This window comes from Curtobacterium sp. PhB78 (genome assembly GCF_003751685.1).
Lineage (GTDB): Bacteria > Actinomycetota > Actinomycetes > Actinomycetales > Microbacteriaceae > Curtobacterium.
On record NZ_RKIA01000006.1, the window covers coordinates 1 to 115,343 of the forward strand.

General features: G+C 71.7%; 103 protein-coding genes and 1 tRNA gene (1 of these 104 running past the window's edge). 62 read left to right on the forward strand and 42 right to left on the reverse strand.

Going from position 1 to position 115,343, the window contains the following annotated elements:
• Positions 1–133: 133 nt before the first annotated feature.
• The 4 genes from EDF53_RS14330 to EDF53_RS14345 form a co-directional block, all read right to left on the reverse strand.
• Positions 134–1,171: a hemolysin family protein gene (locus EDF53_RS14330; protein ID WP_123294216.1), complete on the reverse strand. Its 1,038-nt coding sequence runs from the start codon at positions 1,169–1,171 to the stop codon at positions 134–136.
• The gene (locus tag EDF53_RS14335; RefSeq protein ID WP_123294217.1) at positions 1,168–2,562 is read right to left on the reverse strand and encodes a hemolysin family protein; all 1,395 of its coding nucleotides are present in this window, start codon (positions 2,560–2,562) and stop codon (positions 1,168–1,170) included. The genes EDF53_RS14330 and EDF53_RS14335 overlap by 4 nt, the downstream gene beginning before the upstream one ends.
• Before the next feature lie 157 nt (positions 2,563–2,719).
• On the reverse strand, positions 2,720–3,802 hold the full coding sequence (locus EDF53_RS14340) for an NADH:flavin oxidoreductase/NADH oxidase (protein ID WP_123294218.1): 1,083 nt from the start codon (positions 3,800–3,802) through the stop codon (positions 2,720–2,722).
• A 10-nt stretch (positions 3,803–3,812) separates the two neighbouring features.
• Positions 3,813–4,445, reverse strand: a complete 633-nt coding sequence (locus EDF53_RS14345) for an HAD family phosphatase (protein ID WP_123294219.1) — start codon at positions 4,443–4,445, stop codon at positions 3,813–3,815.
• 24 nt (positions 4,446–4,469) lie between these two features.
• Here EDF53_RS14345 and EDF53_RS14350 point away from each other — a divergent pair, with 24 nt between their 5' ends.
• Positions 4,470–5,330, forward strand: a complete 861-nt coding sequence (locus EDF53_RS14350) for an ADP/ATP-dependent (S)-NAD(P)H-hydrate dehydratase (RefSeq protein ID WP_123294220.1) — start codon at positions 4,470–4,472, stop codon at positions 5,328–5,330.
• Positions 5,331–5,536: 206 nt separating this feature from the next.
• Here EDF53_RS14350 and EDF53_RS14355 read toward each other — a convergent pair whose 3' ends face one another.
• Complete coding sequence (locus EDF53_RS14355; protein ID WP_260215786.1) at positions 5,537–6,247, reverse strand: YceI family protein; 711 nt, start codon at positions 6,245–6,247, stop codon at positions 5,537–5,539.
• An 84-nt stretch (positions 6,248–6,331) separates the two neighbouring features.
• Between EDF53_RS14355 and EDF53_RS14360 the strand changes: the two genes are divergently transcribed.
• Positions 6,332–7,597 (forward strand): glycosyltransferase 87 family protein, encoded by a 1,266-nt coding sequence (locus tag EDF53_RS14360; RefSeq protein ID WP_123294221.1) that lies wholly within the window; start codon positions 6,332–6,334, stop codon positions 7,595–7,597.
• Complete coding sequence (locus tag EDF53_RS14365) at positions 7,594–7,902, forward strand: thiamine-binding protein (RefSeq protein ID WP_123294222.1); 309 nt, start codon at positions 7,594–7,596, stop codon at positions 7,900–7,902. The genes EDF53_RS14360 and EDF53_RS14365 overlap by 4 nt, the downstream gene beginning before the upstream one ends.
• Before the next feature lie 75 nt (positions 7,903–7,977).
• Here the strand turns inward: EDF53_RS14365 and EDF53_RS14370 are convergent, their stop codons facing one another.
• A complete protein-coding gene (locus EDF53_RS14370) occupies positions 7,978–8,172 on the reverse strand; it encodes a hypothetical protein (RefSeq protein WP_123294223.1) in 195 nt (64 codons plus the stop codon).
• 124 nt (positions 8,173–8,296) lie between these two features.
• Here EDF53_RS14370 and EDF53_RS14375 point away from each other — a divergent pair, with 124 nt between their 5' ends.
• Together EDF53_RS14375 and EDF53_RS14380 are read left to right on the forward strand one after the other, a co-directional pair.
• Complete coding sequence (locus EDF53_RS14375; RefSeq protein ID WP_131919968.1) at positions 8,297–8,482, forward strand: hypothetical protein; 186 nt, start codon at positions 8,297–8,299, stop codon at positions 8,480–8,482.
• A gap of 288 nt (positions 8,483–8,770) precedes the next feature.
• On the forward strand, positions 8,771–10,036 hold the full coding sequence (locus EDF53_RS14380) for an MFS transporter (RefSeq protein WP_123294225.1): 1,266 nt from the start codon (positions 8,771–8,773) through the stop codon (positions 10,034–10,036).
• Between the two features lie 330 nt (positions 10,037–10,366).
• Here the strand turns inward: EDF53_RS14380 and EDF53_RS14385 are convergent, their stop codons facing one another.
• The 6 genes from EDF53_RS14385 to EDF53_RS14415 form a co-directional block, all read right to left on the reverse strand.
• The gene (locus tag EDF53_RS14385) at positions 10,367–11,038 is read right to left on the reverse strand and encodes a response regulator transcription factor (RefSeq protein WP_111086410.1); all 672 of its coding nucleotides are present in this window, start codon (positions 11,036–11,038) and stop codon (positions 10,367–10,369) included.
• Positions 11,039–11,125: 87 nt separating this feature from the next.
• Positions 11,126–12,451, reverse strand: a complete 1,326-nt coding sequence (locus tag EDF53_RS14390) for a hypothetical protein (RefSeq protein ID WP_123294226.1) — start codon at positions 12,449–12,451, stop codon at positions 11,126–11,128.
• Positions 12,448–13,605, reverse strand: a complete 1,158-nt coding sequence (locus tag EDF53_RS14395) for a sensor histidine kinase (RefSeq protein ID WP_123294227.1) — start codon at positions 13,603–13,605, stop codon at positions 12,448–12,450. The genes EDF53_RS14390 and EDF53_RS14395 overlap by 4 nt, the downstream gene beginning before the upstream one ends.
• A 248-nt stretch (positions 13,606–13,853) precedes the next feature.
• Positions 13,854–15,056 (reverse strand): homoserine O-acetyltransferase, encoded by a 1,203-nt coding sequence (locus EDF53_RS14400; protein WP_111086407.1) that lies wholly within the window; start codon positions 15,054–15,056, stop codon positions 13,854–13,856.
• A gap of 266 nt (positions 15,057–15,322) precedes the next feature.
• On the reverse strand, positions 15,323–16,654 hold the full coding sequence (locus EDF53_RS14405; protein ID WP_111086406.1) for a bifunctional o-acetylhomoserine/o-acetylserine sulfhydrylase: 1,332 nt from the start codon (positions 16,652–16,654) through the stop codon (positions 15,323–15,325).
• 279 nt (positions 16,655–16,933) lie between these two features.
• Positions 16,934–18,022 carry an acyltransferase family protein gene (locus tag EDF53_RS14415; protein ID WP_123294229.1) on the reverse strand — a complete coding sequence of 363 codons (1,089 nt, stop codon included), beginning with the start codon at positions 18,020–18,022 and terminating at the stop codon, positions 16,934–16,936.
• A gap of 119 nt (positions 18,023–18,141) precedes the next feature.
• On the opposite strand from EDF53_RS14415, the gene EDF53_RS14420 reads away from it, so the two are divergent.
• The 5 genes from EDF53_RS14420 to EDF53_RS14440 all read left to right on the forward strand — a co-directional run bounded on the left by EDF53_RS14420 (position 18,142) and on the right by EDF53_RS14440 (position 21,535).
• Entirely contained in the window at positions 18,142–18,915 is a 774-nt protein-coding gene (locus EDF53_RS14420) for an SDR family oxidoreductase (protein ID WP_123294230.1), read from the forward strand.
• 69 nt (positions 18,916–18,984) lie between these two features.
• Positions 18,985–19,518: a phosphoribosyltransferase gene (locus tag EDF53_RS14425; protein ID WP_173168683.1), complete on the forward strand. Its 534-nt coding sequence runs from the start codon at positions 18,985–18,987 to the stop codon at positions 19,516–19,518.
• The gene (locus EDF53_RS14430; protein WP_123294231.1) at positions 19,515–20,234 is read left to right on the forward strand and encodes a Type 1 glutamine amidotransferase-like domain-containing protein; all 720 of its coding nucleotides are present in this window, start codon (positions 19,515–19,517) and stop codon (positions 20,232–20,234) included. Before EDF53_RS14425 ends, EDF53_RS14430 begins: the two co-directional genes overlap by 4 nt.
• A gap of 5 nt (positions 20,235–20,239) precedes the next feature.
• The gene (locus EDF53_RS14435; RefSeq protein ID WP_123294232.1) at positions 20,240–20,923 is read left to right on the forward strand and encodes a uracil-DNA glycosylase; all 684 of its coding nucleotides are present in this window, start codon (positions 20,240–20,242) and stop codon (positions 20,921–20,923) included.
• A gap of 9 nt (positions 20,924–20,932) precedes the next feature.
• Entirely contained in the window at positions 20,933–21,535 is a 603-nt protein-coding gene (locus EDF53_RS14440) for a GNAT family N-acetyltransferase (protein WP_123294233.1), read from the forward strand.
• 341 nt (positions 21,536–21,876) lie between these two features.
• Here the strand turns inward: EDF53_RS14440 and EDF53_RS14445 are convergent, their stop codons facing one another.
• Entirely contained in the window at positions 21,877–22,575 is a 699-nt protein-coding gene (locus EDF53_RS14445) for a FadR/GntR family transcriptional regulator (RefSeq protein ID WP_123294234.1), read from the reverse strand.
• 206 nt (positions 22,576–22,781) lie between these two features.
• Here EDF53_RS14445 and EDF53_RS14450 point away from each other — a divergent pair, with 206 nt between their 5' ends.
• Together EDF53_RS14450 and EDF53_RS14455 are read left to right on the forward strand one after the other, a co-directional pair.
• Positions 22,782–24,332 carry a GntP family permease gene (locus EDF53_RS14450; protein WP_207895419.1) on the forward strand — a complete coding sequence of 517 codons (1,551 nt, stop codon included), beginning with the start codon at positions 22,782–22,784 and terminating at the stop codon, positions 24,330–24,332.
• On the forward strand, positions 24,329–24,856 hold the full coding sequence (locus tag EDF53_RS14455; protein WP_123294235.1) for a gluconokinase: 528 nt from the start codon (positions 24,329–24,331) through the stop codon (positions 24,854–24,856). The genes EDF53_RS14450 and EDF53_RS14455 overlap by 4 nt, the downstream gene beginning before the upstream one ends.
• Here the strand turns inward: EDF53_RS14455 and EDF53_RS14460 are convergent.
• Both EDF53_RS14460 and EDF53_RS14465 read right to left on the reverse strand, forming a co-directional pair.
• Positions 24,853–25,767 carry a L,D-transpeptidase gene (locus EDF53_RS14460; protein WP_148058359.1) on the reverse strand — a complete coding sequence of 305 codons (915 nt, stop codon included), beginning with the start codon at positions 25,765–25,767 and terminating at the stop codon, positions 24,853–24,855. The genes EDF53_RS14455 and EDF53_RS14460 overlap by 4 nt on opposite strands.
• A gap of 27 nt (positions 25,768–25,794) precedes the next feature.
• A complete protein-coding gene (locus tag EDF53_RS14465; RefSeq protein WP_123294237.1) occupies positions 25,795–27,459 on the reverse strand; it encodes an ABC-F family ATP-binding cassette domain-containing protein in 1,665 nt (554 codons plus the stop codon).
• Between the two features lie 81 nt (positions 27,460–27,540).
• On the opposite strand from EDF53_RS14465, the gene EDF53_RS14470 reads away from it, so the two are divergent.
• On the forward strand, positions 27,541–27,957 hold the full coding sequence (locus EDF53_RS14470) for an HIT domain-containing protein (RefSeq protein ID WP_123294238.1): 417 nt from the start codon (positions 27,541–27,543) through the stop codon (positions 27,955–27,957).
• An 84-nt stretch (positions 27,958–28,041) separates the two neighbouring features.
• Positions 28,042–28,347 (forward strand): EthD family reductase, encoded by a 306-nt coding sequence (locus tag EDF53_RS14475; RefSeq protein WP_123294430.1) that lies wholly within the window; start codon positions 28,042–28,044, stop codon positions 28,345–28,347.
• Between the two features lie 89 nt (positions 28,348–28,436).
• On the opposite strand, the gene EDF53_RS14480 is transcribed toward EDF53_RS14475, so the two are convergent.
• Positions 28,437–28,766 (reverse strand): hypothetical protein, encoded by a 330-nt coding sequence (locus EDF53_RS14480; RefSeq protein ID WP_123294239.1) that lies wholly within the window; start codon positions 28,764–28,766, stop codon positions 28,437–28,439.
• A gap of 65 nt (positions 28,767–28,831) precedes the next feature.
• Between EDF53_RS14480 and EDF53_RS14485 the strand changes: the two genes are divergently transcribed.
• Entirely contained in the window at positions 28,832–29,731 is a 900-nt protein-coding gene (locus EDF53_RS14485; protein ID WP_123294240.1) for an NmrA family NAD(P)-binding protein, read from the forward strand.
• Between the two features lie 107 nt (positions 29,732–29,838).
• Here EDF53_RS14485 and EDF53_RS14490 read toward each other — a convergent pair whose 3' ends face one another.
• The 3 genes from EDF53_RS14490 to EDF53_RS14500 are packed head-to-tail and all read right to left on the reverse strand — an operon-like array spanning position 29,839 to position 32,180.
• Positions 29,839–30,726 carry an alpha/beta hydrolase fold domain-containing protein gene (locus EDF53_RS14490; protein WP_123294241.1) on the reverse strand — a complete coding sequence of 296 codons (888 nt, stop codon included), beginning with the start codon at positions 30,724–30,726 and terminating at the stop codon, positions 29,839–29,841.
• On the reverse strand, positions 30,723–31,406 hold the full coding sequence (locus EDF53_RS19700; RefSeq protein WP_123294242.1) for a TetR/AcrR family transcriptional regulator: 684 nt from the start codon (positions 31,404–31,406) through the stop codon (positions 30,723–30,725). Before EDF53_RS19700 ends, EDF53_RS14490 begins: the two co-directional genes overlap by 4 nt.
• A 9-nt stretch (positions 31,407–31,415) precedes the next feature.
• Positions 31,416–32,180 (reverse strand): acetoacetate decarboxylase, encoded by a 765-nt coding sequence (locus tag EDF53_RS14500; RefSeq protein ID WP_123294243.1) that lies wholly within the window; start codon positions 32,178–32,180, stop codon positions 31,416–31,418.
• Between the two features lie 80 nt (positions 32,181–32,260).
• On the opposite strand from EDF53_RS14500, the gene EDF53_RS14505 reads away from it, so the two are divergent.
• Both EDF53_RS14505 and EDF53_RS14510 read left to right on the forward strand, forming a co-directional pair.
• The gene (locus EDF53_RS14505) at positions 32,261–33,127 is read left to right on the forward strand and encodes a 3-hydroxyacyl-CoA dehydrogenase family protein (protein WP_123294244.1); all 867 of its coding nucleotides are present in this window, start codon (positions 32,261–32,263) and stop codon (positions 33,125–33,127) included.
• Between the two features lie 38 nt (positions 33,128–33,165).
• Positions 33,166–34,611, forward strand: coding sequence for an amidase (locus EDF53_RS14510; RefSeq protein ID WP_123294245.1), 1,446 nt, complete (start codon positions 33,166–33,168; stop codon positions 34,609–34,611).
• Positions 34,612–34,787: 176 nt separating this feature from the next.
• Here EDF53_RS14510 and EDF53_RS14515 read toward each other — a convergent pair whose 3' ends face one another.
• The 3 genes from EDF53_RS14515 to EDF53_RS14525 are packed head-to-tail and all read right to left on the reverse strand — an operon-like array spanning position 34,788 to position 38,364.
• Positions 34,788–36,443 (reverse strand): extracellular solute-binding protein, encoded by a 1,656-nt coding sequence (locus EDF53_RS14515; RefSeq protein WP_123294246.1) that lies wholly within the window; start codon positions 36,441–36,443, stop codon positions 34,788–34,790.
• A 47-nt stretch (positions 36,444–36,490) separates the two neighbouring features.
• Positions 36,491–37,384 carry a carbohydrate ABC transporter permease gene (locus EDF53_RS14520; protein WP_123294247.1) on the reverse strand — a complete coding sequence of 298 codons (894 nt, stop codon included), beginning with the start codon at positions 37,382–37,384 and terminating at the stop codon, positions 36,491–36,493.
• Positions 37,381–38,364, reverse strand: a complete 984-nt coding sequence (locus tag EDF53_RS14525; RefSeq protein WP_123294248.1) for a sugar ABC transporter permease — start codon at positions 38,362–38,364, stop codon at positions 37,381–37,383. Before EDF53_RS14525 ends, EDF53_RS14520 begins: the two co-directional genes overlap by 4 nt.
• Before the next feature lie 109 nt (positions 38,365–38,473).
• On the opposite strand from EDF53_RS14525, the gene EDF53_RS14530 reads away from it, so the two are divergent.
• The 4 genes from EDF53_RS14530 to EDF53_RS14545 all read left to right on the forward strand — a co-directional run bounded on the left by EDF53_RS14530 (position 38,474) and on the right by EDF53_RS14545 (position 43,475).
• Positions 38,474–39,577, forward strand: coding sequence for a substrate-binding domain-containing protein (locus EDF53_RS14530; RefSeq protein WP_123294249.1), 1,104 nt, complete (start codon positions 38,474–38,476; stop codon positions 39,575–39,577).
• A gap of 200 nt (positions 39,578–39,777) precedes the next feature.
• The gene (locus EDF53_RS14535) at positions 39,778–40,818 is read left to right on the forward strand and encodes a hydroxyacid dehydrogenase (RefSeq protein ID WP_185021062.1); all 1,041 of its coding nucleotides are present in this window, start codon (positions 39,778–39,780) and stop codon (positions 40,816–40,818) included.
• A gap of 102 nt (positions 40,819–40,920) precedes the next feature.
• Positions 40,921–42,819: a heparinase II/III family protein gene (locus tag EDF53_RS14540; protein ID WP_123294251.1), complete on the forward strand. Its 1,899-nt coding sequence runs from the start codon at positions 40,921–40,923 to the stop codon at positions 42,817–42,819.
• Positions 42,816–43,475, forward strand: a complete 660-nt coding sequence (locus EDF53_RS14545) for a ThuA domain-containing protein (RefSeq protein ID WP_185021063.1) — start codon at positions 42,816–42,818, stop codon at positions 43,473–43,475. The genes EDF53_RS14540 and EDF53_RS14545 overlap by 4 nt, the downstream gene beginning before the upstream one ends.
• A gap of 108 nt (positions 43,476–43,583) precedes the next feature.
• Here EDF53_RS14545 and EDF53_RS14550 read toward each other — a convergent pair whose 3' ends face one another.
• The 7 genes from EDF53_RS14550 to EDF53_RS14580 all read right to left on the reverse strand — a co-directional run bounded on the left by EDF53_RS14550 (position 43,584) and on the right by EDF53_RS14580 (position 51,494).
• The gene (locus EDF53_RS14550; protein ID WP_123294253.1) at positions 43,584–45,182 is read right to left on the reverse strand and encodes a DUF4832 domain-containing protein; all 1,599 of its coding nucleotides are present in this window, start codon (positions 45,180–45,182) and stop codon (positions 43,584–43,586) included.
• Between the two features lie 286 nt (positions 45,183–45,468).
• Positions 45,469–46,251, reverse strand: a complete 783-nt coding sequence (locus EDF53_RS14555) for an ABC transporter ATP-binding protein (protein ID WP_123294254.1) — start codon at positions 46,249–46,251, stop codon at positions 45,469–45,471.
• Positions 46,248–47,078, reverse strand: a complete 831-nt coding sequence (locus EDF53_RS14560) for an ABC transporter ATP-binding protein (RefSeq protein WP_123294255.1) — start codon at positions 47,076–47,078, stop codon at positions 46,248–46,250. Before EDF53_RS14560 ends, EDF53_RS14555 begins: the two co-directional genes overlap by 4 nt.
• Positions 47,075–47,962: an ABC transporter permease gene (locus tag EDF53_RS14565; protein ID WP_123294256.1), complete on the reverse strand. Its 888-nt coding sequence runs from the start codon at positions 47,960–47,962 to the stop codon at positions 47,075–47,077. Before EDF53_RS14565 ends, EDF53_RS14560 begins: the two co-directional genes overlap by 4 nt.
• Positions 47,959–48,912, reverse strand: a complete 954-nt coding sequence (locus tag EDF53_RS14570; protein WP_123294257.1) for an ABC transporter permease — start codon at positions 48,910–48,912, stop codon at positions 47,959–47,961. The genes EDF53_RS14565 and EDF53_RS14570 overlap by 4 nt, the downstream gene beginning before the upstream one ends.
• A gap of 28 nt (positions 48,913–48,940) precedes the next feature.
• Positions 48,941–50,494: an ABC transporter substrate-binding protein gene (locus tag EDF53_RS14575; RefSeq protein ID WP_123294258.1), complete on the reverse strand. Its 1,554-nt coding sequence runs from the start codon at positions 50,492–50,494 to the stop codon at positions 48,941–48,943.
• A gap of 58 nt (positions 50,495–50,552) precedes the next feature.
• Complete coding sequence (locus tag EDF53_RS14580) at positions 50,553–51,494, reverse strand: alpha/beta fold hydrolase (RefSeq protein WP_185021064.1); 942 nt, start codon at positions 51,492–51,494, stop codon at positions 50,553–50,555.
• Positions 51,495–51,559: 65 nt separating this feature from the next.
• Here EDF53_RS14580 and EDF53_RS14585 point away from each other — a divergent pair, with 65 nt between their 5' ends.
• Positions 51,560–52,456, forward strand: a complete 897-nt coding sequence (locus EDF53_RS14585; protein ID WP_260215807.1) for a siderophore-interacting protein — start codon at positions 51,560–51,562, stop codon at positions 52,454–52,456.
• A gap of 26 nt (positions 52,457–52,482) precedes the next feature.
• On the forward strand, positions 52,483–53,280 hold the full coding sequence (locus tag EDF53_RS14590; RefSeq protein WP_260215809.1) for an ABC transporter ATP-binding protein: 798 nt from the start codon (positions 52,483–52,485) through the stop codon (positions 53,278–53,280).
• Positions 53,281–53,804: 524 nt separating this feature from the next.
• Here EDF53_RS14590 and EDF53_RS14595 read toward each other — a convergent pair.
• From EDF53_RS14595 to EDF53_RS19780, 5 genes are all read right to left on the reverse strand, one after another.
• A complete protein-coding gene (locus EDF53_RS14595; RefSeq protein ID WP_123294261.1) occupies positions 53,805–54,173 on the reverse strand; it encodes a Fe-S oxidoreductase in 369 nt (122 codons plus the stop codon).
• Between the two features lie 2 nt (positions 54,174–54,175).
• On the reverse strand, positions 54,176–55,579 hold the full coding sequence (locus EDF53_RS14600) for an NAD(P)/FAD-dependent oxidoreductase (protein ID WP_123294262.1): 1,404 nt from the start codon (positions 55,577–55,579) through the stop codon (positions 54,176–54,178).
• A gap of 55 nt (positions 55,580–55,634) precedes the next feature.
• Entirely contained in the window at positions 55,635–56,456 is an 822-nt protein-coding gene (locus EDF53_RS14605) for an arginase family protein (protein ID WP_123294263.1), read from the reverse strand.
• 55 nt (positions 56,457–56,511) lie between these two features.
• On the reverse strand, positions 56,512–57,237 hold the full coding sequence (locus tag EDF53_RS14610) for a PspA/IM30 family protein (protein WP_123294264.1): 726 nt from the start codon (positions 57,235–57,237) through the stop codon (positions 56,512–56,514).
• A gap of 80 nt (positions 57,238–57,317) precedes the next feature.
• On the reverse strand, positions 57,318–59,219 hold the full coding sequence (locus EDF53_RS19780; RefSeq protein ID WP_311316840.1) for a TPM domain-containing protein: 1,902 nt from the start codon (positions 59,217–59,219) through the stop codon (positions 57,318–57,320).
• A gap of 302 nt (positions 59,220–59,521) precedes the next feature.
• On the opposite strand from EDF53_RS19780, the gene EDF53_RS14620 reads away from it, so the two are divergent.
• Positions 59,522–59,725: a hypothetical protein gene (locus EDF53_RS14620; RefSeq protein ID WP_071255966.1), complete on the forward strand. Its 204-nt coding sequence runs from the start codon at positions 59,522–59,524 to the stop codon at positions 59,723–59,725.
• Positions 59,726–59,771: 46 nt separating this feature from the next.
• Positions 59,772–60,356, forward strand: coding sequence for a 4'-phosphopantetheinyl transferase superfamily protein (locus tag EDF53_RS14625; protein ID WP_123294266.1), 585 nt, complete (start codon positions 59,772–59,774; stop codon positions 60,354–60,356).
• On the opposite strand, the gene map is transcribed toward EDF53_RS14625, so the two are convergent.
• On the reverse strand, positions 60,340–61,107 hold the full coding sequence (gene map / locus EDF53_RS14630; protein WP_123294432.1) for a type I methionyl aminopeptidase: 768 nt from the start codon (positions 61,105–61,107) through the stop codon (positions 60,340–60,342). The two genes, EDF53_RS14625 and map, sit on opposite strands and share 17 nt — an antisense overlap.
• A 32-nt stretch (positions 61,108–61,139) precedes the next feature.
• Here map and EDF53_RS14635 point away from each other — a divergent pair, with 32 nt between their 5' ends.
• A complete protein-coding gene (locus EDF53_RS14635; RefSeq protein WP_027465796.1) occupies positions 61,140–61,409 on the forward strand; it encodes a helix-turn-helix domain-containing protein in 270 nt (89 codons plus the stop codon).
• On the opposite strand, the gene EDF53_RS14640 is transcribed toward EDF53_RS14635, so the two are convergent.
• The 4 genes from EDF53_RS14640 to EDF53_RS14655 all read right to left on the reverse strand — a co-directional run bounded on the left by EDF53_RS14640 (position 61,406) and on the right by EDF53_RS14655 (position 67,821).
• Complete coding sequence (locus EDF53_RS14640; RefSeq protein WP_260215816.1) at positions 61,406–62,734, reverse strand: M1 family metallopeptidase; 1,329 nt, start codon at positions 62,732–62,734, stop codon at positions 61,406–61,408. The genes EDF53_RS14635 and EDF53_RS14640 overlap by 4 nt on opposite strands.
• A gap of 26 nt (positions 62,735–62,760) precedes the next feature.
• A complete protein-coding gene (locus EDF53_RS14645; protein ID WP_123294267.1) occupies positions 62,761–66,645 on the reverse strand; it encodes a Pls/PosA family non-ribosomal peptide synthetase in 3,885 nt (1,294 codons plus the stop codon).
• 296 nt (positions 66,646–66,941) lie between these two features.
• Positions 66,942–67,013: transfer RNA gene (locus tag EDF53_RS14650), tRNA-Arg, on the reverse strand.
• Positions 67,014–67,251: 238 nt separating this feature from the next.
• On the reverse strand, positions 67,252–67,821 hold the full coding sequence (locus EDF53_RS14655) for a hypothetical protein (RefSeq protein ID WP_123294268.1): 570 nt from the start codon (positions 67,819–67,821) through the stop codon (positions 67,252–67,254).
• A gap of 59 nt (positions 67,822–67,880) precedes the next feature.
• Between EDF53_RS14655 and argS the strand changes: the two genes are divergently transcribed.
• The 9 genes from argS to prmC all read left to right on the forward strand — a co-directional run bounded on the left by argS (position 67,881) and on the right by prmC (position 79,933).
• Positions 67,881–69,551 (forward strand): arginine--tRNA ligase, encoded by a 1,671-nt coding sequence (gene argS / locus EDF53_RS14660; protein WP_123294434.1) that lies wholly within the window; start codon positions 67,881–67,883, stop codon positions 69,549–69,551.
• A gap of 174 nt (positions 69,552–69,725) precedes the next feature.
• Positions 69,726–70,481, forward strand: a complete 756-nt coding sequence (locus EDF53_RS14665) for a DUF2993 domain-containing protein (protein ID WP_123294269.1) — start codon at positions 69,726–69,728, stop codon at positions 70,479–70,481.
• A gap of 58 nt (positions 70,482–70,539) precedes the next feature.
• On the forward strand, positions 70,540–71,967 hold the full coding sequence (lysA, locus tag EDF53_RS14670; RefSeq protein ID WP_123294270.1) for a diaminopimelate decarboxylase: 1,428 nt from the start codon (positions 70,540–70,542) through the stop codon (positions 71,965–71,967).
• Between the two features lie 25 nt (positions 71,968–71,992).
• Complete coding sequence (locus tag EDF53_RS14675) at positions 71,993–73,300, forward strand: homoserine dehydrogenase (protein ID WP_123294271.1); 1,308 nt, start codon at positions 71,993–71,995, stop codon at positions 73,298–73,300.
• 70 nt (positions 73,301–73,370) lie between these two features.
• Positions 73,371–74,450: a threonine synthase gene (thrC, locus tag EDF53_RS14680; protein WP_123294272.1), complete on the forward strand. Its 1,080-nt coding sequence runs from the start codon at positions 73,371–73,373 to the stop codon at positions 74,448–74,450.
• A 101-nt stretch (positions 74,451–74,551) separates the two neighbouring features.
• A complete protein-coding gene (thrB, locus tag EDF53_RS14685; protein ID WP_123294435.1) occupies positions 74,552–75,493 on the forward strand; it encodes a homoserine kinase in 942 nt (313 codons plus the stop codon).
• Positions 75,494–75,675: 182 nt separating this feature from the next.
• Entirely contained in the window at positions 75,676–77,946 is a 2,271-nt protein-coding gene (gene rho, locus EDF53_RS14690) for a transcription termination factor Rho (protein WP_123294273.1), read from the forward strand.
• Between the two features lie 3 nt (positions 77,947–77,949).
• Positions 77,950–79,032 (forward strand): peptide chain release factor 1, encoded by a 1,083-nt coding sequence (gene prfA, locus EDF53_RS14695; RefSeq protein WP_123294274.1) that lies wholly within the window; start codon positions 77,950–77,952, stop codon positions 79,030–79,032.
• A gap of 28 nt (positions 79,033–79,060) precedes the next feature.
• Positions 79,061–79,933 carry a peptide chain release factor N(5)-glutamine methyltransferase gene (prmC, locus tag EDF53_RS14700; RefSeq protein ID WP_123294275.1) on the forward strand — a complete coding sequence of 291 codons (873 nt, stop codon included), beginning with the start codon at positions 79,061–79,063 and terminating at the stop codon, positions 79,931–79,933.
• Between the two features lie 131 nt (positions 79,934–80,064).
• On the opposite strand, the gene EDF53_RS14705 is transcribed toward prmC, so the two are convergent.
• The gene (locus tag EDF53_RS14705) at positions 80,065–80,715 is read right to left on the reverse strand and encodes an HAD family phosphatase (RefSeq protein ID WP_185021066.1); all 651 of its coding nucleotides are present in this window, start codon (positions 80,713–80,715) and stop codon (positions 80,065–80,067) included.
• Between the two features lie 37 nt (positions 80,716–80,752).
• Here EDF53_RS14705 and EDF53_RS14710 point away from each other — a divergent pair, with 37 nt between their 5' ends.
• The 22 genes from EDF53_RS14710 (at position 80,753) to EDF53_RS14815 (ending at position 108,251) form a co-directional block, all read left to right on the forward strand.
• Complete coding sequence (locus EDF53_RS14710; RefSeq protein ID WP_123294277.1) at positions 80,753–81,427, forward strand: L-threonylcarbamoyladenylate synthase; 675 nt, start codon at positions 80,753–80,755, stop codon at positions 81,425–81,427.
• The gene (locus EDF53_RS14715) at positions 81,424–82,650 is read left to right on the forward strand and encodes an MraY family glycosyltransferase (RefSeq protein ID WP_123294278.1); all 1,227 of its coding nucleotides are present in this window, start codon (positions 81,424–81,426) and stop codon (positions 82,648–82,650) included. The genes EDF53_RS14710 and EDF53_RS14715 overlap by 4 nt, the downstream gene beginning before the upstream one ends.
• Positions 82,647–83,138, forward strand: coding sequence for a hypothetical protein (locus tag EDF53_RS14720; protein WP_123294279.1), 492 nt, complete (start codon positions 82,647–82,649; stop codon positions 83,136–83,138). Before EDF53_RS14715 ends, EDF53_RS14720 begins: the two co-directional genes overlap by 4 nt.
• Before the next feature lie 107 nt (positions 83,139–83,245).
• Positions 83,246–84,106, forward strand: coding sequence for a F0F1 ATP synthase subunit A (atpB, locus tag EDF53_RS14725; RefSeq protein ID WP_333925860.1), 861 nt, complete (start codon positions 83,246–83,248; stop codon positions 84,104–84,106).
• Between the two features lie 61 nt (positions 84,107–84,167).
• The gene (gene atpE / locus EDF53_RS14730) at positions 84,168–84,404 is read left to right on the forward strand and encodes an ATP synthase F0 subunit C (protein ID WP_027465781.1); all 237 of its coding nucleotides are present in this window, start codon (positions 84,168–84,170) and stop codon (positions 84,402–84,404) included.
• Between the two features lie 9 nt (positions 84,405–84,413).
• Entirely contained in the window at positions 84,414–84,968 is a 555-nt protein-coding gene (locus EDF53_RS14735; RefSeq protein WP_123294280.1) for a F0F1 ATP synthase subunit B, read from the forward strand.
• A gap of 2 nt (positions 84,969–84,970) precedes the next feature.
• Positions 84,971–85,765 carry a F0F1 ATP synthase subunit delta gene (locus tag EDF53_RS14740; RefSeq protein WP_123294281.1) on the forward strand — a complete coding sequence of 265 codons (795 nt, stop codon included), beginning with the start codon at positions 84,971–84,973 and terminating at the stop codon, positions 85,763–85,765.
• Between the two features lie 107 nt (positions 85,766–85,872).
• The gene (gene atpA / locus EDF53_RS14745; protein WP_123294282.1) at positions 85,873–87,501 is read left to right on the forward strand and encodes a F0F1 ATP synthase subunit alpha; all 1,629 of its coding nucleotides are present in this window, start codon (positions 85,873–85,875) and stop codon (positions 87,499–87,501) included.
• Entirely contained in the window at positions 87,502–88,404 is a 903-nt protein-coding gene (locus EDF53_RS14750) for a F0F1 ATP synthase subunit gamma (protein ID WP_123294283.1), read from the forward strand.
• Between the two features lie 47 nt (positions 88,405–88,451).
• Positions 88,452–89,906 (forward strand): F0F1 ATP synthase subunit beta, encoded by a 1,455-nt coding sequence (atpD, locus tag EDF53_RS14755; RefSeq protein ID WP_065959250.1) that lies wholly within the window; start codon positions 88,452–88,454, stop codon positions 89,904–89,906.
• A gap of 1 nt (position 89,907) precedes the next feature.
• Positions 89,908–90,171, forward strand: coding sequence for a F0F1 ATP synthase subunit epsilon (locus EDF53_RS14760; protein WP_017885743.1), 264 nt, complete (start codon positions 89,908–89,910; stop codon positions 90,169–90,171).
• A gap of 5 nt (positions 90,172–90,176) precedes the next feature.
• Positions 90,177–90,938 (forward strand): YaaA family protein, encoded by a 762-nt coding sequence (locus tag EDF53_RS14765; RefSeq protein ID WP_123294284.1) that lies wholly within the window; start codon positions 90,177–90,179, stop codon positions 90,936–90,938.
• A gap of 104 nt (positions 90,939–91,042) precedes the next feature.
• Positions 91,043–91,621: a hypothetical protein gene (locus tag EDF53_RS19710; protein WP_165900971.1), complete on the forward strand. Its 579-nt coding sequence runs from the start codon at positions 91,043–91,045 to the stop codon at positions 91,619–91,621.
• A gap of 52 nt (positions 91,622–91,673) precedes the next feature.
• Positions 91,674–92,411 carry an FHA domain-containing protein gene (locus EDF53_RS19715; RefSeq protein ID WP_260215821.1) on the forward strand — a complete coding sequence of 246 codons (738 nt, stop codon included), beginning with the start codon at positions 91,674–91,676 and terminating at the stop codon, positions 92,409–92,411.
• 3 nt (positions 92,412–92,414) lie between these two features.
• A complete protein-coding gene (locus EDF53_RS14780) occupies positions 92,415–93,236 on the forward strand; it encodes a PP2C family serine/threonine-protein phosphatase (RefSeq protein ID WP_123294286.1) in 822 nt (273 codons plus the stop codon).
• Positions 93,237–93,376: 140 nt separating this feature from the next.
• The gene (locus EDF53_RS14785; RefSeq protein ID WP_123294437.1) at positions 93,377–94,789 is read left to right on the forward strand and encodes a serine/threonine-protein kinase; all 1,413 of its coding nucleotides are present in this window, start codon (positions 93,377–93,379) and stop codon (positions 94,787–94,789) included.
• Positions 94,762–100,662 (forward strand): Ig-like domain-containing protein, encoded by a 5,901-nt coding sequence (locus EDF53_RS14790; protein ID WP_123294287.1) that lies wholly within the window; start codon positions 94,762–94,764, stop codon positions 100,660–100,662. The genes EDF53_RS14785 and EDF53_RS14790 overlap by 28 nt, the downstream gene beginning before the upstream one ends.
• Before the next feature lie 69 nt (positions 100,663–100,731).
• Complete coding sequence (locus EDF53_RS14795) at positions 100,732–101,703, forward strand: MoxR family ATPase (RefSeq protein WP_123294288.1); 972 nt, start codon at positions 100,732–100,734, stop codon at positions 101,701–101,703.
• A complete protein-coding gene (locus tag EDF53_RS14800; protein ID WP_111083878.1) occupies positions 101,700–103,112 on the forward strand; it encodes a DUF58 domain-containing protein in 1,413 nt (470 codons plus the stop codon). The genes EDF53_RS14795 and EDF53_RS14800 overlap by 4 nt, the downstream gene beginning before the upstream one ends.
• Positions 103,109–105,568, forward strand: coding sequence for a DUF3488 domain-containing protein (locus EDF53_RS14805; protein ID WP_148058360.1), 2,460 nt, complete (start codon positions 103,109–103,111; stop codon positions 105,566–105,568). The genes EDF53_RS14800 and EDF53_RS14805 overlap by 4 nt, the downstream gene beginning before the upstream one ends.
• A gap of 23 nt (positions 105,569–105,591) precedes the next feature.
• A complete protein-coding gene (locus EDF53_RS14810) occupies positions 105,592–107,478 on the forward strand; it encodes an FHA domain-containing protein (protein ID WP_123294290.1) in 1,887 nt (628 codons plus the stop codon).
• Between the two features lie 68 nt (positions 107,479–107,546).
• Positions 107,547–108,251, forward strand: a complete 705-nt coding sequence (locus tag EDF53_RS14815; RefSeq protein WP_123294291.1) for a hypothetical protein — start codon at positions 107,547–107,549, stop codon at positions 108,249–108,251.
• Between the two features lie 5 nt (positions 108,252–108,256).
• On the opposite strand, the gene EDF53_RS14820 is transcribed toward EDF53_RS14815, so the two are convergent.
• Complete coding sequence (locus tag EDF53_RS14820) at positions 108,257–109,249, reverse strand: asparaginase (protein ID WP_123294292.1); 993 nt, start codon at positions 109,247–109,249, stop codon at positions 108,257–108,259.
• A 58-nt stretch (positions 109,250–109,307) separates the two neighbouring features.
• On the opposite strand from EDF53_RS14820, the gene EDF53_RS14825 reads away from it, so the two are divergent.
• Together EDF53_RS14825 and EDF53_RS14830 are read left to right on the forward strand one after the other, a co-directional pair.
• A complete protein-coding gene (locus EDF53_RS14825) occupies positions 109,308–109,817 on the forward strand; it encodes an OsmC family protein (protein ID WP_123294293.1) in 510 nt (169 codons plus the stop codon).
• Positions 109,818–109,823: 6 nt separating this feature from the next.
• A complete protein-coding gene (locus tag EDF53_RS14830) occupies positions 109,824–110,795 on the forward strand; it encodes an FKBP-type peptidyl-prolyl cis-trans isomerase (RefSeq protein ID WP_123294294.1) in 972 nt (323 codons plus the stop codon).
• 75 nt (positions 110,796–110,870) lie between these two features.
• Here the strand turns inward: EDF53_RS14830 and EDF53_RS19015 are convergent, their stop codons facing one another.
• A complete protein-coding gene (locus EDF53_RS19015) occupies positions 110,871–111,350 on the reverse strand; it encodes a hypothetical protein (protein ID WP_148058361.1) in 480 nt (159 codons plus the stop codon).
• A gap of 98 nt (positions 111,351–111,448) precedes the next feature.
• Between EDF53_RS19015 and dxr the strand changes: the two genes are divergently transcribed.
• The 3 genes from dxr to EDF53_RS14845 form a co-directional block, all read left to right on the forward strand.
• On the forward strand, positions 111,449–112,540 hold the full coding sequence (gene dxr, locus EDF53_RS14835) for a 1-deoxy-D-xylulose-5-phosphate reductoisomerase (RefSeq protein ID WP_123294295.1): 1,092 nt from the start codon (positions 111,449–111,451) through the stop codon (positions 112,538–112,540).
• A gap of 174 nt (positions 112,541–112,714) precedes the next feature.
• Positions 112,715–114,049, forward strand: a complete 1,335-nt coding sequence (locus EDF53_RS14840) for an RIP metalloprotease (RefSeq protein ID WP_185021068.1) — start codon at positions 112,715–112,717, stop codon at positions 114,047–114,049.
• Between the two features lie 24 nt (positions 114,050–114,073).
• A protein-coding gene (locus EDF53_RS14845; protein ID WP_123294297.1) for a cytosine permease crosses the window boundary here: on the forward strand, positions 114,074–115,343 show its 5' portion. Its footprint extends 203 nt past the window's final position; the window shows 1,270 of its 1,473 coding nt (coding positions 1–1,270); it begins with the start codon at positions 114,074–114,076; the stop codon falls past the right edge of the window.

A 115,343-nucleotide genomic window follows, 5' to 3' on the forward strand; every position in this document is an offset into this window, starting at 1 on the left:
GCAGCCCAGAACCGTCGCTTGTCCTCACGCGTGTGCCAACGACCCACACCAACACCTCACCACTCAAGGTGTTGCAACCACCCCTTGAACCCAAGCGCGGGGATCTGTCGCTTCGGCGGAACTGGCGGTGTGGCTACCGGCGTCGGGTCGCGTCCTCGACCTCGCCGACGAGCTCCTCGAGGATGTCCTCGAGGAAGAGCACGCCGAGGGTCCGGCCATCGGCGTCGAACGCCCGGGCGACGTGGCGGCCAGCAGCCCGCATGGTGGCCAGGGCGTCCTCCAGGTCCATCTCCGTGTAGAGCGAGATGAGCTGGCGGATGCGCTTCGGCGGCACCGGGTCGTCGAACTCGTCCGGCCGCAGGTCGATGACGTCCTTCACGTGCACGTAGCCCGTGGGGGAGCCGTCCTCGCCGACGAGCACGTACCGCGAGAACCCGCGCTGCGCCACCGCACGCTCGACGTCCGCCGGGGTGGCGTCCTCGGGCAGGGTGACGAGCTCGGCCATCGGCACGGCGACGTCGCGGACCTTCTTCTCGGTGAACTCGAACGCCAGGGCGAGCTTGCCGTCGTCGGTCAGGGTGCCCTCGCGGCGGGACTGCTCCACGATGGTCTGCACCTCTTCCACCGTGAAGGCGCTGACGGCTTCGTCCTTGGGCTCGACGCGGAACAGACGCAGCACGGCGTTCGCGACCTCGTTCAGGCCGACGATGACCCAGTGCAGGCCGTGGCCGATGTACCAGAGCGTCGGCACGAGCAGCAGCGCTGCGCGGTCCGGCATCGAGAACGAGATGTTCTTCGGGACCATCTCGCCGAACACCACGTGCAGGAACGAGACGAGCAGCAGCGTGACCACGAACGCCACGGTGCCGATGACCTCGACGCTCCAGCCCGTCAGGTGCAGCGGCACCTCGAGCAGGTGGTGGATCGCCGGCTCGGAGACGTTCAGGATGAGCAACGAGCAGACCGTGATGCCGAGCTGCGTGGTCGCGAGCATGCGGGTGGCGTGCTCCATTGCCCACAGTGTCATCTGCGCGGCCTTGGAGCCCTCTTCTGCGCGTGGCTCGATCTGCGATCGGCGGGCGGAGATGACGGCGAACTCGGCGGCGACGAAGTACGCGTTGCCGAGCAGCAGCACGAAGAGCCAGAAGATCCCCCACCAGTCGGAGCTCATCGGGTGCTCTCCTTCGTCTCGGACCGCTTCGCGGTCTTGGTGCCGGTCTTCGTGGCCGGGATGATGATGGCGGTCGCCGCGGTGTCCGTCGGCGGAGGCGTCGGGGTCCAGCGGATGCGGTCGATCCGACGGCCGTCCAGACGTTCGACCCGGAAGACACCGCTGTCGAGCGGGACCTCGTCACCGACGACGGGCAGGCGGCCGAGCGTCGACATGAGGAAGCCGCCGACGGTCTCGTAGGGGCCATCCTCCGGCACCTTCACGCCGGCGCGGTCCTCGAGCTCGTCGGGACGCAGCAGACCGGGGAAGGTCAGCCAGTCGCGGGAGCGGACCACGTCGATGCGCGCGCGGTCGTGCTCGTCGGAGACCTCGCCGACGATCTCCTCGATGAGGTCCTCGAGCGTGACGACCCCGGCGGTGCCGCCGTACTCGTCGACCACGATGACCATCTGGTAGCCGCGCCCGCGGACCTCGGCGAGCAGGGTGTCGCCCGGCATCGTCTCGGGCACGCGTTCGGCGTCGGTCATGAGTGCCCCGACGGGGACCTCCGGACGCTTCTCGCGGGGGACGGCGACGGCCTGCTTGACGTGCACGATGCCGACGACGTCGTCCGCATCCTCCTCGATGACGGGGAAGCGGCTGAAGCCGGTCTTGCGGGCGAGGGCGATGACGTCCTGCGCGGACTCGGACACCCGGATGGTGGAGAGCCGCGGGCGCGGCGTCATCACGTCGCTGGCACTGAGCTCCGAGAACGAGATCGTCCGCTGGAGGAGCGTCGCGGTGTCCTGCTCGAGTGACCCCTCGGACGCCGAACGGCGGAGCAGCGAGGTGAGCTCCTCGGCGCTGCGAGCACCGGACAGTTCCTCTTGCGGCTCGATGCCGATCGACCGCAGCACGGCGTTCGCGGTGCCGTTGAGCACCGCGACCGCCGGCTTGAACACCGTCGTGAAGGCGATCTGCAACGGCACGACGAGCTTCGCGGTCTGCAGCGGCAGCGCGAGCGCGAAGTTCTTCGGCACGAGCTCGCCGAGGATCATCGACAGCAGGGTCGCGATGACGAGCGCGATGATCGATCCGACGGTCTCGACGATGCCCTCGGGCAGGTTCATCGCCAGGAACGGCGCCTCGAGCAACTTCGCGATGGACGGCTCGAGCAGGTAGCCGGTGAGCAGCGTGGTCAGCGTGATGCCGAGCTGCGCACTGGACAGGTGCGTCGAGGTGACCTTCAACGCCCCGATGACGGGTGCCAGGCCCGGCTCACCGCGGTCGCGACGCGCTTCGACGTCGGCGCGGTCGAGGTTCACCAGCGCGAACTCGGACGCGACGAAGACGCCGGTGCCGAGTGTCAGCAGGATGCCGCCGACGAGCATGACGATGTCGATCGGACTCATGATTCACCCCCGTCCGCGCACGGGGATGACGTGCAGCTCACCGAGTGAGCGGCGGATGAGTGAGGCGAAGAACTATTCGGGGGATCGTCCACAGTGCTGCCAATCGTACTGCCTGCCCGAGGGGCCGACCGAGAATCCGTTCAGGAAGGCCGCGCGTCTACGCCGTGACCCGCGCGCGGTGGTACTGCTGCGGCTCGTAGTCGACGGTCACGCCGAGCTCGACGGCCACACGCAGCGGGAAGCCCGGGTCGCGCAGGAACTCGCGGCCCACCATCACCACGTCGGCCTGTCCGGTCGCGACGATCTGCTCGGCCTGGAAGCCCTCGGAGATCATGCCGACCGCGATGGTGCCGATGCCGGCGTCGCGCTTGATCGCCGCGGCGTGCGGCACCTGGTAGCCGGGGCCGACCGGGATCGGAGCGCTCGCGACGTTGCCGCCGGTCGAGACGTCAGCCAGGTCCGCGCCGTGCTCCGCAGCCCACCGAGCGACCTCCGTGGTCTCGTCGAGCGTGAGCCCGCCGTCCACCCAGTCGGTCGCCGAGAACCGCACGACGATCGGGAAACCCTCGCCGACCTCGGCACGGACGGCGTCGAGGACCTCGAGCAGTGCCCGGGCGCGGTTCTCGAGCGACCCGCCGTACTGGTCCGTGCGGTGGTTGCTCAGCGGCGAGAGGAACTGGTGCAGCAGGTACCCGTGGGCGGCGTGGATCTCGACCAGGTCGAACCCGGCCTCGACGGCGCGGCGAGCGGACTGCGCGAACGCCAGTGCGACGACCCGGATGTCCTCGGCCTCCAGCTCGCGCGGGACCGCGTAGCCGTCGAAGGCCACGGCGGACGGGGCGACGGTGGACCAGCCGCCCTGGTCGGCGGGGACCGAACCGTGTGTGGACTCCCACGGGCGGAACGTCGACGCCTTGCGGCCGGCGTGCGCGAGCTGGACACCGGCGGCAGCGCCCTGCGCGTGCAGGAAGTCGACGATCGGCTTGAAGGCGTCGCGCTGCTGGTCGTTCCAGAGCCCGAGGTCCTGCGGGCTGATCCGGCCTTCCGGCACCACGCCGGTCGCCTCGACGACCACCGCACCGGCACCGCCCTTGGCGAAGCCGCCCAGGTGGACGAGGTGCCACGCGGTCGGCACGCCGTCCTGCTCCTCGGCCGAGTACTGGCACATCGGGGAGACCCAGATGCGGTTGCGGACCGTCAGGTCGCGGATGGTGATCGGCTCGAACAGGGCGTGCGTCACGCGGGACTCCTCAGGGGACGGGCGCCGGCTCGGCCGCGAGTTCCGTCAGGAACGACCGCAGTGACGCCGACGACGTGTAGTGGTGGCCGACCGCCCCGATCGCTTCCGCGCCGGTGGCGTTCTCGGCCCTGTTGTCCACGAACACCATCTGCTGCGGCTCGATTCCCAGACGTGCGCACGTGTCGCGGTAGATGGATGCGTCGGGCTTCAGGACGTGCTCCTCGGCGCTCACCACCACCGTCTCGAACAGCGAGCCCATCGGGGAGCGTCGGTACGGGTCACCGAAGTCGAAGCCGGCGTTCGACAGCAGCGCCACCCGGGTCCCCGCGTCGTGCAGCTCCTCGACGATCGCCAGGGTCTCCAGTTCGACCTCGAACCACCCGGTGAAGTCGACCGCCCAGAACCGGTGGATGTCCGTGATGCTCCAGGTCCGCCCGACGCGCTCGCCGATCGCCCGCCAGTACGCCACGACGGACAGGTCGCCGCGGTCGAGGTCGTGGCGGAGCTCCTGGTAGACGGGGAACAGTTCGTCGGCGGGCACCCCGGTCAACTCGACGAGGGCATCGCGCGACGCGTGCGGCGTCCGGCTGATCACCTCGCCGTAGTCGAAGACCACCACGCGACCAGGCAGGAACAGGCTCATGCGCTCCACCGTAACGTGGGGCCGGTGAACGACTTCGTGCCCGTCCAGCCGTCCGATGCCGCCGCGTGGGTCACCGCGCCGACGGGGGAGTCCACCAAGTACCGCCGCGGGGTCCTCGGCATCGCGACCGGCTCCGACCAGTACCCGGGTGCCGCGGTCCTCGGGGTCGACGCCGCGGTCCACACCGGTGTCGGCATGGTCCGGTACGTCGGGCCGTCGCGGGCGTCGGACCACGTCCTGGCGCGTCGCCCCGAGTCCGTCGCCGGCGTCGGTCGGGTGCAGGCCTGGCTCGTCGGCTCGGGCATCTCGGCGTCGTCGCTCGGTGACCTGGACGCCACGACCGCCTCGGGTTTCAGGCACGCCTCGGACGACGGTGTCCCGGTCGTGGTCGACGCGGGCGCGATCCCGCTCGTCGACCTCGGCCCGCTCGCCGTCCTGACCCCGCACGCGGGCGAACTCGCGTCGTTGCTCGGCGTCTCCCGCGAGTCGATCGAGCAGGATCCCGCCGCCGCAGCGCTCCGTGCCGCCGAGCAGACCGGCAGCGTCGTCCTGCTCAAGGGCGAGCGCACGCACGTGGTCACGCCCGACGGGTCGGTCCGGTTGGTGGCCTCGTCGGCGACGCCGTGGCTCGCCGCCGCCGGTGCCGGGGACGTGCTCGGCGGGGTGCTCGGCGCGCTCGTGGCGTCGCGGCAGGGCTCCGTCGAGGCTGCTGGTTCGTCCCTGACCCCGTCGGACCTCGCGCACCTGGCCGCGTCGGCCGCGGTGGTGCACGGGCTCGCGGCGCGGCGGGCGTCCGGCGGCGGGCCGTTCCCGATGACCGGGCTCATCGGCGAGCTGCCCGGGGTCGTGCGGGACCTGGTCGTGGACGGCGACGCGCGCGGGTAGCGGTCGGTGCGCGCGGGGTACGTGCGCATGTTCCGACGGGACACCACCGGTTCGACGGGTGGAAGGTCGCAACATGCGCACGCATGCGCGAGAAGGGCGCGGCCTGGGACGCGAGCAGGGGACGGACGGGAGGCCCGTGGCGGGGCCGCCACGGGCCTTCCGTCCGCCTGTCGCGCACGTCACGGGCGTGACGCGCGTCGCGGCCGTCAGCTCGCGGGGGTCGCGTGCACCAGGAACTCGACCGTGCCGGAGTCGTCGACCTTCACGAAGCCGAGGCTCGGCGCCTGCACGCCGTAGTCGGAGAAGGTGACCGGGATCGAGCCGGAGATGTCGACGCCATCGCCGTTCAGGCCGACCTGCAGGTCGGCGGTGACGTCCTTCGTGACGCCGTGCAGCGTGAGCTTGCCGGCAGCGGTGACCTTCGTCGTGTCCGAACCGCTCGGGACCGCGTCGGCGATCGGCTCGGTGAGTTCGAACGTGGCCTCGGGGAAGGCGGAGGTGTCCATCGCGGAGTCGCGGAAGTAGGAGTCGCGCTGGTCGGAGTCGGTGGCGATGTCGGCGACCTGCACCGTGATCGTCGCCTTCGTGATGCTCGTGCCGTCGACGGTGGCGCTGCCGGAGACGCTGTCGGTGCGGCCGGTGACGGTGACGTCGGAGCCGTTGAGGACCTCGTGCAGGCGGTAGCCGGCCTCGGAGTCGCCGCCGACCGTCCAGTCGCCGGACAGGTCGGAGTCGTCGAGGGTGGAGGCCTCGCGGCTGGCGGCCACGGACGGTGCCGCCGACGCCTTCGCGTTCTCGTTGCTCGTGTAGACGTTCGTCGCGACGATCGCCCCGATGACGCCGAGCACGACGACGGCGGCGATGACGGAGATCCAGATGACGGCCTTGCGGCGCCCGCGCGGGGTTTCGGTGGTCACGAGCAAGACGGTGACACGTCATGGTTGGGAGAGCCTGGGACTGTCCGCCGGTTCGGGTGCGCTCGCTGCCGGTACGCTCGTCCGGTGCGCAGGACCGGGAACCCGTGGATCGAACGCGTCGGGTTCGTCCTGGCGTTCGCCGCCGTGCACGCGGCGTTGTGGTGGCTGACCGCGGTCTCGGCGAACCTGCCCCTCGGCGACGTCACCATCACCTACAGCCGGTGGATCGAGACCGGGCGGAGCGCGGACTTCTGGGTCGGGATCGACGGCGAGTGGGTCTACCCGATCCTGGCGATCGTGCCGATGGCCGCCGCAGCACTCGGTGGGATCGCGTCGATCGGCTCCGGGTGGCTGCTGCTGATGGTGCTGCTCGACGCCGTCGCGTGTGCGTTCCTGTGGCGGTTCCGGGCGCGCGGCGCGTTCGGCTCGCGTGCGGGCGGCTCGTCGTCGCGTGGCGTACGGGTCGTGTGGTGGTGGCTCGCCTTCCTGCTCGCACTCGGGCCGATCGCGCTCGGTCGCATCGACACGGTGGCGACGGTGTTCGCGCTGGTCGGGGTGGCCTTCGTCGCCTCGCGGCCGGCGGTCGCCTCGGCGCTGTTCACCGCCGGTGCGTGGACGAAGGTCTGGCCGGCCGCCCTCGTCGCCGTGCTGCTGCTCCTGCGCAAGGGGCACCGCCGCGGTGTACTGGCTGGTGCCCTCGTGCTCAGTGCGCTCATCGTGCTGGTCGACGTGCTCTGGGGCGGAGCGCCGTACCTGCTGTCGTTCATCGGGGAGCAGACCGGCCGGGCGCTGCAGATCGAGTCGCCGCTCGCGACGCCGTTCATGTGGGCGGCAGCGTTCGGGGCTCCTGGGGCGGCCGTGTTCTACAACCAGCAGATCCTGACGTTCGAGGTCTCCGGGGCCGGCACGCACGCCGCGGCCGCGGTCTCGACGCCGCTGATGGCCATCGTCGTCGTCGCCGGTGTCGTGCTCGCGCTGTGGGCCGCACGCCGTGGTGCTCGTCGGGCCGAGCTCGCGCCCGTGCTCGCACTGCTGTTCGTCGCCGCGCTCATCGCCACCAACAAGGTCGGGTCGCCGCAGTACATCGGGTGGCTCGCCGTGCCGATCGTGTGGGGACTGGCCGCCGGGACGCCGAGTGTGCGCCGGTTCGTGCCGATCGCGATCGCTGCGCTCCCCACCGCCGTGCTGACGCAGCTGATCTACCCGGCGTACTACGACCAGGTGCTCACGCTGCAGCCGTGGATGCTCGTGGTGCTGACGCTGCGGAACGTGCTCGAGGTGGCGATCCTGGCGTGGACCGTGGTCGAGCTGGTGCGGATGGGCCGGGGCGCGGGCAGGATGGACGCATGATCGTCGCCTTCTCCGTTGCTCCGTCCGGTGGTCCCTCCGAACAGGCGGACGGCTCCGTGCACGACGCCGTCGCCGCAGCCGTGCGGGTGGTCCGCGAGAGCGGCCTGCCGAACCGCACGTCGTCGATGTTCACCGAGCTCGAGGGGGAGTGGGACGAGGTCATGGACGTCGTCAAGCGCGCCACCGAGGCCGTCGGCGTCTACGGCACGCGGGTGTCGCTCGTGCTCAAGGCCGACATCCGACCGGGGCACACCGGCGAGATCGACGGCAAGCTCGAGCGGCTCGAAGCGGCGCTCGGCGAGTAGCGCTCAGCGGCCGGCGCTGTTGCTCGGCGCTCGCCTTCGGCGCTGTCGTTCGGCGCTCGCGCTCGCGCTCAGCGCTCAGCGCTTGTCGCGCCGCCGTGCCCGGGTCCGACGGCGGGGGTCCGGTCCGAGCACCACGAACACCGTCAGCAGCGCGATGCCGGCGAGCACCGCGATGAGCACGATGACCATGCCCATCGGGTCGGTGGCGTCCTCGCAGTTCACGGGCGCGCCGGCGCGGCACGAGGCGAGCACGGTGGCGGCGAGGGTCACGTGCTCATTGAACAACGAGGGCCCGCGCGACACGCCGACGCCCTCCCTCGGATGTCGGTGGTCGGGTGTCTCATGGCCCGTGTCGAGCCACATCCGGTGGCCCCGAGACGACGAGGAGCGCGTGATGACCCACGACGGCTGGTGCCCTGACTGCGACCTGCGAACGGTCGTCATCGACACGGACGAACAGGGCGAGAACGCCTGGGCCACGTGCGCCGAGTGCGGCGCCGGCTGGACGCACCGCGACGAGCTGCCCGATCTCGCACCCGCGTCGACGCGTCCCGCCCACACGGAGCGTCAGGCGGCCTGACCCGGTTCTCATCGGGTACGGCCGGGCCAGCCCGGTGCGACCCGAGCTGGCCGCGCACGGCGACTTCCGTTCGGCCTTTGGAGCGGTCTACACTGCTCGGACCGGATGGTCGTCGCCACCGGACCGTCCCGTTCGCTGCTGAACCCGGACCGGCACCCCGCTCGGGCGTGGCCGCGCTGCCGATCGGCACGTGGACCGCGACGATCGCGGGTCGCCCCCGCCGACACCGTCCAGCCGACACCCCGATCCGACGCCGCCCGTGCAGGACGTCGTCCGAGAACAGGCCCCATGTCACAGCTCACGCCTGCGCGTCGCACCGCCGCGCTCATCTCGCTCGCCCTCGGCGGCTTCGCCATCGGGTCGACCGAGTTCGTCGCGATGGGCCTGCTGCCGAACATCGCGCAGGCGCTGCTGCCGCAGCAGTACGGCCTCGACCCGGATGCCGGCATCGCGCACGCGGGCTGGCTCGTCAGCGCCTACGCCCTCGGGGTCGTCGTCGGTGCTCCCACCATCGCGGCGATGTCGGCGAAGTTCCCGCGCAAGGGCCTGATCCTCGTGCTGCTCGTCGGGTTCGTGCTCGCGACGATCGCGAGTGCGCTGCTGCCGTCGTTCGGACTGGTGCTCGTCGCCCGGTTCGTGGCGGGTCTGCCGCACGGCGCCTACTTCGGCATCGCCTCGATCGTCGCGGGCGACATGATGGGCCCGGGCAAGCGCGGCAAGGGCATCGCGATGGTGCTGCTCGGACTGTCGGTCGCGAACGTCGTCGGTGTCCCCGCGATCACCTGGGTCGGCCAGCTCGCCGGCTGGCGGATCGCCTACGGCGTCGTCGCCGCACTGTTCGCGCTCACGTTCCTCGCCGTCGCGGCCTTCGTGCCGAAGAGCGCCCGTGACGAGCACGCGACGATCGGCCGGGAGCTCCGCGCCTTCCGCGTGCCGCAGGTCTGGATCGTGATGGGCCTCGGCGCCGTCGGGTTCGGTGGGTTCTTCGCCGTCTACTCGTACATCTCGCCGCTCGTGCAGCACGTCACGGGCATGCCGGAGTCGTTCGTGCCGATCGTCCTGGTGGTCGTGGGCATCGGCATGGTCGTCGGCGGTGTGCTCGGCGGACACCTCGCCGACCACAGCGTGAAGCGCACGATCTACTTCGGCATGTTCTCGCTCATCGGCGCGCTGCTGCTCACGGTGCTGACCGCGCAGTGGCTCTGGGGGATGCTGCTCGGTGCGTTCCTGCTCGGTGCGACCTCGTCGGCGATCCCGCCGGCGGTGCAGTCCCGCCTGATGGACGTCGCCGGCGACGCCCGGACGATCGCCGCGGCGCTCAACCACTCGGCGTTCAACATCGGCAACTCGCTCGGCGCAGCACTCGGCGGTGCGGTCATCGCTGCCGGCTTCGGGTTCGTCGCACCGGGCTGGCTCGGCATCGTCCTCGCGCTGCTCGGTGTCCTCGTCGCGATGTTCAGCTACTCGGTCGAGCGTCGCACCACGCGCCGTGCCGCGCTGCGCTCCCCGTCGCCGAGCACCGGCCCGATCACCGCGCCGGTCCCCATCCACTGATCGCGCGCAGGCGCTGCCACCGCGGTTCGCGAAAGCGACAGTCTGCCGCGAACTGTTCGCGGCAGAGTGTCGCTTTCGTGGAACGGTCCGCCGGCATCGGCGGCAGAGTGTCGCTGTGGCGGGACAGACCGCAGGCCCGTCCCCATCCACTGACCGCGCGCGGTGGGCGCGCCCACGCACCGGACGGGAGGCCCGTGGCGACGCCGCCACGGGCCTCCCGTCCGACGTGGTGTGCGGCAGACCGCCCATGGTGAGCAGAAATGGTCGGGTCCCGTGATGGGACCTGACCATTCCTGCTCACGAAGCGGGCAAGCGCCCATGTGCGCCGCGCTACAGGCCCAGCGGGCCGCCGTCCTGCACGATGATGCCGTCGGTGATCGCCCGCTTCCGGAGCGCCACCTTCGTGCCCACGTCGAAGCCTGCAACGCGGTACTTCTCGCGGATGCGCTTGAGGTAGCTCTTCGCCGTCTCCTCGGAGATGCCGAGCTGGTACGCGACGCTCTTCACGGGCTCGCCACCGCCGTACAGGGCCATCACGCGGCGCTCCTGGGCGCTGAGCTTCGGGACGCCACCGACGTCGCCGCTGTTGATGGCCAGGTCGAGCTCGGCGGAGACGTACTGCTCACCGCGCTGGGCGGAGCGGATCGCCTCGACGATCATGTCGGCGTCCTCGCTCTTCACCAGGTAACCGAGGGCACCGGCCGCCAGGGCCTCGCGCACGACGTTCGGCTCCGAGTAGGTGCTCATCACGACGGTCTTCACACCGGCGGTCTTGAGCGTCGAGATCTTCAGCGACACCGGGATGGAGTCCTTGAGGTCCAGGTCGAGCAGCACCACGTCCACCGGGAACGCCGGGCTCGTCAGGAGCTCGGGCCAGGTCGTGACCGCGGCCACCAGCGTGATGTCGTCGGCGGCGCTCCGGATCCACTCCGTGAGCGCGCCGAGGAGCATCCTGTGGTCGTCGACGAGTGCGAGTCGGATGGGTTCCTCTGGAGTCGCCATGCGGGCGTCCTTTCTCGGGGGCAGTTCGTGCCCGATCCTAGGAGGGAGGGGCACGTGGCACGGGCAGGCTGTCCGGGTGTCCGGCAGCTACATCGACGGATGTCGGTCCACGACGCAGTGGGCGACGATGTGGAGCGCGCCGTCGCGGACGGTCTCGGTGTACGGACCGATGCGTTGCAGGGCGCTCCAGGCGGTGGGGCCGAGGCGTCGGCGCTGGACGCCGCGGGACTCGATCACGACCGGCACGTCCATCCGCTCGTCGGTGACGGGGTGGCCGTCGGACCCGACCGGGCCGAGCGTGACCGAGACGACCGGCAGGCCGGGGGTGGCGGGGCGGCCGTCGCCGACCATCTGCCACAGGGCCTGCAGCAGTCCGTCGCGTTGGGCGGGGGTGAGGTGTCCGGCGAGGGCGCCCGGATCGGCGACGCTCACCGAACGCCCGAGGTGGTCGGACTCCGTGATCGCGTGGTAGAGCCAGGTCTCGCGTCGGCCCTCGATGAGGTGCAGGCGGAGCTCGGTCGCGAGTGAGGCCGCGACGGAGCTCGAGGCGTCCGACAGCGGCAGGGGATCGGTGCCGTTCGCGACGGCGTCGAGCAGCTTCTCGGCGGCCAGGTCGAGTCGGGCGAGCTCGTCCGAGGCGAGCATGCCGACGGCGAACTGCGGCGCCTGCACGTTGCTCTGCACGAGCACCCGGTCGAGTTCCCGCTGCACGAGCTGCCGGAACCGCTGCACCACGTACAGGGCGATCGACGGCGGCACGACGACCAGGGCCAGCAGGGACACGATGCCCGGCAGTGTGTCGTTGGTGATCGGGGTCGAGGCGACGCTCATGCCGACGAACGCCAGGCCGAGGACCGCGATGGCGGCGGCGACCTCGCGGGCCGGTCGGAGCGTGGCGATCGGCAGGAGCGCGAAGCCCGCGGCGATCGACGCCGATGCCGTGTGGGCGATGTCGTGCTCGGGCCAGATGCCGATGAAGTCGAGGGTCACGACGCACGCGAGCACGACGCAGATCAGCACGAAGGCCAGCCCGGTCAACCGCTCGCCGTAGGTCAGCACGCTCAGACCGACCCCGACCGCGGCGACGATGTAGAGCATCCAGGCGGCTGCGGGCAACCACGGGTCGGAGAAGTCGGACCAGCGGACCAGGAAGTACACGATGCCGGAGACGGCCTCGATGGCGGTGAGCACCGCTGCGCCGAGGCCGAGGTACCCGGCTCCGAGCGAGGCGCCGGGCTTGGCGGCCTGGCGGAGCGACCGTGCGCCGGTCGAGGTCGAGGGGAGCCCGCGGGCCTGCCGACGCTCGCTGGTGCGGTAGCGCTCGCGCGCCTCGCGACGGGTGCGGGGCGGCTGCTGGCCGGTCGACTCGCCGGGCAGGCCGCGGCTGATGGTGTCCTCGGGGACCCGGGTCATCGCGGTGCCTCCAGGACGACGGTGGTTCCGGAGCCCGGCGCGGAGAACAGCTTGGCGTCGCCGCCGACCTCGCGCAGCCGGCTCACGACGCTCTCCTTGAAGCCGAGTCGTTCGGCGCTGACGGTGGTCAGGTCGAACCCGACGCCGGAGTCCGTGACCATGGCGCGCACCATGTCGTTGTCGTGGACGATCGTGACGTGCGCCTCGCCCACGCCGGCGTGCCGGCGGACGTTCTCGAGGCACTCACCGAGCGCCAGCAGGAAGGCATCGAGCACGTGCGACGGCAGCAGCACCTGACCGGTGCCGTGCCAGCTGACCTCGAGGCCCATCCGGCCGAAGCGCTGCTTCACCGACTCGAGGGTCTGGCCGAGCGGCGACTCCTCCTCGCGGGTGAGCGAGTAGTCGCCGGACTGCGACGGCTGCGGGGTCGCGCCGAGTCGCAGGTGGCGGAGGAGTCTGGCGTCCTCGGCGGCCTGCTCACGCATGGCCTGCTCGGAGACCCCGACGCCGGAGTGCGCGAGGAGCGTGAGCGTCGCGAGGACCGTGTCGTGCAGCAGCCGCGCCCCCTGCCGCCGCTGTGCCTCGGTCTCGCTGGCCTGGCGTTCGGCGCGGTGCGCGGTGCCGATGCTGTAGATCCGTCGGGCGACGCGGGGGATGCTGCGCGAGATCCAGACGGCCACGACCGCGATGAGCACCCAACCGAGCAGGGCGCCGCTGACGGGCGTCGACAGGAGCCCGCCGGTGGCCCACACCATCACGACGACGACGATCGCGCCGGTGCCGATCGTGAGTCCGAGGCCGAACGGCTGGCCGCGCTGCGCCATCAGCGGGGCGGACAGCGAGCCGCCCGCGAGCGGCATGACGGCGCTGGCGACGAGCGGGCGGACCGACTCGTCCACGCCGGAGAACAGCAGCGCGAGCGAGGCGAGGCCCGTGACGAGGATCGCGGCGGTCCACCACACGGTGCCACTGCGCCCGAAGAACACGAACGCGGCGACCATCGCGGCGATGCACAGCAGGGCGCCCACGAGCGGCAGGGCGGAGACCGCGGCGGCGGAGACCACGCCGACGACGCTGATGAGCGCGCAGACGATGCCCACGACACGGGTCGTCGCCCGCAGCAAGCGGTCGCGTTCCTGTGCGATGAATTCCATCGATGTCCTGGTTGGTGACGAGCTGGTGTGACGGGTGGTACGGGTCGTGCGGGGAAACCGAGCCTCGTTCAGTCCGGGCTCGCAGCCATCCAACCACGGGCGACACCCGTTGGGGGGTGTTCGGCGCGCCGTGCCGCGCACGCCGTGCCGCGCACGCCGTGCGTGCCGCCGCCGTGCCGCGCGTGCCGCCGCCGGGCCGCGCGTGCCGCCGCCCCGACGCCCCGACGCCCCGCCGCGCCGTGTCGCGCTCAGTCGTCGAGCAACCGCCGCAGGTGCGCGCCGACCTGCTCGTGCTCGATGAGGAACCCGTCGTGCCCGAACTCGCTCTCGATCACCGCGGCCGTGTCCCCGTCGAGCGTGTCCGGGACCCCTGCGGCGATCCGGTGCTGGTCCTCGATCGGGAACAGCCGGTCGCTCGAGATCCCCACGACGAGCGTGCGGGCCGTCACGAGTTCGAGCGCGGCAGCGACACCGCCCCGCCCGGCCCCGACGTCGTGGGAGTCCATCGCGTGCGTGAGCGTGATGTACGACGACGCGTCGAAGCGCCGGGTGAACTTGTTGCCGTGGAAGTCGAGGTAGCTCTCCACCGAGAACCGGCCGTCGTCGCCGAGCGGGGACACGTCGCTCTGCCACGACCGGGCGAACCGGCCGTTCAGCTCGTCCGACGCCCGGTAGGTCATCAACGCCATCCGCCGCGCGAGCGCCAGCCCGCGGTGCGGGCCCTCACCGGCGTCGGCCTCGTAGTAGTCGCCGCCTGCGAACGCCGGGTCCATCTGGATCGCCGAGCGCTGCAGGGAGTTCGCCGCGATCTGGTCCGCCGTGGTCTGCGCCGTCGAGGCCAGCACCGCCAGCCGTTGGACGCGCTCGGGGTGGGACACCGCGAACTCGAGCGCGTGCATGCCGCCCATCGACCCGCCGACGACGGCCGCGAACACGTCGATGCCGAGTCGGTCGGCGAGCTGGCGCTGCACCTCGACCTGGTCGCGCACGGTGACGAACGGGAACCGCGAGCCCCACTCGACCCCGGTGGGTGCCACCGACGACGGCCCGGTCGTGCCCTGGCAGCCGCCGAGCATGTTGGGCGCGATCACGAACCAGCGGTCGGTGTCGATCGCCAGGCCGGGGCCGACGACGTCGCCCCACCAGCCGGCGGTGCGGTGCCCCGGACCGGGTGCGCCCGCGACGTGCGAGTCGCCGGTCAGTGCGTGGAACAGCAGGACGGCGTTGTCGCGCGCCGCGTTGAGCGTGCCCCACGACTCGTACGCCACGCGCACGGCCGGCAGCCGCCCGCCGCGCACCCACTGCTCGCCGAGCGATGCGAAGTGGCGCGCACCCGGGTGGTCGCCGGGGCGCCAGGCGCCGGTGACCGGCGGTTTGCCGAGGGTGCCGAGTTCGGCACCGGGCACCAGCGTGGACGGCACGGAGTCCTCGGGGGTCGTCTGCCAGTCCATGGTGCGTCCAGTCTGCCGGGAGGCGCGGGTCGCCGCCGCCGTGTTACGTCACGTCCGCCCCGTGGCCGGGTCGCGGCCCGCGCTCGCCTTGTGCGTGCGTGCGCATGTTCCGACATCGTGCGCGTTGTTCGACTCGTGGATCGTCGCACCATGCACACGCACCGTATGCGTGCGCAACGAGCGACGTCCCACGAGTCGATCGACTCGTGGGACGTCGCACCATGCACAGGCATCGAGCGCGCCGTGCCTCGGTGCCCGGGCGAACGCTAGGCGCGCTGCCCTTCCTGCGAGACCGCTCGAGCAGCGGCGAGCCCGGCCTCGAGGTCGGCCTTCAGGTCCTCGATGTTCTCGATGCCGACGGACAGGCGCACCAGGCCCGGCGTCACCCCGGTGGTGAGCTGCTGCTCGGGCGTGAGCTGCGAGTGCGTGGTCGACGCCGGGTGGATCACGAGCGAGCGCACGTCGCCGATGTTCGCCAGGTGCGAGAACAGCTGCAGGTTGTCGACGAACGCCTTGCCCGCGGGCACCCCGCCCTTGAGCTCGAACGACAGCACGGCGCCGACGCCCTTCGGCGCGTACCGGTTCGCCGCGGCGTACCAGGGCGACGTCGGCAGGCCGGCGTAGGCGACGGTCGCGACGTCCGGGTGCTGGTCGAGCCATTCGGCGATCTCCTGCGCGTTCGACACGTGGCGCTCGATGCGGAGCGACAGCGTCTCGATGCCCTGCAGGAGTGCGAACGCGGTGTCCGCCGAGTTCGACGCCCCGAGGTCGCGGAGCAGCTGCACGCGGGCCTTCACGATGTAGGCGAGCTCGTTGCCGACGGCCTCGGCGAAGACCGCGCCGTGGTACGACGGGTCGGGCGTGTTGAACTCCGGGAACTTGTCCGGGTGCTGTGACCAGGCGAACTTCCCGCCGTCGACGATGATGCCGCCGATGACGGTGCCGTGGCCGCCGAGGAACTTCGTCGCCGAGTGCACGACGATGTCGGCCCCGTGCTCGAACGGACGGATGAGGTACGGCGTCGCGATCGTGTTGTCGACGATCAGCGGGACGCCGGACTCGTGCGCGACGTCGCTGACGCCGGTGATGTCGAGGACGTTGATCCGCGGGTTGCCGATGGTCTCGGCGAAGAAGAGCTTCGTGTTCGGGCGGACGGCGCGTCGCCACTCCTCGAGGTCGTCCTGGTCCTCGACGAACGTGGTCTCGATGCCGAGCTTCGCCAGCGTGTACTTGAACAGGTTGTACGTGCCGCCGTAGATCGACGACGACGACACGATGTGGTCGCCCGCACCCGCGATGTTCAGCACGGCGTAGGTCTCCGCCGCCTGGCCGGACGCCACGAGGAGTGCGCCGCTGCCGCCCTCGAGTGCCGCGATGCGCTGCTCCACGACGTCGTTCGTCGGGTTCATGATGCGGGAGTAGATGTTGCCCGGCTTGGCGAGGGCGAACAGGTCGCGGGCCTCGTCCGAGTTCGCGAAGACGTACGAGGTCGTCTTGTAGATCGGGGTGGCGCGGGCGCCCGTGGTCGGGTCCGGCTGTGCGCCGGCGTGGACCTGCGTGGTCTCGAACCGCCACTGCGCGGCGTCGTGCTCGGTCATCTTGGTGCTCCTGTCCGGTGCGGCTGGTCGTCGGGTCGCCTTGCGCTCGGCCTGGAGGCGCGGCGCGTCTGTGCGTCGGGTGTCACGGTACGCAGGTGGTCGCGCTGGTACCAGCGCACCCGCCTCGGGACGTAACGCGCACGCCCGACGCACCACGGGCCTCCCGGTCGAGCCTGCGCGCTCGTCTGACGGCGGCGACCACGGGGATCGGTCGCGGCCTGCCGCGACGTCGCGCGCTGCCGACTGAGCGCAGCGAAGACGACTGCTTGCGCGGAAATGTCAATTGTCGCGACGGAACAGCCAGCCGACGTTCGGTTCGAGCAGCCAGCGCATCCCGCGCCGCACGAAGGGCTGCGCGAGGAAGAGGCTCACCGCGCAGGCGATCGCGACCATCAGGAGCACGAACGGCCACGCGGAGTGCGGACCGGCGAGCACCCCGGACTCGCGGATCGGGTAGAGCACGAAGGTGTGCAGCAGGTACACGTACATCGTCGCCGCACCGAACTGCGTGAGCCAGATGTTCCGGCGGGGGATGAGCACCAGGAACGAGGCGGTCAGCAGCGTCGCGAGCAGCATCAGGCCGAAGCGCACGGCACCCGCCCACCAGGCGTCCTCGCCGAGACCCGAGTACGAGTCGTCGTAGAAGAACCAGTGGTGCAGGTCGAACTCCTTGAACTGCGGGATCCACACCGCGCACGACACGGCCCACGCGGCGAACACCACGCCGGCGGCGACGCGCACCCGGACCACGGTACGGCGCGAGGCCTCGTACCAGCGGTCGAAGAGCCCCCACTGCTTGACCTGCCACCCGAGCAGGAAGAACGGCAGCAGGCTGATCGCACGGGACAACGAGAGCGTGGAGTCGACGTTGTCGAAGTAGCCGACGCCGATGCTGAACACGACGGCCCAGAACAACGGCCACCGCAGCTGCGCCAGGTACGGCAGGATCAGCTTGAAGATGCCGAGGGCCAGCAGGAACCACAGGGTCCAGGTCGGCTGCGTCGGGTTGAAGTCCTTGCCGCCCTCGACGATGCCCTGCACCACGGTCCAGATCGTCTGCATGATGATGTACGGCACGACGATGTCGGTGATCGTCCGGCGCATGCGCTTCGCCGTCGGGGTGTCGGCCGACGAGAAGTAGCCGCTGATCACACCGAACGCGGGCATGTGGAACGCGTAGATGAACGTGTAGAGCGCCAGGGCGTGCTCGCTCGCCGTCGTCTGGCGCTGGATCGCGTGGCCGATCACCACGAGGGTCACCGCGACGAACCGCGCGGTGTCCCACATCGGGATACGGCGCGGTGCCCGGCCGGGTTCGAGCTGCGTCGCCGGGGCCGAGGGTGCGGGAGGGGCGGCATCCGTCGTCATCGTCGGTCACGTTACCGGATCGTGACCTGGGAGGGTCGGTACGGTGGGGATCGGGGCGAGCAGTCGTCCCGACACCGGGGCGATCCGTTGCCCCGACACCGACGCAGGAGGCAGATCACATGGCAGCACGGCGCGCAGTCGTCACCGGAGCGAGCTCGGGCATCGGAGCGGCCACCGTCCGGCTGTTCCGCTCGCGGGGCTGGGACGTGCTCGCCGTCGCCCGCCGGGCGTCCAAGCTCGAGGCGCTCGCCGCGGAGACCGGGGCCGAGGTCCTGGTGGCGGACATCACGAGCGCTGCCGACGTCGAGGCGCTCGCCGCCCGCGTCGCCGAGCTCGGCGGCGCCGACGTCCTCGTCAACAACGCCGGTGGCGCGTTCGGCTCGGCCAGCGTCGAGGCGTCCGACGTCGACGACTGGCGGGCCATGTTCGAGGTGAACGTGATCGGCACGAAGCGCGTCGTCGCCGCGCTGCTGCCGCACCTGCGGGACCGTGCGCGCGACACCGGGGGAGCGGACATCGTCACGGTGACGAGCACGGCCGGCTTCGTGGCGTACGAGAACGGCGGCGGCTACAACGCCGCGAAGTTCGCCGAGCACGCCCTGGTCGGCGCGCTCCGGCTCGAGCTGAACGGCGAACCGATCCGCGTCGTCGAGATCGCCCCCGGCCTGGTGAAGACCGACGAGTTCGCGCTCACCCGGTTCCGCGGCGACGAGCAGAAGGCCGCTGCGGTCTACGACGACGTGCCGGACCCGCTCGTCGCCGACGACGTCGCCGAAGCGATCGTGCACGCGGTGGAACTGCCGCCGCACGTGAACCTCGACCTCGTCACGATCCGACCGGTCGCGCAGTCGGCGCAGCACAAGCTCGCGCGCGGGACGCTCACGCCGCGCTGACCGCCTGCGCAGCGCCCGGGCGGCGGCCACGGGTCGCGGGCGCGGGGTCCCTGCCGGTACCGTGGACGGATGCCGATCAGCAGCGAACCCGAGCCCACGGCCCCGGCTCAGTCGACCGTGACCGTGACGAGCGGGCCCGAGGTGCTCGGATGGCTGGAGTTCGGTGACGCCGCACGCCTGCTCGCGAAGGACGTGCTGTCCTCCGGCTTCGAGCCCGAGGTCGTCGTCGCCGTCGCCCGCGGCGGGCTGATCATCGCCGGTGCCGTGGCCTACGCGCTCGGCACCAAGGAGTGCGGCTCGATCAACGTCGAGTTCTACACCGACGTCGAGCAGCGCCTGGACGAGCCCGTCGTGCTCGCACCCGCGCTCGACGCCCCGAGCCTCGCCGGCAAGCGCGTGCTCGTCGTCGACGACGTGTCGGACTCCGGTCGGACCCTGCGCCTGGTGGTCGACATCATCCGGAACGCCGGTGCCGACGTCCGCAGCGCCTGCCTGTACTCGAAGCCCGGCACCGTCCTCGAGCCCGACCACGTGTGGCGCCGGGTCGACGGCTGGATCACGTTCCCGTGGAGCGCCCTCGCACCGGTGACGGCCGAGTCGTGAGCATCCACCTCGTCGGCGGCGGACTCTTCGCCGCCTCGGACGCCGCAGCGCCCTTCCTCGCCGAGGCCACCGCACGCTCGGCCGCCGTCGGCCGGACGGTCCCGCGCATCGCCCTGCTCTCCGTCGCCGGCCCGGACGGCGGCAGTCCGTCGTCGACCGCCGACATCGCCGAGGTGCTCGGCGGTGCCCGCGTGGCCGAGGTCGTCGTCACCGAGGTCGCGGCCGGCCAGGTGTTCGACACGACCGTCCTGAGCGACGTCGACGCGCTCGTCGTCGGTGGCGGCGTCACCCCCGACTACCTGGGCGCGATCGCCCCACTCGTCGACCAGCTTCGGCTGCTCGTCGCCGACGGCCTGCCCTACCTGGGCTACTCGGCCGGTGCGATGATCGCCGCCGACCGCGCGCTCGTGGGCGGCTGGCGCATCGGCGGCGTCGAGATCTGCCCCGAGGCAGCCTCTGAAGGCCTCGACGAGGTCGAACTCCGCGAAGGGCTCGGCCTGGTCGACCTGACCATCGACGTCCACGCGGTGCAGGCCGGCACCCTCGCCCGCCTGATCGCGAGCGCCGAGGCCGAGTTCGTCACCGCCGGCCTGGCGATCGACGAGGACACCGCCCTCGTCGTCGGCGAGGGCGCGCTTGAGGTCCGCGGAACCGGCAGCGTCTGGCGGGTCATGGCCGGCGAGGAGTCGGTGGCCGTCGCCACGATGGGCGCGTAGCCGTCGTGGAGCCACGACCGCTCGCCGACCTGGTCGACCCGGGCTGGGCGTCGGCGCTCGCTCCGGTGGAGGCCGACGTGCACCGCATGGGTGCCTGGCTGCGTGACGAGACAGCGGCCGGCCGCACCTACCTGCCGGCCGGCGCCGACGTGCTCCGGGCCTTCACCACGCCGTTCGACGCCGTGAAGGTGCTCGTGGTGGGGCAGGACCCCTACCCGACGCCGGGCAACCCGATCGGGCTGTCGTTCGCCGTCGACCCGGCAGTTCGTCCGGTGCCGCGCAGCCTGGCGAACATCTACAAGGAGCTCAGCGCCGACGTCGGCGTGACCCCACCGGCGCACGGTGACCTGCGTGCGTGGTCGGACCAGGGCGTGCTGCTGCTCAACCGTGTGCTCACGGTCCGTGCGGGCGACGCCGGCAGTCACCGCGGCAAGGGCTGGGAAGCCGTCACCGACCAGGCGGTCCGCGCACTCGTCGCCCGGGGGACCCCGCTCGTCGCCGTGCTGTGGGGCGCGCAGGCCGCGTCCGTCCGGCCGCTGCTCGGCGACACCCCGGTGGTGGCGTCGGCGCACCCGAGCCCGTTGAGTGCGTCGCGGGGCTTCTTCGGCAGCCGGCCGTTCTCGCAGGTCAACGCGCTGCTGCAGGAACAGGGCGCGACACCGGTCGACTGGTCGCTGCCCGCTCAGTAGGCTCGGCACGTGCTCGAGGAGGAATACCAGCGACGGCGGGTCCTGCCGCGACACCTGCGTGCCCGGCCGGCGAGCGAGACCGCGTTCGAGTACCGGATCCGTGCCGCCGAGGCGAGCGACCTGCCCGACGTCCGTGAGATCCACACGCACTACGTCCGCAACTCGTCGGTGACCTTCGACCCGTCGGCGTTCACCTTCGCCCGGTGGAAGCAGCGCTACGACGACATCCGGAAGCGTAAGCTGCCCTTCCTGGTGGCCGAGAACCCCGCCGGGCAGATCCTCGGCTACGCGCTCGTGGACGCCTGGAACCCGCGCGACCGGTCGAACCGGGTGGTCGAGGACTCGATCTACCTCGGAGCGGCCTCGGGTGGCAAGGGGCTGGGCCGTGCGCTCATGGAAGCCCTGCTCGACGAGTGCCGGTCCGCCGGGGTCCGCGAGGTCGTCGCCGTGATCGCCGACCGGCAGGCCGAGGCCTCGATCCGCCTGCACGAGCGGCTCGGCTTCGAGGAGGTCGGCCGGATGGGCAAGGTCGGCTACAAGTACGACCGGTGGCTCGGCACGGTGACGATGCGCCTGCGGTTGCGCGGTCCCCGCCTGTTCGCGCGCAAGTAGTCGGTCCGTCGTCCGTCGTCTGGTCGCGGTGGGCCTCGCCGAGGTTCCGAGATCTGCGCATCTCGGCGTGCGATCGCGCGCGTTGTGGAACCTCGACGACCAGCGCACGGCGTGTTGTGGAACCCGGGCGGCTGTCGGACGGGAGGCCCGTGGGCGCGTCGCCACGGGCCTCCCGTCCGTCGTTCGGTCGCGTCTCGGGCCGCGCCGAGGTTCCGAGATCTGCGCATCTCGGCGTGCGATCGCGCGCGTTGTGGAACCTCGACGACCAGCGCACGGCGTGTTGTGGAACCTCGGCGGTCAGCGCACGGCGTGCCGGCCCTCGCCCGCCCCCGCACACCCCGTCAGCCGCGCGGGGCCTCCGCGATGAACTCGTCGCGCGTGACGCCGACGAGCGCCGTCGTCGCGGCCGCCGCAGCGGCCCCGTCACCCGCGACGAGCGCGTGCCCGACGGCCTCGTGGCGGAGTGCTGCCTCGCGTGTCCAGCGCGTGATGGTGTCGCGCGACTCCGACGTGCGGGTGCGCAGCAGCGCCTCGACGGTGCCGGCGAAGTGCGCGAAGACGGCGTTGCCGGAGCCGGTGAGCAGGGCGCGGTGGAAGCGGACGTCGGCCTCGAGGTACGCGCGGCTGTCCTCGCGCGCGCAGGCGGCGAGCATGTCCTGCGCGGCGCCGAGGACTGCGGACGCCCCGGAGCCGCCGGCGGTGAGCGACGCTGCGACGGGTTCGACGCCGAGCCGCAGTTCGAGGAGTTCCCGCTGCTGCACGAAGTAGGCGGGCGAGGCGCCACGCCACCGGATGACCGTCGGGGCGAGCAGTTCCCACGACCCGATGCCGAGCACCTGCGTGCCGACGCGCTGCCGGGGCTCGACGAGTCCGAGCGACTGCAGGACGCGGAGCGCCTCGCGCACGACCGACCGGGACACGCCGAACTCGTCCGCCACGAGCTCGGGGCGGACCACCGTGCCGGGGTCGAGCGCACCGTCGACGATGCGCTGCCCGAGGGTGTCGAGCACGTGGGCGTGGAGTCCGCGGGCTGGGGGCATCGTTCCTCCGTGCAGTACGGGTCGCGCGATCGGCGTGACGTCGGTCCCATCGAAACGGCAGACTGCGTCCGAGGGCGGATGGCGCGCGGCGGATCGTCGTATAGTCTGATTAATCAGATTATTGGGGGTCGGCGCGCGCAGCGCCAGCCGCCCCTCGACACGAAGGCGACGGAGCCGCGCGGCAGCGGCTCCAGGAAGGGGCACCGATGCCTCACGCTCCAGTCCACCTGCTCGCCCACCCCGTGGGCACCGTCCTCGCGGCCGAAGGCGGCGGCACCGAGACCGTCGACCCGTCCGGGCCGATCCCGCAGCTGATCATCGCGGCCCTGGTCGGCATCGTCGTGATCATCGCGCTCATCACCTGGCTCAAGGTCCACCCGTTCATCGCGCTCGTGATCGGTGCCCTGGGCGTCGGCATCGGTGCGGGGCTCGCGCCGGACAAGGCCGTCGTGAGCTTCGGCAACGGCTTCGGAGCGACGATGACGAGCGTCGGCATCCTGGTCGGCCTCGGGTCGATGTTCGGCAAGATGCTCGTCGACTCCGGCGCCGCCGACCGCGTGGTCGACACCCTGGTGCGCAGGTCGTCGAAGGCCGCGCTGCCGTGGACGATGGCCCTGATCGGTGCGCTGATCGGCCTGCCGATGTTCTTCGAGGTCGGCCTCGTGCTCCTCATCCCGATCATCGTGCTCGTCGCGAAGCGCAGCTCCGTGCCGATCATGAAGATCGCCGTGCCCGCCCTGGTCGGCCTGTCGACGATGCACGCGTTCGTCCCGCCGCACCCCGGCCCGCTCGTCGCGATCTCGACCGTCGGCGCGAACCTCGGCACCACGCTCGCCTTCGGCATCGTGCTGGCGATCCCGGTCATCATCCTGGCCGGACCGGTGTTCGCCCAGTTCGCGGCCCGCTGGGTCGACATCCCCGCGCCCGACATGTTCGGGTCGCGTGGGTCGGACTCCGGGGCGGCGTCCGGTCCGCAGGACCCCGCCTCGGGCGGACGGGAGGCCCGGCGCGGCCCCGCCACGCAGGACACCGCGTCCCTTCCCAACGGCAAGAGCGACTTCACGCGCGTCATCAGCGAGCCCCGCAGCCCGTCGTTCACCGTCGCGCTCATCGGCATCCTGCTGCCCGTCGTCCTCATGCTCGCCCAGGCCGTCCGCGAGGCCACGATGCCCGACGCCGCTGGCTCGTGGGTGAGCCTGCTCGACTTCCTCGGGTCGCCGATGATCGCGATCGGCATCGCGGCGATCTACGCGATGGTCTTCTTCGCGATCGGCGGCGGCATGGACCGGTCCGCCGTGGCGAAGTCGCTCGAGAGCGCGCTGCCCCCGGTCGCCGGGGTGCTGCTCATCGTCGGTGCCGGCGGTGGGTTCAAGCAGGTGCTCATCGACACGGGCATCGGCGGCGTGATCGCCGACGCCGTGAAGGACTCCGGCGTCTCGGTGCTCCTCGTCGCCTGGGTCGTGTCGGCCCTGGTGCGCGTCGCCACCGGGTCGGCCACGGTCGCCACCGTGACCGCGGCGGGCATCATGGCCCCGATCGCCGCCGACCTGTCCACGCCGATGACCTCGCTGCTCGTGCTGGCGATCGGTGCGGGCTCGGTGTTCCTGTCGCACGTCAACGACGCCGGGTTCTGGCTCGTCAAGGGCTACCTCAACACCACCGTGGGACAGACCTTCAAGACGTGGACGGTGCTCGAGTGCCTCATCTCGGTGCTCGGTCTGCTTGGGGTGCTGCTGGCCGGGGTGTTCATCCGATGAGCAGCGACTCCGCTCTGGATGCGCGTGTCCTGGTCGTCATGGGGGTCTCCGGTTCCGGCAAGTCGACCGTCGCCGCGATGGTCGCCGAGCAGCTCGGGTGGGACTTCGCCGAGGGCGACGCCATGCACCCGCAGGCCAACGTCGACAAGATGCACGCCGGCACACCGCTCACCGACGCGGACCGCTGGCCGTGGCTCGACGTCGTCGCCGGCTGGATCCGCGGGCACCTCGACGCCGGCACGCACGGTGTCGTGACCTGCTCGGCGCTGAAGCGGTCGTACCGCGACGTGCTGCGGGCGCCCGGCGTGGTGTTCGTGCACGTGGCCGGTGACGGCGCGTTGATCGAACAGCGCATGTCGCAGCGGTCTGGCCACTTCATGCCGACGTCGCTGCTGCAGTCCCAGCTCGCGACGCTCGAGCCGCCGCAGGACGACGAGGCGCACCTGACGATCGCGGCCGATCGGACTCCGGAGGAGGAGAGCGCCGAGGTCGTCGAGCGGCTCGGGCTCGGCGGCGGCCGCTAGCTGAACCGGATCGGGGTGCCGACGGGCAGGGCGGCGAGGGTGCGGGTCATCTCCGCCGAGATCCGCACGCACCCGTGCGAACTGCCGGTCGGGTCGGGGTAGTAGTGCAGCGCCGTCAGTGCCGCGTTGCCGCCGTACGACGGGATCCGCGACGAGTGCGCCCCGGTCAGGATGATCGGGTTGCCCTGCGTGTAGGTCACGCGGGTGTCCACGTACGCCGCTTCGACGTAGGTGGCGGTGTCGGACGGTGTGGGGTCCTCGGGGGTGCCGAGCCGGGCCGCCTCGGTCGCGGTGACCTGGCCGCTCCGGGTGACGACGGAGACCGTGCTCCGGGCGACGTCGACGCGGATCATCCGGTCGGTGTCGGCGACCGTGAAGTCGGCGGCCCGTGCCCAGGCGAACGTGGCGCTCGGCGCCTCCGGGTCGCCGCCGACGCCCGGGGTGCGGTTCCGGGCCGGGGTCGAGACGAGGAGCATGCCGCCGTCGACGCCGGGCGACCGGCCCCAGACAGCGGTGGCGGCGGGCAGGTCGATCGTCGACACCAGGTGCGACAGCGTGGCCACCGGGCGGGCGCGGCTGGACGGGCTGGCGTACAGGGCCACGAGGTCGTGCCGCGGGGTGGCGATCTGCCAGGTGTCCGCGGGGCGGACGTCCCCGCCGTCGAGCAGTTCGGGGACGACGCCGTCGTGGAACGCCGACGGCAGGGCGGCGAGGGTGGCGGCCGACGGCGCTCGGGGGACGGCCGCGAGCGTCGGGGTGGGGATCGGCGTCGGCGTCGCGGTCGGTGTGGCCCGTGCGGCGCGGGTCGGGTCGGCGTCCGGCCGGTCGGCGGTCACCCCGACGACGACGGCGGCCGCGACGGCGAGCGCCGCTGCACCCCCGACCACGGCGATCCAGCCCCTGCGTCGCATCGGCATCCCCCTGTGCTCCTGGTGTCGTCAGCGTTCGGTGACCCGGCCGGCGTCGACGTGCCACTGCCGGTCGAGGCGGACGGTCTCCAGCATGCGCCGGTCGTGCGTGACGAGCAGCAAGGTGCCGTCGTACGACTCCAGTGCCTGCTCGAGCTGCTCGATGGCCACCAGGTCGAGGTGGTTCGTCGGTTCGTCGAGCACGAGCACGTTCACCCCGCGGGCCTGCAGCAGCGCCAGTCCGGCGCGGGTCCGTTCGCCGGGGGAGAGCGCCGACGCGGGCCGTCCGACGTGGTCGGCCTTCAGCCCGAACTTCGCGAGCAGCGTCCGGACGTCGGCAGTGGTGTACTCGGGCACGATCGCCTCGAACGCCGCGGCGAGCGACTGGTCGCCGGTGAAGGCCGCTCGGGCCTGGTCGACCTCGCCGACGGCGACGCTCGACCCGAGCGAGGCGGTGCCGGTCGTCGGCGCCTGCTTGCCGAGCAGTGCCCGGAGCAACGTGGACTTGCCGGCGCCGTTCGGTCCGGTGATGCCGATGCGGTCGCCGCCGTCGACCTGCAACGACACCGGGCCGAGCGTGAAGTCGCCCTGCGTGAAGGTGGCGTCGGACAGCGTGGCCACGACGGCCGAGGACCGCGGAGCGCTGCCGATCGTGAACTCGAGCTGCCACTCCTTGCGGGGCTCCTCGACCTCGTCGAGCCGCGCGATGCGGGACTCCATCTGGCGGACCTTCTGCGCCTGCTTCTCGCTCGACTCCGAGGCGGCCTTGCGCCGGATCTTGTCGTTGTCCGGGGCCTTCTTCATGGTGTTGCGCACGCCCTGGCTCGACCACTCGCGCTGTGTACGGGCGCGGGAGACCAGGTCGGCCTTGGTGGAGGCGTAGTCCTCGTACGCGTCGCGCTTGTGCTGCCGGGCGATCTCGCGCTCCTCGAGGAACGAGTCGTAGCCGCCGCCGAACAGCCGGTTGGACGACTGCGCCAGGTCGAGCTCGAGCACGCTCGTCACCGACCGTGCCAGGAACTCCCGGTCGTGGCTGACGAGCACGACCCCGCCGCGGAGGCCCCGGACGAACCCCTCGAGCCGGTCCAGCCCGTCGAGGTCGAGGTCGTTGGTGGGCTCGTCGAGCAGGACGATGTCGAACCGCGACAGCAGCAGCGCCGCCAGCCCGACCCGAGCGGCCTGCCCACCGGACAGTGCGGTCATGAGTGAGTCCGGTCCGACGCCGTCGTCATCGGTTCCGGTCTCGAGGCCGAGGTCGGCCAGGACGGCGGGGATCCTGTCCTCCAGATCAGCGGCGCCCGCGGCGAGCCAGCGGTCGAGCGCCGTCGAGTAGCGGTCCGCGGCAGCGTCGCCGGCGTCCGGGTCGCCGAGCGCGGCAGCCGCGGCGTCCATGGCCTCGGTCGCCTCGGCCGAGCCGGTCCGTCGGGCGATGTACGCGGCGACGGTCTCGCCCGCGATCCGCTCGTGCTCCTGGGGGAGCCAGCCGACGAACGCGTCGGTCGGTGCGAGCGACACCGTGCCCGCCAGGGGCTCGTCGACACCCGCCAGCAGTCGGAGCAGGGTGGACTTGCCGGCACCGTTCACGCCGACGACGCCGATCACGTCGCCCGGTGCCACCGTGAGGTCGAGGGAGTCGAACAGCGTGCGAGCGGCGTACCCGCCGGACAGGCCCTTGGCGACGAGCGTGGCGGTCATGCGCCAATCGTCCCACGCGGCGGCGCGCGCACGGCACCGCCCTCGGAGCGCCCGGTGCTCCGGGTGCAGCACACTGGACGGATGGCATCCTGCGTCTTCTGCGCGATCATCGCCGGCGACGAACCGGCCGTGTGGGTCGAGCGCGAGGACCACGCCGTCGCGTTCGCGCCGCTGCCCGGGTCCGCGCTCGCACCCGGGCACACGCTCGTCGTACCGGTCGAGCACGCCGACGACCTGCTCGGTGCCGCCCCGGTGGCACTGGCCGCCACCGTCGCGCTCGCGCAGCGTGTCGCACGGGCGATGCGGGGCGCACTCGGCGCCACCGGCACCGTCGTGCTGCAGGCCTCCGGCGCCGATGCCGGGCAGAGCGTGCGGCACCTGCACTTCCACGTCGTGCCGTGCTGGCCGGACGACGGTACGACGCACTGGCCGGAGCCGCCCTCGGCACACGTCGTCGACGGTGACCCGCACGCACTCCTCGCCGAGATGTTCGAGTAGCCGATCCCGGGCAGCGGTGCGCGGAACGGAGTGGAGTGGGCGCTGCACCGTCACCCGTCCCACCGACACCTCCAGGAGCACACCATGACCACGAAGATCACCCTGATCATCGACAACCCGGCCGACCCGTCGGCGTTCGAGCAGTCCTACGTGGAGCTCGAGGCACTCGCCGCGAAGCTGCCCGGCCTGCAGCGGCTCGAGGCGGCGAAGGTCTGGCCGAAGGAGGACGGCACGCCGACACCGGCGCACCGCACCCTCGACCTGTACTTCGCCTCGTACGGGGATGCCTCCGACGCAGTGGCGACCGCCGAGGCCGGGGCGTTCTTCCAGCAGCTCGGCGGCACGGGTGCCACGTTCACCGGCCTGTTCTCCGACATCGAGCACGAGTAGGGCCGGGCCGGGCCGGGCCTGGCCGGGCGCCGGGCCCGGGTCTCGGGCTGAGCGACACTCCTCGGGCCCCACGCCGCGAAGAGTGTCGCTCAGCGCGAACCTCGGCCCGGCAGGCCCGGCACCGGCACGGGCGCCAACCGCCCCGCGCCGACGGGCAGCACACCCGCGCGGTACTCGAGCACCTCGGCATCGCCGACGGTCACCGTCGCCGCGCCGAAGCGCCATGCCCGGTTGAACAGGTACACCCCGATCACGGTCCGGCCGTCGTCGGCCACGGCCCACGTGCCGGTGCCCCACTGCGCCGGGTGCCCGACCCCGTCGATCGTGACGGTCGGGCGGGCGAACCAGGTGAGCAGGGGGCGAGCGAGCCGGAGCTCGATCCGGCGCTTCGTCGTGCCGGAGGGGAGAGTCGTGTCCACCTCCGCAGGATACGTGGACTCCGCACCTGTACCCGCCGCACCCGCGCACCCGTAGCGTGGCGGCCATGACCACCACCGTCCTCGTCGCCGGCGCCACCGGAGACCTCGGCGGACGCATCGTCCGCGAGCTCCTGCAGCACGACACCCGCGTCCGCGTCCTCACCCGCCCGTCCAGCACCGGCGCCCAGCGGCAGTTCGCCGACGACGACCGCGTCGACGTCGTCACCGCGGACTACACGGACGCGCCGGCGCTGGTCACGGCGCTCGCCGGGGTCGACGTCGTCGTCTCCACGGTCAGCGGTACCCGCGCGGTGATCGTGGACGCCCAGCGCGCCCTGCTCGACGCCGCGGTCCAGGCCGGCGTCCCGCGGTTCATCCCCTCGGACTACGCCGCCGACTACCGTTCGATCACGCCCGGCTCGAACCGGAACTTCGAGCTCCGCCGCGAGTTCGCCGCCGCCCTCGACGCCGCACCGATCCGTGCGACCTCGGTGCTGAACGGGGCGTTCACGGACATGCTCACCGGTCAGGCGCCGCTGATCCTGTTCGACCGCCAGCGGGTGCTCTACTGGTCGTCGGCCGACCAGGTCCTCGACTTCACCACGAAGGACGACGTCGCGCGCGTGACGGCGCTCGTCGCAGTCGACGCGGACGCACCCCGTGTGGTCGAGGTCGCCGGTGACCGCGTGACGGCACGGTCGATCGCCGACACGATGTCCCGACTGACCGGCACCCCGTTCCGGCTGCAGTGGGCGGGGACGACCGGCACGCTGTCGGCGATGGCACGGATCGGCCGTCGGCTGTCGAAGGACGACGCCGAACCGTTCCCGGCCTGGCAGGGCATGCAGTACTTCGTGAGCATGTTCAGCGGCGAGGCGGAGCTCCACCACGTCGACGACGACCGCTCCGGTCCGCACGGGTGGACGAGCGTCCGCGACGTGCTCGCCGCCCACCTGGGCGTCTGATGGTCTGACGGTCCGACCGGGAGGCCCGCCCCGCGTCGCGCAGGACGGCCGGCGGTCCGCCGCCGTGGCCGTCACGGGCACGCGCCGGCCGGGTCCTGCGCTGACGGTCAGGCGCCGCGGACGGCCCTGACGATCTCCTGCCGTGCTGCTCGTCCGCTGCGCGTCGGCAGCAGGGGGAACACGTGCAGGGCGCCGGGGCGCTCGCGCAGCGTGACGTCCACGCCCGCGGCCCGGGCGGCCGCGACGAGCAGGTGCGCGTCGGGGTTCAGCACGTCGTGGGTCCCGGTGTGGACGAGCATCGGGCCGAGGCCGTGGAACGAACCGGCCAGGGGACTGACGACCGGGTCGTCGATCGACAGGCCGTCGGCCCACAGGTGACCGAGGACACGGCCCCCGTCGCGACCGAGCCACGGGTCGCTCGGTTGGACCTGGGGGATGCGCGGGTTCGAGAAGCCGAGGTCGAGCGCCGGTGACACCAGGACGGTCCGGAGCGACGGGACGCCCTGGTCGCGCAGGGTCTGGGCGACCGACAGCGCGATCTGCCCGCCGGCGGAGTCGCCGGCGAGCTGCACCCGTCCGCGCCGGTCGATGACGCGGCGTGCGACGTCGTCGACCAGGTCGTGCGCCTGCCGAGCGTTGCCGTCCGGCAGGAGTCGGTAGATCGGGACGGTCACGGTGGCGCGCGCCTCGGCGGCGAGCTGGGCGATGAGCGCCCAGTGCTGCGGGGCGATCTCGTGGACCCACCCGCCGCCGTGCACGTACACGACGTCGCGGAGCGGTGGCTGGCGGCTCGGCGTCACGGTGTACACCGGGGTGCCACCCTGCCGGTGGACGTCGACGCGCACGTCGGGCCGGAGGCGCTTCGGTGGTCCGAACGGCTCGGGGCGGAGGGCCTGTCGGCGGACGGCTCGGTGCGCTCCCGCTTCGGTGACGAACGGCGCGTTCGCGTGCGTGGCCCGCAGGAACAGCGGGACCGCGGCTTCGGGGACGATCACGCTGTACCTCCTGTGTCGTCGGTGTCGTCGGCACCGTCGGGCTCGCGCGCCGGCTCGCTGAGTCCGAGGAGTGCGCCCCGCACCGCGGCGACGCGGATGGTCGCGGCGTCGTCGTACAGCACCGTCTGGCTGACCGCGCCGACGTGCGCGGCGGCGACCGCCCGGGTGAAGACGTCCGGGGCGACGGTCAGTCGCCGGCCCTGTGCCGTGACCGACTCGACGAGCAGCGGTTCGAGTGCCGCGTGGAAGGCGTCGGTGTGCGCTCGGAGCAGTGCCCGGAGCTCGGGTTCGTGTCGCGCCCGGGACAGCAGGACCGAGCGGATCGCGTACCACTTGCCCTCGGGGGGCAGGCCGCCGAGGACCCCGGAGACGATCGCGTCGACGGACTGCGGGTCGGTCGTGCCGAGCGCGGCCCGGAAGCCGTCCTCGAGCCGCTCGACGACCACGGCCTCCTGCGCTTCGTACACCGCGAAGAAGAGCTCGTCGGTCGTCGCGAAGTTCGAGTAGAAGGCGCCGCGCGTGAACCCCGCACGCGCGACGATCGCCTCGACGCTGGCCGAGGCCGAGCCGGTCTCGTCGAACAGCGCCTCGGCCGCGCGGACGAGCTCCGCGCGGGTGCTGCTGCGCCGCCGGGTGGGGCGGGCGGGTGCGGCGGTGTCGTCGCTCACTCGTGGGGACATCGGCTCATCCTAGGAGGCGTCGTCCGACCGGCGCGGGTCGGCCAGGTAGTCGTGCACGGACCGCACCGGCGCGAGCGTCAGGTCGGTCAGGACGTGCGAGGCGCTGATGACCTCGAGCACCGGCAGGTCGGCCATCGGCGCGAGGGCGTGCTCGAACAGCTGCAGGCGGGCGGGCCCGGTCCAGGCCCCCTTCACGACGATGTCGGTGATCTCGGTCCGCACGAGATCGGCGGCGCGCAGCCCCAGGGTCGTCACGTCGGGGACGAGCTTCACCATCCAGGTCGGCACCGTGATCTGCGCCGCGGCCTCGACCGGGTCCATCGGTTCCCACTGGTACGCCATGGTCGCCGTCGCCACGCGCTCGGCACCGCGGTCGAGCGTGCCGACGAGGGCGCCCTGGTCGACGCGCAACCCCGGGGTCCCGAGCACCTTCGGGTAGGCGCTCAGTTCGCGACCGGCGAGCGTCGCCGCGGAGTTGTCGAGGTACATGGCGTGCAGGTACTCGCCGACCTCGCCGTCGTGGGTGACCTGGATCGCCTGACCGGACTCGACGTAGGGGCCGTAGCCGTCGACGTCACCCATCTTCATGACCTCGAACCGGACCAGCGGCGCGTCGACCTGCAGCGGCTCCGGCACGACGGCGCGGAGGGCGTCGGGGTCGGTCCGGTACACGACGTTGAAGTACTCGCGATCGGTGAAGCGCGTCGGGCGCAGCGGATAGACCGGCCCGGTGAGGGGGGTGGTGGCGTGGCGGAGGACGTCCGAGGCCTGCATGGGAACTCCTTGTCGAGTTGCGATACGTTCCGTACTGAGTACGTTGTGTATCGAACGTACACCCGAGAACGAAGGACACCATGGGCTTCTCCCTGCCGACCGACATCCGCAACCGACCCGTCACCGTGATCGGCGGTGGGACCCTCGGTCGTCGCATCGCCCTGGTGTTCGCCAGCGCCGGCGGCGAGTCCCGCGTGTTCGACCTCGCCGAGCCGGTCCGCACGGCCGCCGTCGAGTACGTCGAGCGCGAGCTCCCGGCGCTCGCAGCGGCGCGGGACGGGGGCGCGGTCGGCACCGTCCGCGCGTTCGACGACCTGGACGAGGCCGTCGCCGGTTCGTGGCTCGTCGTCGAGGCGATCCCGGAGCGCCTCGACCTCAAGACGACGGTGTTCGGGCAGCTCGACCGTGCCGTCGGGGCGGACACGATCCTGGCGAGCAACTCGTCGTCGTACGCGAGCCGACTCGTGATCGACGAGGTCGAGCACCCGGAGCGCGTGCTGAACATGCACTTCTACATGCCGCCGGCGCAGAACGCCGTCGACCTGATGAGCGACGGGGAGACCGATCCCGCGGTCATCGACCTGCTGCTCGAGGTCCTGCCGACCTACGGCGTCCGGCCGTTCGTCGCCCGCAGGGAGTCGACCGGGTTCATCTTCAACCGCATCTGGGCGGCCATCAAGCGCGAGTCCCTGGCCGTCGTCGCCGACGGGGTCTCCACGCCGGAGGACGTCGACGCGATGTTCGCGGTGAACACCGGTTCGCCCGCGGGGCCGTTCCGGATGATGGACCAGGTGGGGCTCGACGTCGTCCTGGACATCGAGGAGCACTACGCGGCGGAGGACCCGCACCTGCCCGAGGGCCCACGGCAGCTGCTCCGGCAGTACGTCGACGCGGGGCACCTGGGCGTGAAGACCGGCCGCGGCTTCTACGCGTACGACCAGCACTGACGGTCGACCAGCACCGTCGCCGCCTAGGCTCGGGAACCGTGTTCGAACTCCACCACCTCGCCGCGCAGGAACTCTGGGACTGGATTCGCCGGGGGGAGGCGACCGCGCTCGAGGTGACGGAGCACTACCTCGCCCGCATCGAGCGACTCGACCCGGCCCTCGGTGCGTTCGTGACGGTCACGGGGGACGCCGCGCGCACGAGAGCCGACCGTCTCGGGCACCTGGTGCCGACGTCCAGACCGTTGTGGGGCCTCCCGTCCGCCGACAAGGACCTGTACGACCGCGCCGGGGTCCCCACGCGCTCCGGCACCGCGAGTCTGCCGGAGCGCCCTGCCGGGGCCGACCACCCGCTCGTCGCGGCGCTCGACGCCGCCGGCACGGTGAGCCTCGGCAAGACGGCGTCGCCGGAGTTCGGGATGTCCTCGTCGTCGGAGACGCGGTTCGGCGTGACGCGGAACCCCTACGACACGACCCGCGCGCCCGGGGGGTCGTCGAGCGGGGCGGCGGTCGCCGTGGCGGCCGGGCTGCTGCCCGCGGCCGTCGGGTCCGACGGCGGGGGATCGGTCCGGATCCCGGCCGCCGCGACCGGACTCGTCGGCCTGAAGCCGAGCCGCGGGCGGGTGCCGTCGATGCCCGGTCGCTCCGGTGTCGGCGGGCTCTCCGTCGCCGGGCCGCTGACCCGGTCCGTCGCGGACGCGGGGATGCTGCTCGACGCCCTCGTCGCGCCGACCGGGCTGCCGGAACCGTCGCCGTACGCCCTGGTCACGCCGTCCCGCGGTGACGGCCCGTTCACCGCGGCGGCCGTCCGCGGTGAGGGACGCTTCGTCGTCGGGCTGCTCGACGGTTCACCGTGGGACGACACCGTCGACGTCGTGGTCGACCCCGCGGCGCGCGCTGCCGTCGAGACCGCTGTGCGGGTGCTCGGCGAACTGGGGCACGGCGTCGAGGACGTGCAGATGCCGCGGGCGCCGTACGCCGACGCGTTCCGGGTGGCGTGGGAGAGCTCCGCGGCGCGGCTGCCGATGGTCCCCGGCATCGACCTGACGGCGCTCACGCCGCTGGTGGCGTGGCTCGTGGAGCGGGGACAGCGGCTCACCGGCACGCAGGTGCTCGACGCGATGACCGTGCTCGACACGTTCTCGGCGACGCTGATCGGTGCGTTCGACCGGTTCGACGCCGTCCTGTCACCGACCCTCGCACTGACCCCGCGGCCGCTCGGCTGGTACGGCGACGACCCGGACGAGGACTTCCGCCGCCAGTGCGCGTACTCGCCGTGGACCTCGATGGCGAACGTGGCCGGGCTGCCCGCGATCACCCTGCCCGTCGGGGTCACCGCCGACGACCACCCGGACGGCGGCGGCCTGCCGATGGGCGTCCAGTTGATCGGGCGTCCAGGGGGCGAGCGGGTGCTGCTCGCGATCGGGGCGCAGCTCGAGCGGCGGCTGCGCTGGCAGCGGCGGCACCCGGCTGCCTGGACCGCCTGACGGCCTGACCGCCTGCGCGGGGGTCGATGCGTGTGCATGTTCCGACGATCCACGCGTCGATCGACTCGTGGGACGTCGCACCATGCACGTGCATCGGATGCGTGTGCATGGTGCGACGAAGTACTCGGTGATCGACTCGTGGAACGTCACAGAACGCGTGCGAGCCGCCGCCCGGGCTAGCTCTGCTTCTCGATCGCCTCGGAGTACTCGCGGCGCATCTTGTCCCCGGCGGCCGACACCCACGTCGCCCGCGCGGCCTTCACCTTCGCCAGGTTCGTCCGCCCGAGCACGTAGTCGTTGCACACGCTGTTGAACGCGGTGCTCGCCGACGCCGTCGCCGCGGCCGAGGGGGAGTAGAAGCCGTCCACCGGGTTCTTCACGAGCATGTCCTGCGTCTTGGTCTGGTACTGGTGCGACTGCCGCAGCTGCTCGTCGATGCGGACCGCGGTGTTCAGCACCTGCGGGCCGGCGCCGAGTCGGTAGAGCGCGCTGGCGTTGATGGTCTGCTCGCCGACCTTCGTCAGCGTCGCGTCCGGGCCGCTGCCGGTGTGGTGGACGCCCTTCTCGCCGTGGGTCAGCGTGAACGCCTCCTTCGACCCGAACGGCGCGGAGAGGTAGTCGATGAGCCGGAGCTGGGCCCTGATGCGTTCGGGCGTCGTCTTCTTCAGGGCGGCGAACGAGAAGCTCGACGTGCCCTGGTAGTTCGCACCGGGGCCACCCGTCGCTCCGAAGGGCACGATGCCACCCGTGACGATCCCCTTCGGCATCGACACGTCGAGCAGTGCGGAGATGCCGTCGAGGTGCATGAGCACGGTGCCGTTGTTGATGTACGTCTTCGCCTTCGCGCTCTCGAGGCTCGGGGTGTCCGGGTGGAAGACGCCGAGGTTCCAGAGCTTCTTGACGTAGCTGAGCGTCTCGAGCCACGCGTCGGTCTCGTTCTTGTGGGTGAGTTCGCCGCCCTTCGACATCGCCCACTGGTTCGGCACGCCGAAGGTGGCGCCGATGAAGTCGTACGCCCAGTCGACACCGCTCGCCCCGCCCTGGCCGGCGATCGCGTACCGGCCGGCCTTGGCGTCGGTGACGGCCGTGCACAGCTCGGTGAACTCGTCCTTGTCCTTCGGGGCCGGTGCTGCGCCCGTCAGCTGCTCGATGAGGTCGGGGCGGCAGATCATCACTGACCCGAACGGCGGCCGGTGCTCGGGGACGCCGTAGATCTTCCCGTTGATGCGGGCGCTCCGCCACGACGCGGTGGGGATGTTCGCCAAGTTCGGGTAGTCCTTGACGGCGTCGCCGGAGAGGTGCTCCGACAGGTCCGCGAACTTCGCGTCGAGCAGCTGCGGGAACCGGGGCGGCATCGCGAACGTCAGGAACTCGACGATGCCCGGGATGTCGTTGCCGGCGGTCATCGTCGCGAACTTCGCGGCGAACGAGTCGCCGGGCACGAACGTCAGGTCGTACTCGGTGTCCGTCAGGCCCCCGACGTAGTCGAGGAACGAGTTCTGCGCCGGCGGCGGCGCCGCGTAGGTCACGACGAACCCGGTGGTCTTCTCACCGTCGCCGACCTTGCCGGTGACCGAGGTGAAGAGCTCGCTGTCCTGCGGGTACGAGTAGTACACGGGCTGCACGACGCCGTTGCCGGGCAGGTCGGGCTTCGGCCCATTGGTGATGGGGACGTAGGTCGGCAGCGCCGCCACCTGGTCCGAGATGGTCGCGGCGTTGCCGCCGGTGGAGCACCCGGTCAGGCTGCCGGCGGCGCCGAGGGCGACGAGGCCGAAGGCGGCGCCGGAGATGAGGGTCCGGCGGCTGAGGCCTCCGGTGGTGGTGTCGGTCATGGCTTCTCCCTTGAAGCGTCGGGTGGCAGTGGGGTGGTGGGGCCGTGTCAGCCCTTGACGGCGCCCGTCAGGACGCCCTTGGTGAGGTGGCGCTGCACCAGGGGGTAGGCGGCGAGGATGGGGATGATCGCGATCATCACGACGGCCATCTGGATCGACTCCGCCGGCGGCTGCATCGAGGCGTCGGACCCGGCGCCGGAGACCAGGCTGGAGCCCTGCAGGACGTAGGTGCGCAGCACCAGCTGCAGCGTCCACTTCGTCGAGTCCGACAGGTAGAGCAGCGCGTTGAAGAACGCGTTCCAGTAGCCGACGGCGTAGAACAGGCCGACGACGGCGATGACCGCGCGGGACAGCGGCAGGACGAGCTGCCACAGGATGCGGAACTCGCCGGCGCCGTCGATCTTCGCGCTGTCGATGAGCTCCTGCGGGATGCTCATCATGAAGCCGCGGACGACGACCATGTTGAACACGCTGAACGCGCTCGGCAGGATCAGCGCCCAGTAGTTGTCGAGGAGTCCGAGCTGCTTCACCATCAGGTACAGCGGGATCATCCCCGGCGCGAACAGGAACGTGATGAGCACGAAGGTCAGCAGCGGCCGCTGGAACAGCGATCCCTGTCGGCTGAGCGCCCACGCGGCGAGCACCGTCGACGCCAGGCTGATGACGGTGCCCACGACCGTGACGAGCAACGTGACCACCACGGCGCGGGTGACGACCCCGCCGGACAGGATCTGCACGTACGCGGACAGGTCGAACGACCGCGGCCACACGACGTAGCCGCCGGCAGCGGTGACGTCCGCCTGGCTCGACACGCTCGTCGAGAAGACGATGAGGAAGGGGAACAGCACGACGGCGAGGATCAGGACGATCGCGACGGCCTTGAGTGCGAGGACGACTGGTGTGGGTTTTCCGGCCCAGACCGGACGGGCGATGGTGCTCATGACCGTGAATACACTCCCTGCTCACCGAGCATGTGGGCGGCCTTGTTCGCCGCCATGATGAGGACGAACCCGACCAGGCCCTTGACCAGACCGACCGCGATGCCCGTGGACCAGTTCCCGTCGACGACGCCGTGGTAGTAGACGTAGGTGTCGAGGACCTCGGCGGCATCGGCCCCCACGGCGTTCCGTTGCAGGATGATCTGCTCGAACCCGACGGACAGGGCCTCGCCGAGCCGCAGGATCAGCAGGAGCACGATGATGGGCCGGATGCCCGGCAGCGTGACGTGCCAGAACCGGCTCCACGCCCCAGACCCGTCGATCGCGGCCGCCTCGTACAGGTTGTCGTCGATCGCCGCGAGCGCCGCCAGGAAGATGATCGTGCCCCAGCCGGCGTCCTTCCAGATCACCTGCGACGTCAGCAGCAGCTTGAACGTCTCCGGGTCGCTCATGATCCCGATGGTCCCCATGTCGAGCTGCCGCAGCGTGTGGTTGACCACACCGCCGGACCCGAGCGACTGCTGGAAGAAGCCCACGACGATCACCCACGACAGGAAGTGCGGCAGGTAGAGCACCGACTGCACGGTTGCCCGGAGCCACGGCCACACCAGCGAGTGGATGAGGATGGCCAGCGCGATCGGCACCGGGAAGAACAGGATGAGCTGCAGGAACGTGATCTCCAGCGTGTTCACCGTCGCCCGCCAGAACTCCGGGTCGGCGAACATCAGCTGGAAGTTCGTGAACCCGACCCACGGGCTCTGGGCGATCGGGATGTACGGCTGGTAGTCCATGAACGCGATGACGTTGCCGATCATCGGCACGTACACGAACAGCAGCAGGAGGACCACCGCCGGCGCCACCATGAGCAGCAGCGGGTAGTCGCGCCGCAGCCGAGCGAGGAACGGGACCTTCCGCGGGGCCGGGGCACCACCGGACCGGGTGGTCCGGGGCTCGGTGGTCGGATCGACCAGCGTCGCGCTCATGTGGCTCCTTTGCTCACGTGGCTGGGGGTTTCGTCATCCTGTGGCGTCCGTATGATGACGGTCAAGCCGCGGTATTCACCCGCACACGAATCGAACACTGGGAGCGACGATGCACCCGACCAGACGGCACGAACGGATCCTCGCCGAGCTCCGCGTGCACGGGACCCTGTCCGCCTCGGACTTCGCCGAGCGCGAGGGGATCTCGGCCATGACGGTCCGCCGCGACCTGTCCGAACTCGCCGACCGCGGCGTGCTCCGGCGCGTGCACGGCGGCGCCGTCTCCGTCGAGACCCTGCCCACCGCGGGCGCACCGCACCGACCCGCGCCCCGCCCCGACCGGGACACCGCCGACGGCAGCGGCGCGCTCTTCACCCTCGGGCTCGTCGTCCCCGACCCCGGCTACTACTTCCCGAAGATCGTCGCCGGCGTCGCCGAACGCACCGAGGCCCTGGGCGGCCGCGTCGTGCTCGGCGTCTCCCGCTACGAACCCGCCCGCGAACGCCAGCAGGTCGAACGCCTCATCGCCGCCGGCGTCGACGGGCTGCTCGTCACCACCACCGTCGCCGACGCCTTCAGCACCCTCGAGCTCCTCGACCACGCACCGATGCCTGTCGTCGTGGTCGAACGCTCCGTGGTCGAGGCCCCGGTCGGCTCCGCGCTCGAGTCCGTCCGCAGCGACCACGAGTCCGGCGCCGGCATCGCGGTCCGCCACCTCGCCGAACTCGGGCACCGCCGCATCGGCATGGCCGTGTTCGACACCCCGACCACCCCGCAGCTCCGCACCGGGTACGACCGCGCCGTCCGGCAACTCGGCCTCGACCCCGACGCCCCGGTCCAGGTCATCCCGGACGACCAGGGTGTGGGTGCCGCGACCAGGGCCTTCATCGAGCGCTGCCTCGCCACCGGGACCACCGCCGTCTTCGTGCACTCCGACCAGTACGCCGTCGAGTTCGTCGAGACCGTCACCGAGATGGGCCTGTCGATCCCGGACGACCTGTCCGTGGTCGCCTACGACGACGAGGTCGCGGCGCTCGCCGGGGTGCCGCTCACTGCGGTCGCGCCCCCGAAGAACGACGTCGGCCGGTTCGCGGCGACGATGTGCTTCGAGCGCATCTCGGCGACGGCGCAGGTCGGCTTCGCCCGTCGGCACATGACCCTGGCGCCGACGTTGAGCGTGCGGGCGTCGACCGCGGCGGTCGTCCCCGGTCGGTGAGCGGCCGGCGCGCGATCCGCGCGCCGGTCGTGTTCGCTTCGTGAGCGTTTGCGCCCCGCGGCTTGACTCCGCACACCGCCGAACGCTGGCATGGGGACGCCGTACCCCCGGAGAGGAACCGTCCGACGATGACGTCACGCCCCGTCACGCCCCGAGCGCAGCCCGCGCCCCGAGCGCAGCCCGCGCCCCCGGCGGTGCCCGTGCCCCCCGCCCCACGTGGCCACGCGCACCGCTCGCCCGTCCCCGTCGCCTTCGTGATGCCCGAGGCGACCTTCACCCGGGTGTTCGACCCCGGCGACCTCGCCGCCCTGCACGCCTCCGAGGCCGTCCGGCTGGTCGCCGACCGTCCGCTCGACCCGGACGACCCGTGCGACCTCCCGCTGCTCGCCGACGCTGAGGTGCTCGTCACCGGGTGGGGCAGCCCCGTGCTGTCCGCGGACCGTCTGGACCGGATGCCGCGGCTCCGCGCCGTCGTGCACTCCGCCGGGTCGGTCAAGCCCGTCGTCGACACCGACGTGTGGGAGCGACGGATCGCCGTGGCGTCGAGCGCGGCCGCGAACGCCGTCCCGGTCGCCGAGTTCACGGTCGCGGTGATCGTGCTCGCCGCCAAGCGGGCCTTCGCCAGCGCCGCCGCGCTGCGTTCGGAGGAAGCCCCGGTCGACGTCGAGGGCTCGTGGCCGGTCGTCGGTATGCACGGCGTGACCGTCGGTGTCGTCGGCGCCTCGCGCGTCGGGCGGGCCGTCATCGAACGGCTCCGCGACTACGACGTCCGCGTGCTCGTGAGCGACCCGTACCTGGACGACGACGAGGCCGCGCTGCTCGGCGTCACCGCCGTCGACCTCGGCACCCTCGCCGCCTCGAGCGACGTCGTCACCCTGCACGCGCCGCTGCTGCCGTCGACGCGGGGGCTCGTCGACCGTGCCGTGATCGGTCGGATGCGGCCGGGTACCACGCTCGTGAACACCGCGCGCGGGGCGATCGTCGACCAGGACGCCCTCGCCGACCGCCTGGACCGCGGCGACCTGGCCGCCGTCCTCGACGTCACCGAGCCAGAACGCCTGCCGCCGGACGCCCGACTGCGGTCGACGCCGAACACCTTCATCACGCCGCACATCGCCGGGTCCCTGGGCAACGAGCTGCGTCGGCTCGCCGACAACGCGGTGCGCGAGACCATCGCGTTCGCGGCCACCGGCGCGTTCACCGACCCCATCGTCCCCGACGGCTTCGCCGTCCAGGCCTGAGGCCTGCCACCAACCGCCGCCACCCACCAGCCGCCACCCACCAGCCGCCAGCACCCGTCCACCACCGTCACTAGCCACCGTCACCACCCGGAGACCCACCCCATGACCGTCACCGTCGACGCCCCGTCCTTCACCGACCGGTTCACCCCGGCAGCGCGCGCGGCGCTCCGTCCGCGCTCGTGGCGACCCGCGCCTCCCGTCAGCGACCGCCCGGCGTGGGCGCACGTCGCGGACGCCGACCGGGAGGCCCTGCTCGCGGTCGCGCACGACCGTCGCGCCGCCGCGGCGGTCACCTTCCCGACCCTCGCCCTGTGGGCGACGTACAGTCGCGACGGGAACCGCCAGCCGTACGAGCGGGCCCAGCGGAACCTGCTCGAGTCCGCCGCGACCGCGGCCCTGGCTCTCGGCGTGACCGGCGACGCCGAGTGGGCGGACGTGCTCGGCGACCAGGTCTGGCGGATCCTGGAGCTGCGCGCCTGGTGCCTGCCGTCGCACTACGCGCTGCCCGAGGACGGCAGCCGGCCGTTCCTGCCCGTGCCCGGTCGGGACGTGCTCGACCTGTCCGACGCCTACGTCGGCGGCATGCTCGCGGCGATCGACGCGATCGCGGGGGAGCGTCTCGAGCAGGACCGCCCCGGCATCCGCGCGCACGTCCACCACGAGATCCGCCGCCGCGTGCTCGACCCGTGGGAGCAGGAGGTCTACTTCTGGCACGGGGTCGACGGGCCGCCGAACAACTGGGCGCCGTGGATCGTGTCGAACGTGCTCGTGTGCGCCGCCGTGGTCGAGCCCGACCGCGATCGCCTCGCTGCGACGATCGGCCGTGCGCTCGTGATCCTCGACCGGTTCCGCGCCGGCTACGACGCCGACGGCAGCTGCGACGAGGGTGCCACGTACTGGTGGTGGGCCGGCGCGACCCTGTTCGAGGCCCTGGACCTGGTCGAGGAGCTCACCGGTGGCGCGTTCGACGGCTTCTCGGTCGAGCCGGTCGCCGCGATGGCCCGGTTCCCGATGGGCATGCAGATCGGTGCCGCGACGCAGGTCAACCACTCCGACGGCTCCCCGGCGCTGGCCGAGAACGCGAACTGGAATCTGCTCGCCCGCTTCGGGGAGCGCGTCGACGACGACCGGGTCGTGCGGCACGCCCGGTGGATGGGCCGGCAGCACGCGTTGCGGTTCGACGGGCAGCTCGCCGCGCTGTTCCGTCGGACGCTCGCCGAACTGCGGGACCCCTCGTGGACCGACGGCCCGGCCGAGCCCGGGATGCCCGCGTCGCTGTGGCTGCCCGGCACCGAGGTCGCCGTCGCCCGCGCCCACGACGGCGCGACCGACGGGTTCGTCCTCGCGGTGAAGGGCGGGCACAACGACGTCAGCCACAACCACAACGACGCCGGCGGGGTGATCGTCTCGCTCGACGGCGAACCGGTGCTCATCGACGTCGGGGTGGGCGTGTACCGCCGCGAGACGTTCATGCCGGAGCACCGCTACGGCATCTGGACGATGCGGAGTGCCTGGCACACCGTCCCGCTGCCGAACGGCGTCGAACAGCACGAGGGTGCCGCGTTCCGCGCGACCGGCACCGTGTTCGAGGACGACGGCGACGTCGCGTCGTGGTCCGCCGACCTGACCGCCGCGTACCCGGCGACCGGCGGACTGCGATCGCTCCACCGCACCGCGACGCTCGACCGGGCGGTGCCCCGTGACCGCGCCACCGAACGCGTGGTCGTCCGCGACACCTGGACGTTCGCGGAGCCCGGCACGATGACCCTGGTGCTCATGACCCGCGACGAACCCGTGCCCGTCGACGGCGGGCTGCGCGTCGGCCCCGCCCACCTGTCCGTCGACACCGAACGGTTCGCGGTGCACGTCGAGCGGCGGGACGTCGACGACGCGAAGCTCGAGCGAGTCTGGGGCCCGGCGGTGCACCGTGTGCGGCTCGTCGCGCGGCAGGCGTCCACCGACGGCGAGCACGCGCTCACCGTGACCCGGGCGACACCGTGAGCGCGGTCCTGCTCGGCGGCTCCGGACGCTGGACCGACCCGTGGCACCCCTTCGCCGAGACGAACGCCGCGGTCACGGCGCTCGCTGCGTCGGCCGGCGTCGCCCTCGATCAACCCCAGGACGTCGACACCGCCCTGGCCACCTGCGCGACCGGACCCCTGCCGTCGCTCGTCGTCGTCGACGTCGGGTTGCCCCGGGACGACCGCCCTGTCCCGCTCGCCGACGCCCGGGCCGGCTTCCACCGCCTGCTCGCGAGCGACGTCCCCCTGCTCGTGCTGCACGTCGCCGCGACGTCGTTCGCCGACGACCCGCACTGGGAACGTGCCCTCGGCGGGGTGTGGGAGCGCGGCACGACGATGCACCCGCCGTTCGGGCCCGCGGCCGTCCGGGTGGTCGACGCGGCGCACCCGATCACCGCCGGCCTGCCGGACTTCACCCTGGAGGACGAGCGCTACACGCACCTGCGGGTCTCGCCCTCGGTGCGGCTCCTGCTCGACCACGAGCACGAGGGGGAGCGGCACCCGCTCGCCTGGGTGCACGAACGACCCGGCGGCGGCACCACCGTCTACGACGCGCTCGGCCACTCCGCCGCGTCGTTCGCGTCGCCGGAGCACCGCGCGTTCCTGACGCGCGCCCTCGCGTTCCTCCTGCGCTGACGTTCCACTTGCGCTGACGTTCCACTTGCGCTGACGGGGTGGGGGCGACTGCCTGGAGGCCCGGTGCCGGTCTCGTGGACCGGCACCGGGCCTCCAGGCAGGCGCGTCTCAGGCGATGGTGACGTCGCCGACGACCAGCCAGCCCGCCTGCTGCGTGCCCTGCGCACCGAGCTCGATGCCGGGGGCGTTGCCCGCGGTGGTGTCGACGATCGCGATGCCCCACCGGTACGCGCCAGCCGCGACGCCGGCCAGCGACGGACGGAACGCGTACGACGTCGGCGAGCCCTTCAACCACGTCGACGGGTCGGACGCGGTGTCCACGAACCTCTTCGCCACGCTGCCGTCCGCACGGAGCAACGCGACCGCCGCCTTGTACTTGCCGTTCCACACCGGCAGGTTGTCGGGCAGGTAGCCCCACCCGGTGTTCGTCCACTCGTGCGTGACGTCCACCGTCGCGCCGGCGGACGCCGAACCGGGCACGACCACGCGCGACGGGTGCAGGCGGTAGCCGCCCTCGGCGTCGAACCGCTGCGTCAACGGGAAGGTCTGCGCCGCGAACCACGACAGGGCCTCGCCGTTCCGCAGGTCCATCATGTTCACGTGCGCCTCGACCGAGTCGTCGAACTCGCCCTGACGGACGTCGGCGGTCGTCACGTACCCGCGCGGGTCCTGCGTGACGTCGTGCTGGGCGGTGACCCACCCGCCCTCCATGATGATCGGCCGCCGGTACCGCCACTTCGCGGCCATCGACTTCTCCCAGTCCGCGTAGTACGTGGTCATGCCGAAGGCGTCGTGGCGCAGGACGTAGCCCTTCTCGTACGCACCGTCGAGCATCCGCTCGCTCTCGGGGTCCGGGGTGCCCCAGTCCTTCGGGCCCCCGATCATCCGGTGGTAGTTCAGCGCCAGCGGCACCCGGGTGAAGTGCTCCTGGTACAGGTCGATGATCCAGTCGAACACCGGCTCGCGGTTCGCGGCGTCCTGGTACAGCATCGAGTGCCCCTCACCCCACTTGCCGAGTCCGTACCCGTCGATGAAGTCCGTCGTGGCCGGGTCGTCGTACTGCTCGCCGAAGGCCGCGACGAACGCGGCGTACTTCGCCTGGAACACCGGGTCGTCCGGGTACGGACTCCACACCGTCTTGCTGCCGGTCTGCGTCTCGTACCCGGCGGCCCCGGCGGCGCGCACCCACGCGGGCGTGAAGTCCGACGACTTGTCGCGACTGTCCACCACGACGCGGAAGGCCAGCCGCAGCCCACGGCGACGGGCCTCGGCGAGGATGCCCGCGAACGCCGCGTTCGTGTCCCAGCCGTACACGCCCTCGGACGGCTCGAGGATCGTCCACGAGACCCGCATGTACATGACCGAGGCGTGGTCGGACACCGTGACCGTGGTGCCGTCGGGCAGCGGGACGTCGTCGTACTGCGTCCAGTAGTTCGCGGGCGGCGCCGACGAGCCGTACAGCGCCCAGCCGTTCAGCGGGTTCCGCAGGACCGTGGTGGTGTCGGCGGCGAACTCCCGCTCGACCGCGGCGGCGAGGTGCGGGCGCCCGGGGTGGCCGGGGCCGGCGGGGCCTGCGCCTGCGCCGGGGTGGGCGCGGCCGTGGGCGCTCGCCGGTGTGCTGCCGAGCACCCCGCTCGCTGCCGATGCGGTGGCGACGATGCCGAGTCCGAGTGCCGTGCGCCTGGTGATGTCGTGCGACTTGCTCATGCGTTCTCCCCTTCGAGAAGCGATCGGTGCAGGTCGATCGTCCCGGCGTCCCGCTCAGTGGGCAAGGAGTCCCGCCCAGTCGAACAGGAGTCGCACACCTCTGACCGCTGTGCTGGGAGCGAGGTGGGTGCGTGTGCATGTTCCGACAGGCCACGCGTCGATCACCTCGTGGATCGTCGCATCATGCACGTGCATCCGGTGCGTGTGCATGTTCCGACAGGCCACGCGTCGATCGACTCGTGGGATGTCGCGAATCGCGTGCCGCCCCGCCCGCCCCGCCCCGCCCCTACGGCAGCGTCGGCGCAGCCTCCACCAGCGCCCGCGTCACCGGGTGCACCGGCGCATCGAGCAGCGACACCGGCCCGTGCTCCACGATGCGCCCGGCCGACATCACCGCGACGGTGTCGCACAGCCGCTGGACCACACCGATGTCGTGCGACACCAGGACCATGGTCAGCCCGAGGTCGTCGGCGAGCGAGCGGAACAGCTCGATGACCCGTGCCCGCACCACCACGTCGAGGGCGCTCATCGGCTCGTCGCCGAACAGGATCCGCGGCCCGTGCACCACGGCCCGGGCGATCGCGATGCGCTGCCGCTGCCCACCGGAGAACTCGTGCGGGTACCGGTCGACCACGTCTGCCGGCAGGTCGACCCGCTCCAGCACGTCGCGCACCAGCGTCCGGCGATCCCCGTCGATCCGCAGTGCCCGCAGCGGTTCGCCGACGATCGCGCCGACGCGCATCCGCGGGTCGAGGGACGCGTACGGGTCCTGGAACACCACCCCGGTCTCGCGACGGAACCAGCGCATCGCGGCCGCGGAACCGGACGCCACCACCGGACGACCGGAGGCGGTCACGGAACCGGCGCAAGGTGCCTCCAGGCCGGCGAGCAGCCGCACCAGGGTGGACTTGCCGGACCCCGATTCGCCGACGATCCCGAGCCGTTGGCCAGAGGCGACCGTCAGGTCGACGCCGTCGACGGCGGTGCGGACGGGGCCCGGTTCGAAGGGCCCGCGGCGGGGGAGCCGGTAGGTGCGGTGCAGCCCGACCCCGTCGAGGACGGCGGTCATGCGGAGCCTCCGGACGGACGGGCACGACGGGCGGTGGCGCGCGCGGCGTCGACGAGCGCGACGGTCGCAGGGTGCTGCGGCGCGGCGAGCAGGGACGCGACCGAGCCCTGCTCGACGACCCGTCCGCCGTCGAGCACGACGGCGGTGTCGGCGATCCGCGCGAGCACGGCGAGGTCGTGCGTGACGAAGACCATGCCGGCCGACAGCCCTTCGAAGAGGTCGAGGATCCGCGCCTCGGTCGTGACGTCGAGCGCCGTGGTCGGCTCGTCGGCGACGAGGTACGCGGGCTGCCCGGCCATCGCCATCGCGATGCAGATCCGCTGACGCTGCCCGCCGGACAGCTGGTGCGGGTACTGCCGCAGCAGCGACTCCGGGTCCGGCAGTCCGACGTCCGCCGCCAGGGTGGTCGCCGCGGCGCGTGCCGCCCGCCGGTCGAGTCCGCGGTGCAGGCGCAGCGGCTCCGCGATCTGCGCGCCGACGCGGCGCAGCGGGTCGAGGGCGGTGCCGGGCTCCTGGAAGACCATGCCGATGCCGGATCCGCGGTGCGCCGCACGCTCCCGTTCGGGCAGGCCGACCAGTTCCGTGCCGTCCAGGCGGATGCTGCCGGTGACGGTCGCGCCGGCGGGCTCCAGGCCCATCAGGGCGAGCGAGGTCATGGACTTGCCGGATCCCGATGCGCCGATCACGCCCACGCGCTCGCCGGGAGGCACGGTGAACGTCACGTCGTCGAGGATCGTCCGCCCCGCGATGCGGACGGAGAGCCCCACCACCGCGAGCCCGCCGGGGCCGGTGTCGCTGCGGCTGTGGCTGTGGCTGCGGTCGGTCATGCGGTCACCCCCGGGGTGGTCGTGGCCGGGTCGGTGCGGCGGTCGCCGCCCGCTGCGCGGTCGTTCGTCGTCAGCCGTGGGTCGGTGGCGTCGCGGATCGCGTCACCGAGCAGGGAGAGCGCCGCGACGACCAGCGCGATCGCGGCTCCCGGCCAGGTGGCGCTCCACGGGTGCACGCCGATGTAGGTCTGCAGGTCGGAGAGCAGGTTGCCCCACGACGCCGTGTCCGACCCGGCGCCGTAGCCCAGGTACGACAGACCGGCCTCGGCGAGGACCGCGGTGGCCATCGCGAGCGAGAGCTGCACGGTGAACAGCGGCGCGGCGTTCGGCACCAGGTGGCGGAACAGCACCCCGACACCACCGACACCGGAGGCCCGGGCCGCGGTGACGTAGTCGCTACGGGCGATGCGCCGGATCTCGCCGCGGGCGACCCGAGCGATCGTGACGCCGAAGGACAGTCCGACGCTCACGATGACGACCCCGAGCGACCCGCCGAACACCGCGGTCAGCAGCATCGCGGTCAGCAGGGTCGGGAACGCCACCAGAATGTCGAGCAGGACGGCCGTGCCCTCGCGCACCCAGCGGGCGGTGAGGGACCCGATCGCGGTCAGGACGATGCCGACGACACTCGCGATCACCCCGGCCCCGACGGCGACGAGCACGGTGGTGCGGGTGCCGGCGAGCAGGTAACTCGCGATGTCGCGGCCAGCGGCGTCGGTGCCGAACCAGTGCGCGGCGCTCGGGCCCTCCCACTGGTGGAACGGATCGGCGCGGAACGGGTCCTGCGGCGTCCACACGAGCGACACCGCGGCGAGCACCACGAGCAGGCCGAGCACGACGACGGCGAAGACCCCGGTGGGGCGGGAGAGCAGGCGGCGGATCATCCGGACACCTCGCGTTGGCGTGGGTCGAGGGCGCGGTGCACGACGTCGACGGCGAAGCCGACCAGCAGCACGAGGCCGGTGAGCACGAGCAGCTCGGACTGCACCTTGGTGACGTCGCGGCGACCGACGTCGGTCACGAGCATGCGACCGACCCCGGGCAGCGAGAACAGCTGCTCGACGACGACGGCCCCGACCAGCAGCCCGGCGATCTGCACCCCGAGCACGGCGAGCACGGTGAGGGCGACCGAGGGCAGCCCGTGCCGGAGCAACGCCTGCGTGCGCGTCAGCCCGATCGCGGCCGCGGTGCGGACGTGGTCGGCGTCGAGCACCGACAGCGTCGCGGACCGGGTGAAGCGCAGGATGACGGCACCCTCGACCGCGCCGATGGTCAGGGCGGGCAGCACGAGCGACGCGAACGCACGCCCCGGCTCGGACCAGCCGTCGAGCGGGAAGCCCTGCGTCGGCAGCCAGTGCAGCGTGACGGCGAACAGCGCGACGAGCAGCATGCCGGCCCAGACGACCGGGATCGCGGCGACGGCCTGCGCCACGAACCCGATGACGGCGCCGCCCGGTCGACGGCGGAGCACCGCGGCGACGACCCCGAGGGGGACGCCGACCACGAGCGCGGTGACGAGTGACATGCCCGCGAGCGGCAGCGTGATCGCCAGCTTCTGCGCGATCTCCGGCGCGACCTGCCCGTTGGTCACCAGGGACCGGCCGAGGTCGCCGCGGAACACCCCGCCGATCCAGTCGAGGTACTGCACCACGACGGGCCGGTCGAGGCCGAGCTGCTGCCGGAGCTGCTCGACCTGCGCCGGGGTCGACTGGGTGCCGGCGACGACCTGTGCGACGTCGCCGGGCAGCACCCGCAGGGTCGCGAAGATGATGACGCTCGCGACGAGCAGCCCGACGACGAACAGCAGCAGCCTGCCGACCAGGAACCGGGTCACGTGCTCGGAGCTCCGGGCGCGGGTCGTCTCACTTGACGGCGAGCTTCGACAGGTCGAGTCGCGAGTTGCCGCCGTCGACCGGGAAGCCCGTCACGCCGGAGCGCACCGCGGTGATCTCGGTGGCCGTGTAGAGCCACTCGCCGGCGGCGTCCTCGCTCACGATCTTCGCGGCCTTCCGCAGCGCGTCGACCTTGGCGTCCTCGTCCGTGGCCGCGATCGACTCGGCGTACAGCGACTGCACCTCGGCGTTGTCGTAGCCGAAGTAGTACTTCGGGTTCGCCCAGTTGCCGAAGTCGCGGGCCTCGACGTGGTCGACCATCGACAGGTCGAAGTCGCGCTCACCCGACTTCGGCGCCTGGAACACCGTCGACAGCCAGGTGGCGAAGTCGACACGCTTGACGGTCAGGGTGATCCCGACGTCGGCGAGCTGCGATTTGAGCACGTCGCCGATGGTCGCCGGGTAGATGTTCGCGTAGGTCAGCGTGAGCTTCAGGTTCTCCTGACCGGCGGCGGCGAGGAGCTGCTTCGCGTTGTCGGGGTCGTACGCGTCGATGTCGGTCAGGTCCTCGTACCCGGGGTCGAGCTCCGGGATCGGGCCGCCCTGCTCGACGCCCGTTCCGCCGATGGCCTTGATGAGGGCCTTCGGGTCGATCGCCTGCCGGATCGCCTGGCGCACCTTCTTGTCGGTGAACGGCGCCTTCTGGTCGTTGAACGCGAGGGTGTACTTGTCGGTCGTCTTGCCGGAGTGCAGCGCGATGTCCGAGTTGCCGTCGAGCTGGCTCTTGAGTGTTCCGTCGACCGGGTTGAGGACGTCGAGGTCGCCGTTCGCCATGGCGTTGACTGCCGTCGACGGGTCGGTGATGTACCGGAAGACGATCTTCGCGACCTTCGCCTTCGTGCCCCAGTAGTCGTCGTTGCGGTCGAAGGTGAGCGAGTCACCCTGCTTCCAGCTCGCGACCTCGTACGGGCCGGTGCCGTTCGCGGTGTCCGACAGGTCGTTCGTCGCGGCCTTCTCGAGCACCAGCCCGGAGCGGCCGGTCAGGTTCCAGAGCAGGTCCGAGTCGGGCTTCGCCAGCTTGAGCTCGACCACACCGGTCGACGGTGACGTGATCGAGGTGACGCCGGCGAGCTTGGCGGAGTCGACGTAGGTCTCGTTCGACTTGACCTGCTCCAGCGACCACACGACGTCGGCCGCGGTGACGTCCTTGCCGTCCTGGAAGGTGATGCCGTCGCGCAGCGTGAACGTGTACGTCAGCCCGTCGTCGGAGACCTCGTGCTCGGAGGCCAGCACGTCGCGGATGTCGCCGTCGGCGGTTCGGCCGACGAGCCCCTGGTACACGTTGTCGATGAGCACCTGGTCGAGCGCTGCACCGGACTGCGTGCGGATGTCGAGGCTGGTCGGTTCGAGCACCAGGCCGACGCGCACGGTGGCGTCGGCGCCGCCGTCCTCGTTCGACGAGCCGGAGCAGCCGGTCAGCGCGAGGGCGGAGACGACGGCGACCGCGGTGGCGGCGAGGGCAGCACGTCCGAGGCGCGTGGTGCGCGCGGCCCGGGCGGTACGGCGGGGCAGGAGCGGACTCATGGGGTGTGGGTTCCTTCCGGACGCGAGGGCGATGGTCACAGCTCGCGCTCGCACGAGGTTACCGGGGGCCGGTACGGTCCCGCGACGGTTCATCGATCCGGTGCAACAATCCGTGACGTTCGGCCCATGCCCGGATCGCCGAAGCCAGTTCGAGGGGCGCCTGGTTCTGCACCGCGTGCCGTGCGGTGACCGTCACGATCTCGGCGTCCGGCAGCCGCTCGGCGAACGCGGCGTGCAGCTTCGGCGAGACGTACCCGCGGTCGCCGCGGACGAGCAGGATCGGTACGCGCAGGGCCTCGAGGTCGGGCCACGCGTCGGCGAAGCGCCCCACCGACGACCTGCGGCCGGCGGACAGGTGCGGGAAGTGGTGGCGCCGCACGAGCGCTCCGTCGTCACCGAGCCGCGTGGTGTGACGCGCCTCACGCAGCAGCACGTGCCGGTCGTCGCCGACACGTGCCTCGATCGCCCGGTCGACGACCTGGTCCAGGGTGGCGAACGGCTCCTCGGCCTCGAGCGCGCGGGCGATCCGGTCGACCGCCCGCTGCGCGAAGTCCGGCGACATGTCGACGAGGACGAGCCCGGTCACCCGCTCCGGTGCCGTGGCCGCGAGCCGTGCCGACAGGATCGCGCCGAGCGAGTGCCCGACGACGATCCCCGGCGGCACCTCGAGCGCGTCGAGCGCCGCGAGCACGGTCGGCGCCGTCACGGACGCCCCGTAGTCCGCGTCGTCCCGCCACGACGACCGCCCGTGGCCGGGCAGGTCGAGCGCGACCGCCGGCTCGCCGACGGCGAGCGCGGTCTGGTCGAAACTGTGGGCGTCGATGCCGAGCCCGTGCAGGTAGGTGATCCGGGCCTCCCGGTCTCCCCACCGGATGGCGGACGTCTCCTGCCCGTCATCGGTGCGGACCACCTGCCTGGAGGCGCGGAGCGGCTCCGTCACGCCGCTCGCGCGGGCGAGGGCGGCCAGGTCTGCGAATTCGTCGTCGGGGGCATCGGGCACGGAAGCGATCTTCGCACCGTCCGAAGGTCTGGAGACGTTAGGTAAGGCATGCCATACTCGGATCCGTGGCAACCCGGTACCGCGTCTTCTCCGTCCGTGTGGCAGCGGTCACGTCGCTCACCCCGCACTTCGTCCGGGTGACGCTGGCGGGCGACGCCCTGGCGGACTTCTCCTCGGTCGGGCTCGACCAGCGGATCAAGGTCGTCCTGCCGCTCGACGGTGTGGGGTTCTCCGAACTGCCCGAGGACGAGGACTGGTACGCCGCCTGGCGTGCGCTGCCGGACGCGGAACGCAACCCGTTGCGCACCTACACGGTCCGCTCGTTCCGGCCCGACGCCCGTGAGCTCGACATCGACTTCGTCGCGCACGGCGACGCCGGGCCCGCATCCCGGTGGGTGTCGTCCTGCCGGGTCGGCGACGAACTCCGGATCGTCGGACCCCGCGTGCCGGAGTCGCCCGAGGATCTGCCGACCGGTGCCGCCGAGTTCGCACCCGGGCACGCGAACCGCATCCTGCTCGCCGGGGACGAGACCGCCGCCCCGGCCATCTGCGCCATCCTCGAGGCGCTCGACGTCTCGACCGTCGGACACGTCTTCATCGAGGTGCCGACCGACGCCGACCGGCTGCCCGTGAGCGCGCCCGCCGGGGTCGAGGTCCGCTGGATCGCCCGGAACGGTGCGACCCACGGCGTGCGCATGACCGACCAGGTGCACGCGTGGGCGTCGACGGTGGCCGTCGGTCCCGCCTGCGGCGACGCCGCGGAACTCACCGACGTCGACGTCGACGAGCAGGTCCTCTGGGACGTGCCGGCCACCGAGGAGTCGCGCCCCGTCTACGCCTGGATCGCGGGCGAGGCCGGCTGCGTCAAGGAGCTCCGACGGCACCTGGTGCGCGGGGTCGGCATCGACCGCAAGCAGGTCGCGTTCATGGGGTACTGGCGGCACGGCAAGGCCGAGAACTGAACGCCGCAGCCGGACTGCCGACCAGCGTGGTCGGAGTCCCGACGACCGCGCTCGGCGTGCGTGGGCTGACGCTCGCGTACGACGACCGCATCGTGGTGGACGGGCTCGACGTGGACGTCCCCGACGGTGAACTGACCGTCATCGTCGGGCCGAACGCGTGCGGCAAGTCGACGCTGCTGAAGTCGTTCGCGCGTACCCTCAAGCCCCGAGCCGGCACGGTGTACCTCGACGGGGCGCCGATCGATTCCTACCGTCCGAAGGCCGTGGCCCGGCGGGTCGGCATGCTGCCGCAGACGCCGATCGCACCGGACGGCATCACCGTGCGCGACCTCGTGTCCCGCGGGCGGTTCCCGCACCAGGACCTGCTGCACCCGTCGTCCGGGTCCGACCGGCGTGCCGTGCAGGCCGCCCTGGAGCAGACGTCGACGGCGGAGCTGGCGGACCGGAGCGTCGACGAGCTCTCCGGCGGGCAGCGGCAGCGGGTGTGGATCGCGATGGTCCTGGCGCAGGAGACCGACATCGTGCTGCTCGACGAGCCGACGACGTTCCTCGACATCGCGCACCAGTACGACGTGCTCGAGCTGGCCTCCGCCCTGCACGCCGCGGGTCGGACGGTCGTCGCGGTGCTGCACGACCTGAACCAGGCGGCGCGGTACGCCACCCACGTCATCGCGATGCGCCAGGGGTCGATCGTCGCTGCCGGACCCCCGGCCGCGGTGCTGACGGCCGACCTCGTCGAGGACGTCTTCGGCCTGCCGTGCGTGGTCGTCCCCGACCCCGAGACCGGCACGCCCCTCATCGTCCCCCGTCGTCCCGCCGCCTGACCCGCCCGCGCCCGCCCCCCGCGCCCGCCCGCCCGCGCCCCGAGGTTCCGAAATCTCGGCATCTCACCGCGCATCCGGGCCGTCCGTGGAACCTCGGCGCAACGCACGCGGCATGTCGTGGAACCTCGGCGGCAGGGGTGGAGGGCGTCTGAGCGGCCGCGTGCCGTCGGCCACGGCCGGTGCGACCGACGGTCAGCGACCGCTCGGCGCCGCCCCGGCGGGGTGTCGCGACCGATCAGCGGTCCTCAGCCGGGCAGGTGGGCCGGACCACGGCGGACGGGAGGCCCGTGGCGGCCGTGATCCGTGCCTCCCGTCCGCCGTTCGGTCACGTCTCGTCGCCCGCCGGCCCTCACCGGAGGTCACGCCGCGCCGCGCGTGCCGCGCCGAGTGGTCGCAGACCGTCGGATGCGGCCAGAGCCGCCGACGGTCTGCGACCACTCGGCGCCGGCCCGACGGGGTGTCGTGACCGATCGGCACACGGCAAACGAGGGGGAAGCACAGACAGCGCCGCGCACGGGCACCCGTCAGCGGTAGCCGCCGTCCTCCAGCCCCGCCTCGACCTCGAAGCGGTTGCGGAGCGGGTCTCGGCCGGCGACGGCGTACAGCACGGGCATGAGCATGCCGTACCGCCGCCACTGCTCGACGTGCACCCGCTCGTGCCGCAGCACCCGGGGCCCGTCGTTGTCCCGGGTCAGGTACACCGAACCCACGCAGGTGCCACCGCGACGGAACACCCACCGCGGCAGCCCCGAGCAGACGACGAGCCCGTCGACCACGCGGACGCGGCCGGTCGACAGCGGCACGCCGATCGCCAGGCCCACCGCCGTGGCGAACAGCCACCCCACCCGCGACACGGGGGAGTCGAGCAGCGCCCGGCGTGCCAGTCCGCGCATGCTCAGGCCGGGCGACCGTAGGTCTCGAGCAGCCGGAGCCAGATCTCGTTCATCGTGGGGTAGGCCGGCACCGCGTGCCAGAGGCGGTCGACCGGTACCTCGCCGACGACGGCGATCGTCGCCGCGTGCAGCATCTCGGCGACGTCCTGGCCGACGAAGGTGACGCCCACGACGACCCCGCGGTCCTCGTCGACGACCATCTTGGCGCGGCCGGTGTAGCCGTCGGCCTGCAGCGCGGAACCCGCGACGCCGCCGAGGTCGTACTCCACGGCACGGACGTTCAGCCCCTGCTCGCGCGCGGCCTTCTCGGTCAGGCCGACGCTCGCGACCTCGGGGTCGGTGAACGTGACCTGGGGGACCGCGGCGTGGTCGGCGGTCGCGACGTGTGCGCCCCACGGTTCGGTGTGCAGCGGCGTGCCCTGGTGCCGGGCGGCGATCGCCTCGCCGGCCGCGCGGGCCTGGTACTTGCCCTGGTGGGTGAGGAGGGCGCGGTGGTTGGCGTCGCCGACGGCGTACAGCCAGTCGGTGCCGTGCACGAGCATCGTGTCGTCGACCTCGAGCCAGTCGCCGGCGGTGAGCCCGACGGACTCGAGCCCGAGGTCGGCGGTGTGCGGGGTGCGGCCGGTGGCGGCCAGCACCTCGCTCGTGATGACGGTGGTGTCGTCGTCGAGCGTGGTGGTGACGAGCCCGTGCTCGTCGCGGTCGACCCGCACGGGGCTCACGCCGGTGCGGACGTCGACGCCGAGCTCGCGGAGGGCATCGGTGACGAGTTCGCCGGCGAACGGCTCCATGCCGCCGAGCAGTCCGTGCCGGGCGACGAGGGTGACCTTCGCGCCGAGCGATGCCCAGGCGGTGGCGAGCTCGGAGCCCGCGACACCGCCGCCGATCACCAGCAGGCTCTCCGGCACCTGCTGGGCGCTGGTGCCCTCGCGGGTGCCCCACGGCTTCGCCTCGGCGAGTCCCGGCACGTCGGGCAGCGCGTGCAGCGAGCCGGTCACGACGGCGACGGCGGCACGGGCGGTGTGCGTCTCACCGCCGACCTCGATCGTCTTCTCGCCGGTGATGCGGGCGTGGCCGCGGATCAGGGCGATGTCGGCGGACTCCAGCCAGGACACCTGACCGTCGTCCTTCCAGTCCGAGGTGAACGAGTTGCGGCGCGCGAGCACGTGGGCGGCGTCGAGCTCGCCGGTGACGGCCTGCTTCGCGCCGTCGAGCCGCTTGGCCGCTGCCAGGGCGTGGCCGCTGCGCAGCAGCGCCTTCGACGGCATGCACGCCCAGTAGGAGCACTCGCCGCCGACCAGTTCGGACTCCACGATCGCGACCGCCAGGCCGCGCTTGTGGGCGTAGTCCGCCACGTTCTCGCCGACTGCGCCGGCGCCGATCACGATGAGGTCGTAGTCCGTCATGAGGCCGAGCGTACGCGGACCGGCATGGGGTGCGCCCGGCGCGCCGGGTCGGTTCTCAGGCCACCCGGGAGGCGCTGGTCAACGCCCCGACGACGCGCAGGATCACGCCGAGGTCGTCCACTGCACGCTCCGGGTCGACGGGAGCGAATCCGGTGAGCGCGGCGCCGGCAAGGCGGCGGCCGCGGGTCGCGGCCTGGATCCGCTCGACCAGTCCCGCGCCGTCGAGGCCGAACGGCACCGGTTCGAGCAGGCCGTCGACCTCGGACGGGTCGAGGACGTCGAGGTCGACGTGCACGAACACCGAGGTCGCTCCGGTGGCGTCGACGGCGGCGGCGAGGGCCTCCGGGGTGGCGGCGTCGACGTCGAGTCGTGTGATCCCGGCACGGTCGAGGGCGGCGTCCTCGGCGTCGTCGAGCCCGCGGACGCCCGCGACCACGACCGACGAGGCGGGGAGCACCGGCAGCGCGGGGAACAGCTCGTCGGCGCGGTCGACCAGGATCCGGAGGGCTGCGGTCTCGGCGGCGACGGGCTGGGCGCGGTTGAGTGCGCGGTACCCGCTGGACCCGGCGATGCGGACGAACGCGGTGTCCGGTCCGAGGCCGACGGTCGCGCCGAGGACGCTCGCACCGTCCCCGCCGACGACGAGGACGGGTTCGCTCGCGACGCCGGTCTCCTCGGCCACGCGGTCGGCGACGGCGAGCACGGAGGTGTAGCGGGCGACGGCCGTCTCGAGCCGGTCGCCCGCGCCGGCGGGGACGTCGACCACGGTGGTGGACGCACGGGGGAGGTCAGCCGCGATCGCGGTCGCTCCGTCCCCGAGGCGCATCGCGCGCGACGACGCCGAACCCTGCCACTGACCGACCACGAGGAACTGCATCGTCTCAGTCTGTCAGCTGGGGTCCGGCGTCGTCCGGGAAGGTCGTCCGGGAACGTCAGAGGCTCGACGAGCCGCCCGACTTCAGCGCGGCGAGACGTGCCTCGACCTCGGCGTCCTTGCCGACGTCCTCGAGGCTCTCGAACTGGGCGTCGAGGCTCGACGACTGCAGTTCCTGCTGCCCGAGGACCTTGGCCTCTTCACGACGGACCTTCTCCTCGAAGCGACCGAGGTCGCTGGTCGGGTCGAGTACGTCGATGTTGCCGAGGGCGTCGTTGACCTTGGACTGCGCCTCGGCCGTCTTCGAGCGGGCGACGAGGTTGTCGCGCTTCGCGCGGAGCTCCTCGAGCTTCTGCTCCATGCCGGCGAGCCCGGTCTTGAGCTTCTCGACCGCTTCGTTCTGCGAGGCGAGGTTCGGCTCGGCGTCCTTGACCTCCTGCTCGGCCGCGATCTGCTTGCCGATCGCGATCTTGGCGAGGTTGTCGAACTTGTCCGCCTCGGCCGTCTTGCCCTCGGCGCGGTACTTGTCCGCGGCGGTGGAGGCGTTGGCGGCCTTCTGGCCCCACTCGGACGAGGCGCGCTTGTCCTCTTCGTGGTCCTGCTCGAGCAGCCGCACGTTGCCGATCGTCTGCGCGATCGCCGTCTTCGCGTCGGCGATGTTGTTCGTGTAGTCACGCACGAGCTGGTCCAGCATCTTCTGCGGGTCCTCGGCGTTGTCGATGAGCTGGTTGATGTTCGCCCGCACGAGGGTGGAGATGCGGCCGAAGATCGTCTGCTTTGCCATTGCTGTTCCCTTTCCTGGAAGGTCTGACGTGGTGTGTCTGGTCTGTCGGGTGTGTGGTCTGGTTGTCGGGTGGGTCGGGCTCAGAAGCGGCCGCCGCCGGAGAACCCGCCGCCGCCTCCGCCACCACCGAAACCGCCCCCGCCGCCGAAGCCGCCGCCCCCGCCGCCCCCGAAGGAGCCGCCGCCGAAGCTGCCACCGCGACCGCCGAGCAGGCCGCCGAGCACGATGCCGGTGACGAGGCCGCCGAGCTGGGCGCCGTTGCCGCCGCCACCGCCGAAGCCGCCGCCACCGCCGCCCCAGCCGCCCATGTCGTCGTTCGCCGAGTCCATCGCTGCAGCGGCGTACTGCTCGGCCGCCCGTGCTGCCTGCAGTGCCTGCCCGGGGTCGGTGGTGGCGAGCTGCACGGCGTCGTCGAGGGCGCGTTCTGCCTCGGACAGGCGGGTGCGGGCGGTCGGTCCGATGCCGCCACGGTGCAGCGAGATGTACTCGCGCGCCTGGCTGATCCGGTTCCGGGCGTCGCGCAGGGCGTCGTCGAGGGCGCGGGACGCCCGGCGCTGCTGCTCTTCGGCACCCCGGGCGGCCGCGATGGCCTGGTCGATCTCGGTGTTCGCCTTCGTGAGGGCGTCGACCGCGGTGATCGGGTCCTTCGGGTCGAACCCCTGCCGCAGCACGGTCTGCGCCCGGGTCACGGCCGCGGCGAGGTCGGGCCCGCCCACGGTGAGGGTCCGGGCCGCGGCGACGTCCCCCTCGATGTCGATGCGCATCGCCTCGGCGCGTGCGGTGGCCTCGGTGAAGGTGCCCTCGGCCGCGACCGCGCTGTTCGTGAGTTGCTGCACCTGGGCCAGGGCGTGCTGGGCGTCGCGCACGGCGACCACCGCTTCGCCCTTGTCGCCGGCCGCGATCGCCGCGGTGGCCGCGTTCGAGCGCTCGGTGGCGTAGGCGAGCACCTGGTGTGCCTGGTCGACGTTGTCGGCGACGGTCGCGAGGGTGCGTCCGGTGTAGTTGGCTCGCACGCGGTCGAGCGCGGCTGCTGCTGCGCCGACCGACGCCGGTGCTTCCACGACGGCCTGGGCCAGCGCGACAGCTGCTTCGTCGACGCCGTCCTCGAGCGACCGGAGCTTGTCGAACGACTCGGTCTGTTCCTCGATCGAGGCGTGCGCCTGCTGGCAGATCGCGATGATCTGGTTCGCCCAGTCGGCACGCTGCTGGGGGGAGTCCGGGATCTCGTCGTCGAGCTGCTGCCGGAACGTGAAGGCCTTGCGCACGGCCTGCTGCGCAGCGGCGACGGCGTCGGCGAAGGGCTTCGCGGCGTCGGGACCGAACTGGGCCGTGGCGAACCCGACCTCTTGCTCGGCGGTGCGGAGCTCGTCGTCGATCGTCACGAGCGCGCCGCCGGCGGTGCGCTCGAGGTCGGCGAGGGACTCCTGCTGTGCCTGGGTGGCCGCGGCGGTCTTCCGCTTGTTGCGGGTGCGGATGACGAGCACGACGACGATCAGGCCGACGACGATGACGAGCAGCAGGATCCAGAGCCAGGTCAGGTTCGGCGGCGCCTGGGTGTCCGTCAGCCCGTTCGCGAACGCCACGGCCGCACCGGACCAGTCGCCCTGCTTCAGCGCGGGGAGCAGCGAGTCGTTCACGGCGCTCTGCACGTCGGACTCGGAGATGGCGGTCTCGTTCGTCTGCTGCACGTCGTAGTTGCGGTCGTCGACGGCGACCGACAGCAGGATGCCGTCGGTGTCGATCTGGTTCTGCTCCATGACCGCGGAGCCCCACGCGGTGTGGTCCGTCGGATCGGTGAACGTCGGCACGAACACGACGTACAGCTGCGTCTGGGTCTCGGCGTACAGGTCCTGCACCGCCTGTTCGACCTGCGCCTGCTGCGAGGAGCTGAGGGCGTCGGCTTCGTCGAGGACGTACGCCCCACCCAGGTCGACCGGAGCCGTGGCCTGCGCGGTCGCCGCCGGAGCCAGGACGATCAGCATCGCCACGGCCGCTGCCGTGACGCGACCCCAGAGCCGCGCTGTCCCCCGTTCCGTCCTCGACCCGCCTGTGCCCGATCCGCGCTGGACCGTTCGCATCCGTCCTCCGTCCGTCACCGGTCGGCGCCGTCGACGCCGTCCCGAACGACGCCCTGAGAGCGCCGTCGCCCGGAGTCTATCCACGGCGCGCAAGCGACGGACGGACTCTCGGCGAACACTGTGGACAAGCCGATCCATGGGTGTCTTGTCCCCCGGAGCGGGGTAGGCTGGCGCCACTGTTCGACGACGAACGGAAGGGAACAGCAATGGAGCGAACCACGAGTACCGAGGTCGTCCCGCTCGAGGACGGCTACCACCGCGTCTCGACGCCGGCGACCGGCGTGATCGGCTTCGTGCGCGAGCACGACGGCCGCTACGAAGTGCTGCGCGGACGCGTCCGCCAGGCGACCCGATCCGAGGGTCTCTACAGCACGATGAACGTCGCACTGATCGCACTCACGCACGCGTAGCGACCACGGCCCTGGGCCGGCCATCCGCGCACCGTAGGCTGCGTGCGTGGGTGAGTCGGGCCTCCAGGCGGTCGTGGTGACGTTGTGCGCGACGGGTCCGGACCGCGCGGCCGACCGGGAGGCCCTGGTCGCCGCCGTCGCGGCGGCTGCGGCAGTCGAGACGGCCGCCGTGCGCGCGGGGCGCGTCTGCCCACACTGTGCCGGGACCGACCACGGTCGTCCCTGGGCCACGGTGTGCGGCACCGCGTTCGGCGTCAGTCTGTCGCGCACGACCGGCGTGCTCGCGCTCGCGGTCGCGCCGGGCACGGTCGGCGTCGACCTCGAGCGGGTGTCCCGCGTCGGCGCAGCGCCCCTCGACGTCTTCACGCCCGGCGAACGCGAGCGCTCGGCCGGTGATGCCGGCTTGCTCGCGGCCTGCTGGGCGGCGAAGGAGGCCGTGCTGAAGCGCGACGGTCGGGGCCTGCGCGTCGATCCACTGTCGGTCGACGTGGACGTCGCTGCCGGCACCGCGCGGTTCGAGGGGCGCGATCACCCGGTGTCGGTCCACCGGCCGGCACCCGACCTGGTGCTCGTCGTCGCGGCCGGCGGGTTGCCCGTGGTGGTCGAGGGGTCGGTCAGCGGGGGAGCGTGAGCACCTCGGCGCCGTCCTCGGTGATCGCGATGGTGTGCTCGGTGTGGGCCGTCCGGGCTCCCGTGGCACTGCGGAGCGTCCAGCCGTCGGCATCGGTGACGAGCACGTCGGTGTCCGCCATCACCCACGGTTCGAGCGCGAGCAGGAGGCCCGGACGGAGCGTGTAGCCACGGCCCGCGCGGCCCGTGTTCGACACGTGCGGGTCCTGGTGCATGGTCGAGCCGATGCCGTGGCCGCCGAACTCGACGTTGACGGGGTAGCCCGCACCCTCGAGCACGGTCCCGATGGCGTGCGACAGATCGCCGATGCGGGCCCCGGGGCCGGCGGCGGCGATCCCGGCGGCCAGGGCGCGCTCGGTCGCGTCGATGAGGGCGAGGTCCTCGTCGCGCGGGGTGCCGACGACGAAGCTCACGGCGGCGTCCGCGGCGATGCCGTCCAGCGACACCGCGAGGTCGAGGGTGAGCAGGTCGCCGTCCGCCAGAGCCCGGTCGTGCGGCAGCCCGTGCAGCACGGCGTCGTTCACGGCGGTGCAGATGTGGTGGCCGAACGGACCGCGGCCGAACGACGGTGCGTAGTCGACGTAGCAGGAGTCCGCGCCGGCGTCCTCGATCATCTGCTTCGCCCACCGGTCGATCTCGAGCAGGTTGGTGCCCACGCGGGTCCGTTCGCGCAGGGTCTGCAGGATGGTGCCGACGAGGGCTCCGGTGGCACGGGCCTTCTCGACCTCGGTGGGCGTCAGGATCTCGATCACGCGGATGATCATACCGGTATTACTATGTGGGAATGGTCCGTCTCCCGCTCCGCCCCGACGAGGTCGCGCGCGGTCGCCGTCTCGGCGCCCTGCTCCGCCGCGCACGCGGCCCACGGTCGATCGTCGACACCGCCCTCGCCGCCGGGATCTCGCCCGAGACCCTCCGCAAGATCGAGACCGGGCGGATCGCGACCCCGGCGTTCTCGACCATCGCGTCCGTCGCCGGCGTGGTCGGGCTGTCGCTCGACGCGGTGTGGTCCGAGGTCAGCTGCGACCCGGCCGACGGCGAGCTAGCTGGCTAGTCGACGCGCGGCGCGGGCAGTGCCGGTACCGACGCCTCGTCGATCCAGGGCCCGGTCACCGCCCGGACGTCCGCGACGGAACGGCCGGCGGCGTCGGCGAACGCACTGAGCACGTCGGGCACCGTCACCGAACCGTGCCGGTGCCGTTCGGTGATGCTGCGGAGCCCGGCGGTGAACGCGTCGTCGCCGAACGTGCGGCGGACGGCGTGCAGGGCGAGGGCGCCGCGCTTGTAGACCCGGTCGTCGAACATGTCCTTCGCGCCGGGGTCACCGACGACGAGGTCCTCGGGCTGGTCGAGGAGCCCCTGCCGGTACTGCGCCGCGAGCGTGTCGGCGGTGTCGCCGCCGTGGTGCTCGGACCACAACCACTCGGCGTAGCAGGCGAACCCCTCGTGCAGCCAGATGTCCTGCCAGCGGGTGACCGTCACCGAGTTGCCGAACCACTGGTGTGCGAGCTCGTGCGCGATGAGCCGGTCGGTGCCGTGCTCGCCGTCGACGTGGTTCCGGCCGAACACCGCGAGCCCGTGGGCCTCGAGGGGGATCTCGAGCTCGTCGTCGGTGACCACGACGCCGTACGCCGCGAACGGGTACGGGCCGAAGCGGTCCGAGAACAGCGCGAGCATCTCCGGCACCTGCCCGAAGTCGGTCTTCGCGGCGGCCGCCAGGTCGGCGGGGTGGTGCAGGGTCACGGGGACGACGGCGCCGCGGAGCCGCGTCGTGCGGTACCGCCCGATCTGCACCGTCGCCAGGTACGTCGCCATCGGCTCGGTGGTGGCGTAGGTCCAGCGGGTGCCGATGCGGTCGCGTTCCTTGCCGAGCAGTTCACCGTTCGCCAGGACGTCGTACGCAGCCTCGGCGGCGATCTCGAACCGGTAGGTCGCCTTGTCGTCCGGTCGGTCGTTGCACGGGAACCACGAGGGTGCCCCCGTCGGCTGGGCTGCGACGATGACGCCGTCGGTGAGTTCCTCCCACCCGACCTGGCCCCAGGCGCTGCGGACGGGGCGCGGGTTGCCGCGGTACCGCAGGTGCACGGTGAACGTGGTGTCGGCCGCGATCGGCGACGCCGGGGTCACGGTGACCTTGTGCACCGCCTTCGACACCTTCTTCGCGCGGGTGCCGTCGACGTCGGCACGCTCGACGCTCAGGCCGTGCAGGTCGATGACGATCCGGTCGAGGGGTTCGTGGGCTCGGGCGGTGATCGTCGCCGTGCCGTCGAGACGGTTCGTGGCCACGCGGTAGTCGAGGCGGAGGTCGTAGTGCTCGGCGCTCCAGCGTCGGTCGCCGCTGTGCGGGGTGTACGGGTCGGCAGCGGGGGTGTTCGGCACGGTCCCAGTCAACCCCATGGCGCCGGTCAGTCCGCCACGGTGGCCGGTTCGGCTGTCCACGGAGCGATGGGGTTGCCGGACCAGCGGGACCCGGTGGGCACCTGCTCGCCGCGCATCACGAGCGAGGCCGGACCCACCGTGGCGCCCGTGCCGATGCCGGCTGCGGGCAGGACGACACTGTGCGGCCCGAGGGTCGCGCCGGCGTCGAGGCGCACGGTGTCGAGCTGCATCACCCGGTCGTGGAACAGGTGGGTCTGCACGACGGTCCCGCGCGCCACCGAGGCGCCGGCCCCGATGGTGACGAGGTCGGCCTCGGGCAGCCAGTAGGTCTCGAGCCAGGTGCCGCGGCCGATCGTCGCGCCGAGGCTCCGCAGCCACGCCGCCAGGGCCGGAGTGCCGGTGGCCTGCTCGGCGAACCAGGGCCGGGCGACCGTCTCGACGAAGGTGTCCTGCACCTCGTTGCGCCACACGAACGACGACCACAGCGGGTGCTCCCGGGCGGTGATCCGGCCGACGAACGCCCACTTCGCGATCGTCGACACCACCGCGGCGACGGCCCCGGCGACGATGAGCACCGGCCCGGCGAGCAGCACCGTCCACCCGACGCCGACCGCCGACCACAGGGCGAGCAGGGTGCCCGCCACCCCGAGGGCGATCGCAGCGGACACCATCGGGGCCACGAGCCGCAGCAGCTCCCAGCAGCCGCGGGCGACCTTGAGCCGCACGGGTGGGCGGAAGGTGCGCTCCTCGTCGAACTGCGTCGCCGCACGGCGCAGCCGCACCGGGGGCGAGCCGAGCCACGACGACCCGCGCTTGGCCTTCTTCGGCACGGCGGACAGCACCGCCACCAGCGCCTCGCGGGGGACCGAGCGTCCGGCGCCCGTCATCCCGCTGTTGCCGAGGAACGCCCGCCGACCGACCTTCGACCGGCCGATCCGCACCCGGCCACCACCGAGCTCGTACGTGGCGACCATGGTGTCGTCGGCCAGGAAGGCACCGGACGCGATCTGCGTCAGCGCGGGGATGAGCAGGACCGTCGAGATCTCCGTGTTCCGGCCGACCTTCGCCCCGAGCAGCCGCAACCACACGGGCGTCACGAGCGAGGCGTACAGCGGGAACAGCAGCGTCCGCGCCGCGTCCAGCACCCGCTCCGTCGACCACGCCTGCCAGCCGATCCGCGACCGCACGGGGTGGCGACCCTCGTGCAGCCCGATGCCGAGCAACCGCACCGACCCCACCACGAGCAGCGCGTACACGGCCCCGGCGACGACGGTCGCGAGCGGCACGGTCGCGAGGGCGCGCAGCACCGCGTCACCGAGCGTCGACGTACGCCCGACCAGGGCGACGGCGACCAGCAGCCCGACCGCGACCCCGATCACCGGCAACCCGGCCACGGCCACGGAGCCGGCCCCGTACGCCAGCAGCCAGCGTCGACGCGACGGGGGACGGGCCTCCCGGCCGTGCCTGGCCGACCCGACGCGTTCGGCGGGGGAACCCGCCCAGCGCTGACCGGCGGGCACCCGGCCGGCGACGGCCGAGCCGGCCTCGACCTCGGCACCCGCGCCCACGTGCGCACCGGGCAGCAGCGTGGTGCGGCTGTGCACGACGGCGTCGTCGTCGACACGGACCCGGCCGAGCCGGAACACGTCACCGTCCACCCAGTGCCCCGCGAGGTCCACCTCGGGCTCGATCGACGCACGCTTGCCGATCGTGAGCATCCCGGTCACCGGCGGGAGCGTGTGCAGGTCGACGTCCGTGCCGATCCGCGCCCCGAGCGCACGGGCGTAGTAGCTGATCCACGGTGCCCCGGCGGTCGAGGGACCGTCGACCGCCTCGGCGATCCGCTCCGCCAGCCAGACCCGCAGGTGCACCGAACCGCCCCGCGGGTGGTCGCCCGGCCGGACCCCGACGAGCAGCAGCCGGGCCAGCACGACCGTGAGCGCCATCTTGCCGATCGGCGTCACGAACACCAGCAGCGCGACCACGAGCGCCGGCCAGGGGAGCACCGGCAGGAACGGCAGCGTCGTCGCGTGCAGCACCGCCGCGACCAGCGCCGTCCACGTCAGGACCCGCAACCCGCGCAGCACCTGCACCGGCAAGCCCAGCAGCGTCATCGCGAGGCCCGTCGTCGGCGGGACCGGCGTCACGTCGCGTGATGCGGCCGCCACCGGACCGGACTCGTCCAACACGGCCGCCAGCGCGCCGATGCGCGGGTGGTCGTAGACGTCGGCGACGGTCGTCGTCGGGAACCGCTCGCGGATCGCGGACACCAGCTGCGCCGCCGTCAGCGACCCGCCACCGTGCGCGAAGAAGTCGTCGTCGACGCTCGACACCGGCACCCCGAGGATCGCCGCCCAGCGCTCCGCGATCCACGCCACCGTGTCCGGCAGCATCGCGGCGTCCGTCGCCCCGGGCAACGGCCACGGCAGCGCCGCACGGTCGACCTTGCCCGACGTCCGCGTCGGCAACGAGTCCACCACGGCGACGAGCGGGACGAGCGCAGCGGGCAGCTCCCGCCGCAACCGGGCGTTCGCAGCCGCGACGTCCACCGTGGCACCCGCCACCGGTGCCACGTACCCCACCAGCACCTGGTTGCCCGCCGGGGTCCGCTGCACCACGGCCGCACCACCGGCCACGTCGTCGAGCGCCTGCAGCGCCGCGTCGATCTCCCCGAGCTCGATGCGCCGACCACCGAGCTTCACCTGGTCGTCCGCACGCCCCTGGAACACGAGCCCCTCGGGGTCGTAGCGCACCAGGTCACCACTCCGGTACGCCCGCTCCCACCCGAGCTCCGGGAACGGCGCGTACTTCTCCGCGTCCTTCGCCGGGTCCAGGTACCGCCCCAACCCGACACCACCGATCACGAGCTCACCGACCCCGCCCGGCTCCACCCGCTGCCCGGCACCGTCCACGACCGCCAGGTCCCACCCGTCCAGCGGCAGCCCGATCCGGATCGGCTGGCTCCCGTCGAGCAGCGACCCGCACGCCACCACCGTCGCCTCCGTCGGACCGTACGTGTTCCACACCTCACGGTCCCGGCTCGCGATGCGCGCCGCCAGCTCCGGCGGGCACGCCTCACCACCGAAGATGACCAGCCGCACCTGCTCCAACGCGTCGTCCGGCCACAGTGCCGCGAGCGTCGGCACCGTCGACACCACCGTGATCGTGTGCGCGATCAACCAGGGCCCGAGGTCCACCCCCGTCCGCACCAACGACCGCGGCGCCGGCACCAGCGCGGCACCGTGCCCCCACGCCAGCCACATCTCCTCGCACGACGCATCGAACGCGACACTCAGCCCCGCCAGCACCCGGTCACCGGGTCCGATCGGCGCCGCCTGCAGGAACATCCGCGCCTCGGCGTCCACGAACGCCGCAGCACTGCGGTGGGTGACCGCCACGCCCTTCGGCACCCCCGTCGACCCCGAGGTGAAGATGATCCACGCGTCGTCGTCCAGGTGGGGGAGATCGGCGCTCGCCGCGGGGTCCGTCACGGGCCGCTCGCCGCCGTCGCGGTCGCGCAGGACGCCGCCGGCCCCGATGACGCCGACGACGCCGGCCTCGCCGAACACGAGGGTCGCGCGTTCCTCGGGATCGTCGGCGTCGACGGGCACGTACGCGGCTCCGGCGGCGAGGACCGCCAGGATCGACAGGTACAGGTCACGCCCGCCGGAGGGGATCCGCACCCCGACCCGGTCACCCCGGCGGACGCCGCGACGGGCGAGGTCGTCGGCCTGCGCGCGCACCAGGTCGAGCAGGGCGGCGTAGTCGACGGTGCCCGCGGGGTCCTCGAGCGCGGTGGCGGTCGGGTGGATGGCCGCGGTCGCCGCGAGGACGTCGAACAGGGTCCGTGGTGCGGGGGCGTGCCCGCCGCGTGCGAGTTCGAGCTGCGCGTTCCCGGTGCCGGTGGTCATCGCTTCCCTCTTCCCGGTCGCGTGCAGGACGACCGGCCCGTGATCCTAGGGGACCGAGGTGTCGCGCTCGGAAACACGGGGTAGCGCGGGGCGCGCGGGCGCTTCGTGAGCAGAAACTGTCGAGTCGCTTCCCCCGACCCGACCATTCCTGCTCATCATCCGCGCGAACGTCGACATCGGCCACGAGATGCGCAACCCATCCCGGAGAGTCTCAACGGGGGAAGGTCGCCGCAGGCGATGTCGCGCCCAGCCGACCGAGCGCAGCGAGGACAACTGCTTGCGCGGGAATGTCACAGTGCCCCCAGGAGGATTCGAACCTCCGCCCCTGCCTCCGGAGGGCAGTGCTCTATCCCCTGAGCTATGGGGGCCAAGGGGTGGAACAACCGTAGCAGGTCCGGCGTGCCCTCCCGGACAGCGCGTGTCGTGCACGAGACGCGACTGCAGGGCGGACGGGAGGCGCGGTGCGGGGCCGCCACGGGCCTCCCGTCCGCACCGTGCGTGCGTCGCGGGCCCGTGCGGGCTTGCGCGCTCCGTGCGGCGCTGCAAGCGCGCACCACGTGTGCAACCTCGCACCGGATGGCGGACCCGGCACCGTGCGCGGTCGCGTCAGCCCGCGGGTGTCGCCGACGCCGACGGCTGCAGCGCGGCGCGCACCGCGTCGACGACGGGCTGTGCGCCGCCGGGCTCCGTGAACAGCGTCGACTGCGTGGTGATCCAGTACGGGTCGGCGAAGGCGTCCGCGCGGCCGATGCCGTCGTTCAGCGCGAAGTAGCCCTCGACGCGGTAGGTGGGGACCGATCCGCCCCGGTCGTACAGCGCGTCCTTCAGGTTCGTGAGCGACTTCTCAGGCAGGTCGGCGACGGCCAGGGTGATCGTCTCGGTGTCGTCGTCGGTGGCGACGAACTGGCAGACGCGGCCCCGCTGCTTCGCGATCGTGGCGGCGGGGGAGCCCTTCGCCGGCGTGAAGGAGTCGTCGAGCGCGAAGGTCGTCCCGTAGACGGACAGGGCCTCGGTCGGCAGGAGCTCGGCGCAGGTCTGCGACACCGTCTTGCCGACCGGGGTCGGGCTGGGCGTAGGGTCGCTGTCCCCGCCGCCCGAGCAGGCCGACAACGCGAGTGCTGCTGCGGCGGTGACGACGGCGACGGAGCACGCCCGGGCACGGCTTCGGGTGGTCATCCCGACATGATGGCCCATCGTCCGGCGTGCACCTGGGTGTCCCGGTAGACTCGTCCGCCGTGACTCCTGCCGAACTCTCCGCCGCGTACCTGTCGATCCTGACCGGGATCGTCGAGCGACGAGGCGCGTCCGAGACCGTGACGATCGGGGACTCCCACGTGGTGCTCGAGCGTCCGAAGAACCGTGCGCACGGCGACTGGGCCTCGAACGCCGCCATGCAGCTCGCGAAGCGCATCGGCACGAACCCGCGCGAGCTCGCGACGGAGATCGCCGGCGAGCTGACCGAGCTCGACGGCGTGGCCTCGGTCGAGGTCGCCGGCCCGGGGTTCATCAACATCACGCTCGAGGCCGCAGCGGCCGGTGAGATCGCCCGCACGATCGTCGAGGGCGGTGACGCCTTCGGGCACGGCGACCTGTACGACGGCGTCCGGATCAACCTGGAGTTCGTCTCGGCGAACCCGACCGGCCCGATCCACATGGGCGGCGTGCGCTGGGCGGCGGTCGGCGACAGCCTGGCCCGCGTGTTCCAGGCGCAGGGCGGCCTCGTCACCCGCGAGTACTACTTCAATGACCACGGCGCGCAGATCGACCGCTTCGCCCGCTCGCTCGTCGCGTCGGCGCTCGGTGAGCCCGCGCCGGAGGACGGCTACGGCGGTGCGTACATCGCCGAGATCGCGGCCCGCGTCATCGCGACACTCGACCCCTCGGTCGACGTGAAGGACCTGCCGCGCGACGAGGCGCAGGAACTCTTCCGGCGCGAGGGCGTCGACTTCATGTTCGCGGACATCAAGTCGTCGCTGCACGACTTCGGCGTGGACTTCGACGTCTACTTCCACGAGAACGCCCTGCACGAGTCGAAGGCCGTCGAGCGCGCCATCGCCCGGCTGCGTTCGGCGGGCGTGATGTACGAGGCCGAGGGCGCCGAGTGGCTCCGCACGACCGACTTCGGCGACGACCGCGACCGCGTGGTCATCAAGTCCGACGGGGAGCCCGCGTACATCGCCGGCGACCTGGCGTACTACCTCGACAAGCGCGAGCGCGGCTTCGAGCGCAACCTGATCATGCTCGGTGCGGACCACCACGGCTACGTCGGCCGGATGATGGCGATGTGCGCCGCGTTCGGCGACGAGCCGGGCACGAACCTCGAGATCCTGATCGGGCAGATGGTCAACCTGCTCAAGGACGGCGAGCCGATGCGCATGTCGAAGCGCAACGGCACCATCGTCACGATGGAGGACCTCGTCGACGCGGTGGGCGTCGACGCCGGCCGGTACTCGCTCGTCCGGTTCGCCAGCGACACCGCGATCGACATCGACCTCGACCTGCTCGTCAAGCGCACCAACGACAACCCGGTCTTCTACGTGCAGTACGCCCACGCACGCACCCAGTCCGTGGCCCGCAACGCCGAGGCCGCCGGGGTCGACCGCTCCGTGTTCGACGCCTCGTTGTTGACGCACGACTCCGAGGGTGCGCTGCTCGGCGCCCTCGCCGAGTACCCGCGCGTGGTGCGCCACGCCGCGGAGCTCCGCGAGCCGCACCGCATCGCCCGGTACATCGAGCAGCTCGCCGGCCTGTACCACCGCTGGTACGACGCCTGCCGCGTGACCCCGCTCGGCGACGAGCCGGTCACCGACCTGCACCGCACGCGCCTGTGGCTGAACGACGCCACCGGCCAGGTCGTCCGCAACGGCCTCGGCCTGCTCGGCGTGAGCGCTCCGTCCCGCATGTAGCGGAGCGCCCGATCCCCCCCCCGGAACCAGGTTCCGGACACAGCACCGCGGAATCCCGCGGTGCTGTGTCCGTTCCACGGTGTGGAAGGAACCCATCGCCCCGCCGCGCCCGCCCACCGGACGCACCCCGGGCCTCCAGGCAGGCTGACGGGACCACCTGGCAGGGTGGGACGCATGTCCGCCGCCACCGAACGCCCCCGCAAGCGCCGCCGCTGGCCCGTCGTCCTGCTCGTGGTCGTCGTCGTGCTCGCCGCCCTCGTCGTGATCGCCGAGTTCGTGCTCCGCGGGGTCGTCGACCGCATCATCGCCCAGCAGGTCGAGCAGTCGCTGCCCGACGGCACCACGGGCCAGGTCGAGGCGCACGCCGACGGCATCGTCATCCCGCAGCTGATCGGCGGCACCCTCGACCAGGTCGAGATCACATCCGAGAAGCTCACCGTCGACGGCATCCCGCTCGCCGCCGACGTCACCGCGAAGGACGTCCCCGTGGACGGCAAGGGCGACGTGCACGACGTCGACGGCACGGTCACGCTGGCGTCGTCGAGCGTGAAGGACCTGTCGAAGTACAGCCCGCTGTTCGACCGGTTGTCCCTGGTGGACGGCGGCGTCGAGCTGTCCGGTTCCACGGCGGTGCTCGGCTACGACATCACCTATGCGGCGAAGGGCGACGTGGTCGCGCAGGACGACGGCCGCGGCATCACGATCACCCCGAAGAGCGTGCGGATCACGAACTCCGACCTCGGCCTCAAGGTGGACTCGATCCCCGGCGTCACGAACGTGCCGGTGCAGGTGTGCACGGCGCAGTTCCTGCCCGAGGCGCTCCGCGTGCGCTCGCTCGACGTCTCGAAGGCCGACGCGACGGTCCGCGTCACCGCGGACGCGCTGCCGCTCAACGAGCAGGGCCTGCAGACGGTCGGCAGCTGCGGCTGATCCCGTGGCTGCGTCACACGGACGGGAGGCCCGCCCCGCGTCGGTAGGATCGGGTCCCGTGAGCGAGAACCCCCTTGCACCGCCGCGACTGCGGTTCCCGACGGACGCCTCCGAGCTGGTGGACCGGATCTGGCCCGCGTCCGCGACGCGGACCGACGATGGCGACCTGGCGGTCGGCGGTGTCACCGCGACGGACCTCGTCCGGCAGTACGGCACCCCGCTGTACGTCGTCGACGAGCGTGACGTGCAGTCCCGTGCGGTCCGGGTGCGGAACGCGTTCACCGAGGCGTTCGAGGGCATCGGCACCCGGGCGCACGTCTACTACGCCGGCAAGGCGTTCCTGACGACGCAGGTCGTGGCGTGGATGGCCGAGGCCGACCTGCGCGTGGACGTCTGCACCGGCGGGGAGCTCGCGGTCGCCCTGGCCGCCGGGATCGACCCGGCGATGCTCGGCTTCCACGGCAACGACAAGTCCGACGCCGAGATCGCCCGCGCCGTCGAGGTCGGCGTGGGCACGATCGTGCTCGACAGCCACGAGGAGGTCCAGCGCGTCGCCCGTGCCGCTGCCGACGCCGGGATCGTGCAGCGCGTCCGGATCCGCATCAACAGCGGCGTCCACGCGTCCACCCACGAGTACCTGGCGACCGCGCGCGAGGACCAGAAGTTCGGCATCCCGCTCACCGAGGCCGTCGCCGCGGCCGAGGCGGTGCGCGCCGAGTCGTCGCTCGTGTTCGTCGGGCTGCACTCGCACATCGGGTCGCAGATCTTCGACGAGTCCGGGTTCCGCGAGGCCGCTCGACGCCTGATGGACGTGCACGCCACCCTCGTCGAGTCGGGCCCGGTGCCCGAGCTGAACCTCGGCGGCGGCTGGGGCATCGACTACACCGAGGCCGACTCCGCCTTCGCTCCCGAGGACGTCGCCGACGCCCTCGCCGCGATCATCGCCGAGGCCTGCGCCGAGCGGGACATCCCGGTGCCCGAGGTCGCGGTCGAGCCCGGTCGCTACATCGTCGGGCCGGCGGGCATCACGCTCTACCGCGTCGGCACGATCAAGCCCGTCACGCTCGAGACCGGCGACGCGGAGACCGGCCACGCCACCCGCACCTACGTGTCCGTCGACGGCGGCATGAGCGACAACGCCCGTCCTGCCCTGTACGGCGCCGACTACACCGCTCGCCTCGCCCGGACGTCCGAGGCGCCGGCCGTCCTCACCCGCGTCGTCGGGAAGCACTGCGAGAGCGGGGACATCGTGGTGGGCGACGAGTACCTGCCGGGAGACGTCCAGCGTGGGGACCTGCTCGCCGTCGCAGCCACCGGGGCGTACTGCTGGGCGCTGTCGAGCAACTACAACCACGTGGGCCGCCCGCCGGTCGTCGCCGTGGCGGACGGCACAACCCGTATCCTCGTGCGGGGCGAGTCGATCGACGACCTCCTCGCCCGCGACACCGGGGTCCGCCCCGTGCCCCACGCCGGCACCGGTCGCTGACCCGACGAACAGGAACCAACTCCAGATGATCGAATACCGCAACGTCCGCGTCGCGCTGCTCGGGGCCGGCTCGGTCGGGTCCCAGGTCGCGCGGCTCCTGCTCGAGCACGCCGACGAACTCGCCTCGCGCGCCGGTGCCGGCCTCGAACTCGTCGGGATCGCCGTGCGCGACGTCGACGCCCCGCGTGACGTCGACCTGCCGAAGGACCTCTACACGACCGACGCCGAGTCGCTCATCCTCGGTGCCGACATCGTCGTCGAGCTGATCGGCGGCATCGAGCCCGCGCGCACGCTCGTGCTGCAGGCGCTGCAGTCCGGCGCGGACGTCGTGACCGGCAACAAGGCGCTCCTCGCGACCCACGGTCCGGAGCTCTTCGCGGTGGCCGAGCAGGTCGGCGCGCAGCTGTACTACGAGGCCGCCGTCGCCGGAGCGATCCCGATCATCCGACCGCTGCACGACTCGCTCGCCGGTGACCGCATCGAGCGGATCATGGGCATCGTGAACGGCACCACGAACTTCATCCTCGACCTGATGGACCGCGAGGGCGCCACGTTCGAGGACGCCCTGGCGACCGCGACCGAGCTCGGGTACGCCGAGGCCGACCCGACCGCCGACATCGAGGGCTACGACGCCGCGCAGAAGGCCGCGATCCTGGCCTCGCTGGCGTTCCACACCTCGGTGCCGCTCGCTGCCGTGCACCGCGAGGGCATCACCTCGGTCACCATCGAGCAGGTCCGCGCCGCGCGCAAGGCCGGCTACGTCGTGAAGATCCTGGCGACCGCCGAGCGACTGACCGACGAGGACGGCCGCGAGGGCGTCAGCGCCCGCGTCTACCCGGCCCTCGTGCCGGAGTCGCACCCCCTGGCGAGCGTGCACGGCGCGAAGAACGCCGTGTTCGTCGAGGCCGAGGCCGCGGGCGACCTCATGTTCTACGGCGCCGGTGCCGGTGGTGTCGAGACCGCGTCCGCCGTCCTCGGCGACCTGGTGTCCGCCGCACGTCGGCACGTCATCGGCGGCCCGGGTGTCGCGGAGTCGACCCAGTCGGACCTGCCCGTCTTCCCGATCGGCACCGTCCGCACGCGCTACCAGATCACCCTGCACGTCACGGACGCCCCCGGCGTGCTGTCGACGGTCGCCGGCGTGCTCGCGAAGCACGGCGTGAGCGTCGAGACCGTCGAGCAGACCACCACGGGTGCCTCCGAGGGGACGGCAGCGCTCGTCATCGGGACGCACCTGGCGCGCGAAGCCGACCTGGCGGACACCGTCCGCACACTCCGCGGCGAAGACGTGGTCCTGGACGTGACCAGCGTCCTGCGCTTCGTCGGCGCCTGACGCACCACGGGCCTCCAGGCCGACCACGAACCACCACCAGACCGACCCACCGGACAGAGAGAGAAGCCTGATGGCCCACCAGTGGCAGGGAGTCCTGCGCGAGTACGCCGACCGACTCGACGTGACCGAGGCGACGCCGATCGTCACGCTCGGCGAGGGCGGCACGCCCCTCATCCCGGCTCGTCGGCTCTCCGAGCGCACCGGCGCCGAGGTCTACGTCAAGTTCGAGGGCATGAACCCGACCGGGTCCTTCAAGGACCGCGGCATGACGATGGCGATCTCGAAGGCCGTCGAGCACGGCGCGAAGGCCGTCATCTGCGCCTCGACCGGCAACACCAGTGCCTCGGCCGCCGCGTACGCCACGCACGCCGGCATCACCGCCGCGGTGCTCGTGCCCGAGGGCAAGATCGCGATGGGCAAGCTCAGCCAGGCCGTCGCCCACGACGCCCAGCTGCTGCAGGTCCAGGGCAACTTCGACGACTGCCTCGACATCGCCCGCGACCTGGCGGCGAACTACCCGGTGCACCTCGTCAACTCGGTCAACAACGACCGCATCGAGGGCCAGAAGACCGCTGCGTTCGAGGTCGTCGACGTCCTCGGCGACGCCCCGGACTTCCACTTCCTGCCGGTCGGCAACGCGGGCAACTACACCGCGTACTCCCGCGGCTACCGTGAAGACGTCGCCGCCGGTCGCACGACGAAGCTCCCGCGCATGTTCGGGTTCCAGGCCGCCGGTTCCGCACCGATCGTCCGTGGCGAGGTCGTCAAGAACCCCGACACCATCGCCTCCGCGATCCGCATCGGCAACCCGGCCTCGTGGCAGTTCGCCCTCGAGGCCCGCGACGAGACCGACGGCTACTTCGGCGCGATCTCGGACGAGGCGATCCTCGCCGCGCACCACATCCTGTCGGCCGAGGTCGGCGTCTTCGTCGAGCCCGCGTCCGCCATCGGTGTCGCCGGGCTGCTCGAGCGCGCCGACGCCGGCGTCGTGCCGAAGGGCGCGAAGGTCGTCATCACCGTCACCGGCCACGGCCTGAAGGACCCGCAGTGGGCCCTGCGCACCGAGGACGGCAGCGAGGTCACCCCGACGAGCGTGCCGGTCGACACCAAGTCGATCGCGGACGTGCTCGGACTGGTCGCGGCGCAGTGAGCCCCGACCGCTCGTCCGGACCGGGGGAGGGCGTCACCGCCCACAGTGCTGTACCGGCCGGACGGGCGGTCCACGCTGTGCCCGCCGGGCGGGCGGCCCACGTGTTGCCCGCCGGACGGGCCGTGCGCGTCCGCGTGCCGGCGACGTCCGCGAACCTCGGCCCGGGGTTCGACTCGCTCGGTCTCGCGCTCTCGCTGTACGACGAGGTCGTCGTCCGGGTCCGACCGGAAGCCGGCGCCACCGTCACGGTGCAGGGCGTCGGTGCCGGCGAGGTCGCCACCGACGACACGAACCTGGTCGTGCGCGCCGTCCGCCGCGGCCTCGAGCACGCCGGCGTCGACCAGCCCGGCCTCGAGCTGCACGCCACGAACGCGATCCCGCACGGCCGCGGGCTCGGTTCCTCGGCGGCCGCGATCGTCGCCGGCCTGATGGCGGCCCGCGGGCTGCTCGAGGGCATCGTCGACCTGGACGCCTCGACCCTGCTCAGCCTGGCCACCGAGATGGAGGGGCACCCGGACAACGTCGCCCCCGCACTCTTCGGTGGGCTCACCATCGCGTGGATGACGGCCGAGGGACCCGCGTACAAGCGCCTCCTGGTGCACCGCGGCGTCGCACCGGTCGTGTTCGTGCCGACGTCCACGCTGTCGACGAAGCTCGCCCGCTCCCTGCAGCCCGAGAACGTCCCGCACGCCGACGCCGCGTTCAACGTCTCCCGTTCCGCGCTGCTCGTCGCCGCGCTCATCCAGAGCCCCGAGCTCCTGCTCGCCGCGACCGAGGACCGCCTGCACCAGGCGTACCGGGCGAGCGCGATGCCGGAGACCGACGCACTGATCGGCCTGCTCCGGCAGCACGGCCTCGCGGCCGTCGTGTCCGGGGCGGGACCGAGCCTGCTCGTGCTCGGCAGCGACCCGGCACAACGGCTCACGGCCGCGGATCTCGTCGCCCGACACGGGGAATCCGACTGGCGCGCGCTCATGCTGGCCGTCGATCTCGGTGGTGCTACAGTGGTGGCGCACTCGGCGCTCGAAGCCGAACCCGCGTAACCGCACGGTATGCCCGTCCTCAAGGACAGCGCCTGCGACGTCGCAGGGTCCGGCGCGCGGGTGTGCATCTCTTTCTGATCACCGAATCCCGGTCCGTCGTCTGAACGGCGGTCGATGCATACCCGTGCATCCGGGACGGTGGAAACTCTCCGCGTTCTGCGGTTCGAAAGGAAACACCGACCTTGACCGACAACAACTCCACCCCGGTGGAGATCCCCAGCGACCTGCGCGCCCTCCGCCTGCCGGAACTCCAGCGCATCGCCTCCTCGCTCGGCATCACCGGGCTCTCGAAGCTCCGCAAGGGCGACCTCATCGCCTCCATCGAGGACAAGCGCCCCGTCACGGACGACGTCCCCGCCGCGGCAGCGCCCGCCACGAACCCCGCCTCGGCGCCGGTGACCGAGCAGCCGACGCTGCCGGAGCCCGCCGCCGAGGCACCGGTCGCCTACCCCGAGGCACCCGCCGTCGAGTCCGAGCCGGCCGCGCCGTCGCGTGCCCGCCGTTCGCGCCGTGCGTCCTCCGGTGGCACCGTGAACGCCGGCCCGACCTCGGCCGCCGAGCACACCAACGCCGGCCACACCGGCACCGAGGACCTGCTCGCGGGCCTCGACCAGGTGCGTGCCGAGAAGGACGCCCAGGAAGCCGCCCAGACGCAGACCGGTGGGCAGCGTCGCGGCCGCGGCCAGCGCGGTGCCGACCAGCAGGCCCAGCAGCCGAGCGAGTCCGCCGAGCAGCACACGCCGACGTCGGCACCCGCCCAGACCGACCAGCCGGCCCGCACCGAACAGCAGGCGCGGACCGAGCAGCAGAGCACCGAGGGCGAGTCGCAGGACCAGTCCGGTGCCGCCGACTCCGGCGAGCAGCACGACCAGAACGACCAGAACGGCGAGGGCGGTTCGCGTCGCGGCCGTCGCAGCCGAGGTCGCGGTCGTGGCCGTGGGCAGAACGCCGAGAACGGCGAGCAGAACGGCGAGCAGCAGGACGGCCAGCAGCACCAGCAGGGCGGCCAGCAGAAGCAGAACGGCGGCGACCAGCAGAAGCAGGCCGACGCCAAGCAGGCCGACGCGAAGCAGGGCGACGCCAAGCAGCGCGACGCGAAGCAGGACGACCGCGCCGAGCAGAAGCAGCAGGCGGCGAACCAGCAGAAGCAGAACGGTCAGCAGAAGCAGGGCCAGCAGGCCCAGCAGAACGCCGACGACACCGAGGGCGGCCGCAGCCGTCGCCAGCGTGACCGCAAGCGCGGCCGTGGCGGCCAGAACGACGACTTCGAGCCCGAGGTCACCGAGGACGACGTCCTGATCCCGATCGCGGGCATCCTCGACGTCCTCGACAACTACGCGTTCGTCCGCACCACCGGCTACCTGCCCGGACCGAACGACGTCTACGTCTCCCTCGGCCAGGTGAAGAAGTACCACCTGCGCAAGGGCGACGCCGTCGTCGGTTCGATCAAGCAGCCCCGTGACAACGAGCAGCAGAGCCGTCAGAAGTACAACGCGCTCGTGACCGTCGACTCGGTCAACGGCCAGACCGCCGAAGAAGCAGCGGCCCGTGTCGACTTCTCCGACCTCACCCCGCTGTACCCGAACGAGCGCCTGCGTCTCGAGACGGAGCCGGGCAAGCTGAGCACCCGCATCATCGACCTCGTGTCGCCGATCGGCAAGGGCCAGCGCGGCCTCATCGTCTCGCCGCCCAAGGCCGGCAAGACCGTCGTGCTGCAGGCCATCGCCAACGCCGTCGCGAAGAACAACCCCGAGGCGCACCTCATGGTCGTCCTCGTCGACGAGCGGCCCGAAGAGGTCACCGACATGCAGCGCACGGTGAAGGGTGAGGTCATCGCCTCGACCTTCGACCGTCCGGCCGAGGACCACACCACGGTCGCTGAGCTCGCCATCGAACGTGCGAAGCGCCTGGTGGAGCTGGGCCACGACGTCGTGCTGCTGCTCGACTCGATCACCCGTCTGGGTCGTGCCTACAACCTGTCGACCCCGGCGTCGGGCCGCGTGCTCTCCGGTGGCGTCGACTCGGCGGCGCTCTACCCGCCGAAGCGCTTCTTCGGTGCGGCGCGCAACATCGAGGACGGCGGCTCGCTGACCATCCTCGCCACCGCGCTCGTCGAGACCGGTTCCAAGATGGACGAGGTCATCTTCGAGGAGTTCAAGGGCACCGGCAACATGGAGCTCCGCCTGAACCGTCACCTGGCGGACAAGCGGATCTTCCCGGCCGTCGACGTCAACGCCTCCGGTACCCGTCGCGAGGAGCAGCTGCTCTCCGCTGACGAGGTCAAGATCACCTGGCGTCTGCGCCGAGCCCTCGCCGGGCTCGACCCGCAGCAGGCCCTCGAGATCGTGCTGCGGAACCTCAAGGAGACGCAGTCGAACGTCGAGTTCCTGGTGCAGGTGCAGAAGTCGGTCCCGACGACCGGCGGCGCTCACCACAACGGTCACCAGGAGTAACGCGTGTTCGAGTCGGTGGCAGGGCTGCTGGCGGAACACGAGGACCTGACGCAGCAGCTGTCGGACCCCGCGCTCCACGCCGATGCGGCCCGGGCGAAGAAGGTGAACCGGCGCTACGCCGAGCTCAACCAGATCAAGTCCGCGTACGAGTCCTGGCAGGCGGCGGGGGACGACCTCGCCGCCGCCCAGGAGCTCGCGCGTGAGGACTCGGCATTCGCGGACGAGGTCCCGGAGCTCGAGGAGCAGTTGGCGGAGCGCCAGGAGCGTCTCCGCCGGCTGCTCATCCCGCGCGACCCCGACGACGGGCGCGACGTGATCATGGAGATCAAGGGCGGCGAGGGCGGCGAGGAATCGGCGCTGTTCGCGGCCGACCTCCTGCGCATGTACTCGCACTACGCCGAGACCAAGGGCTGGAAGGTCGAGCTCCTCGAGCGCACCGAGTCCGACCTGGGTGGCTACAAGGACGTCCAGGTCGCGATCAAGTCGAACACGACCGACCCGTCGCAGGGCGTCTGGGCGCACCTGAAGTACGAGGGCGGCGTGCACCGTGTGCAGCGCGTGCCGCAGACCGAGTCGCAGGGGCGCATCCACACCTCGACGACCGGCGTGCTGGTGTTCCCCGAGGTCGACGAGCCCGAAGAGGTCGCGATCAACCAGAACGACCTGAAGATCGACGTGTACCGGTCCTCCGGTCCCGGCGGTCAGTCCGTCAACACGACGGACTCCGCGGTCCGCATCACCCACCTGCCCACGGGCATCACGGTGGCGATGCAGAACGAGAAGTCGCAGCTGCAGAACCGTGAGGCCGGCATGCGCGTTCTCCGTGCACGCATCCTCGCGCGGCAGCAGGAGGAGCTCGACGCGATCGCCTCGGACGCGCGCAAGTCGCAGATCCGCGGGATGGACCGTTCGGAGCGCATCCGGACGTACAACTTCCCGGAGAACCGGATCGCGGACCACCGCACCGGCTACAAGGCGTACGACCTGGACCGCGTCATGAACGGTGCGCTCGAGCCCGTCGTCCAGTCCGCCATCCAGGCGGACGAAGAGGCACGTCTGGCCGCCATCGGCGACCAGGACGCGTAACCGCTCACCCCGCCTGGAGGCCCGGCTCGTGTCCGACACGCCCCTCACGTACGCCGCGGATCGCCTGCTCGAGCAGGCGGCCGCGGCGCTCGTCGCGTCCGGCGTCCCGACGCCCCAGGTCGACGCCGAGCTGCTGCTCGCGTGGGCGACCGACACCTCGCGCGGTGCCGTGCAGGCCCGCGCGATGACCGGCGGCGCGATCGCTCCGGAGCACGTCGAGCGCTTCCGGCACGCGATCGCCCGACGGAGCACCCGCGAGCCGCTGCAGCACATCACCGGGCAGGCGTACTTCCGGGCACTGACCCTGGCGGTCGGACCCGGCGTGTTCGTGCCCCGTCCCGAGACCGAGGGCGTCGTGCAGTTCGGCATCGACGCGCTCCGAGCCGTCGCGGTGCCGGCGCCGATCGCGGTCGACCTCGGCTCCGGCAGCGGTGCGATCGCCATCGCCATGGACACCGAGGTGCCGAACGCCGTCGTGTACGCCGTCGAACGGTCGCCCGAGGCCCTGCCCTGGACCCGCCGGAACACCGACGCCCACGGCGGCACGGTGCGACTCGTCGAGGGAGACCTCGCCGACGCGCTGCCCGAACTCGACGGCACCGTGTCCGTCGTGGTGTCGAACCCGCCGTACGTGCCGGACGACGCAATCCCGATCGACCCCGAGGTCCGCGACCACGATCCCGCGATGGCGCTGTACGGCGGACCGGACGGCCTCGACGCCGTGCGCGCCCTGGCCGAGACGGCGTGGCGGCTGCTCGTGCCCGGCGGGGTGCTCGTCATCGAGCACGCCGAGCCGCAGGGCGCCGGCGTCCGCGAGGTCCTTGCGCGCCGGGGGTTCCGGACCCCGGAGACGCACGTCGACCTGACGGGTCGCGACCGCACGACCACCGCGACCCGGTAGGCGGACGCACCCCGGGCCTCCCGGTCGGTGTGGCGTGCTTGGCGTTACCGAGCGGAAACGGGCGTACCTGGCCGTTCAGAACGACCAGGTACGCCCGTTGCTTGTTGCCATCGCGAACGTGATGGGAAGGATCAGGCGACGGGGGAGGCCTCGCGCTGCTGCGCGACGAAGGCGCGGACGTGCTCGCGCAGGTCGGTGTCGCGCTCGACCAGGACCGCGTGGATGCCGACGCTCCGGGCACCGGCGATGTTCTCCGGCATGTCGTCGGCGAAGAACGTGCGTTCGGCGGGCACGCCGTGGTGCTCCATCGCGCGGAGGAAGACCTCGGGCTCGGGCTTGCGGGCGCCGAAGTTGCTCGACGTGTCCAGGTGTTCGCCGAACAGCCCCGGCAGCGACGGCGCCCACTGGTGGATCCACCGCCCCGCGAGCGGCCCGTTGTTGGTGAGCAGGCCGACACGCCCGTGCTCGCTCGCGATCCGGACGGCCTCGATGCGTTCCGGCAGCTCGGTCATCGCGGATCCGCGGATGCGCGCCCACTCGGCCTCGGGAACGTCGCACTCCATGGCCCGCTCGAACGCGGCGAGGTACTCGTCGCCGTCGGTGAAGCCACCGGCCTCGGCACGCATCTCGTGGCCGCAGTCCCACCAGCGGCGTCGGAGCTCCTCGAACTCGTGTCCGGTGAACTCGGAGAGTGCGGCCATCCGCACCTGCCAGTCGTACCGGACCAGGACGTCGTCCATGTCGAAGAGGAACAGGAGGTGGGGCGCAGGGGTCTCGTTCACGATGTCCTCCATTGTGTCGCACTATCATCGTCGAGTCATGGCATCCCGATACGACTGCACCGACTCCGACGGGCTCCTGACCGGGATGCGGCTCGCACGTGCCGCCCTCGGGCGCGGAGACCTCGTCGTCGTCCCCACCGACACCGTCTACGGCCTCGCCGCGGACGCCTTCAACGCGGCCGCCGTCCAGCGGCTGCTCGACGCGAAGGGCCGGACGCGGCAGTCGCCGCCGCCGGTGTTGATCCCCGGCCCGCCGACGCTCGATGCGCTCGCGAGCGACGTGCCGCAGCAGGTGCGCGACCTCGTCGCCGAGTTCTGGCCCGGCGGCCTGACCGTGATCCTGCGCGCGCAGCCGTCGCTCGACTGGGACCTCGGCGAGACGCGGGGCACGGTCGCCCTGCGGATGCCGGACTCGCGGATCGCGCTCGAGCTCCTGCAAGAGGTCGGTCCGCTCGCGGTCTCGTCCGCGAACTCGACCGGCGATCCGGCGGCGATGGACGTCGACGCCGCGGAGCGGATGCTCGGCGACAGCGTCGCCGTGTACCTGGACGGCGGCGCGATCGGGGAGCACGAGGGCTTCGAGGCCTCCACCGGGTCGACGATCGTCGACGCGACGGGGCTGTCGGACGGCGGGAAGCTCCGCATCGTCCGGCACGGGGTGATCTCCGACGACGAGATCATCCGGGTCGTCGGAGCCGACCTCGTCGGATGAAGTACTACCTGCTGGCGGGGGCGATCGCCGCGGTCGTGAGCTTCCTGGTCAGCGTGCTGGTGTGGAAGCTCGGTCTCAAGTACAAGTGGTACCCCCAGGTGCGCGAGCGAGACGTGCACCGCACGCCGACTCCGCGCCTCGGCGGGATCGCGATGTACATCGGCGTCATCGTGTCGCTGCTGGCGGCGTGGTTCCTGTTCCCGTCGATCGCGGGGACCGACTACTTCCGGCTCGTGTTCTCCGAACCCGGGCGCGTGCTGGCGGTGCTCGGGGGCGCGACGATCATCGTGGTGCTGGGTGTCGCTGACGACATCTGGGACCTCGACTGGATGACGAAGCTCGCCGGGCAGATCATCGCTGCGGGCATCCTCGCCTGGCAGGGCGTCGCGATCGTGTCGCTGCCGATCGGCAACACCCTGGGCGTGGGCTCGTCGTACATGAGCCTGATCTTCACGGTGCTGGCGGTGGTGCTCGTGATGAACGCGGTGAACTTCATCGACGGACTCGACGGCCTGGTCGCCGGGGTCGCGATCATCGCCGGCGGGGTGTTCTTCCTCTACACGTTCTTCATCAACCGCGTGGTCGTGCAGACCGAGTTCTTCTTCAACCTGCCGTCACTGCTGACCGCGGTGCTCGTCGGCTCCTGCTTCGGGTTCCTCATCCTGAACTGGCACCCCGCGAAGCTCTTCATGGGCGACGCCGGAGCGCTGCTCGTCGGCTTCCTGATGGCCACCAGCGCCGTGTCGGTCACGGGCAACATCGATCCCGCAGCGGTGCAGACACGCCAGGCGCTGCTGCCGGCGTTCATCCCGATCCTGCTGCCCTTCGCGATCCTGATCGTGCCGATCCTGGACTTCGGCCTGGCGGTCACCCGGCGGCTCAGCGCCGGCAAGTCACCGTTCTCGGCCGACCGCAAGCACCTGCACCACCGCCTGCTCGACATGGGGCACTCGCACTTCCACGCCGTGCTGATCTTCTACGCGTGGACCGCCACCGTCGCGGTCGGGTGCATGCTGTTCCTGTTCGTGGACTGGTACTGGGTGGTCGCCTTCGTCGCGGTCGGCTTCACCGTGTGCGCCGTCGCCACGTTCGCGCCGCTCGGCCGGAAGCGCACCGAGATCGCCGCCCAGACCGCCAACCGTTCCGCCGCCGTGGTGGACGCCAGCCTCGACCCGCTCGACCGGGCCGCCAACGACCGCACGATCCCAGGAGACATCACGTGACCGCACCGAACGCGCTCGACCACGTCCGGCCGGTGTTCCGCCGCATCATCACGTGGGGCGCGGTGCTCGCGGTCGCCCTGGCGATCGTCGGGGGAGTCGTGGGGCTGCTCGTCGCCGACACTCCCGGGCTCGTCGGCGGCCTGCTCGGAGCCGTGCTCAGCGTGGTGTTCCTCGGCCTCACCGCGGTCAGTGTCCTCGTCGCGCTACGAGTGTCCAAGGGGCAGATGATCTCGGGTGCCTTCTTCGGCATCGTGATGGGCACCTGGCTGCTCAAGTTCATCGTGTTCATCGTGCTGCTGGTGGCGCTGAAGGACCGTACCTGGGTGGACTTCCCGGTGCTCGCGATCGTGATCATCGCGGGGGTCGTCGGGTCCCTGGTCATCGACGTTGTCGCGGTGGCGAAGGCCCGCATCCCGATCGGCGTGCAGCTGCCCGGTGACGGGTCCGGTGGCTCCGCGGACGCTGAGAACCCGACCCCCCGCAACTGAGAAGCCGGGAAGCCTCTCGCACCTGATAGGCTTCTCGGAGTCCGCCACCGGAGCCTTTCGCTCGGAGCGGGCAAGCCTCCACAACGTCCACCATCGCGTGCCATGATGTGCGCGCGCCGACACAGGAGACAGCGCTGCTATCCCACGCTCTTCCCCTGTCCCTCTCTGCTGCGGTTGACACCGTTGCGGCGGGGAGCAGCAAGGCCGCCGAGTTCCATGGTCCGTCGATCAACGAGTTCTTCCCGGATGCGATCTTCTTCGCAGGGACGCCGTTCGAGATCGATCGGGTCGTCCTCATCCGCTTCTTCGCCGTCGCCGTGCTCCTGGTGTTCGCCTTCGTGGGAACCCGCGCGCTGAAGCTCGTCCCGAACCGCGGTCAGGCGTTCATCGAGTACGCGTTCGACGTCGTTCGTCGCAACACCTTCGACAACCTCGGAGAGAAGGACGGCAAGCGATTCCTGCCGCTCCTGGCGACGATCTTCTTCGGCGTGCTGTTCATGAACCTGACCGGTCTGATCCCGGGCATGAACCTCGCCGGCACCAGTCGCATCGCGATGCCGATGATCCTCGCGATCGTCGCCTACGTCGCGTTCATCTACGCCGGCCTCCGCAAGCACCCGGGCACGTTCCTCCGGAACTCGCTCTTCCCGCCCGGGGTGCCGTGGTTCCTCTACATCATCGTGACGCCGATCGAGCTCGTCTCGACCTTCGTGCTCCGTCCGGTGACGCTCACCCTGCGACTCCTGATGAACATGGTCGTCGGGCACCTGCTGCTCGTCCTGTTCTTCTCGGCGACGCAGTTCTTCTTCTTCGACGCTTCGCTCGGCTTCAAGGCCTTCGGTGTCGGGACCCTCGCGTTCGGCATCGCGTTCAGCTTCTTCGAGATCCTCGTCGCGCTGCTGCAGGCCTACGTCTTCATGCTCCTCACCGCCGTCTACATCCAGCTGGCGCTGGCTGACGAGCACTGATTCCTCACTGACCCCCTACGGGACCGGCAACCGTCGGACCCGCACCTCGAAAGGAAAACACGTGGACGCAACGACCGTTCTCGCGGAGATCAACGGCAACATCGCGACGGTTGGCTACGGCCTCGCTGCGATCGGCCCGGCCATCGGTGTCGGCATCGTCGTCGGCAAGACGATCGAGTCCGTCGCCCGCCAGCCCGAGCTCCAGGGCCGCCTGACGACCCTCATGTACATCGGTATCGCCTTCACCGAGGCCCTGGCCTTCATCGGCATCGCCACGTACTTCATCTTCACCAACTAAGGTTCCTCGATGCACAACGCACTCATCATCGCGGCGGAGGAGACGCACAACCCCCTCATTCCGCCGGTGTACGACATCGTGTGGTCCGCGGTGGCCTTCGTCATCATCTTCCTGGTGATGTGGCGTGTCGTCACGCCGCGCATCACGAAGATGCTCGATGAGCGCACTGAGGCCATCGAGGGTGGCATCAAGAAGGCAGAGGCTGCTCAGGAGCAGGCCGCTGCTGCGCTCGACGAGTACAACAAGCAGCTCGCCGACGCCCGCTCCGAGGCGTCCCGCATCCGTGAGCAGGCCCGCGCCGACGCCACGGCGATCGGCAACGAGGTCCGCGAGCAGGCAGCGGCCGATGCAGCACGCATCACGGCCAACGCCCAGGCGCAGATCGAAGCCGAGCGTCAGAGCGCCGTCCAGTCCCTCCGGTCCGAGGTGGGCACCCTTGCCCTCGACCTCGCGTCCGGTGTGATCGGCGAATCGCTCAAGGACGACGCCAAGTCGTCGGCAGTCGTCGACCGCTTCCTCGCCGACCTCGAGGCCTCGCAGGCCACGAAGACGGGGGAGCACTGAGCATGCGCAGCGCTACCAGAGAAGCACTCGCGTCCACCAGGGCGGTGCTCTCGGACCTCGGTTCGAGCGCCGACCTGGCCGTGGGTGCCGAGATCCTCGCCTCCGGGCGTGCGATCGCCGGTGCGCCGCAGCTGCTCGGGCTGCTGTCCGACCCGACGGCCGACCCGGCCGGCAAGAAGGTCCTCATCGACCGCGTCTTCGCCGGTCAGTCGCACGCGACTCGTGCGGTCCTGACCGCGGTGGCCGGCTCGCGCTGGTCCTCGCACCAGGACCTGCTCGCCGGCATCGAGGACGCGGGCATCCGCGCCGTCGCCGCCACCGCGGGTACCGACTCGCCGATCGAGTCCGAGCTGTTCGCCTTCGAGACCGCTGTCCGTTCGGACGCCGGCCTCGAGCTGGCACTCGGCACGAAGCTCGGCAGCGCGGCGCAGAAGGGCGCGCTCGTCGAGCGGCTCCTCGGCCCCAAGGCGTCGCAGCAGACCGTGACGATCGTCTCCGCGCTCGTGCAGCAGCCTCGCGGCCGCCGCATCGGTGAACTCGTCCGCGATGCCTCGCGCATCGTGGCCGAGCAGGACGGCAAGCTCGTCGCGACCGTGGTCACCGCCACGGCACTCACGACCGCCCAGTCGGCACGCGTTGCACGCGGGCTGGCCGAGCGCTACGGCAAGGACATCAGCATCAACCAGGTCGTCGACCCCACGGTCGTCGGCGGGGTCCGGGTGCAGATCGGCGGCGACGTCATCGACGGCACCGTGTCCACGCGGCTCTCGGAGCTCCGGCTCCAGCTCGCCGGCTAGGCGTACGGTCGAAGCCGCTCCTCCCAAGTCCACAACGGGAACTGCCGAGTCCGGCAGCGTCACCCTCTCGGAGCCGAAGGGCCCCGGAAAACCACAAGGAAAATCCCATGGCAGACATCACCATCAGCCCCGATGAGATCCGTGATGCCCTGAAGGACTTCGTCTCGAACTACGAGCCGACGAAGGCCTCCACGGCCGAGGTCGGGCACGTCACCGACGCCGGCGACGGCATCGCGCACGTCGAGGGCCTCCCCGGCGTCATGGCCAACGAGCTCATCCGCTTCGCGGACGGCACGCTCGGCCTCGCGCAGAACCTCGATGAAGACTCGATCGGCGCCATCGTGCTCGGCGAGTTCGCCGGCATCGAAGAGGGCATGGAGGTCACCCGCACGGGTGAGGTCCTCTCCGCCCCCGTCGGCGACGCCTTCCTCGGCCGTGTCGTCGACCCGCTCGGCGCCCCGATCGACGGTCTCGGCGAGATCGCTGCAGAGGGCCGTCGCGCCCTCGAGCTCCAGGCTCCCGGCGTCATGGCCCGCAAGTCGGTCCACCAGCCGCTGCAGACCGGCATCAAGGCCATCGACGCGATGATCCCCGTCGGCCGCGGTCAGCGTCAGCTGATCATCGGCGACCGCCAGACCGGCAAGACGGCCATCGCGATCGACACGATCATCAACCAGAAGGCCAACTGGGAGTCCGGCGACGAGGACAAGCAGGTCCGCTGCATCTACGTCGCCATCGGTCAGAAGGGTTCCACGATCGCCTCCGTCAAGGGTGCGCTCGAGGACGCCGGCGCGATGGAGTACACCACCATCGTCGCCGCCCCGGCGTCCGACCCGGCCGGCTTCAAGTACCTCGCCCCGTACACCGGCTCGGCCATCGGCCAGCACTGGATGTACTCCGGCAAGCACGTCCTCATCATCTTCGACGACCTGTCGAAGCAGGCCGAGGCCTACCGCGCCGTGTCGCTCCTCCTGCGTCGTCCGCCGGGGCGCGAGGCGTACCCGGGTGACGTCTTCTACCTGCACTCCCGTCTGCTGGAGCGTTGCGCGAAGCTGTCCGACGAGCTCGGCGCCGGTTCGATGACGGGTCTCCCGATCATCGAGACCAAGGCGAACGACGTCTCGGCGTACATCCCGACCAACGTCATCTCCATCACCGACGGCCAGATCTTCCTGCAGTCGGACCTCTTCAACGCGAACCAGCGTCCGGCCGTCGACGTGGGCATCTCGGTGTCCCGCGTCGGTGGTGACGCCCAGGTGAAGTCGATCAAGAAGGTCTCCGGCACGCTGAAGCTCGAGCTGGCGCAGTACCGCTCCCTCGAGGCGTTCGCGATGTTCGCGTCCGACCTCGACCAGGCGTCGCGTCGTCAGCTGGACCGTGGCGCCCGCCTGACCGAGCTCCTCAAGCAGCCGCAGTACTCGCCGTACCCGGTCGAGGAGCAGGTCGTCTCGATCTGGGCCGGCACCAACGGCAAGCTCGACACCGTCCCGGTGCCGGACGTGCTGCGCTTCGAGTCCGAACTGCTCGACCACCTGCGTCGCAACTCCGAGGTCCTCACGACCCTGCGCGAGACGAACCAGCTCAGCGACGAGACCGTCGCCGAGATGTCGAAGCAGATCGACGAGTTCTCGAAGAGCTTCCAGACGAGCGACGGCAAGACCCTCGGCTCCGAGCAGTTCGATGCGGCAGACGCCGAGGACGTCGACCAGGAGCAGATCGTCAAGGGTCGTCGCTAGATGGCAGCGCAGGTCCGGGTCTACCGACAGCGAATCAAGTCCGCGAAGACCACGAAGAAGGTCACTCGCGCGATGGAACTGATCTCGGCGTCGCGGATCCAGAAGGCGCAGGCCCGCATGGCTGCGTCCGGCCCGTACTCGCGAGCCGTGACGCGTGCGGTGTCGGCCGTGGCGACGTTCTCGAACGTCGACCACGTGCTGACCACCGAGCCGGAGTCCTCGACCCGTGCGGCCGTGGTGCTCTTCACCTCGGATCGCGGCCTGAACGGCGCGTTCAGCACGAACGTCCTCAAGCAGGGCGAGGAGCTCGCCTCCCTGCTCCGCAGCGAGGGCAAGGACGTCGTCTACTACCTGGTCGGCCGCAAGTCCGTCGGGTACTTCGCGTTCCGTGAGCGTGCGTCGGAGCAGCAGTGGGTCGGCAACACCGACCAGCCCGAGTTCTCGACGGCCAAGGAGATCGGCGACGCCGTCGTGTCGAAGTTCCTCCAGGACACCGCAGAGGGCGGCGTGGACGAGATCCACATCGTGTTCAACCGGTTCCTCAGCATGGCGACGCAGGAGCCGCAGGTCGTTCGCCTGCTGCCCCTCGAGGTCGTCGAAGGGGTCGAGGAGCCCGAGGGCAACGAGCCCCTGCCGCTCTACGAGTTCGAGCCGGACGCCGATGCGGTGCTCGACTCGCTGCTCCCGGTCTACATCGAGAGCCGCATCTTCAACGCCATGCTGCAGTCGGCTGCTTCCGAGCACGCCGCCCGTCAGAAGGCGATGAAGGCGGCCAGCGACAACGCGGACTCGCTGATCCGTGACTTCACCCGACTCGCGAACAACGCGCGTCAGGCGGAGATCACGCAGCAGATCTCCGAGATCGTCGGCGGCGCCGACGCCCTCTCGTCGAAGAAGAAGTAGTCCGCGTCGTTCGCGGACAGATACCCACCCTCAGGAAGGCACCAGCCATGACCGACACCGCAACCACCGCGGTCGAGACGTCGTCGGCGCCCGGTGTCGGCCGGATCGCCCGTGTCACGGGTCCCGTCGTCGACATCGAGTTCCCCCACGACGCAATCCCGGAGATGTACAACCTCCTGTTCACGACCATCACCATCGGTGACTCGTCGCAGGAGATCGGCCTCGAGGTCGCCCAGCACCTGGGCGACGACCTGGTCCGTGCCATCTCCCTGAAGCCGACCGACGGCCTGGTCCGTGGCCAGGAGGTCCGTGACTCGGGCGCTCCGATCTCGGTCCCCGTCGGCGACGTCACCAAGGGCAAGGTCTTCGACGTCCTCGGGAACGTGCTCAACACGGACGAGAAGCTCGAGATCACCGAGCGCTGGCCGATCCACCGCAAGGCCCCGGCCTTCGACCAGCTCGAGTCGAAGACCTCGATGTTCGAGACCGGCATCAAGTCCATCGACCTCCTCACCCCGTACGTGCAGGGTGGCAAGATCGGCCTCTTCGGTGGTGCGGGCGTCGGCAAGACGGTCCTCATCCAGGAGATGATCCAGCGCGTTGCGCAGGACCACGGCGGTGTGTCGGTGTTCGCCGGTGTCGGTGAGCGCACCCGTGAGGGCAACGACCTCATCGGTGAGATGGAAGAGGCGGGGGTCTTCGACAAGACGGCCCTCGTGTTCGGCCAGATGGACGAGCCGCCGGGAACGCGTCTCCGCGTGGCCCTGTCGGCGCTGACGATGGCGGAGTACTTCCGTGATGTCCAGAAGCAGGACGTGCTCCTCTTCATCGACAACATCTTCCGCTTCACGCAGGCCGGCTCCGAGGTCTCGACGCTGCTCGGTCGCATGCCGTCCGCCGTGGGCTACCAGCCCAACCTCGCCGACGAGATGGGTGTGCTCCAGGAGCGCATCACCTCGACGCGTGGTCACTCGATCACCTCGCTGCAGGCGATCTACGTGCCGGCTGACGACTACACCGACCCGGCTCCGGCCACCACGTTCGCGCACCTCGACGCGACCACCGAGCTCTCGCGTGAGATCGCGTCGCAGGGTCTGTACCCCGCGATCGACCCGCTGACCTCGACGTCGCGGATCATGGACCCGCGGTACCTGGGCGCCGACCACTACGAGACGGCCACGCGCGTCAAGCAGATCCTCCAGAAGAACAAGGAACTGCAGGAGATCATCGCCATCCTCGGTGTCGACGAGCTCTCCGAAGAGGACAAGATCACGGTCGAGCGCGCTCGTCGTATCCAGCAGTTCCTCTCGCAGAACACGTACATGGCGAAGAAGTTCACGGGCGTCGAGGGCTCCACGGTGCCGCTCAAGGACACCATCGAGTCCTTCCGCGCCATCGCCGACGGCGAGTTCGACCACGTTGCGACGCAGGCGTTCTTCAACGTCGGTGGCATCAACGACGTGGAAGAGAAGTGGGCACAGATCCAGAAGGAGAACCGCTGACATGGCGGGTCTCAACGTGAGCGTCGTCTCGGCCGACCGTGAGGTCTGGTCGGGCGACACCACCATGGTCGTCGCACGCACGACAGAGGGCCAGATCGGCATCCTCGCGGGACACGAGCCGATGCTCGCGATCCTCGCGCAGGGTCAGGTCCGCATCACGCGGGCCGATGGGTCGACCGTCGCGGTCGACGCCGAAGACGGCTTCCTGTCGGTGGAGCACGACACGGTGACGATCGTCGCGCGGCAGGCCGCGCTGGCGTCCTGACCGGACTGACCGTCCTCCTCCCGCCTTCGGAGACGAAGCGGGAGGGTGGGGACACGAGCCGCACGCTCGATCTGCGTGCACTCTCGTTCCCGGAACTGGCCGAAGAGCGGGCCGCGGTGATCACCGCGGCCCGCTCTGTCAGTTCCGAGGAGTCCTCGGCCAGGACGGCTCTGAAGCTCGGCCCGAAGTCGATCGCCGAACGGTTCCGCAACCTCGAACTCGACACGTCGGGCACGATGCCGGCGATCGAGCGCTACACGGGGGTGCTCTACGACCCCCTCGGCGCGCAGACCGCCGACGCGTCGACGCGGGCGTGGTGGCACGACCACGTGGTCGTGCAGTCGGCCATGTTCGGACCGATCGGTGCTGGTGACCCGATCCCGGCGTACCGCCTGTCGCACGACTCCCGGCTCGGGACGATCCGATTGGCGTCGCACTGGCCCGCGGCCTCGTCCCGGGTCTTGGCCGATCGGGCGGACGGCCTGGTGCTCGACCTCCGGTCCGAGGGCTACCGCCAGCTCGGTCCCGTCCCGGACGCGGTCGCCCCGCGCGTCTTGAGCATCGACGGCTCCGGTCGGCGGCGGGCGTTGAACCACTGGAACAAGACGGCGAAGGGCCGACTCGTCGCGCTGCTCGCGCGCACCGGAGCGGTCGTCGCGACCATGGACGACCTGGTCGACTGGGCCGCCGCGAACGGCGTCGTGGTCGAACGCAGCGACTCCGGCTGGGACCTGGTCGCCGAGAGCCTGGAGCCCGTCACCGTCTGACCATCGCCCCGGTCCGTCCTCCACAGGTCGGGCCGGGGCGCTGCTGTCCACAGGTGGTCGGTTCGTGCCTGACTGGAGGCCCGGATCACGCTTCGATGGCGTGCATGATCCCCTTGACGGCACACACCCCCGACCACACCGCAGTCCGGTTCCCTCGCGAGATCGCGGCGGCGGTCACCCTCCCGGCAGCGGCCGCAGCGCTGGTCACGTCCGGCGTCGGCGCTGGCTCCCGCGTCGGCGCGATCGCGATCGTCACCGCCTGCGGTGCGCTGTCGACCCGCATGGCGCTCATCCCGTTCCTCGCCGCCCGAGACCAGCCGGATCCGCGGGCCATCCGGGGGTTCGACCCGTTCGACGACCCGACGCCGCCGGCGTTGCACGGCCTCGGACCGGAACCGGACCGTGCTCGGCTGCGCACGGCCGGCGACCGGTGTGCCGAGGCCTGGCGGGTCTGGCGCGCCGAGGGTGGTCAAGTGGACTGTACGGCCGGAGCCGCCGGTGCGCTCGCACTCGGGGCCTGGTGCGCGTGGGCGCTCGGGTCGTCGGCCCGCGCCGAGACACGGGCGCGTTACGCCCTCGAGACCCGTGCCGACGACCCGCTCGCCGGGCTGGTCCTGCGGTCGGTCCTGGCCGGCAGTGCGCCGACGTGGGCCGGACCCCGTCGTGACCGGCACCGATCGTGACCGGCGCGGGCGGCCGTCGGTGCGGTGCGACGGGTCGACCGGATCGTCTACGGTGGAGGACACCACATCCGAAGGGCTCCGGTTGCGCGACGACGACATCGAGGACACCGTCATCCGGCGACCCCGCGGTGCCGGTGACGGCGATCGATTCGACGACGTGCTCGGTGACACCGTCATCCGGCCGCGCACGGAGCCGTCCGGACCGGTCGGCGACCGTGCCGACGACGGAGCCGACGACGGAGCCGACCCAGAGGACACGGTCGTCCGCGCCCGTGTCCGGAGCGCCGCCGGACCGAGCGTGCCCGCCGGAGCCGCCACGGGCCTCCCGTCCGTCCCTGCCGCGCCCGCGGCGCGTGTGCCGTCGATCCGCATCGGCGACCGCACCTTCCGCCTGGACCACCCGGTCGTCATCGGACGGCGTCCGTCGCTGCCGCGGATCACCAGCGGCCCCGAACCGGAACTCGTGACGGTGCGGTCCGCCAACGGGCAGGTGTCGTCCTCGCACGTCCGCATCCACGCCGAGGGCGAAGCCGTCGTGGTGCAGGACCTGCGGTCCACGAACGGAACCGTCGTCCGACCGGCCGGCGCGCCGGTGTACCGCATGGCATCGGGTGCGTCGATCGTCGCGCTGACGGGTACGGTAGTCGAGGTTGGTGACGGCAACGCCATCGAGGTCCTCTCGCCGTACCTCCGGGTCGCACCGACGGCGGACGGGTTCCCACCGGTTCCCCCGTGGCCCACCGACCAGACAGCACACGGCACGCCCCGAACCCCCAGAGAGCGATCCTGAAACGTGACCGAACTCGGCCGAGCAGCGACTGCGCACGCCATCGACGTCCCCGGTGCCGACGGCGCCACCCTGACGCTCTCGTGGGGAGCCGCGACCGACGTCGGTCGTCGCCGTGACCACAACGAGGACAGCTACATCGTCGGGGCGCCGTTCTTCGTCGTCGCCGACGGCATGGGCGGACACCTCGCCGGCGACCGCGCGAGCGACGCCGTCGTGCGTCGACTCGAGCAGGTGACGCAGGAGCCCTTCACCACGCGGCAGGGCATCCAGCGGGCGCTGCTGCTCGCCACGGCTGACATCGAGCGCGCAGCCGGCGGCAACGCGATCGGAGCGGGCACGACCGTGACCGGCATCGCGTTGGTCGCGTCACTCGGGCAGCCGGCGGCCCTCGTCTTCAACGTCGGCGACTCCCGGACCTACCGGATCGAGGACGGCGTGCTGCGCCGTGTCACCGTGGACCACTCCGTGGTGCAGGAGATGGTCGATGCCGGGTTGTTGCGGGCCGAGGACGCCGAACAGCACCCGGACAGCAACGTCATCACCCGCGCGGTCGGCTTCGGCGAACCGCCGGCGCCCGACTGGTGGACCCTGCCGCTCCGCGCGGGCGACCGGTACATCGTCTGCTCCGACGGCCTGACGAAGGAGCTCGGCGACGCCGGCATCGCCCGCATCGCGGCGCGGGAAGCCGGTGCGCAGGGACTCGCCGAACGCCTCGTCGGCGACGCAGTCGTCGCCGGGGGTCGCGACAACGTCACCGTCGTGGTGCTCCAGGTCGACGCCGCCCCGGACGACGGCGACCTCGAGGACACCCTGCCGCGGCACTGACCGTCGGTACAGGACCCCCCGAACTGGGGGAGTGCGCCCGTCCACAGGTGGTCGGTGTGCGGATCGACGGTCACCGGCGCTTCGTACAATGACTGTGCCACGACGAGAGAGTTGGCCGCTCGGCCGGGGAGGAGATGTCGATGGCGCGTCGCCTGCCGTCCAACCCGCCCGTGATCGGCGGCTTCAGCCCCGTGCACGTCCTCGGTTCCGGTGGTTTCGCCGACGTCTTCCTCTACGAGCAGGACATGCCGCGTCGTCAGGTCGCGGTGAAGGTGCTGCTCGACGAGGTCGTCGACGACCGCGTCCGGCAGATGTTCCAGGCCGAGGCCAACCTGATGGCGCGGCTCAGCACCCACCCGTCGATCCTGACGGTGTTCCAGGCGAGCGTGGCGGCCGACGGACGTCCGTACCTCGTGATGGAGCTGTGCTCCTCGTCGCTCAGCGAGCGGTACCGGCGGGAGCCGATCCCGGTGTCCGAGGTGCTCTCGATCGGTGTCCGGATCGGGTCCGCCCTCGAGACCGCGCACCGCGAAGGCGTGCTCCACCGTGACATCAAACCGTCGAACATCCTGCTCACGGCGTACGGCAACCCCGTGCTGTCCGACTTCGGCATCGCGGCCACCATCGGCGGGACCGACCCGGACGAGCCCATCGGCATGTCGATCCCGTGGTCGGCTCCCGAGGTCCTGATCGACGAGTCCCGCGGCACGATCCAGTCCGAGGTGTACTCCCTCGCCGCCACCGTGTACTCCCTGCTCGCCGGCCGCAGCCCGTTCGAGGTCCGGGGCGGCAAGAACGGTGCGAGCGACCTGATGAGCCGGATCGACAAGGGCGGCGTCAAGCCCACCGGTCGCACCGACGTCCCACCGTCGCTCGAGCGCCTGCTCGCCACCGCGCTGTCCCGCAAGGTGCCGTCGCGCCCGACGGCCGTACTCGAACTCGTGCGCGGGTTCCAGCAGGTCGAGGCCGAGCTCGGGATCCCGCAGACCGCGGCCGACGTCGCGGTCGAGGCGTGGGCAATCGCGACCCCGACCCCGGAGGGCGACCGGACCATGATCCGGGAGCTCCAGCCGCCGTCGCGGGTCGGCGCCCGTCGCCGCACCCGTCGCGCGGTCCAGGGCGGCGTCGTCGCCGGCGGTTCGCAGAGCGTCGGCACCGTCCACCGCACCGGATCGGTCACACGTGCTCGTCGACGCACCCGGTCGACACTCGTCTGGGCGACGTCCCTCGCCGTCGTCGTGGTCGCCGCCCTCGCCATCGCGACCGTGGTCGTCGTCGGGCGGCTCGGCGCCGGGGCGATCCCCGTGGTGGCGGACGTCCGCGCACAGCCGTCGGCGCAGTCGGTGTCGTTCTCGTGGGCGGACCCGGGTCTCAAGAGCGGCGACACCTACGTCATCTCGTCGAACGGCGCCTCCAGCCAGCAGACCGGCACCACGTTCGTGGTCTCCGGGCAGCGCGGCGACGAGGAGTGCATCGCGGTCGCAGTCAACCGCGACGGCAAGACCGGTGCAGCGAGCGCGCAGAAGTGCGCGACCGTCGGGAGCACCGGGTGATCCGCGCGCTCGTCGCGAAGCACCGATCCGCAGCCGTCACCACCGGGGTCTCCGTCCTGGTCGCCGCGGTCGTCGCGACGACCGCGATCGTCTCGACCGGGTACCACACGCAACGAGTCGACCTCGGGGACGGCACCGTCTGGGTGCCCTCCGCCGAGTACGGAGCGGTCGGCCGGGCCAACACCGGGGTCCTCCAGCTGAACACCGCCGTCGAGACCGCGAGCGACGACCTGGCCGTGCTGCAGCGCGGGTCCATGGTCTACAGCGTCGACCAGACCAAGGGGACCGTGGCCAAGGTCGACGTCGCCGACGCCACCGTCGGCGACGCCGTGACCCTGCCCGCGGGGACACCCCAGGTCTTCTTCGCGGGGGACACCGCGGTGATCGGCAACCAGGACACCGGCGAGCTGTGGGCGACGCCCGCGGCCGACCTCGCCGAGTTCGATGCCTCGACCAAGGCCGACCTGACGCTCGGTGCGGACACCGTCTTCGACGCCTCGGACGGACACGTCGCGGTGTACTCGGCGAAGACCGGCACGGCATCGCTCGTCGACGTCGGGTCGACGTTGTCCGTCGACCAACGGTGGAAGGTCGACATGGACCGCACCGACGACTTCCAGGTCGCGACCTTCGACGGCCACCTGGCCGTGCTCGACCGCACCAGCGGCGCCCTGTCGATCGACGGCCGCACCGTGGAGCTCGGCGACCGCGTCGGCGCGTCACCCGCGCTCCAGCGATCGTCGGACACCTCGTCCGACGTCACCGTCGCGGGCACCGCCGGACTCGTCCGGGTCAGCGCCTCGGGGTCCGTCGACGCCACCGCGCTCCAGGTGTCCGGGCGCGCGGCGCGCCCCTACGTCGACGGGTCCTGCACCTACGCGGCGTGGGCCGGTGGCCAGGCGATCGACACCTGCGACGGCAACGCCCTCCAGCGGCTCGCGAGCACCGGCGGGACCAGCACGATGCAGATCCTGCACAACGGGCAGACCGTCGTCGCCAACGACCCGTCGAGCGGTCGTTCCTGGGCGATCGACCGCAGCGGCCAGCTCATCGACAACTGGGCCGACCTCATCAAGCAGGACGACGAGCAGCAGCAGGAGCAGGTCTCCGACGACGACCCCGAGGTCGACAAGGACCAGAAGCCGCCGGTGGCGGTGGACGACGACCTGGGCGCTCGTCCGGGACGCACCACGAGCCTCCCGGTCCTGCTCAACGACTACGACCCGAACGGTGACCCGATCATCGTGAGCGAGGTCGGGTCCATCTCGGAGTCCGCCGGCCGCGTCGCCATCGTCGCCGACGGCCAACGGCTGCAGGTCACGCTGTCGTCGCGCGCAACCGGCACCGTGACCTTCCCGTACACGATCACCGACGGCAACGGCGGATCCGACACCGCGACCGTCCGCGTCACGGTGCGGCCGGAGTCGCAGAACGAGGCCCCGCGGCAGGTGCGCGACACCTCGGCGGACGTGGTGCAGAACGGACACGTCGTCAGCAGCGTGCTCGGCGACTGGGTCGACCCCGACGGCGACCCGGTGTACCTGAAGTCCGCGACCGCCTCGGACGGCGACCGGGTGTCGACCACCCCGGACGGGCTGCTCGACTTCCGTGCGGACAGCGGCCGGACGGGTGACCGTGCCGTGCAGCTCGTCGTGAGCGACGGACGCGCCGACGGCCGTGGCTCGGTGACCGAGCGCGTGGCGAAGCAGGGGAGTGTGCCGCTGCGTGCCGACCCGTTCCCGGTGCAGGGCTACGCCGGCAAGGCCTTCACGGTGGAGCCGCTCGACCACGTCCGCGGCGGCAACGGCACCGTGACCCTCACGAGTGTGTCGTCGTCGGCGGGGCTGACGGTCACCCCGAGCTACGACGCGGGCACGTTCCGGGTGCAGGGGGCGAGTGCCGGCGACCACCAGCTCGAGTACACCGTGACCGACGGTGTGAAGACGTCGAGCGGCATCGTCCGGGTCACGATCCTCGCGCCGCCGGACGCCTCGACCGCGCCCATCACGACCCCGAAGACGGTCTTCGTCAACACGCTGTCGAGCAAGGACACCGACGTCACCGCGACCGACATCGACCCGGCGGGCGGGGTGCTGCTCGTCACCGCCCTCGACGGACCGGTGCGGGGCAGCGGGGTCCAGGCGAGCATCCTCGACCAGCACACCGTGCGCGTCACGCTGACCGCACCGCTCGACGGGCCGGTGTCGTTCGGCTACACCGAGACGAACGGCCTGGCGTCGTCCACCGGCACGATCACCGTCGTCGAGATCCCCAAGCCCGACCGGATCCAGCCGCCCGTCGCCCAGCCCGACAGCGCGACCGTCCGGGTCGGCGACGTCGCGAACATCGACGTGCTCGACAACGACACCCAGCCCGAGGGCGAGCCCCTGACCCTCGAGCCCGAGCTCGTGCAGAACGTGCCCGGCGACGGCGGTCTGCTGTTCGCCTCGGGCGACCACCTGCGCTACCTCGCGCCGAAGACCCCCGGCAACTACACCGCCGTCTACCGGGTCGCCGGTCCGGACGGCCAGTACGCCGACGCCGCCGTCTCGATCTCGGTGCGCGAACGGGACGCCGCGACGAACAACCCGCCGGTCCCGCAGACCGTGACCGCCCGGGTCGTGGCGGGTTCGTCGGTGCGGATCTCGGTGCCGCTGAACGGGATCGACCCGGACGGCGACTCGGTGCAGCTCGTCGGCGTCGGGTCGAACCCGGACAAGGGCTCCGTCACCGACGTCGCGTCCGACGCGCTGACCTACGAGGCGGGGGACTACTCGGCCGGCACCGACGAGTTCACCTACACGGTGGTCGACGCCCTCGGCGCACGTGCCACCGGTACCGTCCGCGTGGGCATCGCCCCCCGGGCCGAACAGGCGTCGAACCCCGTCGCCGAGGCCGACCACGTGACCATCCGCCCCGGCGGGTCGGTGACCGTGCGGGTGCTGCAGAACGACTCCGACCCCGAGGGCGGCCAGCTCACCGTGTCGGCGGCCGAGCCCACCGCCGACGACGTGTCGGCGAAGATCCTGCGGAAGCAGCAGATCCGGGTCACACCCCCGAAGACCGCGAAGTCGGGCGACTACGCCGTGCTCTACACGGTGGCGAACGCCAGCGGGGGATCGAGCACCGCGTTCCTCACCGTCACGGTCGACCCGGACGCGCAGCCCCTCCGGCCCGAGGTCGACGACACCACCCTGGACCTGCAGGACATCCTGCGGCGCGAGAGCGTGACGGTCGACGTGCTCGAGAACGTCTTCTTCGCCGAGGGCACCGCTGCCGACCTGCAGGTCGGGATCGTCGACGGCTACGGCGACACCGCACGGCTCACCGACGACGGACGGATCACGGTCCGGCTCACCGACGAGTCGCAGGTCATCCCGTTCTCGGTCGCACGGGTCGACCACCCCGACATCGTGTCCTACGGCTTCATCAACGTCCCCGGGTTCGACGACGCCCTGCCGCAGATCAACCGCTCGGCCGGTGCCGTCACCGTGAAGAGCGAGGCGACGGTCCGGATCCCGCTCGAGGACTACGTCGTGACCGCGAACGGCCAGACGGCGAAGATCACGGACCGCGGCACGGTGAAGGCGACGCACGCGAACGGCCAGAGCCTGGTCGTGGACTCGTCGACCCTGCAGTTCACCTCGTCGAAGCTGTACTACGGCAACGCGTCCATCTCGTTCGAGGTCACGGACGGTTCCGCGGCCAACGGCGGGAAGGGCCGGGTCGCGACGCTCGTGCTCCCGGTCACCGTGACGCCGCGGTCGAACCAGCCGCCGGCGTTCACCGGCTCGGCGGTCGAGATGCAGCCTGGTGAGACGCGCACCGTCGACCTGACGAAGCTCACCGACTACCCGTACCCGAAGGACCTGCCGGAGCTGCGCTACTCCGTCGTCGGCCGTCCAGCGGCCGGCACCACCGCCACGATCTCCAAGCAGCAGCTGACCATCACGGTCGCCGACACCGCGAAGAAGAACACCACGGCGTCGATCGGCATCGGGGTGCAGGACGACGCGAACGCCGGACGTGCCGGCACCGTGACCGTCGGGGTCGTGGCCTCGACGCGTCCGCTCGTGCAACCCGGCGCCGACCGGTCGATCACCAAGCGCGGTGCGACGACCACCATCGACGTCCTGACGAACGACCAGCCGACGAACCCGTTCCCCGGACAGCGGTTGCGCGTCGTGAACATCCGTGGTCTGTCCGGCGGGCTGCCGAGCGGCGTCTCCGTGACCCCGAGCGGCGACCGCACCCGTCTGCAGGTCCGCGTCTCCGACAGCGCCAAGCCGGTGGACGCCCACCTGCAGTACCAGGTCGCCGACGCCACGAACGACCCGGACCGCTACGTCTGGGGTGACGTGACGATCTCGGTGCAGGACGTCCCCGACGCCCCCGGCACGCCCACCCGGACCGGGTCCTACGACGGTGGCCAGGCCACGCTGACCTGGTCGACCCCGCAGGGCAACAACTCGCCGATCACCGGGTACCGCGTCACCGGCACGAACGGCGTCGCGAAGAACTGCGGCACCGCCACGGTCTGCACCCTGACGGGCCTCGACCCGAAGGCGTCGTACCGCTTCCAGGTCATCGCCACGAACGCGATCGGCGACTCGAAGCCGTCGGGCAGCTCGGCCCCGATCAGCGCCGACTACGTGCCGGCGCCGCCGAAGGGCATCACCGTCACACCGAACGGGTCGACGCCGAACCAGCTCGACGTCGCGTGGAAGGCCGTTCCCGCTCCGAACCGGGGCAGCGCGGTCGACGACTACATCGTCACCATCGAGGGACCGGGGCTGTCCGGTACCCGGCACACCGGCACGGCGACGAGCACCTCGTTCACCGGAGCCCAGAGCGCCGCGCAGTACAAGGTGACGATCTCGGCCCGGAACGACGCGGACCGCAACGGCACCGTCGTGCAGTGGAACTCGGCATCGGCCACGGGCACGGCCGTCGGGACGCCCGCGGCCCCGACGCTGAACGCGACGCGTGACCAGTCCCCGGGGAAGACGACGGTCTCGCTGAGCGCGACGGAGAGCGACTGGGCCGGCAGCGGTCGGACGCTCACGATCGTCCGCTACCCGCCGGGCGTCGACATCCCCGGCGGTTGCACGACCACGGGCTCGGACAAGAAGTGGGACGGCAGCAGCGCGACGGACACGTTGAGCTCGAACGGGAACTTCCAGTACGTCGCACTGGCCGACAACGGCCTGTTCTGCACGCCGAGCCGTGCGGCGTCCGTCCAGGGGTACGCGGCACCGGGTACCGCGTCCGCCAACATCGCCGTGGAGAAGTTCAGCGATGACGACGGCACCTACGCGATCCGGATCCGCAACCCGCGCGCCCAGGCGAGCCCGAACGGATCGATCGACCACTTCGCGTACTCGGTGAACGGCGGCGGCCTCGTGTCGTTCGGCGCCAACGGTTCGTGGGTGAGTGGCGTGGCCTTCGGGTCTGCGGTCAGCGTGACCGTGGTGGCGTGTGCCGACGGCACGTCGAACTTCTGCGGCAGCGGCAGCACGGTGGACGGACTCCGACCGGTCCAGACACGTGCGACGCTCCCGGACTCGATGACCGCCGGCACCCAGGTCACCGTGAACGCGGCGCCGAGCAACAGCGGGTACCAGCCCTCGGGCTACCGCGTGTCGTTCTGCCTGGTCGACCGGCCCTGCGGCGGCGGTCAGGTCTACGCGCCGAACGCCTTGCCGACGGTCGAGGACTCGCTCCTCGCGAACTACGTGGTCGTCGCGGCCATCGTCGACGGGCACGAGGACCCGAACCCGCCGAGCGCGACCATCGCAGCTGCGCCGGTGCCGGACCCCGAGCCGGAGCCGTCCGTTCCGGGTGAGCCCGATCCGGAACCCGCGCCCGGCTGACCCGGTTCCGCCGCCCGCTGACCGTACGCTGCACCTACCGCCATCCCCGAGAACGAGGAACGACCCCGCATGAGCATGACCCCGGAGCAGGCCACCTGGTTCGCCGACGTCGCAGGCCGCATCGTGACCAACGTCGAGCAGGTGCTCCTCGGGAAGACGTTCGTGATCCGCCTCGCGGTGACGGCGATGCTCAGCGAGGGGCACCTGCTCCTCGAGGACGTCCCCGGCACGGGCAAGACGAGCCTGGCGCGGGCGATGGCGCAGAGCGTGCAGGGGACGACGAACCGCATCCAGTTCACCCCCGACCTGCTGCCCGGCGACATCACCGGCATCAGTGTCTACGACCAGCGCACGCAGGAGTTCGACTTCCACCGCGGCCCGGTCTTCGCGAACATCGTCCTCGCCGACGAGATCAACCGTGCGAGCCCGAAGACGCAGTCTGCCCTGCTCGAGGCGATGGAGGAGTCGGCGATCACGGTCGACGGCGTGAACCACCGTCTGGCGGCTCCGTTCATGGTCATCGCGACGCAGAACCCCATCGAGCAGGCCGGCACGTACCGTCTGCCCGAGGCGCAGCTCGACCGGTTCCTCATGAAGACCTCGATCGGCTACCCCGACCACGCCGCCACCGTGAAGATCCTCGAGACCTCGTCGGCTCCGTCGGCATCGGTTCCGCTCGCGAGTGTCGTGCCCGCGGCGACGATCACCGAGATGGCCGCGCTGGCCCGCACGGTGCACGTCGACGCCGTGATCGCCGACTACGTCGCACGGTTGGTCGACGCGACACGTTCGGCCAGCGAGGTCCGCCTGGGCGTCAGCGTCCGCGGCGCGATGGGCCTCATCCGTTCGGCACGCGTGCTCGCGGCGCTGAGCGGCCGCCACTACGTCACGCCGGACGACGTCAAGGCCCTCGCCGTCCCGGTGCTCGCGCACCGCCTGGTGCTCGACGCCGAGGCGGAGTTCGACGGTGTCAGTGCGCCGAGCGTCATCGCGCAGCTGCTGGTGGAGACGCCGCCGCCGGCCGACCGAGTCACGACGTGACGGACCGCCGGCCCGTCTCCACGCGCTCACGCCGTCCGTCCTCGACGCGGTCGCGTCGCGGGACGACGGCGTACGAGCGCACGGGGACGGTCGCCGGCCTGACCAACGTCCGCTCACGGATCGTCGGTGACCGCGAAGGCGTCGCAGCGGATGCGGTCGTCGGGATCGTCCGGGTCTGGGCAACGGCCTGGAGGCTCGTCAAGCGTTCCTGGGGCGAGGTCTCGTCCGTCGTCACCGGGCTCGGGTGGACGGTCGCGGCCCTCACGCTCGTCGCGTTCGTGGCCGGCTACCGGTTCGGCCTGCGCGAGATCGTCGTCGTCGGGTTCGCGGGAGCGGTGCTCGTCGTCGTCGCCGCGATCGCGCTCATCGGCCGCACGCGGCTGGTGATCCGGATGCGCCTGCCGCAGCACCGTGTGGCGGTCGGCGACGAGGCCGGTGTGGTGGTCACGGCGGAGAACCCGACACGTCTGCCCTCGGTGCCGACGACGGTCGAGGTGCCGGTCGGCCCGGGTCTCGTCGACGTCGCGATCCCGGCGATCGGCGCGCACGGCACGTTCGAGCAGCTGGTGCCCGTGCCGACCGTGCGCCGCGGCGTGCTCGACGTGGGGCCGGTCACCGGTGTCCGCGCCGACCCCGTCGGTCTCGTCCGTCGCGAGGTCGTCTGGACCGCACGCGAACAGGTCATCGTGCACCCGCGCACGATCGCGATCCCGTCGACGAGCACCGGGCTGGTGCGCGACCTCGAGGGGCAGGCGACCACCGACCTGTCGCCGGCCGACATCGCGTTCCACGCCATCCGCGAGTACATGCCGGGTGACGACCCCCGCACCATCCACTGGAAGTCGACGGCGAAGTCGGGCGCGCTGATGGTGCGCCAGTTCGAGGACACGCGCCGCTCGCACCTGGTCGTGGCACTCGGCATCGCCCGGTCGGAGTTCGGGGACGACGAGGAGTTCGAGCTCGCGGTGAGCGCTGCGGCCTCGCTCGGTGCCCGTGCGATCCGCGACGGCCGAGAGGTCTCGGTCGTGGTGTCGGAACGCACCCCGGAGTTCGCGAAGCGTGCCGTCTACGCGGTGCGGACCCTGCCGACGGTCACCCCGACGCGACTGCTCGACGACTTCGCCTCGGTCGGACTCGCCGATGCCTGCCTGCCCATCGCCGAGGTCTCCCGGATCGTCGGCAGCGACACCGAGGGCATCTCGGTGGCGTTCCTGGTCGTCGGTTCGACGATCGGACTGCCGGCGCTCCGGCTCGCGGCGACGCGCTTCCCCGTCGGGGTCGAGGTCGTCGCGGTGATCTGCGAGCCCGAAGCACAGCCACGGTTCCTGCGGGTCGCGGGCCTGACCGTGATGACCATCGGCTACCTGGACGACCTCCGGCACGCCCTGCACCGATCGGCCGCCGCGTGAGCGCCCCTCCGGTGGCCACGCCGACGCCGCCCGCGGAGCGTGCCCGTCGGTCGACCCGGCGTTCCGATCGACGCGATGCCCGGCGGCTCGTGCCGTTCCGTCTGGCCGGCGGGACCCTCGTCGTGTGGCTCCTGCTCGCGATCGCGAGTGTGTCGTGGTGGCCGGTCTACCGCGACGACTCGATGATCGTCGCGGCGGTGACCGCGATCGCGTTCGGCACCCTCGTCGCCCTCGTCGGCGCGGTCCTGCGGCTGCCGCTGGTCGTGGTGGCGATCGCGACGGTGGCGGCGTTCACGCTCGCCGGTGTACCCGCCGCCGTGCCCGGTCAGGCCAACGGGGTCCTGCCGACGGGCCCGGGCCTGCTCGCGCTGTTCGCCGGCGTCGCGCTGGGGTGGAAGCAGCTGGTGACCATCAGCCTGCCTGTCGGCTCGTACGAGGCGCTCCTCGTGCCGTACTTCGTGACGCTCCTCGTCGCCACGGTGACGGCCGTGAGCGTGGCGACCCGGGCCTCCAGGCAGGAACTCGCGAGCATCCCGGCACTGGTGCTGTTCGCGATCGGGGTGGTCGTCGGACCGAGCCGGCTGGACACGTCGATCGTGACGGCCGTCGTGCTCGTCGCCGTCGCGCTCGTGTGGGCGCTGACGGTGCGGCACGCACGTCGCGCGGTCGCCGTGGCGACCACGATCGGGTCGCCGGTGCCGATCGCCCGGTCCGTCGTGCGCCCCGCGCTCGTCGGCACGGGGACGATCGTCGCGGCAGCCGTCGTCGCCACGGGTCTCGGGCTGGTCGCGCCGCCGTCCAACGAGCGCACCGTCGCCCGCACGGACGTCGTGAAGCCGTTCGACCCCCGCGACTACGTCAGCCCGCTGAGCGGCTTCCGGGCGTACGAGGAACAGAGCGCGGCGGACACCGCACAGCTCCGGGTCACCGGACTGCCGGAGAACGGGTTCGTGCGCATCGCGACGCTCGACACCTACGACGGCGTGGTCTACCGCGTCGGCGGGCCGGACGGCTCCTCGTCGTCGGGCACCTTCGAGCGCGTGCCGACGTCGGTCGACGTCCGTGGCGTGGACGGCACCACGGTGCGCGTGGGGGTGACCGTCGACGGCTACAGCGGGGTCTGGCTGCCGACTGTGGGGGACCTGGAGCGCGTCGACTTCACCGGGACCGACGCCGACGACGAGCGTGGGTCCTTCTTCTACAACGGCTCGACGCAGACGGGCGCCGTGGTCGGCGGTGTCCGCGAAGGCACTTCCTACGACCTGACCGCCGTGGTCCCCGATCAGCCGACGGACGAGCAACTCGCGGCCGCCCGCCCGGGCAGTGCCGCGGTCCCGACGGCGCGCGACGTGCCGGACGCCGTCCGCGAGACGGTCGAGGCGACGACCGACGCCGATGCGACTTCTGGTGCGAAGCTCGTCGCGGTGATCCAGGCGCTCAAGCGCAACGGGTACGTCAGCCACGGCGTCGGTGACGACCGGATGAGCCGTTCGGGGCACGGCGCCGACCGCATCCAGGAGCTCCTGACGTCGCCGCTGATGATCGGCGACCAGGAGCAGTACGCCGCCGCAGCAGCGCTGATGGCCGACGAGCTCGGGTTCCCGGCACGGGTGGTCATGGGCTTCACCGCAGGCGGCGACTCGGGGTCCGGCGGGGCGTCGGCGAGCGGCGGCACCACGACGTTCCGCGGCTCGGACGTCACCGCGCGCATCGAGGTCGACACCGCGCAGTGGGGGTGGGTGATGCTCAACCCCAACCCGAGTGTCCGCGAGATCCCGAACGAGCAGCAGCAGACGCCGCAGCCGGTGACCCGTCCCGAGACCGTCGTGCCGCCGCCTCCCGTCGACCAGCAGGACCAGGACCAGCAGGCGCCGCCGCAGAGCGACCGGAACACGCCGCCCGTGCAGCCGCTGTGGTTGCAGATCCTGCTCGCAGCGCTGCCGTGGGTGCTCGGTGCACTGGGGCTGATCGCCCTCGTGCTCCTGCCGTTCGGGGTGATCGTCCTGCTGAAGCGGGTCCGCCGCCGACGGCGCCGTCGTGCTCCGACGCCGCGCGGTCGCATCGTCGGGGCCTGGGACGAGTACCGCGATGCGCTCCTCGACCGTGGGCACGACGTGGCCGGATCGGCCACACGACGCGAGACCGTGACCGGCGCTCCGGGTGAGGGCGGGACCGGACTGGCCGCCCTCGCCGACCGGGCGGTGTTCGGACCGAGCGACGTCGACCAGGCCGCCGCCGACCGGATGTGGTCGGCGACGGACGATGCGGTGGGGACCCTGCGCGCCGGTCGGACCCGCCGTGAGCGGTTCCGCACCGCCGTGTCGCTCCGGTCCCTGCGGGGACCCGAACGGCCGCGCGCCACCACCGGTCAGGGCTCGGTGAGACGCGGTGACTACGATGGCCGGAGGCCTGACGAGCGTCGTGGACGGCCGAGTGAGGACAGAGGCAGACCGTGATCAGATGCGAACACTGTGGATCGATGCTCCCGGAGGGGGCGATCTTCTGCGGTGAGTGCGGACGCGCGGTGACCGCCGGAGCGAGCCGCCGGCCGGTCGCTCCGACCCCCGTCGAGCAGGCGCCGCCACCGCCCCTGCAGCAGCCCGACTCCCACGGACGTCGCTCCGACCCTGCGGCCGACGCGTGGTTGCCCGAGTCGACCCTCGACCCCGCCACCCGCGCCTGGCTGACCGGTGCCGACCGCCGCAGCACCGAACCCCCGACCGCGGTGCCCGTGCAACGCCCCGACGACCTCGCCCCGCGCGAGGCACCGTCGCACGTGCACGGAGCGGGCTCCGGCCTCGGCGACTGGTCGAACGCGGCCGCGCAGCCCGACGCCGTCCCCGCCCAGGACGAACCGCCACTGGACCCGGACGCCTACCGCTCCGAGCCCGCCGACGCCCTCGCCGACGACCCCGAGCGGACCCGGTTGGCTCCCGTCGAGGACCGTCCCGTGACCCCGCCGGCCGCTGACGAGGCGCCGGCACCCGTGTGGGCGCCGCCGGTCGCTCCGGCCCCGTCCGCGGCTCCGGCAGGCCCGTCCTGGTGGGTCGGTCGCGGCGCCACAACCGATGCCGGAGCTGATCCGGCTCCCGTCGTGCCGCCGGTCCCGAGTGCACCGACCGTCGCTGACGACACGCCCCGTGACACGTCCCACGACACGCCAGACGACACCGCGGCGTCCCCGCACGCGACGGACGACGCAGCCGTGCACGCCGACACCGACGGTGCTGACGACACGACGTCCACCCGCTCCGGCGAGCCCGTGCAGGACGGTGCGCTCGGACAACCGACCGCAGCCGTGCCCGTCGTCTCGCCGCCGCAGCCGGGGGACACCGCCGTCGTCGAGCCCCTGATCGACCGCCGACCGCCGCGGCCCGCGCCGCTCGTGACGCCGGGCATGCACGCCACGACCATCTGCCACGTCTGTGGCAACCGCCTCGAGCCCGACGACATCTTCTGCGGCGAGTGCGGAGCAGTCCGCCCCGCCGTGACCGCCGCGTTCACCGGACCGGTCGTACCGTTGCCGATGGCGCGTCCGGACTGGGCGACCGAGCACTCCGGCGTGGAGTCGGCCGGAGCCGGCGGGTCGTCGTCGACCGACGCGCCGGACGACGAGATCCCGGTCGATGCGCCTGCGGACGATCAGGCCTCGAGCGACGAGACCGGGTCCGGCGAGACCAGGTCCGACGAGAACGGGTCCGTCGAGGACGTGGCCGACGAGACCGCCGCCGACGACGAGTCTGCCCTGCCGGACAGCGAGGCCTCGCGCCCGGGTGGCCGTCCCCGCGGCGCACACGCGGCGCCGGTGACCGAGCCGACCGAGCCCGGGGACGCGGCACCGCACGGAGAACCGCAGGACTCCGAACGGTCCTGGGCCCCGCCGGCGCAGGCCCCGCTCGCCGCGCCGCTGCCTCCGCTCCCCGGGGCGACGGCACCCGAGCTCCCGCTCCCGCCGTCGGACCGTCCCGAGGCCAGTGCGGACGCCGACGAGCTCGACGAGGACGTCGACGAGACCCGCATCGTCTCGAAGACCCCGACGCGCGCGCCGTTCCTGCTGCACTTCAGCACGGGCGAGCGGTTCGGGGTGCACGGCACGGGCCTGCTCGGTCGTCTGCCTCGTCCGCAGCCGGGGGAGCGCTACGACGACCTGCTGACCGTCCACGACCCGGGCAAGTCGGTGTCGAAGACCCACCTCGAGCTCGGCCGCGACGGTGACGACCTGTGGGTGTCCGACCGGTTCTCCGGCAACGGCACCGTGGTCCGCCACATCGACGGTTCGATCCGTCGCTGCGAGCCCGGCCGTCGGTACCGCGTGGAGCGCGGGGCGCGGGTGGACATCGGCGAGCAGTTCTTCCTCGTGCAGTAGCGCTCGGAGTTCTCCACAGATCGGTCGTCGGCGCCCCGGAGACGCCGCCGTCCTGCTGCGATGGAGGCATGACCCCGTTCGCTGCTCGGTGCGTCCTGGTCGGGACCGCCGTCGTGCTCGTCCTCGCCGGGGTGTTCGCGCCCCTCGACGGCGCTTCCCGTGCGGTGGTGTTCGCAGCCGCCGGGTGCTGCGCGGTGCTCGACGTCCTGCTGCACCGGTCCGGCGCAGGCGGGCCCCGCGAACCGGAGTCGCTGGCCGGCGACGACTCCGCCGCGGCGATCGAGTCCCACTGTCCGAGCGCGCCCGGACGGCTCCTGCTCGGCCACGGCCCGGACGGTGACCCGTGGGAGACCGACACGACCGGTCACGTCGTGGTCGTCGGCACCGGGGCACTCGCCGCCGCGGTGTTCCGGGCGATCGCCGAACAGCTCCGCGCCACCGCCGATCCGTGGGACGACCTCCGCGCAGCCGGCAGACCCGGAAGCCCCGCTGGCGAAGGTCCGGCGCTGCCCGACGGCGCGACCCTGCCCGACGGTACGACGCTGCCCGACGGCACGGCGGTGCTCGCTCGCCTCGACCGCTCCGGACGTCCGAGCGGCACGGTCGTGCTCGTCCCGGGACTCGGCGCGATGCCACGGCTGTGGGACGCCGCGGTCGAGGTCACCCGCTACGGCTGCACCGTCCGTCGCCCACCCGACCGGCGCGGTGTGACGCTCAAACCGGTGCTCCCGGTGCTCCCGGTGCTCCCGGTACTGCCGGAGCTCGTCGGATGACGGCCTCAGCGCAGGCCGGCGCCGACCCGGACCGCGCCGACCGGCACACCACCGCCGAGCACCTGTTCACCCGTCGCCGCCAGGACATCGGCCACGCCGTCGGCGCCCACCAGCCCGTTCCGCTGCAGCAGGGCGAGCGCTGCGAGGGTGCCCGCGCGCTGTGACCCGTCCAGCACCTTCACCGCGACCGCGGCCCCACCGGGCAGCCCCATCACCATGACGCCCTCGGCCCCGAGCTTCGCCAGGACCTGCAGCCGCTCGATCGTGACGGTGTTGGCCCGCCCGACCCCGTCGATCGCCCACGGGTGCGCCAGGACGGCGTCGGTCAGCGCCGCGGAGTCGTCGTCGGCCCGGGCGACGACGCCGGCGAACCCGCGTGCCAGTCCGGTGAGCGTGAGCGGGAAGACGGGAGCGCCGCAGCCGTCGGTGCCGACCAGGTCGACCGTCTCGTGCGTGTACTCCTCGACCACCGAGCGGACTCGCTGCTGCATCGGGTGCTCGATGTCCAGGTACGTCGCCTCGTCCCACCCGTTGACGCGGCAGGCGGCGAGCATGCCGGCGTGCTTGCCCGAGCAGTTCATCGCCAGGCGCCGGGGGCCGTCCATCGTCCGGCCGGTCGCTCGGTCGAAGGGCATGTCCGGCGGGCATCCGAGGTCGGCCTCGACGTGGTCGAACGACTCGAGCATGTGCAGCGCGAGGGCCTGGTGCGCGACGGTACCGGCGTGGCTCGCGGTCGTGAGGACGAGTTCCTCGTCGGAGAACCGGGCACCGGCGCCGCGGACGGCGAGGGCCTGGAACGGCTTCATCGTCGAGCGCGGGTAGATGCTGGCTGCGACGTCGCCGACCGAGTCGACCACGGCACCCGCGGAGTCGACCACGACCCCGGCGCCGATGTGCCGGCTCTCGTCGAACCCCGACCGGTCGAGGACCGCGAGTTCGACCGACCCGTCGGCGGTGAGAGGATGGCGATCAGTGCGGACTTCGTGGCTCACCGTCATGCCGCCATGCTAGCCAGGGCGGACGACCGCCAGTGACGCCGACGAAGGGGCAGCACCCGTGCAGGACCACACTTACGAGGTCTCCGTCAGCTGGACGGGAGACCGCGGCACCGGCACGTCCGGCTACCGCGACTACGGGCGCGACCACGTCGTCTCGGCGGTCGGCAAGCCCGACGTGGCCGGCTCGGCCGATCCCACGTTCCGCGGTGACCGCGACCGCTGGAACCCGGAGGAACTCGTCGTCGCCGCGTTGGCCCAGTGCCACATGCTCAGCTACCTGCACGTCGCGGTGACCCAGGGCTTCACCGTCGTCGACTACCGCGACACGGCCACTGCGTCGCTGAACCTGAACCGCGACGGCTCGGGCGAGCTCACCGGTGCGACGCTGCACCCGGTCGTGACGATCCTCGAGGCAGACCGGGTGGCCGATGCCGAAGCCGCGCACGCCACGGCGAACCAGCTCTGCTTCATCGCCCGGTCGGTGTCGTTCCCGGTGCACCACGAAGCGCAGACCGTCGTCCGTGCTGCGACATTGGCAGGGGACTCTTCAGCAGGTGGGGCAGACTAGGTTCCCGTGAAGCGTCTGCGCCTGCTCCCGATCGCCCTCGTCCCCGCCGTCGTGCTGGGACTCGCCGCATGCTCCGGCTCCGGTTCGGACGGGTCCACGGCCTCGCCGACCCCGACCGCCAGTGCGACCGCCTCGGCGATCACGTCCTGCCCGGACCCCGGCAAGGCCTCTGACTCGATCCGGGCGACCGGCTCGTTCGGCGGCGCGAAGGCCCCGACGGTCAAGTTCGCGGCCGGTCTGTCGGCCAAGACGCCGCAGGCCACCAAGCTCGTGACGGGCAAGGGCGCGTCGTTGGACGAGGGCGACTACGCCCAGGTGTCGTACACGGTCTACGAGGCCAAGGACGCCAAGAAGCTCGGCACCGTCGGTTTCGACGAGGGCAACCCGCAGGTCCTGTCCGTCGGTGGATCGGGCTTCGGAGCCCTGCTCGCCTGCTCGAAGGTCGGCGACCGGGTGGCAGCGGTCGGTCAGTCCGCGGCACTCGGCTTCAACACCGGCGGCGAGATCGTCGTGGTTGCGGACGTCGTCGCGCAGACCCCCACCAAGGCGAGCGGCACCCCGCAGGACCAGGACCCCGGCCTGCCGACGGTCGAGGACAAGGCGTCCGGCGAGCCGGAGATCACGATCCCCGACGGTGTGAAGGCCCCGACCAAGACGACCGTCGAGGTCCTCAAGCAGGGCGACGGCGCGTCCATCGCCGACGGCGACACCGCCCTCGTGCAGTACAAGGGCGTCGTCTACGACACCGGCAAGGAGTTCGACTCCTCGTGGTCGAAGGGCGCCCCGACGACCTTCACGGTCTCCGAGAGCGCACTCATCAAGGGCTTCGTCACGGGGCTCGTCGGCCAGAAGGTCGGCTCGCAGGTGCTGATCGTCGCCACGCCGGAGGACGCCTACGGCGCGACTCCTCGCGAAGGCTCGGGCATCCCGAAGAACGCCACGCTCGTCTTCGTCGTCGACATCCTCGCGAAGGGCTGAGCGCCGAAGTCGACACGACGTGAAGAGGCCGACCACTGACAACAGTGGTCGGCCTCTTCCGTCCTACGACAGCAGTCAGCGGCTCACCTTGGTGACCGTGACAGCTTTCGTCCACGTCACCGAGGCACCTGCTCGATACTCGTAGGCCATCCCGTTCGATGCCCAGAAACTCGTCCGTCGATCTCCGGACTTCACGCCGGTGACCCCTCTCCACGTGCCGGTCTTCGTTCCGGTACCGGTCAAGCCGTACGGCCCGCCCGACGAACGGAGCATGCATGCGCTGGTGGTGGTGCATCCGGGTCCCACCGGCGTGAGCGCACGTGATCGAACGCTCATTGCCGCGAGGATGTCTCCGGTGTCTGGATCGGCCAGGGCCTCGACGGGAGCTGCGCCCTGCATCACGGCATCGATCTCCGCATGCGACTGGGTCCCCCGCAGATCGGTCAGTACCGCGAGTGTGGTCGGCGCGGGAGTTGTTGCGTTCGCTGCCGTCGGCAGCGCTCCGATCCCCAACACCACGATCACGGCAGCGGCAACTGTGTTCTTCATCGACATCGTTCATCCCCTCCTGAGGTTGCGTCGTCACCATAGTGGCCGTGAAGTGCGGTGTGCAACATACTGCACGCGTCGAGCCCGCAGATAGGGTTGGCGCCGTGGACACCCTTGAAAGACGACGCATCGTCGTCCTCGGCAGCAGCGGCTCGATCGGCACGCAAGCGCTCGACGTCGTCGCCCGCAACCCCGACCGGTTCGAGGTCGTCGGTCTGACCGCCGGTAGCAACCGCACCCTGGTCGCGGAGCAGGCCGCACGGTTCGGCGTGCGCGACACGGCGTTCGGGGCGCAGGACTCCGAGCGGCTCGTCCGCAGCGTCGAGGCCGACGTCGTCCTGAACGGCATCACGGGGTCGGTCGGCCTCGGGCCGACGCTCGCGGTGCTCGAGACCGGTGCGACCCTGGCGCTCGCCAACAAGGAGAGCCTCATCGTGGGCGGTTCCCTGGTGCAGCAGGCTGCAGCGCCCGGCCAGATCGTCCCCGTGGACAGCGAGCACTCGGCGATCGCGCAGGCGCTCCGCTCCGGTGCCGACACCGAGGTGCAGCGGCTCGTCCTGACGGCGAGCGGCGGTCCGTTCCGCGGCCGCACCCGCGAGCAGCTCCGCGACGTCACCCCGGCGCAGGCGCTGGCGCACCCCACGTGGGACATGGGCCTCGTCGTCACGACGAACTCCGCCACGCTCGTCAACAAGGGGCTCGAGGTCATCGAGGCCCACCTGCTCTTCGGCGTGCCGTACGACCGCATCGAGGTCACGGTGCACGCGCAGTCGATCGTGCACTCGATGGTCGAGTTCGTCGACGGCTCCACCATCGCGCAGGCCTCGCCGCCGGACATGCGTCTGCCGATCGCGCTCGGCCTGGCGTGGCCGGACCGCGTGCCCGGGGTCGGTGTGCCGCTCGACTGGACCACGGCGAGCACCTGGACCTTCGAGCCGCTCGACGCCGACGCGTTCGGCGCCGTCGCCCTCGCGAAGCGTGTCGGTGAACTCGGCGGGACCTTCCCGGCCGTCTTCAACGCGGCGAACGAGCAGGCCGTGGCCGCGTTCCACGCGGGCGCCATCGGCTTCCTCGACATCGTCGACACGGTCGAGCGCGTCGTCGAGGAGCACACCGCGGGGGAGCCGTCACTCGACGGCGTGCTCGCTGCGGAGCTCTGGGCCCGCGCCGCGGCGGACCGCGCGCTGACCCGCTGACGCGATCCGCGCCTCCCGTCGGTCGCATGGTCACCACGTGACGGACTGGGCCCACACCGCCGGTTCCGGCGCGACGCGCCAGCGGCGGGACGGCCGTGCCGGTGGGGAGAGGCTCAGATCACCTCTCAGACGGCGCTCGGCTCCGTCATGGCAAGCGTCCCGTACCCTTTCCCGGTGACCGTCGAATCCGTCCTGCTCTTCGTCCTCGGCGTGGTCGTCTTCATCATCGGCCTGCTGGTCTCGATCGGACTCCACGAGCTGGGGCACCTGTCCTTCGCGAAGCTGTTCAACGTCAAGGTGACGCAGTACTCGCTGGGGTTCGGCAAGGCCATGTGGTCGTTCAAGCGGGGTGAGACCGAGTACGGCATCCGCCCGATCCTGCTCGGCGGCTACATCTCGATGGTCGGCATGCTCAAGCCGCGTGCCTCCGGCCGCCCGAGTGCGATCACGAACACCGGCATGTACGGCGCGTTCGTGCAGGACGCCCGCCAGGCCAGCGCGGAGCAGATCGCAGACTCCGGCGGCGACGACTCCCGCGCGTTCTACCGACTCACCCCGTGGAAGCGCATCATCGTGATGGTCGCTGGACCCGCGATGAACCTGGTGATCGGGATCGTGCTGTTCGGCGTGCTGCTGTGCGGCTTCGGGTCGCCGACCACGACGTTCACGTCGAGCGTCGACTGCGTCCTGCCGACCAGCCAGACGACAGAGTGCACCTCGGGCGATGCGGAGTCGCCGGCGAAGCAGGCCGGCATCGCGTCGGGCGACGTCGTGCTGTCGGTGAACGGTGAGCAGGACCCGACCATCGCGCGCGTCTCCGAGGTCTTCCAGAAGTCGGCCGGCGAGCAGGTGACCGTCGTCGTCGAGCGTGACGGTGCCCGGAAGACGCTCGAGATCACCCCGACGACCGCCACCCGCGACGTCTACGACGCCGAGGGCAAGGTCGTCACGAACGACGACGGCACGACGAAGACCCAGCGGGTCGGTGTCGTCGGCGTCAGCATCGGGCAGTCGCTCGTGCGGCAGTCGCCGGCCGAGGTCCTGCCCGCGACGGGTGCGCAGATCGCCGCGTCGGCGCACCTCATCATCGACCTGCCGCAGCGCCTGGTCGCCGTCTGGAACGCGGCGTTCGGCGCGCAGGAGCGGTCGCAGGACAGCCCCGTGTCGGTCGTCGGTGTCGGCCGCGCGATCGGCGAGGTCTCGTCGATGAGCGGTGTGCCGGTGGTGGACAAGGCGTACACGATCCTCGGGCTGCTGGCCTCGCTGAACATCGGCCTGTTCGTGCTGAACATGGTGCCGCTGCTGCCGCTCGACGGCGGGCACATCGCCGGCGCCCTGTGGGAGGCGATCAAGCGACGGTCCTTCAAACTCGTCGGCAAGGCGGACCCGGGCCCCATCGACCTGGCGAAGACGATGCCGCTCACGATGGTCGTCGTGGTGCTGCTGGCGGGGATGAGCGCGCTGCTGATCTACGCCGACATCGTGCGGCCCGTGAACCTGTTCGGGTAGTCGCTGCGGCGCTACGCTCAGCGGATGAGCACAGCGCCCACGAACTCCGGGCCCACCACCGCCGCGCCCGAGGTCCGCACCGTCGAACGGCAGGGCCTCGACGTCATCGCCGAGTCCGACCGCAAGGGCACCCCGCGGGGACTCTTCTGGCCGTGGTTCGCGGCGAACATCTCCGTCCTCGGCATCGCCTACGGGTCCTTCGTGGTCGGCTTCGGCATCTCGTTCTGGCAGGCCACCGTCGTCTCGGTCATCGGGGTGGTGTTCTCGTTCCTGCTGTGCGGCGTCGTCGCGATCGCCGGCAAGCGGGGGTCGGCGCCGACGATGGTGCTGAGCCGCGCGGCCTTCGGGGTCCGCGGCAACCGGGTGCCCTCGTTCCTCAGCTGGATCCTCACCGTCGGGTGGGAGACCGCCCTCGCCGCACTGGCGGTCCTCGCGACCTCGACGGTGTTCACCGAGCTCGGCTGGGACGGCGGGGTGCTGACGAAGGTCGTCGCCCTCGTCGTGGTCGCCGCGCTCGTGGTCGGTGCCGGCGTCGCGGGCTTCGACGTGATCATGCGCCTGCAGACCTGGATCACGGTCATCACCGCTGTGCTCACGGTCGTCTACGTCGTGCTCGCGGTGCCGTCCATCGACTTCGCCGCGATCGCCGCGATGCCGACGGGCAGTGCCCAGCAGTTCATCGGTGCGCTCGTGCTCGTGATGACCGGCTTCGGGCTGGGCTGGGTGAACGCCGCTGCCGACTACTCGCGGTACCTGCCGCGGTCGTCGTCCACCGGGGGAGTCGTCGGGTGGACGACCTTCGGCGGTGCCCTCGCACCGGCGATCCTCGTGGTCTTCGGTGTCCTGCTCGCCGGGTCCTCGCCGGACCTGAGCGCGGCGATCGGTGCCGACCCGATCGGCGCGCTCACCACGATCCTGCCGGTGTGGTTCCTCATCCCGTTCGCCCTCGTCGCGATCCTCGGGCTCGTCGGCGGCGCGGTGCTCGACATCTACTCGTCGGGCCTCGCGCTGCTGAGCGTCGGCGTGAAGATCCCGCGGCCGGTCGCCGCCGGGGTGGACGGCGTGTTCATGGTGGCGGGTGCGATCTACATCGCCTTCTTCGCGACGGACTTCGTCGGCCCGTTCCAGGCGTTCCTCATCACCCTCGGCGTCCCGATCGCCGCCTGGGCCGGCATCTTCGTCGCGGACGTCCTGCTCCGGCGCACGGCCTACGCCGAAGGCGAGCTCGACGACCGTCGCGGCCGCTACGGCGACGTCCGGTGGGGCGCGATCGCCCTGGTCGCGGTCGGCACGG

Coding starts and splice junctions, on each gene's coding strand:
- atpD (WP_065959250.1), top strand. CDS start 88,452: ATGACCGACACCGCAACCACCGCGGTCGAGACGTCGTCGGCGCCCGGT.
- EDF53_RS14610 (WP_123294264.1), bottom strand. CDS start 57,237: ATGGCAAAGCAGACGATCTTCGGCCGCATCTCCACCCTCGTGCGGGCG.
- EDF53_RS14420 (WP_123294230.1), top strand. CDS start 18,142: ATGGCAGCACGGCGCGCAGTCGTCACCGGAGCGAGCTCGGGCATCGGA.
- EDF53_RS14605 (WP_123294263.1), bottom strand. CDS start 56,456: ATGCAGTTCCTCGTGGTCGGTCAGTGGCAGGGTTCGGCGTCGTCGCGC.
- EDF53_RS14525 (WP_123294248.1), bottom strand. CDS start 38,364: ATGAGCGCGACGCTGGTCGATCCGACCACCGAGCCCCGGACCACCCGG.
- EDF53_RS14335 (WP_123294217.1), bottom strand. CDS start 2,562: ATGAGTCCGATCGACATCGTCATGCTCGTCGGCGGCATCCTGCTGACA.
- EDF53_RS14425 (WP_173168683.1), top strand. CDS start 18,985: ATGCCGATCAGCAGCGAACCCGAGCCCACGGCCCCGGCTCAGTCGACC.
- EDF53_RS14375 (WP_131919968.1), top strand. CDS start 8,297: ATGACCCACGACGGCTGGTGCCCTGACTGCGACCTGCGAACGGTCGTC.
- EDF53_RS19710 (WP_165900971.1), top strand. CDS start 91,043: ATGATCCCCTTGACGGCACACACCCCCGACCACACCGCAGTCCGGTTC.
- EDF53_RS14675 (WP_123294271.1), top strand. CDS start 71,993: ATGATCGAATACCGCAACGTCCGCGTCGCGCTGCTCGGGGCCGGCTCG.
- EDF53_RS14445 (WP_123294234.1), bottom strand. CDS start 22,575: ATGCCCCCAGCCCGCGGACTCCACGCCCACGTGCTCGACACCCTCGGG.
- EDF53_RS14575 (WP_123294258.1), bottom strand. CDS start 50,494: ATGAGTCCGCTCCTGCCCCGCCGTACCGCCCGGGCCGCGCGCACCACG.
- EDF53_RS14520 (WP_123294247.1), bottom strand. CDS start 37,384: ATGAGCACCATCGCCCGTCCGGTCTGGGCCGGAAAACCCACACCAGTC.
- EDF53_RS14380 (WP_123294225.1), top strand. CDS start 8,771: ATGTCACAGCTCACGCCTGCGCGTCGCACCGCCGCGCTCATCTCGCTC.
- EDF53_RS14515 (WP_123294246.1), bottom strand. CDS start 36,443: ATGACCGACACCACCACCGGAGGCCTCAGCCGCCGGACCCTCATCTCC.
- EDF53_RS14385 (WP_111086410.1), bottom strand. CDS start 11,038: ATGGCGACTCCAGAGGAACCCATCCGACTCGCACTCGTCGACGACCAC.
- EDF53_RS14595 (WP_123294261.1), bottom strand. CDS start 54,173: ATGCGCGGACTGGCACGCCGGGCGCTGCTCGACTCCCCCGTGTCGCGG.
- EDF53_RS14665 (WP_123294269.1), top strand. CDS start 69,726: ATGTCCGCCGCCACCGAACGCCCCCGCAAGCGCCGCCGCTGGCCCGTC.
- EDF53_RS14785 (WP_123294437.1), top strand. CDS start 93,377: ATGGCGCGTCGCCTGCCGTCCAACCCGCCCGTGATCGGCGGCTTCAGC.
- atpA (WP_123294282.1), top strand. CDS start 85,873: ATGGCAGACATCACCATCAGCCCCGATGAGATCCGTGATGCCCTGAAG.
- EDF53_RS14390 (WP_123294226.1), bottom strand. CDS start 12,451: ATGACCCGGGTCCCCGAGGACACCATCAGCCGCGGCCTGCCCGGCGAG.
- EDF53_RS14715 (WP_123294278.1), top strand. CDS start 81,424: ATGAAGTACTACCTGCTGGCGGGGGCGATCGCCGCGGTCGTGAGCTTC.
- EDF53_RS14400 (WP_111086407.1), bottom strand. CDS start 15,056: ATGGACTGGCAGACGACCCCCGAGGACTCCGTGCCGTCCACGCTGGTG.
- EDF53_RS14460 (WP_148058359.1), bottom strand. CDS start 25,767: ATGCGACGCAGGGGCTGGATCGCCGTGGTCGGGGGTGCAGCGGCGCTC.
- EDF53_RS14710 (WP_123294277.1), top strand. CDS start 80,753: ATGGCATCCCGATACGACTGCACCGACTCCGACGGGCTCCTGACCGGG.
- EDF53_RS14810 (WP_123294290.1), top strand. CDS start 105,592: ATGCTCCCGGAGGGGGCGATCTTCTGCGGTGAGTGCGGACGCGCGGTG.
- EDF53_RS14365 (WP_123294222.1), top strand. CDS start 7,594: ATGATCGTCGCCTTCTCCGTTGCTCCGTCCGGTGGTCCCTCCGAACAG.
- EDF53_RS14635 (WP_027465796.1), top strand. CDS start 61,140: ATGGTCCGTCTCCCGCTCCGCCCCGACGAGGTCGCGCGCGGTCGCCGT.
- EDF53_RS14540 (WP_123294251.1), top strand. CDS start 40,921: ATGACCGTCACCGTCGACGCCCCGTCCTTCACCGACCGGTTCACCCCG.
- EDF53_RS14395 (WP_123294227.1), bottom strand. CDS start 13,605: ATGGAATTCATCGCACAGGAACGCGACCGCTTGCTGCGGGCGACGACC.
- EDF53_RS14815 (WP_123294291.1), top strand. CDS start 107,547: ATGACCCCGTTCGCTGCTCGGTGCGTCCTGGTCGGGACCGCCGTCGTG.
- EDF53_RS14415 (WP_123294229.1), bottom strand. CDS start 18,022: ATGACGACGGATGCCGCCCCTCCCGCACCCTCGGCCCCGGCGACGCAG.
- EDF53_RS14500 (WP_123294243.1), bottom strand. CDS start 32,180: ATGCAGGCCTCGGACGTCCTCCGCCACGCCACCACCCCCCTCACCGGG.
- EDF53_RS14645 (WP_123294267.1), bottom strand. CDS start 66,645: ATGACCACCGGCACCGGGAACGCGCAGCTCGAACTCGCACGCGGCGGG.
- EDF53_RS14560 (WP_123294255.1), bottom strand. CDS start 47,078: ATGACCGACCGCAGCCACAGCCACAGCCGCAGCGACACCGGCCCCGGC.
- EDF53_RS14555 (WP_123294254.1), bottom strand. CDS start 46,251: ATGACCGCCGTCCTCGACGGGGTCGGGCTGCACCGCACCTACCGGCTC.
- EDF53_RS14600 (WP_123294262.1), bottom strand. CDS start 55,579: ATGACGGACTACGACCTCATCGTGATCGGCGCCGGCGCAGTCGGCGAG.
- EDF53_RS14530 (WP_123294249.1), top strand. CDS start 38,474: ATGCACCCGACCAGACGGCACGAACGGATCCTCGCCGAGCTCCGCGTG.
- EDF53_RS14450 (WP_207895419.1), top strand. CDS start 22,782: ATGCCTCACGCTCCAGTCCACCTGCTCGCCCACCCCGTGGGCACCGTC.
- EDF53_RS14345 (WP_123294219.1), bottom strand. CDS start 4,445: ATGAGCCTGTTCCTGCCTGGTCGCGTGGTGGTCTTCGACTACGGCGAG.
- thrC (WP_123294272.1), top strand. CDS start 73,371: ATGGCCCACCAGTGGCAGGGAGTCCTGCGCGAGTACGCCGACCGACTC.
- EDF53_RS14750 (WP_123294283.1), top strand. CDS start 87,502: ATGGCAGCGCAGGTCCGGGTCTACCGACAGCGAATCAAGTCCGCGAAG.
- EDF53_RS19780 (WP_311316840.1), bottom strand. CDS start 59,219: ATGCTGATCGTCCTGGCTCCGGCGGCGACCGCGCAGGCCACGGCTCCG.
- EDF53_RS14565 (WP_123294256.1), bottom strand. CDS start 47,962: ATGATCCGCCGCCTGCTCTCCCGCCCCACCGGGGTCTTCGCCGTCGTC.
- EDF53_RS14455 (WP_123294235.1), top strand. CDS start 24,329: ATGAGCAGCGACTCCGCTCTGGATGCGCGTGTCCTGGTCGTCATGGGG.
- EDF53_RS14820 (WP_123294292.1), bottom strand. CDS start 109,249: ATGACGGTGAGCCACGAAGTCCGCACTGATCGCCATCCTCTCACCGCC.
- EDF53_RS19015 (WP_148058361.1), bottom strand. CDS start 111,350: ATGTCGATGAAGAACACAGTTGCCGCTGCCGTGATCGTGGTGTTGGGG.
- EDF53_RS14735 (WP_123294280.1), top strand. CDS start 84,414: ATGCACAACGCACTCATCATCGCGGCGGAGGAGACGCACAACCCCCTC.
- EDF53_RS14330 (WP_123294216.1), bottom strand. CDS start 1,171: ATGAGCTCCGACTGGTGGGGGATCTTCTGGCTCTTCGTGCTGCTGCTC.
- EDF53_RS14795 (WP_123294288.1), top strand. CDS start 100,732: ATGAGCATGACCCCGGAGCAGGCCACCTGGTTCGCCGACGTCGCAGGC.
- EDF53_RS14405 (WP_111086406.1), bottom strand. CDS start 16,654: ATGACCGAGCACGACGCCGCGCAGTGGCGGTTCGAGACCACGCAGGTC.
- EDF53_RS14740 (WP_123294281.1), top strand. CDS start 84,971: ATGCGCAGCGCTACCAGAGAAGCACTCGCGTCCACCAGGGCGGTGCTC.
- EDF53_RS14620 (WP_071255966.1), top strand. CDS start 59,522: ATGGAGCGAACCACGAGTACCGAGGTCGTCCCGCTCGAGGACGGCTAC.
- EDF53_RS14485 (WP_123294240.1), top strand. CDS start 28,832: ATGACCACCACCGTCCTCGTCGCCGGCGCCACCGGAGACCTCGGCGGA.
- EDF53_RS14655 (WP_123294268.1), bottom strand. CDS start 67,821: ATGACCACCCGAAGCCGTGCCCGGGCGTGCTCCGTCGCCGTCGTCACC.
- EDF53_RS14550 (WP_123294253.1), bottom strand. CDS start 45,182: ATGAGCAAGTCGCACGACATCACCAGGCGCACGGCACTCGGACTCGGC.
- EDF53_RS14475 (WP_123294430.1), top strand. CDS start 28,042: ATGACCACGAAGATCACCCTGATCATCGACAACCCGGCCGACCCGTCG.
- EDF53_RS14465 (WP_123294237.1), bottom strand. CDS start 27,459: ATGACCGCCACGCTCGTCGCCAAGGGCCTGTCCGGCGGGTACGCCGCT.
- EDF53_RS14470 (WP_123294238.1), top strand. CDS start 27,541: ATGGCATCCTGCGTCTTCTGCGCGATCATCGCCGGCGACGAACCGGCC.
- EDF53_RS19700 (WP_123294242.1), bottom strand. CDS start 31,406: ATGTCCCCACGAGTGAGCGACGACACCGCCGCACCCGCCCGCCCCACC.
- EDF53_RS14505 (WP_123294244.1), top strand. CDS start 32,261: ATGGGCTTCTCCCTGCCGACCGACATCCGCAACCGACCCGTCACCGTG.
- EDF53_RS14760 (WP_017885743.1), top strand. CDS start 89,908: ATGGCGGGTCTCAACGTGAGCGTCGTCTCGGCCGACCGTGAGGTCTGG.